Source organism: Paraglaciecola arctica BSs20135 (assembly GCF_000314995.1).
Taxonomy (GTDB): Bacteria; Pseudomonadota; Gammaproteobacteria; order Enterobacterales; family Alteromonadaceae; genus Paraglaciecola; species Paraglaciecola arctica.
On the sequence record NZ_BAEO01000012.1, the window covers coordinates 1 to 115,343 of the forward strand.

General features: G+C 40.9%; 105 protein-coding genes, 3 pseudogenes and 1 riboswitch (1 of these 109 running past the window's edge). Of the genes and pseudogenes, 49 read left to right on the plus strand and 59 right to left on the minus strand.

The window, feature by feature from the left end; all coding sequences use genetic code 11:
• A pseudogene (locus GARC_RS04285) lies at positions 1-429 on the minus strand (PKD domain-containing protein); the annotation flags it as partial.
• A gap of 594 nt (positions 430-1,023) precedes the next feature.
• On the opposite strand from GARC_RS04285, the gene GARC_RS26215 reads away from it, so the two are divergent.
• From GARC_RS26215 to GARC_RS04300, 4 genes are all read left to right on the plus strand, one after another.
• The gene (locus tag GARC_RS26215) at positions 1,024-1,245 is read left to right on the plus strand and encodes a Type I secretion system protein TolC (protein ID WP_081587495.1); all 222 of its coding nucleotides are present in this window, start codon (positions 1,024-1,026) and stop codon (positions 1,243-1,245) included.
• Positions 1,246-1,301: 56 nt separating this feature from the next.
• Entirely contained in the window at positions 1,302-2,282 is a 981-nt protein-coding gene (locus tag GARC_RS04290; protein WP_039988737.1) for a transposase, read from the plus strand.
• A 324-nt stretch (positions 2,283-2,606) separates the two neighbouring features.
• On the plus strand, positions 2,607-2,795 hold the full coding sequence (locus GARC_RS04295; protein WP_153810863.1) for a hypothetical protein: 189 nt from the start codon (positions 2,607-2,609) through the stop codon (positions 2,793-2,795).
• A gap of 285 nt (positions 2,796-3,080) precedes the next feature.
• The gene (locus tag GARC_RS04300; RefSeq protein ID WP_007617154.1) at positions 3,081-3,908 is read left to right on the plus strand and encodes an alpha/beta hydrolase; all 828 of its coding nucleotides are present in this window, start codon (positions 3,081-3,083) and stop codon (positions 3,906-3,908) included.
• A 70-nt stretch (positions 3,909-3,978) separates the two neighbouring features.
• Here GARC_RS04300 and GARC_RS04305 read toward each other — a convergent pair whose 3' ends face one another.
• Positions 3,979-4,671, minus strand: coding sequence for a cupin domain-containing protein (locus tag GARC_RS04305; RefSeq protein ID WP_007617155.1), 693 nt, complete (start codon positions 4,669-4,671; stop codon positions 3,979-3,981).
• A gap of 29 nt (positions 4,672-4,700) precedes the next feature.
• Positions 4,701-5,321 carry a glutathione S-transferase family protein gene (locus GARC_RS04310; RefSeq protein ID WP_007617156.1) on the minus strand — a complete coding sequence of 207 codons (621 nt, stop codon included), beginning with the start codon at positions 5,319-5,321 and terminating at the stop codon, positions 4,701-4,703.
• Between the two features lie 251 nt (positions 5,322-5,572).
• Here GARC_RS04310 and GARC_RS04315 point away from each other — a divergent pair, with 251 nt between their 5' ends.
• Together GARC_RS04315 and GARC_RS04320 are read left to right on the plus strand one after the other, a co-directional pair.
• Positions 5,573-6,091 (plus strand): TetR/AcrR family transcriptional regulator, encoded by a 519-nt coding sequence (locus GARC_RS04315; RefSeq protein ID WP_039988765.1) that lies wholly within the window; start codon positions 5,573-5,575, stop codon positions 6,089-6,091.
• Positions 6,092-6,261: 170 nt separating this feature from the next.
• Positions 6,262-7,323 carry an alpha/beta fold hydrolase gene (locus GARC_RS04320; protein WP_007617158.1) on the plus strand — a complete coding sequence of 354 codons (1,062 nt, stop codon included), beginning with the start codon at positions 6,262-6,264 and terminating at the stop codon, positions 7,321-7,323.
• 416 nt (positions 7,324-7,739) lie between these two features.
• On the opposite strand, the gene GARC_RS04325 is transcribed toward GARC_RS04320, so the two are convergent.
• The 7 genes from GARC_RS04325 to GARC_RS04355 all read right to left on the minus strand — a co-directional run bounded on the left by GARC_RS04325 (position 7,740) and on the right by GARC_RS04355 (position 20,722).
• Complete coding sequence (locus tag GARC_RS04325; RefSeq protein ID WP_007617159.1) at positions 7,740-10,556, minus strand: hypothetical protein; 2,817 nt, start codon at positions 10,554-10,556, stop codon at positions 7,740-7,742.
• Between the two features lie 114 nt (positions 10,557-10,670).
• Entirely contained in the window at positions 10,671-11,219 is a 549-nt protein-coding gene (locus tag GARC_RS04330) for a hypothetical protein (RefSeq protein ID WP_007617161.1), read from the minus strand.
• Between the two features lie 258 nt (positions 11,220-11,477).
• Positions 11,478-11,885 carry a hypothetical protein gene (locus GARC_RS04335; RefSeq protein WP_007617162.1) on the minus strand — a complete coding sequence of 136 codons (408 nt, stop codon included), beginning with the start codon at positions 11,883-11,885 and terminating at the stop codon, positions 11,478-11,480.
• A 59-nt stretch (positions 11,886-11,944) separates the two neighbouring features.
• The gene (locus tag GARC_RS04340) at positions 11,945-17,011 is read right to left on the minus strand and encodes a DNA repair ATPase (RefSeq protein ID WP_007617163.1); all 5,067 of its coding nucleotides are present in this window, start codon (positions 17,009-17,011) and stop codon (positions 11,945-11,947) included.
• 86 nt (positions 17,012-17,097) lie between these two features.
• Positions 17,098-19,119, minus strand: coding sequence for a flotillin family protein (locus GARC_RS04345; protein ID WP_007617164.1), 2,022 nt, complete (start codon positions 19,117-19,119; stop codon positions 17,098-17,100).
• Between the two features lie 58 nt (positions 19,120-19,177).
• Complete coding sequence (locus GARC_RS04350) at positions 19,178-19,810, minus strand: OB-fold-containig protein (protein ID WP_007617165.1); 633 nt, start codon at positions 19,808-19,810, stop codon at positions 19,178-19,180.
• A gap of 201 nt (positions 19,811-20,011) precedes the next feature.
• Positions 20,012-20,722, minus strand: coding sequence for a DUF1499 domain-containing protein (locus GARC_RS04355; protein ID WP_007617166.1), 711 nt, complete (start codon positions 20,720-20,722; stop codon positions 20,012-20,014).
• A 96-nt stretch (positions 20,723-20,818) separates the two neighbouring features.
• On the opposite strand from GARC_RS04355, the gene GARC_RS04360 reads away from it, so the two are divergent.
• Entirely contained in the window at positions 20,819-21,616 is a 798-nt protein-coding gene (locus tag GARC_RS04360) for a sterol desaturase family protein (protein ID WP_039988740.1), read from the plus strand.
• Positions 21,617-21,678: 62 nt separating this feature from the next.
• Here the strand turns inward: GARC_RS04360 and GARC_RS26220 are convergent, their stop codons facing one another.
• The gene (locus tag GARC_RS26220) at positions 21,679-21,825 is read right to left on the minus strand and encodes a chlorhexidine efflux transporter (protein ID WP_226989061.1); all 147 of its coding nucleotides are present in this window, start codon (positions 21,823-21,825) and stop codon (positions 21,679-21,681) included.
• Here GARC_RS26220 and GARC_RS26225 point away from each other — a divergent pair.
• A pseudogene (locus tag GARC_RS26225) lies at positions 21,815-21,991 on the plus strand (helix-turn-helix domain-containing protein); the annotation flags it as partial. The gene GARC_RS26220 and the pseudogene GARC_RS26225 sit on opposite strands and share 11 nt — an antisense overlap.
• A gap of 158 nt (positions 21,992-22,149) precedes the next feature.
• On the opposite strand, the gene GARC_RS04365 reads toward GARC_RS26225, so the two are convergent.
• From GARC_RS04365 to GARC_RS04400, 8 genes are all read right to left on the minus strand, one after another.
• Complete coding sequence (locus tag GARC_RS04365) at positions 22,150-22,335, minus strand: hypothetical protein (protein WP_007617170.1); 186 nt, start codon at positions 22,333-22,335, stop codon at positions 22,150-22,152.
• A gap of 148 nt (positions 22,336-22,483) precedes the next feature.
• On the minus strand, positions 22,484-22,975 hold the full coding sequence (locus GARC_RS04370) for a DUF3617 domain-containing protein (protein WP_007617172.1): 492 nt from the start codon (positions 22,973-22,975) through the stop codon (positions 22,484-22,486).
• Between the two features lie 52 nt (positions 22,976-23,027).
• The gene (locus tag GARC_RS04375) at positions 23,028-23,642 is read right to left on the minus strand and encodes a CDP-alcohol phosphatidyltransferase family protein (RefSeq protein WP_007617174.1); all 615 of its coding nucleotides are present in this window, start codon (positions 23,640-23,642) and stop codon (positions 23,028-23,030) included.
• Entirely contained in the window at positions 23,635-24,312 is a 678-nt protein-coding gene (locus GARC_RS04380) for an ATP-binding cassette domain-containing protein (RefSeq protein WP_007617188.1), read from the minus strand. The genes GARC_RS04375 and GARC_RS04380 overlap by 8 nt, the downstream gene beginning before the upstream one ends.
• Positions 24,296-25,948, minus strand: coding sequence for an ABC transporter permease family protein (locus GARC_RS04385; protein ID WP_226989060.1), 1,653 nt, complete (start codon positions 25,946-25,948; stop codon positions 24,296-24,298). The genes GARC_RS04380 and GARC_RS04385 overlap by 17 nt, the downstream gene beginning before the upstream one ends.
• On the minus strand, positions 25,924-27,027 hold the full coding sequence (locus tag GARC_RS04390; protein WP_007617190.1) for an ABC transporter substrate-binding protein: 1,104 nt from the start codon (positions 27,025-27,027) through the stop codon (positions 25,924-25,926). Before GARC_RS04390 ends, GARC_RS04385 begins: the two co-directional genes overlap by 25 nt.
• Before the next feature lie 55 nt (positions 27,028-27,082).
• Positions 27,083-27,925, minus strand: coding sequence for a DUF547 domain-containing protein (locus GARC_RS04395; protein WP_007617191.1), 843 nt, complete (start codon positions 27,923-27,925; stop codon positions 27,083-27,085).
• Positions 27,926-30,067 (minus strand): FAD-dependent oxidoreductase, encoded by a 2,142-nt coding sequence (locus GARC_RS04400; protein WP_007617192.1) that lies wholly within the window; start codon positions 30,065-30,067, stop codon positions 27,926-27,928. It lies immediately after the preceding gene.
• A gap of 462 nt (positions 30,068-30,529) precedes the next feature.
• On the opposite strand from GARC_RS04400, the gene GARC_RS04405 reads away from it, so the two are divergent.
• The 5 genes from GARC_RS04405 (at position 30,530) to GARC_RS04425 (ending at position 34,982) form a co-directional block, all read left to right on the plus strand.
• On the plus strand, positions 30,530-31,441 hold the full coding sequence (locus GARC_RS04405; RefSeq protein WP_007617193.1) for a phosphoribulokinase: 912 nt from the start codon (positions 30,530-30,532) through the stop codon (positions 31,439-31,441).
• Between the two features lie 5 nt (positions 31,442-31,446).
• Positions 31,447-31,647: a hypothetical protein gene (locus tag GARC_RS04410; RefSeq protein ID WP_007617194.1), complete on the plus strand. Its 201-nt coding sequence runs from the start codon at positions 31,447-31,449 to the stop codon at positions 31,645-31,647.
• 138 nt (positions 31,648-31,785) lie between these two features.
• Positions 31,786-32,511, plus strand: a complete 726-nt coding sequence (gene ompR / locus GARC_RS04415) for an osmolarity response regulator transcription factor OmpR (protein ID WP_007617195.1) — start codon at positions 31,786-31,788, stop codon at positions 32,509-32,511.
• Positions 32,512-32,530: 19 nt separating this feature from the next.
• Positions 32,531-33,832 (plus strand): two-component system sensor histidine kinase EnvZ, encoded by a 1,302-nt coding sequence (gene envZ, locus GARC_RS04420; protein ID WP_007617196.1) that lies wholly within the window; start codon positions 32,531-32,533, stop codon positions 33,830-33,832.
• 28 nt (positions 33,833-33,860) lie between these two features.
• Positions 33,861-34,982 carry a c-type cytochrome gene (locus GARC_RS04425; RefSeq protein WP_007617197.1) on the plus strand — a complete coding sequence of 374 codons (1,122 nt, stop codon included), beginning with the start codon at positions 33,861-33,863 and terminating at the stop codon, positions 34,980-34,982.
• A gap of 45 nt (positions 34,983-35,027) precedes the next feature.
• On the opposite strand, the gene GARC_RS04430 is transcribed toward GARC_RS04425, so the two are convergent.
• Positions 35,028-35,663, minus strand: coding sequence for a chloramphenicol acetyltransferase (locus GARC_RS04430; RefSeq protein ID WP_007617198.1), 636 nt, complete (start codon positions 35,661-35,663; stop codon positions 35,028-35,030).
• Between the two features lie 250 nt (positions 35,664-35,913).
• Between GARC_RS04430 and GARC_RS04435 the strand changes: the two genes are divergently transcribed.
• A complete protein-coding gene (locus GARC_RS04435; RefSeq protein ID WP_007617199.1) occupies positions 35,914-37,929 on the plus strand; it encodes a methyl-accepting chemotaxis protein in 2,016 nt (671 codons plus the stop codon).
• 276 nt (positions 37,930-38,205) lie between these two features.
• On the opposite strand, the gene GARC_RS04440 is transcribed toward GARC_RS04435, so the two are convergent.
• From GARC_RS04440 to hslR, 3 genes are all read right to left on the minus strand, one after another.
• Positions 38,206-39,252, minus strand: a complete 1,047-nt coding sequence (locus GARC_RS04440) for a GGDEF domain-containing protein (protein ID WP_007617200.1) — start codon at positions 39,250-39,252, stop codon at positions 38,206-38,208.
• Positions 39,253-39,319: 67 nt separating this feature from the next.
• Positions 39,320-40,210, minus strand: a complete 891-nt coding sequence (gene hslO / locus GARC_RS04445) for an Hsp33 family molecular chaperone HslO (RefSeq protein ID WP_007617211.1) — start codon at positions 40,208-40,210, stop codon at positions 39,320-39,322.
• 17 nt (positions 40,211-40,227) lie between these two features.
• Positions 40,228-40,626, minus strand: a complete 399-nt coding sequence (gene hslR, locus GARC_RS04450) for a ribosome-associated heat shock protein Hsp15 (protein ID WP_007617212.1) — start codon at positions 40,624-40,626, stop codon at positions 40,228-40,230.
• Positions 40,627-40,747: 121 nt separating this feature from the next.
• Between hslR and gspC the strand changes: the two genes are divergently transcribed.
• From gspC to GARC_RS04510, 12 genes are all read left to right on the plus strand, one after another.
• Positions 40,748-41,677 carry a type II secretion system protein GspC gene (gene gspC / locus GARC_RS04455; RefSeq protein ID WP_039988744.1) on the plus strand — a complete coding sequence of 310 codons (930 nt, stop codon included), beginning with the start codon at positions 40,748-40,750 and terminating at the stop codon, positions 41,675-41,677.
• Positions 41,674-43,749: a type II secretion system secretin GspD gene (gspD, locus tag GARC_RS04460; RefSeq protein ID WP_007617217.1), complete on the plus strand. Its 2,076-nt coding sequence runs from the start codon at positions 41,674-41,676 to the stop codon at positions 43,747-43,749. Before gspC ends, gspD begins: the two co-directional genes overlap by 4 nt.
• Before the next feature lie 2 nt (positions 43,750-43,751).
• The gene (gene gspE / locus GARC_RS04465; protein ID WP_007617218.1) at positions 43,752-45,314 is read left to right on the plus strand and encodes a type II secretion system ATPase GspE; all 1,563 of its coding nucleotides are present in this window, start codon (positions 43,752-43,754) and stop codon (positions 45,312-45,314) included.
• Positions 45,315-46,535, plus strand: coding sequence for a type II secretion system inner membrane protein GspF (gspF, locus tag GARC_RS04470; RefSeq protein ID WP_007617219.1), 1,221 nt, complete (start codon positions 45,315-45,317; stop codon positions 46,533-46,535).
• Complete coding sequence (gene gspG, locus GARC_RS04475) at positions 46,535-46,993, plus strand: type II secretion system major pseudopilin GspG (RefSeq protein WP_007617220.1); 459 nt, start codon at positions 46,535-46,537, stop codon at positions 46,991-46,993. The genes gspF and gspG overlap by 1 nt, the downstream gene beginning before the upstream one ends.
• A gap of 21 nt (positions 46,994-47,014) precedes the next feature.
• The gene (gene gspH, locus GARC_RS04480; RefSeq protein ID WP_007617221.1) at positions 47,015-47,641 is read left to right on the plus strand and encodes a type II secretion system minor pseudopilin GspH; all 627 of its coding nucleotides are present in this window, start codon (positions 47,015-47,017) and stop codon (positions 47,639-47,641) included.
• Positions 47,631-48,029 (plus strand): type II secretion system minor pseudopilin GspI, encoded by a 399-nt coding sequence (gspI, locus tag GARC_RS04485; RefSeq protein ID WP_007617222.1) that lies wholly within the window; start codon positions 47,631-47,633, stop codon positions 48,027-48,029. Before gspH ends, gspI begins: the two co-directional genes overlap by 11 nt.
• Positions 48,030-48,031: 2 nt before the next feature.
• Entirely contained in the window at positions 48,032-48,664 is a 633-nt protein-coding gene (gspJ, locus tag GARC_RS04490) for a type II secretion system minor pseudopilin GspJ (protein ID WP_007617223.1), read from the plus strand.
• Positions 48,661-49,659, plus strand: a complete 999-nt coding sequence (gene gspK, locus GARC_RS04495) for a type II secretion system minor pseudopilin GspK (protein WP_007617224.1) — start codon at positions 48,661-48,663, stop codon at positions 49,657-49,659. The genes gspJ and gspK overlap by 4 nt, the downstream gene beginning before the upstream one ends.
• Before the next feature lie 63 nt (positions 49,660-49,722).
• Positions 49,723-50,931 (plus strand): type II secretion system protein GspL, encoded by a 1,209-nt coding sequence (gene gspL / locus GARC_RS04500; RefSeq protein ID WP_007617225.1) that lies wholly within the window; start codon positions 49,723-49,725, stop codon positions 50,929-50,931.
• Position 50,932: 1 nt separating this feature from the next.
• Positions 50,933-51,412: a type II secretion system protein GspM gene (gspM, locus tag GARC_RS04505; RefSeq protein ID WP_007617226.1), complete on the plus strand. Its 480-nt coding sequence runs from the start codon at positions 50,933-50,935 to the stop codon at positions 51,410-51,412.
• A complete protein-coding gene (locus GARC_RS04510) occupies positions 51,409-52,152 on the plus strand; it encodes a type II secretion system protein N (protein ID WP_007617228.1) in 744 nt (247 codons plus the stop codon). Before gspM ends, GARC_RS04510 begins: the two co-directional genes overlap by 4 nt.
• A gap of 44 nt (positions 52,153-52,196) precedes the next feature.
• On the opposite strand, the gene yrfG is transcribed toward GARC_RS04510, so the two are convergent.
• Entirely contained in the window at positions 52,197-52,880 is a 684-nt protein-coding gene (yrfG, locus tag GARC_RS04515) for a GMP/IMP nucleotidase (RefSeq protein ID WP_007617230.1), read from the minus strand.
• A 165-nt stretch (positions 52,881-53,045) separates the two neighbouring features.
• Between yrfG and nudE the strand changes: the two genes are divergently transcribed.
• From nudE to GARC_RS04530, 3 genes are read left to right on the plus strand one after another with little or no spacing between them, the layout of a single operon-like run.
• Entirely contained in the window at positions 53,046-53,609 is a 564-nt protein-coding gene (gene nudE / locus GARC_RS04520) for an ADP compounds hydrolase NudE (protein WP_039988747.1), read from the plus strand.
• A complete protein-coding gene (gene cysQ, locus GARC_RS04525; RefSeq protein WP_007617233.1) occupies positions 53,609-54,454 on the plus strand; it encodes a 3'(2'),5'-bisphosphate nucleotidase CysQ in 846 nt (281 codons plus the stop codon). Before nudE ends, cysQ begins: the two co-directional genes overlap by 1 nt.
• Before the next feature lie 30 nt (positions 54,455-54,484).
• On the plus strand, positions 54,485-55,066 hold the full coding sequence (locus GARC_RS04530; protein WP_039988749.1) for a YceI family protein: 582 nt from the start codon (positions 54,485-54,487) through the stop codon (positions 55,064-55,066).
• A 20-nt stretch (positions 55,067-55,086) separates the two neighbouring features.
• Here the strand turns inward: GARC_RS04530 and GARC_RS04535 are convergent, their stop codons facing one another.
• The 9 genes from GARC_RS04535 to GARC_RS04575 form a co-directional block, all read right to left on the minus strand.
• On the minus strand, positions 55,087-55,332 hold the full coding sequence (locus GARC_RS04535; RefSeq protein ID WP_007617236.1) for a YheU family protein: 246 nt from the start codon (positions 55,330-55,332) through the stop codon (positions 55,087-55,089).
• Positions 55,329-56,384 (minus strand): hydrolase, encoded by a 1,056-nt coding sequence (locus tag GARC_RS04540; RefSeq protein WP_007617237.1) that lies wholly within the window; start codon positions 56,382-56,384, stop codon positions 55,329-55,331. Before GARC_RS04540 ends, GARC_RS04535 begins: the two co-directional genes overlap by 4 nt.
• Positions 56,385-56,656: 272 nt before the next feature.
• Positions 56,657-57,727, minus strand: coding sequence for a helix-turn-helix transcriptional regulator (locus tag GARC_RS04545; RefSeq protein WP_007617238.1), 1,071 nt, complete (start codon positions 57,725-57,727; stop codon positions 56,657-56,659).
• A gap of 81 nt (positions 57,728-57,808) precedes the next feature.
• Entirely contained in the window at positions 57,809-59,065 is a 1,257-nt protein-coding gene (locus GARC_RS04550) for an esterase/lipase family protein (RefSeq protein WP_007617240.1), read from the minus strand.
• A gap of 29 nt (positions 59,066-59,094) precedes the next feature.
• Entirely contained in the window at positions 59,095-60,054 is a 960-nt protein-coding gene (locus GARC_RS04555; RefSeq protein ID WP_007617241.1) for an alpha/beta hydrolase, read from the minus strand.
• A gap of 1 nt (position 60,055) precedes the next feature.
• Positions 60,056-62,320 carry a TonB-dependent receptor gene (locus GARC_RS04560; protein ID WP_007617242.1) on the minus strand — a complete coding sequence of 755 codons (2,265 nt, stop codon included), beginning with the start codon at positions 62,318-62,320 and terminating at the stop codon, positions 60,056-60,058.
• A gap of 392 nt (positions 62,321-62,712) precedes the next feature.
• The gene (locus GARC_RS04565) at positions 62,713-62,919 is read right to left on the minus strand and encodes a DUF3565 domain-containing protein (protein ID WP_007617243.1); all 207 of its coding nucleotides are present in this window, start codon (positions 62,917-62,919) and stop codon (positions 62,713-62,715) included.
• Positions 62,920-62,934: 15 nt separating this feature from the next.
• On the minus strand, positions 62,935-63,444 hold the full coding sequence (locus GARC_RS04570; RefSeq protein ID WP_007617244.1) for a ClbS/DfsB family four-helix bundle protein: 510 nt from the start codon (positions 63,442-63,444) through the stop codon (positions 62,935-62,937).
• Between the two features lie 21 nt (positions 63,445-63,465).
• A complete protein-coding gene (locus GARC_RS04575) occupies positions 63,466-65,388 on the minus strand; it encodes an ATP-binding cassette domain-containing protein (RefSeq protein ID WP_007617245.1) in 1,923 nt (640 codons plus the stop codon).
• A gap of 135 nt (positions 65,389-65,523) precedes the next feature.
• Here GARC_RS04575 and GARC_RS04580 point away from each other — a divergent pair, with 135 nt between their 5' ends.
• The gene (locus tag GARC_RS04580) at positions 65,524-65,730 is read left to right on the plus strand and encodes a YheV family putative zinc ribbon protein (RefSeq protein WP_039988752.1); all 207 of its coding nucleotides are present in this window, start codon (positions 65,524-65,526) and stop codon (positions 65,728-65,730) included.
• A gap of 42 nt (positions 65,731-65,772) precedes the next feature.
• Here GARC_RS04580 and GARC_RS04585 read toward each other — a convergent pair whose 3' ends face one another.
• Positions 65,773-65,985, minus strand: a complete 213-nt coding sequence (locus tag GARC_RS04585) for a SlyX family protein (RefSeq protein WP_007617247.1) — start codon at positions 65,983-65,985, stop codon at positions 65,773-65,775.
• A complete protein-coding gene (locus GARC_RS04590; RefSeq protein WP_007617248.1) occupies positions 65,985-66,917 on the minus strand; it encodes a WD40 repeat domain-containing protein in 933 nt (310 codons plus the stop codon). Before GARC_RS04590 ends, GARC_RS04585 begins: the two co-directional genes overlap by 1 nt.
• A gap of 134 nt (positions 66,918-67,051) precedes the next feature.
• Between GARC_RS04590 and GARC_RS04595 the strand changes: the two genes are divergently transcribed.
• The 3 genes from GARC_RS04595 to GARC_RS04605 all read left to right on the plus strand — a co-directional run bounded on the left by GARC_RS04595 (position 67,052) and on the right by GARC_RS04605 (position 71,484).
• Positions 67,052-67,804 (plus strand): FKBP-type peptidyl-prolyl cis-trans isomerase, encoded by a 753-nt coding sequence (locus GARC_RS04595; RefSeq protein ID WP_007617249.1) that lies wholly within the window; start codon positions 67,052-67,054, stop codon positions 67,802-67,804.
• A gap of 763 nt (positions 67,805-68,567) precedes the next feature.
• Positions 68,568-69,059 carry a transcription elongation factor GreB gene (gene greB, locus GARC_RS04600; protein ID WP_007617250.1) on the plus strand — a complete coding sequence of 164 codons (492 nt, stop codon included), beginning with the start codon at positions 68,568-68,570 and terminating at the stop codon, positions 69,057-69,059.
• Positions 69,060-69,159: 100 nt separating this feature from the next.
• Positions 69,160-71,484, plus strand: a complete 2,325-nt coding sequence (locus GARC_RS04605) for a Tex family protein (protein WP_007617251.1) — start codon at positions 69,160-69,162, stop codon at positions 71,482-71,484.
• 81 nt (positions 71,485-71,565) lie between these two features.
• Here the strand turns inward: GARC_RS04605 and GARC_RS04610 are convergent, their stop codons facing one another.
• The 3 genes from GARC_RS04610 to bioH all read right to left on the minus strand — a co-directional run bounded on the left by GARC_RS04610 (position 71,566) and on the right by bioH (position 73,764).
• Positions 71,566-72,558 carry a putative metalloprotease CJM1_0395 family protein gene (locus GARC_RS04610; protein WP_007617252.1) on the minus strand — a complete coding sequence of 331 codons (993 nt, stop codon included), beginning with the start codon at positions 72,556-72,558 and terminating at the stop codon, positions 71,566-71,568.
• A 17-nt stretch (positions 72,559-72,575) separates the two neighbouring features.
• Positions 72,576-72,899, minus strand: coding sequence for a hypothetical protein (locus tag GARC_RS04615; RefSeq protein ID WP_007617253.1), 324 nt, complete (start codon positions 72,897-72,899; stop codon positions 72,576-72,578).
• Positions 72,900-72,993: 94 nt separating this feature from the next.
• Positions 72,994-73,764, minus strand: a complete 771-nt coding sequence (bioH, locus tag GARC_RS04620) for a pimeloyl-ACP methyl ester esterase BioH (protein WP_007617254.1) — start codon at positions 73,762-73,764, stop codon at positions 72,994-72,996.
• 59 nt (positions 73,765-73,823) lie between these two features.
• On the opposite strand from bioH, the gene GARC_RS04625 reads away from it, so the two are divergent.
• Positions 73,824-74,501 (plus strand): ComF family protein, encoded by a 678-nt coding sequence (locus GARC_RS04625; protein WP_007617255.1) that lies wholly within the window; start codon positions 73,824-73,826, stop codon positions 74,499-74,501.
• Here GARC_RS04625 and GARC_RS04630 read toward each other — a convergent pair.
• Positions 74,498-77,044 carry a M14 metallopeptidase family protein gene (locus tag GARC_RS04630; RefSeq protein ID WP_007617256.1) on the minus strand — a complete coding sequence of 849 codons (2,547 nt, stop codon included), beginning with the start codon at positions 77,042-77,044 and terminating at the stop codon, positions 74,498-74,500. The two genes, GARC_RS04625 and GARC_RS04630, sit on opposite strands and share 4 nt — an antisense overlap.
• A 144-nt stretch (positions 77,045-77,188) precedes the next feature.
• Between GARC_RS04630 and nfuA the strand changes: the two genes are divergently transcribed.
• Positions 77,189-77,767, plus strand: a complete 579-nt coding sequence (gene nfuA, locus GARC_RS04635) for a Fe-S biogenesis protein NfuA (RefSeq protein ID WP_007617258.1) — start codon at positions 77,189-77,191, stop codon at positions 77,765-77,767.
• A 268-nt stretch (positions 77,768-78,035) separates the two neighbouring features.
• On the opposite strand, the gene GARC_RS04640 is transcribed toward nfuA, so the two are convergent.
• Positions 78,036-79,370 carry an MATE family efflux transporter gene (locus GARC_RS04640; RefSeq protein ID WP_007617283.1) on the minus strand — a complete coding sequence of 445 codons (1,335 nt, stop codon included), beginning with the start codon at positions 79,368-79,370 and terminating at the stop codon, positions 78,036-78,038.
• A 36-nt stretch (positions 79,371-79,406) separates the two neighbouring features.
• Between GARC_RS04640 and GARC_RS04645 the strand changes: the two genes are divergently transcribed.
• Positions 79,407-80,462, plus strand: coding sequence for a polysaccharide deacetylase family protein (locus GARC_RS04645; protein WP_007617285.1), 1,056 nt, complete (start codon positions 79,407-79,409; stop codon positions 80,460-80,462).
• Here GARC_RS04645 and GARC_RS04650 read toward each other — a convergent pair.
• The 6 genes from GARC_RS04650 to GARC_RS04675 are packed head-to-tail and all read right to left on the minus strand — an operon-like array spanning position 80,454 to position 84,919.
• Positions 80,454-81,071 (minus strand): GNAT family N-acetyltransferase, encoded by a 618-nt coding sequence (locus GARC_RS04650; RefSeq protein ID WP_007617287.1) that lies wholly within the window; start codon positions 81,069-81,071, stop codon positions 80,454-80,456. The genes GARC_RS04645 and GARC_RS04650 overlap by 9 nt on opposite strands.
• A gap of 11 nt (positions 81,072-81,082) precedes the next feature.
• On the minus strand, positions 81,083-81,721 hold the full coding sequence (locus tag GARC_RS04655; protein ID WP_007617288.1) for an SCO family protein: 639 nt from the start codon (positions 81,719-81,721) through the stop codon (positions 81,083-81,085).
• 2 nt (positions 81,722-81,723) lie between these two features.
• A complete protein-coding gene (gene cyoE, locus GARC_RS04660) occupies positions 81,724-82,635 on the minus strand; it encodes a heme o synthase (protein ID WP_039988756.1) in 912 nt (303 codons plus the stop codon).
• A 9-nt stretch (positions 82,636-82,644) separates the two neighbouring features.
• Positions 82,645-83,622 (minus strand): COX15/CtaA family protein, encoded by a 978-nt coding sequence (locus GARC_RS04665; RefSeq protein WP_007617292.1) that lies wholly within the window; start codon positions 83,620-83,622, stop codon positions 82,645-82,647.
• Between the two features lie 11 nt (positions 83,623-83,633).
• Positions 83,634-84,200 (minus strand): hypothetical protein, encoded by a 567-nt coding sequence (locus tag GARC_RS04670; RefSeq protein WP_007617294.1) that lies wholly within the window; start codon positions 84,198-84,200, stop codon positions 83,634-83,636.
• On the minus strand, positions 84,197-84,919 hold the full coding sequence (locus GARC_RS04675) for an SURF1 family protein (RefSeq protein ID WP_007617296.1): 723 nt from the start codon (positions 84,917-84,919) through the stop codon (positions 84,197-84,199). The genes GARC_RS04670 and GARC_RS04675 overlap by 4 nt, the downstream gene beginning before the upstream one ends.
• A gap of 31 nt (positions 84,920-84,950) precedes the next feature.
• Between GARC_RS04675 and GARC_RS04680 the strand changes: the two genes are divergently transcribed.
• The gene (locus GARC_RS04680; RefSeq protein WP_007617298.1) at positions 84,951-85,160 is read left to right on the plus strand and encodes a DUF2909 domain-containing protein; all 210 of its coding nucleotides are present in this window, start codon (positions 84,951-84,953) and stop codon (positions 85,158-85,160) included.
• A gap of 55 nt (positions 85,161-85,215) precedes the next feature.
• Here the strand turns inward: GARC_RS04680 and GARC_RS04685 are convergent, their stop codons facing one another.
• The 6 genes from GARC_RS04685 to GARC_RS04710 all read right to left on the minus strand — a co-directional run bounded on the left by GARC_RS04685 (position 85,216) and on the right by GARC_RS04710 (position 91,209).
• Positions 85,216-86,097 carry a cytochrome c oxidase subunit 3 gene (locus tag GARC_RS04685; RefSeq protein WP_007617300.1) on the minus strand — a complete coding sequence of 294 codons (882 nt, stop codon included), beginning with the start codon at positions 86,095-86,097 and terminating at the stop codon, positions 85,216-85,218.
• Positions 86,098-86,114: 17 nt separating this feature from the next.
• Positions 86,115-86,675, minus strand: coding sequence for a cytochrome c oxidase assembly protein (locus GARC_RS04690; RefSeq protein WP_007617302.1), 561 nt, complete (start codon positions 86,673-86,675; stop codon positions 86,115-86,117).
• Between the two features lie 12 nt (positions 86,676-86,687).
• Positions 86,688-88,295, minus strand: coding sequence for a cytochrome c oxidase subunit I (gene ctaD / locus GARC_RS04695; RefSeq protein WP_007617304.1), 1,608 nt, complete (start codon positions 88,293-88,295; stop codon positions 86,688-86,690).
• 12 nt (positions 88,296-88,307) lie between these two features.
• Positions 88,308-89,417 carry a cytochrome c oxidase subunit II gene (gene coxB / locus GARC_RS04700; protein ID WP_226989062.1) on the minus strand — a complete coding sequence of 370 codons (1,110 nt, stop codon included), beginning with the start codon at positions 89,415-89,417 and terminating at the stop codon, positions 88,308-88,310.
• Positions 89,418-89,799: 382 nt separating this feature from the next.
• Positions 89,800-90,423 carry a transcriptional repressor LexA gene (gene lexA, locus GARC_RS04705; protein WP_007617308.1) on the minus strand — a complete coding sequence of 208 codons (624 nt, stop codon included), beginning with the start codon at positions 90,421-90,423 and terminating at the stop codon, positions 89,800-89,802.
• A gap of 258 nt (positions 90,424-90,681) precedes the next feature.
• Positions 90,682-91,209 carry a TetR/AcrR family transcriptional regulator gene (locus GARC_RS04710; RefSeq protein WP_007617310.1) on the minus strand — a complete coding sequence of 176 codons (528 nt, stop codon included), beginning with the start codon at positions 91,207-91,209 and terminating at the stop codon, positions 90,682-90,684.
• A gap of 99 nt (positions 91,210-91,308) precedes the next feature.
• On the opposite strand from GARC_RS04710, the gene GARC_RS04715 reads away from it, so the two are divergent.
• Complete coding sequence (locus GARC_RS04715) at positions 91,309-91,779, plus strand: hypothetical protein (protein WP_007617312.1); 471 nt, start codon at positions 91,309-91,311, stop codon at positions 91,777-91,779.
• Between the two features lie 146 nt (positions 91,780-91,925).
• Positions 91,926-94,361: a glycerol-3-phosphate 1-O-acyltransferase PlsB gene (plsB, locus tag GARC_RS04720; RefSeq protein ID WP_007617314.1), complete on the plus strand. Its 2,436-nt coding sequence runs from the start codon at positions 91,926-91,928 to the stop codon at positions 94,359-94,361.
• A 133-nt stretch (positions 94,362-94,494) separates the two neighbouring features.
• Here plsB and GARC_RS04725 read toward each other — a convergent pair whose 3' ends face one another.
• The 3 genes from GARC_RS04725 to ilvD are packed head-to-tail and all read right to left on the minus strand — an operon-like array spanning position 94,495 to position 98,830.
• Positions 94,495-95,415 carry a glutaminase gene (locus tag GARC_RS04725; RefSeq protein ID WP_007617315.1) on the minus strand — a complete coding sequence of 307 codons (921 nt, stop codon included), beginning with the start codon at positions 95,413-95,415 and terminating at the stop codon, positions 94,495-94,497.
• A 16-nt stretch (positions 95,416-95,431) separates the two neighbouring features.
• The gene (gene ilvA / locus GARC_RS04730) at positions 95,432-96,982 is read right to left on the minus strand and encodes a threonine ammonia-lyase, biosynthetic (RefSeq protein ID WP_007617317.1); all 1,551 of its coding nucleotides are present in this window, start codon (positions 96,980-96,982) and stop codon (positions 95,432-95,434) included.
• Positions 96,983-98,830, minus strand: a complete 1,848-nt coding sequence (gene ilvD, locus GARC_RS04735; protein ID WP_007617319.1) for a dihydroxy-acid dehydratase — start codon at positions 98,828-98,830, stop codon at positions 96,983-96,985.
• 369 nt (positions 98,831-99,199) lie between these two features.
• Between ilvD and GARC_RS04740 the strand changes: the two genes are divergently transcribed.
• Positions 99,200-99,829 (plus strand): trimeric intracellular cation channel family protein, encoded by a 630-nt coding sequence (locus GARC_RS04740; protein WP_007617322.1) that lies wholly within the window; start codon positions 99,200-99,202, stop codon positions 99,827-99,829.
• 63 nt (positions 99,830-99,892) lie between these two features.
• Complete coding sequence (locus GARC_RS04745; protein WP_007617324.1) at positions 99,893-101,407, plus strand: YifB family Mg chelatase-like AAA ATPase; 1,515 nt, start codon at positions 99,893-99,895, stop codon at positions 101,405-101,407.
• 1 nt (position 101,408) lies between these two features.
• Here GARC_RS04745 and GARC_RS04750 read toward each other — a convergent pair whose 3' ends face one another.
• On the minus strand, positions 101,409-102,557 hold the full coding sequence (locus GARC_RS04750; RefSeq protein ID WP_007617326.1) for an acyl-CoA dehydrogenase family protein: 1,149 nt from the start codon (positions 102,555-102,557) through the stop codon (positions 101,409-101,411).
• A 225-nt stretch (positions 102,558-102,782) separates the two neighbouring features.
• Positions 102,783-103,385 (minus strand): TetR/AcrR family transcriptional regulator, encoded by a 603-nt coding sequence (locus GARC_RS04755; RefSeq protein ID WP_007617329.1) that lies wholly within the window; start codon positions 103,383-103,385, stop codon positions 102,783-102,785.
• A gap of 515 nt (positions 103,386-103,900) precedes the next feature.
• On the opposite strand from GARC_RS04755, the gene GARC_RS04760 reads away from it, so the two are divergent.
• Both GARC_RS04760 and GARC_RS27165 read left to right on the plus strand, forming a co-directional pair.
• Positions 103,901-105,496: a class I adenylate-forming enzyme family protein gene (locus GARC_RS04760; protein ID WP_007617331.1), complete on the plus strand. Its 1,596-nt coding sequence runs from the start codon at positions 103,901-103,903 to the stop codon at positions 105,494-105,496.
• Between the two features lie 456 nt (positions 105,497-105,952).
• Positions 105,953-106,117, plus strand: a pseudogene (locus tag GARC_RS27165) (pyrophosphohydrolase domain-containing protein); the annotation flags it as partial.
• A 139-nt stretch (positions 106,118-106,256) separates the two neighbouring features.
• Here GARC_RS27165 and GARC_RS04765 read toward each other — a convergent pair.
• Positions 106,257-106,850, minus strand: a complete 594-nt coding sequence (locus tag GARC_RS04765) for a PEP-CTERM sorting domain-containing protein (protein ID WP_007617333.1) — start codon at positions 106,848-106,850, stop codon at positions 106,257-106,259.
• Positions 106,851-107,252: 402 nt separating this feature from the next.
• A riboswitch (TPP riboswitch) is annotated at positions 107,253-107,354 on the plus strand.
• 133 nt (positions 107,355-107,487) lie between these two features.
• Between GARC_RS04765 and thiC the strand changes: the two genes are divergently transcribed.
• The 6 genes from thiC to thiH are packed head-to-tail and all read left to right on the plus strand — an operon-like array spanning position 107,488 to position 113,960.
• Positions 107,488-109,473: a phosphomethylpyrimidine synthase ThiC gene (gene thiC, locus GARC_RS04770; protein WP_007617334.1), complete on the plus strand. Its 1,986-nt coding sequence runs from the start codon at positions 107,488-107,490 to the stop codon at positions 109,471-109,473.
• Positions 109,473-111,080 (plus strand): thiamine phosphate synthase, encoded by a 1,608-nt coding sequence (thiE, locus tag GARC_RS04775; protein WP_007617335.1) that lies wholly within the window; start codon positions 109,473-109,475, stop codon positions 111,078-111,080. Before thiC ends, thiE begins: the two co-directional genes overlap by 1 nt.
• Entirely contained in the window at positions 111,077-111,859 is a 783-nt protein-coding gene (locus tag GARC_RS04780) for a HesA/MoeB/ThiF family protein (RefSeq protein WP_007617336.1), read from the plus strand. The genes thiE and GARC_RS04780 overlap by 4 nt, the downstream gene beginning before the upstream one ends.
• Positions 111,849-112,049: a sulfur carrier protein ThiS gene (gene thiS / locus GARC_RS04785; RefSeq protein WP_007617337.1), complete on the plus strand. Its 201-nt coding sequence runs from the start codon at positions 111,849-111,851 to the stop codon at positions 112,047-112,049. Before GARC_RS04780 ends, thiS begins: the two co-directional genes overlap by 11 nt.
• 4 nt (positions 112,050-112,053) lie before the next feature.
• Positions 112,054-112,830 (plus strand): thiazole synthase, encoded by a 777-nt coding sequence (locus tag GARC_RS04790; RefSeq protein WP_007617338.1) that lies wholly within the window; start codon positions 112,054-112,056, stop codon positions 112,828-112,830.
• Positions 112,827-113,960, plus strand: a complete 1,134-nt coding sequence (gene thiH / locus GARC_RS04795; protein ID WP_007617339.1) for a 2-iminoacetate synthase ThiH — start codon at positions 112,827-112,829, stop codon at positions 113,958-113,960. Before GARC_RS04790 ends, thiH begins: the two co-directional genes overlap by 4 nt.
• 131 nt (positions 113,961-114,091) lie before the next feature.
• Here the strand turns inward: thiH and GARC_RS04800 are convergent, their stop codons facing one another.
• A protein-coding gene (locus GARC_RS04800) for an RNA polymerase sigma factor (protein ID WP_007617340.1) crosses the window boundary here: on the minus strand, positions 114,092-115,343 show its 3' portion. The gene runs 23 nt beyond the window's last position; the window shows 1,252 of its 1,275 coding nt (coding positions 24-1,275); its start codon lies beyond the right edge, outside the window — the gene reads right to left on this strand; it ends in the stop codon at positions 114,092-114,094.

The window sequence follows — 115,343 nt, forward strand, 5'->3', positions numbered from 1 at the left end:
GACTTGATCTTGTCCACTAGTACCGTCTTGCACTACTAGGGTGTATGTACCTGTCTGTGTTGTAGCTAAGTTGTGGATATTGGCAACCGTATTATTGTTTGCGTAAGTTACATAAGAACCATCCGGTGCATATAAAGTCATTTTGGGATAGAAATCTGATTGTTGTAAATCAACCAGTTGAATATTGAGTCTTTCACCAGTAGTCGAATTAAAAGTCCAACTGTCTTCCTCACCTGCAATAGAAATTGAACCAGTCACGGACCCACCATTATTTAAACTTGCTGCTTGGGCATAACTTGTACTTATAAAAAGCAACATCAAACTGCAAAGTAGCAACCAATAACTCTTTAAGGACCACTTTTGATACGCTGAGGGCGTGGCTTGTTGCTGCTGCAATCGTCGATTAAAACTAACGTTTCTAGTTCCCATGATATTTCCTTTACATGTTTAGTTAGTGAAGTTCCGCAATAAAGCGAATACGCTGACCACCGAAGGCTCCTCGGGTTTACCTAGTCATGCATCATTAGAATGGCACAATAAAAAAAGTTAAATAAACTCACCAGAAACTTAAATGGAGCAAACTGAACCAAACGAATACTTAAGTGAACTGAAATGAATATAACGAAGATAAGCTAGCCACTTATCCATTGTGATGATGGGTAATAAAAGTGTTTTGCCTTTTGCCACCAGTCAGGATCACAATAGCGTTAGCTAAGGCAATTCAGATCCTAATACAGGTTAAATGTGGCGTATTCACCATCTTCTGTTACGACACCCAATATCCACCAGCGGATAATGGAAAAGTAATTTACCAGCAATGGACGGCCAAATAACCGATGAGAAGACTTACCTAGGTTTTGTATGCGGGTTTAATGAACATGGCCGACGGCACATTTAAAGTATTTAAATAGGGATTTATCAAGCCACCCATAACAAAGGATTTATCAAGCCACCCATAACAATGTGACTAAATAAAAAGACAAACTAGGCTTTAGTTAAGAAATAAATCAAAGGATTGATGTCATGCCCCAGCCACGTAGTAGTCAAATTTGTTTATCGGATACCCCATTTTATCATTGTGTTTCCCGTTGTGTGCGGCGTTCTTTTTTGTGCGGTGTGGATAGTTATTCAGGCCAAAGTTATGAACATCGCCGGGGGTGGGTTGAACAACGACTGTTGTTTTTATCATCTGTGTTTTCAATGGATTTATCAAGCGGATTTATCAAGCCACCCATAACAATTTGACTAAATATAAAGACGAGCTAGGCTTTGATTAGGAAATAAATCAAAGGATTGATGTCATGCCCCAGCCACGTAGTAGTCAAATTTGTTTATCGGATACCCCCTATTACCATTGTGTTTCCCGCTGTGTACGGCGTTCTTTTTTGTGCGGTGTGGATAGTTATTCAGGTCAAAGTTATGAACATCGCCGTGAGTGGGTTGAACAACGACTGTTGTTTTTATCATCTGTGTTTTCAATTGATATATGTGCTTATGCTGTGATGAGTAATCATGTGCATGTGGTGTTACACGTAGATGTGCAACAAGTTCAGGCTTGGACAGATAGTGAAGTGGTTGAGCGCTGGCACCGTCTACATAAAGGCACATTGCTCACGCAAATGTTTGTAAGAGGTGACACGTTAAGCCAAAGTCAACAACTCACCTTAGATGACACCATAATCGAGTATCGCAAGCGCTTACATGATATTAGCTGGCTGATGCGTAATTTGAATGAATACATTGCCCGCGAAGCTAACAAAGAAGATGACTGTACAGGTCGATTCTGGGAAGGACGGTTTAAATCACAGGCTTTATTAGATGAAGCGGCCTTACTGGCCTGTATGGCCTATGTTGACTTAAACCCTATTCGAACCAAGATAGCGGATACCCCAGAAACCTCAAAGCATACCAGTATTAAAAAACGTTTAGAATCGATAAAAGACCCCATCACAACACCTTCACTGATGTCTTTTATCGGCAATCCTAGACAAGATATGCCAAAAGGCATCGCTTTCTCACTCAAAGACTATTGTGAGTTAGTGGATATAACAGGCAGAATAATCAGAAATGACAAAGCAGGCCATATTGACCATCAACAACAACCCATCTTACAAAGGTTAGGCCTATCAGACGAACAATGGCTCACCCTCACCACTGAGTTTGAAAAGCATTTTTGTTATGCTGCAGGAGCAGAAATGATGATGAACCAGTTCAAAGCGCACACAGGCCATCAACGTATTCGAGGTATGGGTAAAGCAAAAACTCTGCTACGCTGCGCATAACCTACCTTAATAAAGCGGTTAACTTATCAACGATAAGGCACAGTTGTGCTCACAACCCCGATAAATACCTATTATTCCCACCAAATAGGCTGAAACTAACTCTCAGCCTCCATACCTCAATCAATCCAAGTCATTTTCACGCTTAAAATCGATATTGAATATTTTGGTTAGTCTCAAAATCTAATTATGGGTGGCTTGGTAAAATGCTCAGCCTCCATACCTCAATCAATCCAAGTCATTTTCACGCTTAAAATCGATATTGAATATTTTGGTTAGTCTCAAAATCTAATTATGGGTGGCTTGGTAAAATGGCTGCTTGGTAAAATGGCTCAGCATAAACAAGCTGTTATCAATCTGATTGAGACTCAATTATCTGCAGAAGATAAGACTAAAGCCGAACAAATCGGCTTGTTAGTTGAAGGGGCCATTGTGATGGCACACACAAGGGGGGCAAAACACTCAGCGCTTATAGCAAAAGAAATGGCTCAGAATTTGATTTCGGTAGTCTTTTAAACCAGCATCACTCAGAAGTTAGAAGCAAAAGAATTTGAACCACAGAGACACAGAGAGCACAGAGGAAAAGCTGGTGAAAAAGAGGGTTGTTATTGAATTGAGGGGCTAGAGCTAACAAATAATCTAAACAAAATCCGTCATAGCAGAAATGAACATCCAGAAATTCAATATGACTAACAATTAAGCCAATAAACTAGGTCTTTTTAATATGCTGTGCGATCTGGTGTGGTAGTGTTTAAAATATCAAACTCATATTTTAAACACTACCACCTATAGGATATTTTCATGGTGAAAATCGTACTAATCGTCGGCACACTGCTTGTTACAGGCTGTAGCTCTGTCGTTAAAACAAATGATTTATTAATGATAAATACTAAGAAAACACCAATCAATATCACCGCTATTTCAAACGGAGATTGGTTCGAACCGGCAATCCATAAAGTAGAAGATATTGCTATTACACATGATGACGGAATTACGACCAGAGGCTTACACCTGTCAGTCAAAGACTCTAAATATGTAGTGATTTACTTTGGCGGAAACTCTTTTCGTATTCAGGATGCAGGCATTGGCCTAACAAGACGATTTGCACAGCTAGGTGTGGATTTTGTTTGGATGGACTATCGAGGCTTAGGTGCAAGTGATGGCATTCCATCTATCGATACATTGAAAAAAGATGCGATTAGCACTCATAATTTTGTTCAACAGTACGATAAAAAAATTATTTTGCACGGTGTTTCAATGGGCAGTTTACTTGCTGCAAATATAGCTGCGAGTGACAACGATATCCACGCATTGGTATTAGAGGCGGCTATTTCTGACGTTGAGTCGTTAGTAAAAGGGATGGCTCCCTCTTGGAAAACGGTAGAGGTCGATCCCGAGTTAAAGGGTATCAGCAATGAAGAGTTTATTGCTAAATATGAAGGACCTCTGCTCTTCATCGTTGGCGAGGACGACTCAGTTACACCTAGTGATAACACACGAAAGTTATTTAACACCTCACCGTCAAATCAGAAAAGTTTTATAGTAGTGTTAAACGCCTCTCATGTTAATTCGATGACGTTCGATCAAGCATTCAACGAATATGCTTCGTTTCTTAAGAGCTTAAATTAGCTCTTTTTGCGAAAAACTCAGTCTGATATCTGTTAAAATTCCTATCAGGTTGAGTACCAATTAATATAATTTAAGCATTTTGTACCCGTGAAATTTGTTTATCTACATCCACTAAATGCCCAGTTTTGAGCCAGACTTTTGCTCCTTTGTTACCTGCTTTTGCCTTGATTTCACTATTTATTGGAACTCGTAACCAGCTGTGTTTCACTAACGTATCGGATTGCTCATCTAAGGTGCCTTCCAATACAAGCAGCTCTGCGCCACCTTTCACATTTAGTGATATTTCTGCTTCAGGCTCAAAATACAGCAAACTCACCTCTTCGAACGCATCTTTATATAAAGGTGTCACAGCAACTTTGCTAAAATCTGGATGTGCAATGTTTGCCATAAAATCAGTTTGTAAGCGTATTTGAGTTCTGTCTTCCATTTGAAACTGCCATAGTTTTACAAAAATAACACAACCATTTCTAGAGCTTGGTTGATGCCTAGATTGTGGTGGGTTTCTTATATAGGAGCCAGTAGGAAAATCGCCATGTTCATCTTGAAATACACCATCAAGTACAATAAATTCTTCACCACCTGTATGCACATGGGGTGAAAATTCACTGCCAGGGGCGTAGCGCACTATGCTAGTTGCACGTGCCACTTCACCTCCTACTCTATCAAGTGGTTTTCTATCTACACCTGGCATAGGTGATGGGATCCACTCAAGTGACTCACTATGTACTACAACACGTTGACTAAAATCGGCTGCAATTTTCATTTCTGACTCCTAAATATTAGTATTTTTACTTAACCAGCAACACTTGGTCGTTTAGCTACATTTTCTTGCCATGCAACTAAATGTGTTAGCTCACTAGGTATGGCGATTTGGGCAAACCCAGCAAAAACTAGCCCAGCAAATAACGTTATATCTGCAACACTAAATACGTCACCAGCAACAAATTGTGAGTTACCTAATACATCATTAAAATACACTAAACCTTGGCGTGCTTTTTCTCCTTGTATATTACCCCATTCTTTATTTTGATAGGTTTCAAGCACTGGGCCTAAACCATCAGTTGCATGGTGAAAATATGTAGCTACCGCATCGAGTACCGTGGACTCAGCTCGTTTTTGCATCATGCTGATGATTGCACGTTCTTTGGCAGTTGTGCCTGTTAAAGAATCGCCTGCAAATTCAGTATCGATATACTCAATAATTGCCGAACATTCAGATATAAAGGTGCCGTCATCTAATTCAAGCACAGGCACAGCCCCTAATGGGTTTTTAGCCAAAAAGGCATCAGTACGGTGCTCACCATTCATTAAATCTACAGCAATGAACTCAACATTCGAAGTAGCATTTTTTTCTGCTAATGCAATACGTACTCTAAGTGGATTTGGAAAGTTTTCTACGTCATATATTTTCATAGGTTTACCTCTATTGAATAAGTTTTAAATGAATTACCAGCTAGCCACACTTTACTTAACCACAATCTACCTACTGATAGGTAGGTTATATTATTTAATTTATACTAAGTCAATGTTTAAAATAAAGAGTGGTGATCAAACATGACGAAAGTAACGTGGAAAAAGAACCTGAAAATAATGAAAATATGCTCTTGCTTGTAAATAACAATCTGCCAGTTGATAATGCCGTCACACTGTTCGGAAATATGAAAATGACCAAAAAAGAAGCTCTATTAAAAGCGGCAGAAGATAAGGTACGCCAAGGTGGCTATAGTAATTTTAGCTTTAGGGAGCTTGCTAACGAAGTAGGTATTAAAAGTGCGAGTGTGCACTATCATTTTCCGACAAAAGCCGATTTAGGTGCCGAGCTTGCACATCAATATACGAATTCATTTTTAGCCGCATTAGGCGATCCAGCCAATATTAAGGCCAGCGGCATAAACCCTATCGATGTATACACTCAACTTTTTAGAAGTGCATTAATCACCGATGACAAAATGTGTTTATGTGGATTATTAGGCGCACAAAGTGAAAGCCTACCAGACAAAGTACGCCTCGAAGTAAAACGTTTTTTTAATGAAAATTTGGCTTGGTTAACGGCTGCACATACTGCCAACGGCGAACATGATCCGGCACGCGCAGCTATTGTTACTATCAGTTTGCTTGAAGGCGCCATGATGATAAGCAAAGCCCTTAACGATCACAGTTACTTTGAAAGTGTGACTCAGTAATTTTAATATACATTTAGGTGATATTGGCTATCTACTTAATACACTTGAGATGTCGAAAGTCTTGTTTTTACCATTCATTTTTAGCTTGTTCGATTTTAAAATAAATATTTATTTGAACAAAAATAGACAAGTCATAGGTCTTCTCTGAGCTAATCTATATCGAGATACTCATGAAATTACCAATACTGCTATTTAAAGCTAAGCCAATAGAATCAATACTCCCTTTAATTTCTAATCAAGTACTGCGTTCTTTATCCTTACTCACAACTTTAGTGATGTTTATCAGCATAATATTTGTTTTCTTAGTAACACTCACATCTAAGGTTAATGCTGCTGACGCTGCTTGGCCTTCAAAAACCTCTTACCGTTATGCGGCCATACAAGGAAAACAAATTTTTTACCGAGAAGCCGGTGAACAACATAAACAAACAATAGTGTTGTTACATGGTTACCCGTCGTCTTCACATACCTATCGCGAACTGATACCGCTGTTGTCTGGGCGTTATCATGTTATTGCACCTGATTATTTAGGCTCAGGTTATAGTGAACGCCCTGACCCAGCAGAGCAAAAATATACCTTTGATTTATTAGCAAAATACGTAAATGGGTTACTTGAGAATCTTAAAGTAGAGCGATATAGCTTATATATTCAAGACTTTGGCGCGCCTGTTGGTTTTAGAATGTTATTAAACAATCCAGATAAACTAGATAGGCTTATTGTACAAAATGGTAATGCATATTTGGCGGGTTTAACGCCATCTAGACAGGCGTTCTTTAAACAAGCTAATCAGGATAGATCACAAGCTCAGCTAGATAAGCTTTATTCGTTTACCGGTGAGCAAGCTATTATCAACAAGCAGTATTTACGTGACGTGCCTAACAATACAGCCATTATGAACCCAGATAGTTGGACTCACGATTTACATTTTTTACAAACTAAAAAAGACCGTCTAATTCAAGTTCAATTAGTACAAGATTATTACAATAACCTACTGGATTATCCAAAGTGGCAAGCCTACTTACGAAAATATCAACCACCCACACTAATTGTATGGGGTAACAAAGATCCAGCTTTTATCGCCGCAGGAGCACAAGCCTACTTAAAAGATGTGCCAAAGGCAGAGTTACACTTGTTAGATTCAGGACATTTTACAGTGGAAGAAAAGCCTGTAAAAGTCGCAAAATATATAGTTAATTTTATGGAGGGCAGCAGCTCCAAGATAGATAAGTAATGCATTATGACGAATCTTGGGGTTATAACGAGGAGCTTGTGGGGCTGAAATCGAGTTAATACCTATAAACCTTTTAAACTTTTTTGTTTGGGGTTTACTTAAAATATCATGGCTGTCTTCGTAATCTTTAGCTGGCAAAATAAAACTACCAGAATCATTAACCCCTTTGATTTTAAAAGCCGTGGGCTAATTTTCTTTCGTAAAACAACTAGATTGAGTAACAGAATATTAACCATGACTGTCTTTATAATTGCCGATTTTCTCAGTGGTAAGAAGCTTTAGTCTTTTGCTTTTATCTACTGCTTTTTCGTCAAAGGCTGAATTTCCCTTATGTGCCATAGCGGTCGTTGGTTTAGTGATAAATCAGCGGCTCTAACCCCACCGATTTCTACACGTTATGCAAAGCCGCAACGACTTTACCTTAACATTTTCATTTCTGGTTTTAATCTAAATATTAAACCTAATAGCAGCAATATTATGAAGAATAATTCTGATGACCCTCCTCCTGAACTCGAATCCGATGGAAGTTTTATTAGGGGCGCAGTCCCCGATTCGTTAATCGTGACAGGTATACTAAAAACGAGTTCTCCACCATTATTATCGGTGACTATAACGACAATTTCATAATCGCCAGTTTTCGACGAGGCGCCGTTAATATAATTTCCGATTTGACTATATCCATCAGGTAAGTCGCTAGTTTTAAAAGTCAAATAATCGTTGTCTTGGTCTAAAACGTAGTCATTTAGATCGACTTCATACATATCGTTTACTTTTAGATATTCACGATTAACCGGGGCTATTAATTCTGGAATATCATTCACATTTACTGGGACAATATAAAAATAACCGATACGGACATCATCTATGTAAAAACTCGCTTCAATTTCTAAGCCCGGACGGTAATTTAATTTCAAAATATCTTCATTGGTTAAAATACCGCTGAGTTTGCCTTGATCAAGGGTAAATTTTTCGTGGGTCTCAACTCGTATTGTCGATTCTGGATTGAGAACATATTCTGAAAAATCTATTTCGAATAACTCATCTTCTGTGGCGTAATATGTCGTGCCGTTATTAAAGTTTCTCTTATTTACATAGGGCTTTGTATCAACAAGTTCAAATGTTGAAATGTGACGATCTGTTTCGGTTACATTTATTACAAAACCTTTATTGCCATCCACTACTTGAAACCATCCAGATAGATTGATCCTTTGTTCGGTCCGCCAAAATTTAAGCGCAGAGGGCTCAAAAACTAACGGCTGACCAATTGGAGTTATATAATAATCGTTAGATCCAGTTACGTTTATGAAAAATGTGTCCGCTTCTTTCTCTGACAATACCCACTCGTTATCAATTAATTTTAGATGTTTATTTTTACTTCCAATTTCCAAAAATATTTCTGTTCCATTATTTATCGACAAAAACGCACTGATTGACTCATAACCTCGCTCTTTTTCATTAAGCGGAAAAGATTGCTTAACGACAAACTCTTCACCATTAAATTCGAGTATATAAAAGTCTTTCAGGGTTTCTTCAGAATATGAATCTGAAGCAAAAAGAAATTGCCCTTCGTCGTTTATTTTGTGGAAAGTATACCCAGAAAAATCACGCGAAAACTCCAATTCACTGAACAATGTAGCGAAAGAACAATCAATAATATCCCCTTGTTGGTCATCCAATTTACAAATCTTGTATGTCAAATTTGAACTACGCATAGTTGCAATGAGCGTATTATCGGTTGCCAAAAAAACATCTTCCACAACCTGGCGATTTTCGGCATCAGAAATATCGTATTCTTGGATAATTTCTATACCCGAATCTGTCTTGGATAGAACAGTGATCGTGGAAAATAAATGGCTTGAGTCAAACACATAATAATGGTTTCCTACACTTCCTATTGGTCTGTCAAAGCGTATTGGGCTTGCGGTTAAAGATGCACCAACAAAACTCATATCATTTAACGTAGCATCATATTGCCAAACGTATAATTTATCCTCAGTAACACCCGGAACGGGGTTGGAATCACCGGTAATAAGCAATTGTTGGGTTTTCTCGTTGAAGTAATAATCAGAATGTGAATCTGAAGGTAAGTCGCCAGTATTTTGAATATTTATCGCAACTTTGCTAATGATTCCATTTTGATTGAATTTCCACAGCTCTCCTTCTTTGCCATCTAGAGCCAATCGCATTAACATATTAGAGGTTAAAATTTTAACTTCGCCTCGTAGAGTTTGGCTTTCTAAATTCTCTCGCAACACATCGTTGTTTTTCCAATCAATCTCTACCTGGCGGATAGTTTCGGTCACTTCAAAAGCTAATTGATGGGTTTGGTCTAAACCTAAGGAGCCTAAATTAATGTTGTTGGAGAATTCAAGCTCAACAGAATCGGTGTTAATTCCATTGAAAATGTATTCTCGGTTAGTGGTTCGCAGATAAATTGCAGAGGCATCCGGTTTCACTAACAGGTTAACCAATCTGTTGTCTGACGAATCGTTTACGAACCGGTCAAAATTGATGCTTGTTGTATGTATGGGCCTGAGAAGATTATTGCTCCAATTAATTTCAAATGTATCAAATTCAATTTCTACTATACCACCAAAATAATCATCATTCAGTATGACAAAAATTAGCGTATTTGGATTTAAGACCGAAATAAAATAATCGTCCGCCCCAGAGATGCTTTGAATAGGTAATCTTTCTTCCATTAAAAAACTAAGCATTCCATCGTCGCTTATTTGCCAGAAAGCTATTCTAGAGTCTAACGTTTGAAAAAATTTATTTTCTGTCACATTAGTCATTTTTGACCAACTGTAAAAGACGTTGCGGTTGATTGTTTGCTTATCTAAGTAGTTCAGATGGCCATGCTCATCAAATTCAAAACGATAATAAACAAGTTTAGGCTCTGCACTCAACGCTAATAGATAATTTTTGTAATATACCAATTCGCTAATTACACCGACTTGTTCTGTCTCACTTGCAGGTATTTCGAGAATTTGAGACTGCTGAAAACTTCCATCGTTTTCACGCTTAAAAACGGTAAAGTTGCTGGTATAACCTGATCCTGTTCTGACTTGTTTTACATCATATAAAAAACTACCGTCATCATTAGCAACAGTAAGTTCAGACAGGTAATTGTTTGCTATCGTATGGGTGTTTATTGTCCGATAGGCATCTGCAGAATGAACCTGCGAAGAAAAAAGTAACACACTTATTATGAAACACACATGTCTAAACATTGTTTCTCCATAAACTTAATAAAAGCACCAAAGTATTGCTACATCGGTTCAAATTTGGCTTATTTAAGTAGCTGAAAAGAGGGTGAGATACTTAGGTCTCACCTTACTCGAAGTTTAAAATAAATAGGAAATAGTTAAATTGCCAGACACCGCAACATAGGTACCAGATACAACTACGAAGTCCTCATATTCATCTGATTGACGTAACGTTAAAACAAAATCTAACGCTGCTGGCCCCCAATTGTATCCAAGGCCTCCTCCAAACTGAAAACCGAACACAGAATCACCTTGATTACCCCACTCTTCAGAAAAGAAACCAGCCCCTCCATAGCCTCTAAATCCTCTCTTTAACAAGCCAACTCCACCGTATGCCATAAGGTCGAATCCTTTATTTTCTAACCCAGAATAACCATTATCATTTTCAAGTGAAAAATAAGTTGCTCTGATTTGAAATTTATTACTAAAGGCATAACCCGCAGCGACATTAATGCCACTAAAATCTATAGTGCCTGAGTCGTTGTCATCATTGGCTAAAGAGAAAGCATAAGATCCTACACCAATGCTAAAATGTTTTTCAGAATTCGAGTTAGATGCATTGGCAGTGACAGAATAACCAAATAATAAAGTGGATAAAAACAAAGTGTTACGGATGTTTTTTTTCATGATATTTCCCTATTTTATGTATTTAAACTAACTTCGTTAAATACGTCCCATGTTGATATGATTTTTGCAAAAATTCGGCAGGATATTAACGTAACAGGTCGAAAGTGTCTATTGTAGAAACGGAGTATTTTATTTTACCATCTCGACGGTGAAATAAATTGTATATTGTTGATCTATCAAGTCTGACCAATTTTGGTAGCGCCCCCAAGAACGTGTCGAAGCGTTCACCTTGTGCACAATAAAGTACTGCCTACATCCTCAACTATACTTCGCATCAATCTTCTTCAACGACCGCAAAAACAACCCCAATCCGCCCACAGCTAATACCAAAATAACTATCAGCTCAAAAGTTGTCATAGTGCGCAGGTTAAATCTTACCGATGAAATGACACCAAAGATTAGGGCGGTGATTGAACCTAGGGTTAACAGCCAACCTAAAATGTTTTTAGCGTTAAAAAAGACTAACCCTATTCCAAAAATAAAAGGGATCATGATCATGCCACCAGTGACACCAAAATTATTACCAAAACCAAATAGCCTTGAACCAAGGCCGAAGTTGGACGAGACAGTGATGGAATTAAGTAGCAGATAAAAACCGCCACACATCATAATCACACCAATAAAAAACTGACCAATACCACCTGAACTTCCGCCTGCACCATTCATATCTATTACCTTTCTAAGCTGTTTTCGCTACTGTGGCTAATTAAACGATGATTTTCAAATTACTTTTTCTTCTTAAAATCGTCTTCTGTCGCACCTGACCATACTTTACTCAATAGATGCATAGCGGTGGCCACTCGGTTGATGGGTTTAATTAAGTCTGTGGTATCCGACTGCTGCATATCGAGTTTTATCGCTTCGAGTGAATTGGATATTTGACCCAATTGTTGCACCGCTTGGGTGGTGGGGTCGCCTTCAATGTCTAGGCTTTTTTTACTGCTAAAGGCACTACAAATATGATGCCAACGGGCGGTTTTTTCATCATCCATTACACCCCGTAATATGGCTAGTTTAAGTAAATTTTCTTCGGCACCTGAGGTGAGGGTTTGCGCTTCACCTGTGTAGTGGTCGCTGATTAATTGCATGAGTTCGTCATGATTCATTACAGCTGAGATTTTCTCTGCCATTTTGTTCATATTGCGGTAACTACCTTGCAATTTGAAGGGAGGCTCTTCGCGGTAATCTTCTGCGGTGGCGGCTGATCTTATATATTCGAGGTTAACTTTGAGGATCACATCTTGAATGGCGGTTAAGTGTTTCAATACACTAGTGATCTCATTGACTTCAGCGCCGCTGTATTGATGACTCAAGTCGCTACTACTGTTATCGCCGCTTTGTGCCATGGCCACTAATTTATAGACATCTTGCATGTCACGCAGAGCCAATGGCGCTAACACTGGATTAGAGGTGAGGGCATTTTCAATATAACTCAGCGCGAACTGCTCTTCTTTACCGCCTAACACGTCACCTAAGTTATAAATATCGGCACGGTTGGCTAACATGTCGGGCACTTTAAACACATCACCAGATTCGGTGTACGGGTTACCCGCCATCACCACGCAGAATTTTTTGCCACGCATATCATAGGTTTTGGCTTGGCCTTTCCAGACACCTTCAATACGTCTGGTGCCATCACACAATGAGATAAACTTTTGCAAAAACTCTGGGTGGGTATGTTGAATATCATCTAAATACAACATCACGTTACTGCCCATTTCTAGGCCAAGATTGAGTTTTTCGAGCTCCTGGCGAGCGGTAGCATTTGGCGCGTTTTCAGGATCGATAGACGTCACATCGTGTCCGAGCGACGGGCAGTTTATTTTCATAAACACTAAACCTAAACGGTCGGCCACGTATTCCATCAAGGTGGTTTTTCCGTAACCCGGTGGCGAAATTAGTAATAACAGCCCCATTAAATCGGTACGTTTATTTTCACCTATGGTGCCCATTTGTTTGGCGAGGTTGTCACCAATAATAGGCAAATAAACTTCGTTGATTAAACGGTTTCGGACAAAAGAACTAAGGGGCTTGGCTTTGTAAGAGTCTAGTTGTAATTCCTTTTTGCTGGCTTGCATTTCATGCTGGCGTAACTGGTGATAACGATGAAAGTTCGCCACATGTTGATTATGATATTGGTTAAGTCGTTCACTGTATTCATCCAGCGCAATATTTAGCTGACTGTCCACAATGTTTTTATGATCACTAAGCAAACCTTCCACCGTAATATTAAGATCGACTTTACTGGGTCTAACACTTAGTTTGCCTTGGCATATAAGTAAAGCCGCAGTCTCTGGTAAATAGTGACTTAATTGTGCTTTATCGCTATCGCCTAAAGTGGCCGCTAGCCAAGCGTTAGTTAAACTCCATTGTTCTTCTAAGCCTGCAATATTGGCTTGTTTAGGTTCGGCTTGTTCAAGCAATTGATTAAACTGCGCCATAGCGCCTTGGAATTCATGTAAATGCCCCAGCGTGTCTAGCTGTTTAGTAAAGCCTTCAGACAAACTTTTAGCCGATTGGCTACTGATAAATGCCAATTTGGGCTGGGCCAATTCTGCACTTAAATAATCAGTACTTTGGACTATTTCATGCTCTTCAAACCTTAGTGAAAATTGCTGACAAAAAGCCTGAATTTTTAGTTTTAATGTATGCTGTAATTGTTCAAATCCACTGCGGCTATTAAATGATGTTGCCAATAGTTGTGCACTAAAGGCATGGCTTTGCCAAATTTTTTGTTGAGTTTTTTCTCGGCTCGCGAAGGTCCAAAATAACATCGCCAAAGCCCTAGACTTAGGAGAGTAACGCAACAAATCCGCTTTTTGATGCACAGGTAATATAGCCTGCAATAGTTTGACTGTGTCTGCGTCATGTACGCCTTTTTCGTAACCTTCTTGATAACGTTCGGCCATATAATGACGCACTAACTGCTGCAGGGCTTTGGGGTCATCAACCAATTCATACAAAGCGTGAATTGATTGACCATTTTGCTGTAACTCACCATCACGAATAATCAAAGATGCTAAATATTCGACTCGGCTCACATCACTATTTTCAGATACTAAGGCTTGTTGCCAATAGGGTTTAAGGTCATTTAGTTCCTGATTATCTAGCTGTTCAAAATAGTCAGTACCCACTAAGTGGCGATATAGGCCATCGTCACGGGGCAGTAAAGTTAAATCTAGGTTTTGAGAATTGACGCTAAATTTATGCCTGCCCAACTTAATAACCGCGCCGCCATCTTCAAAAATATCCTGCTTATCTCGAAGGCTACGAATACCTTGTTCTTTGGCCGCTTTTAATTGCGCTTCTAAATCATCCGCTTTAACCGGGTCGTTCAGTTCGCGCAACTGCGCCACTAAATCAGCAATTTTCTTCACCATAGGATCGGAAGCAAAGTAGGTATTTAGCTGGTCTGCATCTTTAAAAGAATTGGCACGCCTACCCACACCTTTTAAAATTCTCTGTGCTGCAGAAAACAAGTTTTGCGAACGACGTTGTTGGTCTTCAAGCAGGCTTTGTTTGCGGCTTTCAAATACGCTGTGTAATTCTTCCCGCTTATCCATAATATCGCTGAGGAACTGGTCGTACTCACTGAATTTAGACTCTAATTCTTCTAACTGGATCATCAATCTGGATAACTGCTCATCGGCTTTTTCTGGCGTATCTACCATAGCAATCGCACTATTAATGCTTTGGGAAAACAACCTAAACTGTGCTGCAAATTCAGCGGTGGATTCGCCTGAACCTAACTCTTTACGGCGTTTTTTACCCTTAGCTTTAACTTGATTGAGTTTGGCATAGATCTCTGAGATATCATCGAGGATTTTGGTTCTGATGGTGGCATCATCCACTTTTAATCCATTGAGGATCTCGGTCAATAAATCTAAGCCAATAGATAGGTTATCCAGCTCTTCGATAAGGGGCTTGATTGCCACGACTAAATCTACTTGAGACAAACTATTTTCTAAGGTGATAATTTTGTCATGGTAAGGCTGCAGTGCTTTGTCAGCGGATAAAAAGTCTACTGTGGCACTGCTGACTATTTCAAACTGTTCAGTTACTTGAGTATCTAATTCAGCAATACGTTCTCTGTTGATATAACGCTGCTCTTTGAGCGTGATCAAATGCCCACGTTGTTGTCGTAGCGCTGTTAAACATTCAACAAATTGCTCAGGTGATTGCCAGTCGCTTATTTTAATTGTGGCTAAAACATCCGTTTGTTTTTGTTCGGCTTGGGCTAACGCTTTGTCTGCCTGTAAACGGATTTGTTCGACTTTAACAAACTCGTCTATCACCAATTCCGCAGTAGCGGTTATCTGTTTGACTACTTCTCCTAAACCGTCCACTTCTGGCTCAGCTAGCCAGTAATAACTGTCGAACATAGTGCGGCAGGTCTTAATCAGGTCTTCATATAAATTACGGCTGGGATTAGGGTTTGCCACACTGCGGTTAATCGCAATTAAGTCTGAAATCCCGCGCACTAACTCTTTATTGCCAATACGACTAAAAAAGCTATCAGTGGTGGGTTGTTTTGCGGCATGTTCTTGACTGAAATAGGGGGTTTCCCAGACTTGCATGGGGTGTACACGGGTTGCTTCATCTTCGGCGACAAACACCACCATAGTGCCGTTTTCAAACACACTATAACCGTGGGCATAAATGGGATTTTGTAATTCTTTACGGATAAGATTGTAAGAATACAACCCAATCAATCCCGACTCTGGCTCATAAAATACATAGAGTACATCTTCACCATTAGGCGAACTGACTGTACGCTTAAATTGCAAACCTTGTATTTCATCTGGGAAGGATTTGCTTTCACCATTTTGTAGGTAATAACCACCTGGGAAAATGATGCCGTGATCTTCAGGTAAAGATACACAAGCCAAACCAATAGCATCGATACGATTAACTTGATTGGTGCGGGTATTAAATACCAAAAAGCGATACTGCTTTTCTCGATACGGCTGAATTTTTAATAATATCAAGCTGCCTATTTGCGCATATTGCACGTCCGCATCGGCTAGACTTTGAGTTTGATCTTCTACCGATTCATTGTAGATACCCAAACCATCTTCGGTATTGTTTTCAACCTTAATAGTCAGCTGGCCACTTATGGTTTCAACAAACACCTGATCGAGAATGTTAATGTGTGGATGTTGACCCGTCTCGTGGGTTTCACGCCCAGCTTTTTGCCATTCAAAATCGTGTGAAGCGGCAACTTTGATCGTTCTTTCGCCACGATTGTCGATGTAACTAGCCGACCCATCTTTATTGACTCGCCATTGAAATACCCGAGTGTCTTCGATTTTTCGGCCAATCTGAAAAACCGCAAACAGGGTTTGGTTTTGTACTTTTAGCTGAATTAAACGGGCTTCTTTGTAATAGACATACAACTCATTAAATTCTTTAACAAAGGTACTATCAGCTAAAAAACTACCGGCTAAATCTTGTGCTTCTAATTCAAAACCAGAATCGTGCTGTTTGAGCTTATATAAGGCAAACACATCTTGGACTTTGGTTTCTTTTTTCAGCCCAATAAAAACGTTGTAACCAAATAAAATATTATCGCCCACAGGCACAATATCTCTGGCCACGCAGTTATTTTCAGTGCGCACTCGCACGCGGCTAAGCACATCAAGTTTGGCTTGACCGAACTCTTCTATACGCGCCTGATTAAGGCTTTCGACTTTTTGTTTAAGCTTAGACGCTTGCTCGGTTAAACGGGCGCGAATGACTTCATAGGCGCCGCCTTCGGCTACTGCTTGATCAACTTGGCTTTGATCAGTCATCGTTTGGCCTGCATAGCTTGTTCTTTCATAGAAAATACTCCCAGCTAATTAAAAGGGGCAGTTCATCACTGCCCATGTATTCTTTATTAGCTTGAGGATTTGTCTGTCTTAGTTCCCTGACTAGTTAAAGCTTTAGTCACTAAATCCATAATTTGTGGGTTATCACCTCCTTCTTTGAGGAATTTTGCCACTAACGCCGTGATAGCAGTGTCTTTAGCGTTGCCACTGGCACCACCAAATCCGGCGATAAGTTCTTTAGCATCTTCTACAAAGCTGGCATCACCATTAAAGTGATCAGCGAAGGCCGTTTGTAATGTTTGACTCTTGCCAATGGTGCCATCAATAGCTTTACCCACAGACAGAGATTTAACAAAACTGTCTAGGTAGCTGGTGTCCCCACCTACAATATCAATGTTGGCTTCTTTAAGGGCTTCAGAAAGCACTAAGGCTTGCTGTTTAGCAATTTCAACATTAGTGGTAATTGATTCCATGTTTTGCTCATGATGTTTGTCTAAGCGCATTCTAAATTCTTCGTGAGCGCGTTGTTGTTCAGACATAGTTGCCATGGCTTCGAATTTTTTGGTCATGCCTTCTGCTTCGGCCGCGGCTTTCTTGGCCATCACTTCAGCTTCCGCTACACCGGTTTTCTCAACTGCATCAGCCATCGCTTCTTGTACCCGCACATCCGCCATGCCTTCTTGTTCTTTAGCAATGGCTTTTGCTTCCATCACCTTAGCTTCTGCAAGGCCTGAAGCCGCAGCAAGTGCTTCATTACCTTCTGCTTCTTTACGTTGTGATAAGGCTAGTTTTTCCGCTACTTCTAAGTCTGCAGCAGCAATAGTGACTTTTTCTTTAGCCAAATATTCACTAGATTTTTCAGCAGCTTCTGCCGCTTTAATATCTTTAACCAAGGCTTCTTCAGCGTCTGCTTCTGCAGCTATCACTTTTGATTTTCTTAAACGTTCAGCTTCTGAAATCACCCTTACGTCGTTGATTTCTTCTTCTTTCTCAGCCACGGTTTTATCAACTTCAACACGGCTACGAATGACATCTGCAATTTCGCGTTTTTCGTGTTCGAGTAATTTTTCGTTAGCAATACGTTGTAAAGATGCTTCTTTTTCACGCTCGATTTGTTCTAACTCTCGCGCCTTAATCACACGTTCTTCTTCAATGGCAACCGCACGCAAACGGTTGTTTTGAGCCACTTCCACTTCGCGCTGTTTGTTTTGTTCTTGTACTTCAATTTCTTGCTCGGCTTGCACTCTTGCTTGCTCGGCCTTGAGTTTTTCTTCGTGTTGTACCCTTTCTGTTTCGGCTGTTTCTCTGGCGATAACGGTTTGTACTTCACGCTGTTGTTTGGCTTCCGCGTCGGCTTGCTGACGCTCAAGTTCTAAAATGGCTTCTCGTGTTTCAACGTCTTTACGTTTAATTTTCATCTCTTCGTCACGCTGGAACACATTGGTTTGAATATGTTGCTCGGCGGTCAGTTGAGTGATTTTACGAATACCTTGGGAGTCCAAAATGTTATTGGGATCTAGCTTTTCAAGGGGAGTTTGTTCAAGGTAATCAATAGCCACATCTTCGAGCACATAACCGTTAAGGTCGGTACCTATGTTGTCGATAATCATATCTCGGAATTTGTCACGCTTAGCGTATAACTCTTCAAACTCAAGAGATTTACCGACGGTTTTTAATGCTTCTGAGAATTTTGCACTGAACAAATCTTCTAGTGTTTTAATATTTGATGCACGTTCGCAACCAATAGCTTGGGCCACTTTCATTACGTCATCACGGTTTTTATTCACCTTAACAAAAAAACCAACTTTGATATCCGCACGAATATTATCGTTGCAGATTAATCCATCAGAACCACTTCTATCTACTTCAATGGTTTTTAGGGAAATATCCATAAGTTCCATTTTATGGAATACGGGGATCACCACACCACCGGTAAAAGTAACTACAGGTTCGTTACCCATTTTATTGATGATCATGGCGTGGCCTTGCTCAACCTTTTTGTATAGGCGAGCCAGCATTAAGATAACCCCCATCACTAGGACAAAAATACCTACTGCAAGAGAAATCCAAAAAATTACAACTTCATTCATATGTTTACTCCACTAACTACTAAATTTGGAAAAAAGGGGTAATACAGACCAATAGCCCCTAAAGATGGCTTGATGACATAGCCATCACTTCGGCTTCAGAGGCAACGATATAACTATCATGCTCTGTAGAATATTCTAATAAAACAATACGACTGCCTTTACATAAATCGTTGGGGGTATTAGCTCTGACGCTATACACCATGCCATCATCGGCAGCGGCTTGCCCGAATGACTCTGTCACTGTTTGGGTGGTAACTGTGCAAATCACACCGTCTAAATCTTTCTTAGACACAGCTTCGTGGGTGTAAAATACTTTGCGTAAAGGTTTGCAGCACATAGCGGCCACTGGAATGGCAATTAAAACTGCAAAAATGGCAACGATAAAACCAATCGCCGTTGCCGAAAGTATTCCATCGAAAAGCGGAGTCAGGTATTTGCGAGCTAAATAAGTAAACGCAAAAGCGTAAATATCAACTAAGGTCAGTGCCACTGTAAGCGGCACACCATCAAGTCCAAAGGTTTCTAACCATCCGCCGACAGTAGCATCGGTGTCATTGTCTGCATCAATATCAAATATTTCGATATCCACTAAACCTGCAAAAGCCATTAGCCAAAACAGCATTAAAACAATCAGTGGTATGGTGAATATTAGAGTGGGAAAGCTAAATACTTCGTTTAGAAAAAGTTCCATTTTGACCTACTCCAAAACTACGTGTTGAGAATCAAATTAACCTCTAGGGTTAATCGCCAAATTACTTTGAGAACCTAGTATTGTCAAATGAATGTGTCTTAAATGGAGTACTAAGATATGTAACAACATGCAAATAAATTGTCTCGGATAGACAGGATCACCTACCTTTTTGTTAAAGGTAGGTATGTTGCACAAGTTTGTTTAGTTTAGGTTGGATTTAATGCTCGCTATTAAGGCATTAAGACGTTCAGCATTTTTCCCTATATCACTTTTACCAACACGAGATTTGCTGCGAGCATCAAGCATAGTCATCTGGCCGTCACTTTGAATGCGGATAACCACATCATCAACAAAACCGAAAAAAGTAGTAGTGTCATAAGCTTCAATCAAACCAAGGGTTTTATCAGAATTAACTACTTCTAATCCCATATCCTGAACTGACACTAAAGCTGCATCGAATACTTGTGCTGCTGTTTTCTGATATTTTTGGGTTGTAACTTCTGGGTATGCTTTACGCTGTTGGCTAGCTATTTCTTCGCCTTGATATTCAGCAGGGTTAGGTGCATCTGCACGTAACGCTAAAATGGCAACAAATTTTGGCGGGTTAACTAAATCTGTTGATATGTCGTGGATAGGAGGCACAGATTTAGCTTTATTCATCATGCTAAGAGGCATAATAATCGCTACAGCTGCACATAAAACAGCAATCCCCGTGGCAGGCCAAGAGATAGTTTTACGCATAAAGATCACTTGAATTAACGCCAAAACGATCGCAACCGCACCAAGAATTAAAGCAATACGCATAGCAAAAAATGCGTTCATCAAGCCCAATATCTCTGCCTGATATAGAGGGCCAGCAAGAAGCAGCAATAAAAGAGCTAAAACACCCGCAATTAACGTAAGAATTTTCATTAAAACAATGTCCTTTAATTTATTAATGAAATGATAATATACAAACTATAGGTATATATCTAATTGATTCACTATAAAGGGTAACCATCATTCACTATGATTAATGATACATGGATTAGGCTTGGAAGTTTTCTTGGCGTACTCGCAATAATGATGCTCTGGGAAAGTTTTAAACCTAATCGTCTTTCACCTGTCAGCACAGGGAAACGTTGGTTAAGTAATTTCTCTTTAGTTTTACTGGGAGCGGTAGTAGCTAGATTAATGGTACCAACGGGTTTGGCGGCTGTTGCAATCTATGCACAAAACAATCAGATTGGATTGTGGAGTCATTTGTCAGTTAGCCTCTGGTTAAGTGTGCCTATTTCAGTATTGTTATTTGACTGTTTAATTTACTGGCAACATCGACTTTTTCACCGCGTCCCAATGTTCTGGCGTATCCATAGAGTCCATCATGCTGACCCGCACCTTGACGCCTCAACAGGTTTGCGTTTTCATCCTATCGAAATTGCTCTGAGTTTAGCTGTAAAAATGGCTGCGGTACTACTATTGGGAGTGCCTGTATTAGCCATTTTAATTTTTGAAGTGTTGCTTAATGCCAGTTCTATTTTCAACCATAGTAATATCAAACTTCCGATTAAACTCGACAAGTTATTGAGAATGTTTATCGTAACCCAAGCCATGCACCGTATTCATCACAGCCAAGTGGTTAGGGAAACAGACAGCAATTTTGGTTTTAACCTATCTATTTGGGACAAGTTGTTTGGTAGTTACATAGACGAGGCGAAAGATAGCGACGCTGGCATTAAATTGGGTTTAAAAGAATATTCAAGCCCTCAAACCAACACCAGCTTAATGGCTTTGTTGTTGATGCCTTTTCGCAAAAAGCCAAACTAAGTAACAAAACAATCTTTAGGGTTGCTTTAAAGAAAACGCAATTATGGACGAATTGACAAAGTTTAGGTGTATTGCACCTCTGTTTTAAACCATTTTTTGTAAGGTTGATATCTGTCGTACAACCAATTAAAAACAAGGGTATAAATTAAGATAAATACTAAAAACCCGGCTTCTAGAGTGACTGCGGCTAACCAGGATATGTTTAGTATTGAACAACTTCAAGCCTTTGTAGCAACAGTAGAAACTGGTTCGTTCTCTGCAGCGGCAAGACGTTTAGGCAGGGTTTAGTCGGTAACAAGCCAGCATATTATTAATTTGGAAATAGATTGTAATGCTACTTTATTTACTCGCACTGGGCGTTACCCAAAACTAACTGATACAGCAATGGATAAAATAAACTTCATAACACTTCTCTGAAAAATGGAGGCTGATTATATTCACCCATCAATATTTAATACAATTCCATTAAAGAAGTGTTCATTTATGCATCGAATAAAAGAGATAAGCCCAAATCCTATGGGCTTATCAAGCATTTAGTCATCTTTTTCAAATGAGGGATCGGGTTGATGCCGATTTTTTGATTCACTGTTTTTAAGTCTTTTTTCACGTTGCTTTTTTTCAAGCTCTGCTCGAATGTTGGCGGCGCTTTTATTTTTTGATGAACCTACTATTTCTTCTTCATCAAACTCGTCCAACTTAACTCTATTGTCTTTGCCCATGATAATTAGCTACTTTAATAAACACCCAATGTGTGGTGTCAGATTGTAATGATAAAATTTAAATAAATCATCTGTTCAAATAATGTTGCACTAAATTTATGGCAAATAAAATCCGACTTTATATATTAACTATTACATTTAACGTCGATTAAATACCATCAGGGCAAGTTGCAGATTTCCATTCACCTATGGTCTCAATGTTGTTTTTCCCCATTCCATCCATATCAGAATTTATTTGGCTTTCAACTCGCTTAGAGTTAATTGATTTTGCAATAATAGTCATTTTTGTTGTGCCATCTGCACAAATCAATACCCCATTAAACTCTTGGGAAGTGCTTTTTGTCACTTGTAAATCACAGTCATTACCAGCAGATTTAAATGACTTCTTCATTTGAGCTTCCATATCATTGAGTGTGTCTTGGGTAATACATTGCTTAATAACAGGTACTTTCATTTTACTGCTCATCATTCCACGAACCATAGCTCTTTGTTCTTCTGGAATATTGGCCAACATGCCTTCAATATCAACTTTAGTTGTCGTTTCCCAATAGCCTAATTCCATATTCAAAGGCACAAGATCAACATCCGCTTTAACTTGATTAGTAATAATAATTAGCAACAAAACATATATTTTTTTCATGACAATCCCGTTTAGATAAGTTCATTTCGTAAGAATAATATTGTTTATATTTTCAGCTTAGTCTTTTTAGTGTTTTGTAGCCAGTGACAATTCTCACTCCAGCTGTGATGCAACACGCTGTAGCGTAGACCAATGCGATAGCTACAAAGTTCTGTGGAAATAAACAAAACAAACATAATACAACTATGGTTTCGAAACCTTCAGCTAAGCCTCCCATATAATGCAAACTTTTATTGGGGTATTGCGGGTTGTCGATATTGTGCTTGCTGGCCATGATGGCGAAGGCTAAGAAGCAACTGCCTGTGGCGGTGAACGACAACATTAATAAACTACCTGCTAGTGCATTTTGTTCTGGATGGCTGACAATAAACGCAAAAGGGATGGCAGAATAAAAAATAAAGTCCAAGCTAATATCTAAATACCCACCAGCATCTGTAGTGTGAGTTTGCCGCGCTACGGCCCCATCTAAACCGTCGCTCAAGCGGTTAAGCAGTATGAGTATTAAAGCAATGTCAAAATGCTCAGAAATAATAGCAGGCACCGCCAATATTCCCAAAACAAAACCAAAAACAGTCACTTGATTTGCACTAATACCCAAACCCACTAGAGGTTTAGCCGCTAGGGCTAAAGGAGGCCTAAATATTTTATTCAGTAAAGGGTCAATCATCGCTCATTTCTGCTTTAATTTGCTCTAAGGTTTGATAATAATCGGCCAAACATAACTGCTTAGCCGATGAAGGAATGTCTTCTACATCATGTGACACCATCACACTGGGAATATTTTGTTCGGTCAGTTGTTGGAATGCCCAAGTTCCCATTTGTTCTCGGGTGCTAGGATCGAGTGCAGCAAAGGGTTCGTCAAGCAACATCACTTGAGGCTGATTAGCTAAGGCTCTGATCAACCCCACTCTTGAACGTTCACCGCCACTAAGATTTTGCGGATAACGTCTAGCTAGGTGAGCTAGTTTGATTTGTTCAAGCATCTTCATGGCCGCGAAGCGACGTTGCTTTTTTGAAGATAGCTGTGGGGTTTTAGGCAAGGCAAAACAAATATTATCTTGTACATTCAAGTGAGGGAACAGATACACGTCTTGCATCAATAACCCTACCCGTCTTTGTTCAATAGCTAAATCAGTAACATTAATGCCCGACAATAAAATTTGACCAGTTATAGCCACATGCTGAGGATTATTCCCTAATAGCCAATGTAACAAGGTCGATTTTCCGATACCGCTGGGGCCAGTGATCACCAGCAATTCACCTTTATTCAGATGAATGTCTGGCAAAGTGATACGCCATGTTTTGGCTTGAATTTGGCAATCAATAATCTCTAACACTGTTCCCTCCCATACTGCCTCGAAATCTGCGGGCTAATAACGCCGCAACAAAAAATGCCATAAAAGGTAAAATGGATTGTAATAACACATATAGCGCAATCAGGTCTTGCTGAGTGCCGGTGCCAATAGCGACGGCTTCAGTGGTAATAGTTGTCACTCGTCCTGCTCCCATCATTAAGGTAGGTATGTATTGAGAGATACTCACCGAAAATGCTATCGCAAAAGCCGTAAAAACAGCCGGTAGTAATAGCCTAAATCGAACCTGCCACCAGCTTTGCCAAGAAGAATAACCAAAACTTGCAGCTAATAATTCATAACGTGGTTCTACATTCAAAAATGGACCTTTTAGTACCAAATAAGCATAGGCAAAAGTAAAAGGTAAGTGAGATAAAACAATCCAACCACTATGGTAGCCGCCTTGTGACCAGATATGCATAATTTGCCACCCTAACACCATACTAAGCTGAGGTAAGATAATGGCTAACAACCAATAATAATCGGGCCAGTACTTGCCTTTTTGCCGTTGTAATTCCAAAGCTAATAAAGCCAATGCTACCCCCAGCAAACCTGCGAAGAAGCCAATTAACAATGAATTTTGTAGTGGCAAAGAAAAAAACAACCATTCGTCTTGCCATAACTTAGTAGTTAACTGTGTTAATACTAAGCTATCACTATGCCAGTTAAAGCCAAATGACCACAAAGCGAATACCACCACCATCATGGCGGTCAAGAGCCCTAACATAGGTAACCAGGCTGTAAATATAGGATTGATTTTACCCAAATAAAAGCGACTGCCTTGTGTTGCCAGCGATTTACATGCGCCATGGGCAAGCTTTTCATGGGCATATAAAATGAACACCGTCACCGCCAGCAGTATCACCAACATAACATTAGCCCAAAAGGCTAGCGCTTGATCTCCTGCAGCAAAACTGGTTTGCCAACGATAAACTGATACCGCAAATAACTCAGGTATATTGGGACCAACCAACAAACTCACATCTACCACAGACAGGGTATAAGCCGCAGCGGCGAGCAGTGCTAAACGAGATTGTTTGAGTAGAGGCGGAAACACTAAAAACCACCAGCAGCGATAATCTTGGTAACCCAAGGCTTTTCCCTGCAACAGCCAATACTTAATGGGTAACTGGCGACCTATAGCACTAAAAATCAATAGGAAAAATGGCACTTCTTTAATCACTATGGCAAGGATAAGGGTGGATAATCCTTTACGAGGTAATCCTGGATCAACAAAAAATAGACTGCCATCGCTGAACAAAAACACTAGCCCTAAAGCGATAGCAAGATGAGGTAAGGATAATAACGGAGCGAGGTATTTTTCAAAGGACTGTAAGCGTTGACTGAGGTGATACTGGCTATACACCATAAAGGCAATATACAAAGATACTAAGGTGCTAAATATCGCACTGAAAAGGGTCATGAAAATCGAAACCGATAAACCTTGGTAGGCTAAAAAAGGCTTAAGATCGGCAAATGTAACCTGCTCTGGCGGCCACAACCCAACTACTATGCCTAAAATTGGCAACAATGAAATTAAAAACACCAGCAACCATCCGCTGGTGAGTGCTATTTGCCTTATTCGCGCTGACGACCTTACCCGCCGTATCGTTGCTGCCATACTTCCTCAATCAGTACATGCCATGAACTGTGAAGTTCAGGGTGGGCAGGCATAGTAGCTTTTTCATCAAACAAAGAGCTAACCACAGCAGGGTCACCCCATGATCCAGTGAATTTTTTCTGCTGTGCCATTTCACTCAACATAAAGTTTATCACTACTTTCGCAGCATCTGGGCTAGGTGCAGATTTTGGGATCGCAAGATTATGACTATTAGTAATGGCACCATCAGTAAAATAGCGCCTAACACTGGTCTCAGAAATTTGTTGAGTACTTTTTTCTTTGAGCCATTGATTAGGGTTAAAACTCACGGCCATAGAGAGCGTTTTTTGTTGATACAACAATAGTTGCTCAGCTGCTGAACTAGGAAAAGCTTGCCCTTGTTGCCATAAATAGGGATGCAGCAAATCTAAGTATTGCCATAAGGCAGGTAATAATTCTTGTTGGGCTTGGGTCGTAGCTAACTGATACAAGCGCGGGTCGGCATCAGTTAAATCGATTAACAGTTGTTTTAAAAAAGTGGTGCCATGGAATTCTGGCGGCCGTGGATAAGTGACCGTTTTAGGATTCGCTTTCGCTATATTCAATAGCGACTTGGCACTAATTTGCGTTGTAGGATAAAGCGCTTTCTCAGCAATAAAATTAAATTGGCCAATGCCCCATGGCACTTCAAGGCCATCCATAGGCTCCCCAAAATCGACTCTGATGGGCAGCTTGTCGACGGCTAAAAAAGCAGAGTTAGGAATAGTTGACCATAAATTGCCAAGCAAAAGGTTTTGCTGCTTGAGGTAGGCGAAATTTTCGCCGTTGACCCACATTAAATCAATGGCACTAGTACGGCCATTTTCAGCTTTGAGTCTAGATACAGGTTCAGATGGATCAGTGACTTTAACGTGAATTAGGCGGATTCGATATTGCTGAGCAATTTCTCGTGTTGCCCAACGCAAATAATCGTTCACCGCCTTTGAGCCACCCCAAGCGTAGAAATATACCGACTGCCCCTGAGCGGCCTTTAGTGTTTGTTGCCACTGAACACTATTTTCTGCAACAGTGTTAAGGGGTTGTGACTCTTGGTTAGCCATGACCCTAGTCACAAAAAAAAGTATACAACATACAGCAAAAGTTTTGCCTAAGGGACTAAAAAGTCGAGATATCATTCAACCGCCAATCGTAGTCTAGGTAACGAATTTCATAATTCTGTTTCTGCAACCAAGTGAGTTGCTGAGGATCATTGGCCATATCGGTTTGATAAACCTTAATCAGGTCTTTAATAGTGTTAAAGCCCTGTTGACCTTTCTCAAAATCTTCACCGTACCATTTAAAAATAGATGAGAGATATACACGGTTCTCGCTTATCTTAATAGTGTTACGTTTATCATCTGATAAAAACTGAGACATTTGATCATCTAACTGCTGATCCAATTTATCAGCAATAAAAGCTTGGTTTCTCAGCGGTGGGCAACTCACGGCTGCACATACTAAGGCTGCATGTATACGTGGGCGCTCAAACCACACACGTACCATATCGTGTTCTATATTATCTAAATTGCGCTTTTCACCAAGCAGAGCAAAAAACGATTGTTTCCATGGACTAGAAAAAAAACTCCCCAAGTCTTTAATCGACTCAACTTTTCCTGATTGAAACTTAGCGTAGTTTTGAATAATCAGCTGTAAGGTAAAACCGTTATAAGCGTTGATCAAAAAACTCAGTTGTTCATCCCCTGTCCATAACTGGTATTCACTTTGTTTAACTGAGGATAGTTGCACCAAATATTGGTTTAGTTGTTCAGACTGCTTAAAAAGCTGCCCATAATCTACCCGGCTTTGCTTTTTATTAGGTGACAACTTCACCACATCACTCAATACCTGAGTAAACAGTGGATGTTGGTGGTCAAAAGCCAGCACGGCCGTTGAGCTCATCATCAAAACGGCTGCCAATAAGTAAGATAGAGTTTTTGCATAAGTCAGTTTGTTAACCATTTATGAACGACGCCAAGTATGAAAACGCTCAACAAATGCCAGTAGTTTTTCAGGTGTATGGGCTTTTTTCCAGTTACCTGCGGCGTTTTTGCTTGCTTCAGCCATAGTGGGATAGATATGAATAGTACCAAGAATTTTATTCATGCCTAGGTTGTATTTCATCGCTAGCACAAACTCAGCAATGAGCTCTCCCGCATGGGCCCCGACAATAGTTGCACCAAGTATTTTATCTTTACCAGGAGGCGTCAGCACTTTTACAAATCCTTTCGCATGATCGTCAGCTAATGCTCGGTCTAAACCACCAATATCATAACGGGTCACTTCGTATTCTACATTTTGCTCTTTAGCAGCTTGTTCATTTAAACCCACAGTGGCAATTTCAGGATCGGTAAAGGTTGCCCATGGAATGACCCGGTAATCTACTTTGAAGGTTTTAAAAGGTCTAAATAAAGCATTTACCGCAGCATACCAAGCCTGATGAGAAGCGGTATGGGTAAATTGGTATGGACCGGCAACATCACCAGCAGCCAAAATGTTGGGGTACTTAGTTTGTAACATCTCATTGGTCACAACAACTCGGTTGGTTTCAATACCCAGTTTTTCTAAACCAAAACCTTTTAGGTTGGCCATACGTCCTACTGCAATCAATATCTCATCGAACTGCAATTTCTCTTGTTTACCGTCTTTCTCTAAAACAATAAACTTACCTTCATCAGTTTTTTCAATGGCTGTCGCTTTGGTATTCAAACGCACATCTACACCGTCTTTTATCAATTGATCATACAAATACTGCGCTGCATCTGGGTCTTCTTTAGCGAGTAATTGTGGCAACATTTCTACTTGGGTGACTTGTGTACCTAAACGGCCAAATGCTTGAGATAACTCACTACCAATGGGTCCGCCGCCTAAGACTACTAAGCGTTTAGGTTGTTCGGTTAAATCCCATAAGTTATCAGCTGTTAGGTAATCTATATCCTGCAAACCCGGAATAGGCGGTACAAACGCACTGGCACCTGTGGCAATAACAATATTTTTAGTGGTAAGCGATTGCACCCCATCAGCAGTTTGAATATCCACTTGCCAAGGCGAGACTATTGTTGCGCTACCAGTCACTACTTTTACTCCAAGGGACTCATAACGTTCGATAGAATCGTGGGGCTCTATGGTTTTGATTACGCTATGTACTTGATTCATCACAGCTTTAAAATCGACTTCTGGAGCTTGGTAATTCACACCTGCATTGGCAGACACTTTATGTGTATGAGCCAACTTGCTGGCATGTAATAAACTTTTCGAAGGCACACAACCGGTATTTAAGCAGTCGCCACCCATTTTGTGTTTTTCTACTAAGGTAACGGACGCTTTTACAGCAGCTGCGATATAAGCAGTCACTAATCCAGCAGAGCCAGCGCCTATAACCACCATATTGCGGTCAAATGTCTTAGGTTTTTTCCAGCCTTTATAAACTCGCTTTTGTTTGATGAAATTTAAGATCAGCTTGGCAATAATGGGGAAAATACCCAGTAAAACAAAAGATAAAATTAATTCTTTGGAAGCGATATCAGACACAGCTTCTATTTCAGCTAGTTGGGTACCTGCATTAACATAAACTGCAGTACCTATAAGCATACCCACTTGACTAACAAGATAATAAGTGACCGTTTTGATACTGGTTACACCCATCACTAAATTGATAACAAAAAATGGAAAAATAGGCACTAAACGTAAGCTCAATAGATAAAAAGGGCCGTCTTTTTCAACACCTTTGTCGATGGCTTTAATACGCTCAGAAAAAGTCGATTTGACCCAATCTCTAAGCAAAAATCGTGACACCAAAAATGCCAAAGTGGCACCAATAGTTGAAGCAAAGGAAGCCAAAAGCAATCCAAAACCTAAACCAAATAATGCACCTGCACCTAAAGTTAAAATAATCGCGCCGGGCAAACTAAGGGCAGTCGCTGTAACATAAATCAAAAAATAAACGATGAATGCCTGTAACCAATTTGACGCAATGTATTCAGCCAAATCTTGTTGGTTAGCTTTTAAACTTTCCAGAGTCAGATACTGCCCTATATCAAAGATAAAAAAAGCGGCAATCAGCAGTATTATACTGACGAGTAGTATCCCTCGTTTAAAATTCATTTAGTTTTTTCCTTTAGTTTGTAGCGCTTGATGCACTTTTTGACAGGTCAATTTAGTTGATTCTATGACTTATTAGTTAATTGAACCGGATATGACCCAAGCTTAGCTGGTTTTCTTTCGTAATAGTGGCAGTAATGATTAATGTATACTGTTTTTTGGGGTAAAACAGCAACGGATTTAACAGCTCCCAGCTCAATTCACTGGTCAATACAAGGTAATACCAATCCCATTAAAGCTCGATACTAGTTGTGCGCCAGTTTGTTTTGACTCTACTTTTACTGCAAGAACCGGATCAGACTAATGACTCAATAATGCTAATTGCAGCAGCAAAGTCAAACGAGCAAAAATAAGCAATTGTGGCTCAAAAAAGAAGGTGAATAGTTGCGATCAAATGAACTAGAGCTTGACCCGAGTAGCAAGCTTGCTTATAAATGACATCCATTAAGCAGCAAAGTGTGTTGAATGTCAGTAAAACATCCCATAATAGCTATCACTGGTTCGTCTGGTGCAGGCACAACTATGACCACCAATGCCATACGACATATTTTTCGTAACTTGTCGGTCAATGCGGCAGTAGTGGCAGGGGATAGCTTCCATAGATTCACTCGTCCAGAAATGGAAGTGGAGATCCGTAAAGCTCAAGAACAAGGCCGGCACATCAGTTATTTTGGTCCCAAAGCCAATGACTTCGAAATGCTCGAATCTTTGTTCACCGAATATGCACAAACCGGCATGGGCAAACATCGTCAATACCTGCACACCTTTGACGAGGCCGTACCCTTTAACCAAATGCCCGGTACGTTCACTCCTTGGCAAGATTTACCCGAAAGTACAGACGTTCTGTTTTATGAGGGATTGCACGGTGGCGTAGCCAACGACGAAGTAGACGTAGCCAAACACGTTGACTTGTTAGTTGGCATGGTGCCTATAGTCAACTTAGAATGGATCCAAAAAATTGTCCGTGACACCACAGACAGAGGCCATTCTCGTGAAGCAGTCATGAGCAGTATAGTGCGTAGCCTCGACGATTATTTTAAATACATCACTCCACAGTTCTCACGTACCCATGTTAACTTTCAGCGAGTCCCCACAGTTGATACCTCTAACCCTTTCAGTGCTCGTGAAATACCCAGCCAAGACGAAAGTTTTGTAGTGGTGCGTTTTCGCCGCGAAATGAAAAGTGTGGATTATCCCTATTTACTTAAAATGATTGATGGCTCGTTTATGTCCCGCATCAATACCATAGTAGTACCCGGAGGTAAGATGGGGCTGGCCATGGAGCTGATTTTAATGCCACTTTTAGAAGAATTGCTGGATAAAAAACGCCGCGCTGGTTTTCAAATGGATTGGGTTAGTGAGGAGCCAGAGGATTAAAGCCGATGAATACTGAACCAAAGCTTTCTCTTAAAATTCGTATTGTGATTGGAATTGTTGCTATTCCCTCATTAATTTTGGCTGCTATGATTATGTCGATGTTGATTAAACAAACAGAAGGGGAAATCAGTTTTTTTGAAGTAGTGTATTCATTGGTAGGAGTCTTCGCCATGTATATTGCTTTAACAGGTAAAAAGTTCTTTTAGTTCCTGTAATACGCATAACTGACCGCCCATGACAAACTTTGTAACAATCCAAATGCTTTGCTAATCAAGGCAACCTTTTGAATCAACAATCTTTCACATATAGTGTATTAAACCACTTAACACATTTTGGATTAGCTCATGGGACAGGAAACAACAAAAATTTTAGTAGTAGATGACGATATGCGCCTGCGCAGTCTGTTGGAACGCTACTTGGTTGAACAAGGTTTTCAGGTCAGAGCTGCCGCCAACTCTGAACAAATGGATAGATTGTTAGAGCGAGAAAACTTCCACCTTATGGTACTCGATTTGATGTTACCTGGTGAAGATGGCTTATCGATTTGTCGTCGTTTACGCCAAAAAGAAAACCAAATCCCTATAATAATGCTGACTGCTAAAGGTGATGAAGTTGACCGTATTATTGGACTAGAAATGGGTGCTGACGACTATCTTCCCAAACCGTTTAATCCCAGAGAGTTACTCGCCAGAATCAAAGCGGTACTGCGTCGCAAAACCACAGAAGCGCCGGGTGCACCTTCTCTTGAAGAACAAATTATTGAATTTGGTAAGTACTCACTTAACCTTGGCACTAGAGAAATGAGTGCTGATGGTCAGGCAATGACCCTCACCAGTGGTGAATTTGCAGTGCTTAAATCTTTAGTGACTCATCCCAGAGAGCCTCTGTCTCGTGACAAACTGATGAACCTAGCCCGAGGGCGTGATTATAGTGCCTTGGAACGCAGTATTGATGTACAAGTATCCCGCTTACGCCGCATGCTGGAGGAAGATCCTGCCAATCCCCGTTACATACAAACCGTCTGGGGTCTAGGTTATGTGTTTGTGCCAGATGGTGAAAGTACGGCCTAGTAGCGCTGTCAAAATCAACATGAAATTTCTCCCTAAAAGTGCCTTTGGCCAAACCGTGTTGTTGATTGGTATCTTGTTATTTATCAACCAAGTTGTGTCATTGGTCTCAGTCACTTTTTATTTTGTTAGCCCAAATGTACAACAAATCAATAATTTGCTCGCCACACAAATCAAACTCGCTTTTGTTGAAGACATTGACAGCCAAACCCCACAACTGGATCCGCGTTTTTATCAAACGGCAGGCATGCAGGTATACAACTATTCAGATGCCGTTAAAAATGGTTTAGAACAAGCCACCCCCTACCAATATTGGTCCAGACAAATGTCTGATAGTTTAGGTGGTGAAGCACAAGTCAGAATCACTCATGGTGAACCTTATTTGTACTGGATCAACCCGCCGCAAAACCCCGACATTTGGATCACTATTCCCATGGTGGGATTAGGAGAAGGCGACGGTTCCCCGCACCTCGTTTACTTATTAATGATTGGGATCCTAAGTGTGGGTGGCAGTTTAATTTTTGTGCGGCGCTTAAACCGTCCTTTAAAAGCACTGCAAGAAGCAGCCTTATTGGTAGGACGAGGCCAAGTACCAAAACCTTTAAAAGAAGAAGGCTCTACTGAATTAATAGCGGTAACTCATGCTTTTAATCAAATGTCTAAAGGCATCAAACAGCTCGAAGATGATAGGGCACTGTTGACCGCTGGCATATCTCATGATCTACGTACACCTTTGACTCGCATCAGACTTGCGTCGGAAATGTTACCTGAATCACAAGACTGGGTGAAAGAAGGTATAGTCCACGATATTGAGGATATGAACGAGATCATTGACCAATTTATCGATTACGTGCGCCAAGACCAACAAGAATGTATGCAAGAAAGTAATATAAATGATCTGATTAGAGATGCCACACAAGTCAGAAATATTGAAGAAGATCATATAATCACCTTGGATTTAGAGCCGCTACCCAAAACACTCATTAGACGCGTTGCTTTAAAAAGAGTGATAGACAATTTAATCGAAAACGCCTTTCGTTATGGCAGCGACAATATCGAAATCACCTCCCGGCATAATAAAAAAGAAAAGCAGTTATGTTTTGCGATACGCGACTTTGGACCTGGTATTCCAGAAGAGCAAATACAAAGCCTTTTTGAACCTTTCACTCAAGGAGACAAAGCTAGGGGAAGTTTGGGCTCAGGGCTAGGCTTAGCTATAATCAAACGCATAGTTGAAATGCACTCTGGAAAAGTTACGTTGCAAAATCATGCTCAAGGGGGCTTAATTGCAACAGTGTCTATTGGTTATCAAGTAATGAGTTAACTAACTCATTCGTTAAAGGACTTTTACGATGAGCAAACTACTTAAATTATTTGCTATAACATTAACCTACTTAATGTTAACTAATATGGCTTTTGCAAAAAAAGTCTATGAAAAACAAGACCCTCCTAGAGAACTCACCTTAGAACAAGCCTCAACTGCAGCGTCTAATTATCAAAAATATTGTGTTTTATGTCACGGAGAAAACCGCGAAGGACACAAAAATGACCACGCGCCATCACTGCGTGCTAAAAGTTTATTTGAATCCGGCGTACCCCATTCAATATTACGTCCTATTTCCTATGGCCGAGAAGGCACAGCCATGGGCGGTTACCTTGATGAAATGGGCGGACCAATGACACTCGATGAAGTCTGGGATTTGACCTATTGGCTATTCTGGCAATCTGGCGCCCAGCGCGTAAAGTTATCCGAAAATCCCGTAGATGGGGATAAAGTAAGAGGTGCAGAGGTATATCAAGAAAATTGCGCAACTTGCCACGGTGTTAACGGTGAAGGTGTCAATGCACCGGCTTTAGGCAATCAATCGGCGTTAGCCCACAACAAAGATGAGTTTATTCGCTATGCCATTGAACACGGCCGACAAGATACACCTATGCCTGCTTTTGAAGAGCAACTGTCCTCGGCCGATATCGATAACGTTACCGCTTTTATCCGCAGCAGAGCAAGTGGATGGAAAGCCGAAAAAGTCGTGCTAAGTGCATTACCCACTCCTGACCAATACGTACTCAACCCTGAAAATGACAATCCTAATTTTACGTTAGACCAAGGTATCTATGTTTCTTCTAAAGATTTATATCAAGCCATTCAAGATAAAAAGAAAATGGTATTGCTAGATACTAGAGTAGCCTCAGTGTGGCAAAGAGCTCATATTAAAGGCGCGATACCCTTTCCTTATTACACCGAACTAGAAGGGCACTTAGTAGACTTACCTAAAGATGTACAAATTGTCGGTTATTGCTCTTGCCCAAGAGCGGCGACAGAATACGTCATTAAGCAGCTCAGAGAGCTTGGCTACAACAAAACCGCTGTATTATATGAAGGGATTTTTGGTTGGATGAACTTTGGTTACCCAGTGATGCGTGCAGAAAGTATAGTTGATGAGGATGAGGAAAAAGAAGAGCCACAGCACTAAAAACAAGTTAATCGATTTTTTAAACTCTTGGATTCAAATAATAATTTACTGATCAAAAAAATCATCAAAGTTCTGTTGTAATTTTTCGAAGTATTGTCCTACATGTAAACCGTCAACTAATGCATGGTGGACCTCTACAGATACAGGCATGGCTATTTCGTTGTGGTTCTTTTTGTATTTTCCCATCACTATTCTTGGTACTGAGTCATGTTCATCTTGCTTTTGAGCATGAGAAAAGCTGGTAAAATGTAACCAAGGTAACACCGAACAGAAAATTTTATTGTCTATGTTATTTGACGACGTTAAAGACTTATAACCGTTTTTTACTTGGGCTAATTGTTGGGTAGCTCGCTGATAAAATATATCAAAGTTTTTACACCCACCAAATTCACAAAAACTAAAACTTTCGTCATTGTTTAACACAGTACAACTTATTTCCAATTCATCATGAATATCGACTTCATTGTTGTTAATGCGCAACCTAAATGGTTCTATTTGATTTGCTGTGTATCCGAGCAGAAACAAAGAACAGATAAAGAAAGATAGCTGATTTTCTTTACAATAATTAAGGGGTTTAGTGACATCAACTGTCCCACACACATTGAAGAATGGTTGTTTAAAGCTAGTATAAAATTCAAAATGTTCTTTTCTATGCCAGCTACTGAGTTCAATTTTCTTCATATGATTCAATAGTGTAATGGGATTACAAATATATTAACCTGTTTTTAATCGTTGTTCACATTAGTCTAAAAATAAATCTCCCTAAGGTTTGTACTAAGACTAAAGTTTCATTGTTTGCTCTCGATTTTTATATATAGTACTGAAGTTACGACTATATTTAATACAAAACATTACCAAAAATTAAGATGAATATTGAAGACTCATTATCTTTTTTATCAAACGTTTTAATTAAAGTGAAACGAGGCCAGTTATGATTCATTTTAAAAAAATAAACCAAAAACTTACCGTAGCATTTTTATCAATGGCTTTAATTCCGCTATTCATTTTTGCTTTTTTAAGTATTAATACCGCAAGCAACTCAATTAAATCAATGGCCTTTAATCAGTTAGAGTCTATGCGTTCAGTAAAAAAAGCGCAGCTGAATAATTATCTTGACGCCCTAAAAGCGAGCTTATTGGTTATTAAAAATGATCCGTATTTAATAGAAGGATTTACTAAGTTTGATGCGGCATTCAGCGGCGCCAAAATTCAAGATGATGGATGGAAATCTGCAGAGACAAAATATGACAGCCGGTTAAAACAAATTAACCAAATAAACGGTTGGTACGACTTGTTTTTAATTAATAATAATGGAGACATTATTTACACCGCAGCAAAAGAATCTGATTTAGGGATGAATATCCCAAATTCTAACTTAGCAAACACAAGTATTGGTGTAGGCTTTCAATTAGCAAAAACCAGCAACTCCGATACAACCGTTATCAGCGACTTTAAACCCTATCCACCGTCAAATAATGAACCCGCTGCTTTTATAATGTTAAAGCTAGACTCTCAAATGGGTTATATCGCATTACAATTTCCTTTAGACAAGGTCAATAAAATTATGCAGCAACGAGATGGAATGGGAGAAACGGGTGAAACCTATTTAGTTGGCCATGATAAATTAATGCGTTCAGATTCGTATTTAGATCCCAAAGGACATTCGGTCATCGCCTCTTTTGCTGGTAATGTGAAAGAAAATGGGGTTGATACAAAAGCAGTTAGTGAAGCATTTATGGGGAAAACAAACAGTGAAATCATCATTGATTACAATGGAAATCCTGTGCTGTCAGCTTATACCACAATAGACGTGGGAGATTTTAAGTGGGCCATGATTGCAGAAATAGATGAAGCCGAAGCATTTGAAACAAGTGGCACTTTAATCCAACTTTCAATTATTACTATGCTAATAGTGACTGGGCTTGTTTATGTTATTTCTCTATTAATTTCTAAAAATATTAGTGCACCTATAGTACAAGTTGCGCAAGACGTACACCGTATTGCAGCCGGTGATTTAACGGTACAAGTTAAAATTGACCAACATAATGAGTTAGGTATGTTGCAACGTTCGATGTCAGAGATGATTATAAAATTACGCGATATGATCGAACACATTGGTAAGTCATCCGAACAACAAGCGACAGCCTCCGAAGAGCTTTCAGCTATTACCGAAGTAACCAATAAAAATGTTATTCGGCAACATAAAGCAACGGATCAAGTGGCCGCGGCTATTGCTGAAATGAGTGCTTCTGTTGATGAAGTAACAAACAATACAAATGAAGCTTCTGGTGCGGCAAATGAATCTAAAACGTTAGTCGATAAGGGTAGTCTTGCCGTTCAACGCACTATTGACGGAATTATTGATTTATCATCTGTGATGAAATTATCACAAGCACTTATTACCGATGTACAAGACGGCACTACAAATATTGCTAATATTTTAGTGGTTATCAAAGGCATTGCTGACCAAACAAATTTATTGGCACTAAATGCGGCAATTGAAGCAGCAAGAGCTGGGGAACAAGGCCGTGGATTTGCCGTTGTGGCTGATGAAGTTAGAACATTGTCACAAAATACACAAAAATCAACAATCGAAATTGAGAATATGATCCAAGCTCTGGAATCCAAAGTGTCAGCGGCGACGGAGTCTATGAACAAAGGGGCGGATCAAGCGGAAAGTATTGTAGAAAAAACCCACGAAGTAACTGAAGTGTTGGCTAAAATACAGGAAACAGTATCGATGATTTCAGATATGAATATTCAGATTTCAACTGCAACACAACAGCAAAGCACGGTAGCAAGAGAGATTAGCCAACAGGCGTCAAATATTAGCTTAATTTCTATGGAAACAGGTGAAAGTGCCAAAGAAATAAACACCGCGAGTAACGAACTAGCTAACTTGGCTGTAGATCTTTCTGAACAAGTAAAAGCCTTTAAACTAAACTAAACAGCGAAGCAGTTATTATTGATGAAAAAAAATTGAAGGAGCCAAATAACCTGAATTCTGGTTAAGGCGTGCCGCTTCCTTTTAAGTAATTTCAATAAAAACAGTATGTTAGAAAATTGTAATTACATTGCCAAGACATGGAGCACATCCAGTGCTGCTATTATTACGTTTATCAAGGCGAGCTTGTGAAGGAATAGCCCGCTATTGTGAGCAAGTTCAACGAAGATAGGCATGATAATAGCGGTTCTGGACGGTATGGCTTATCCAGAGCTCAGGTTAAATAGCAGCAACCACAACACGGTTTCTACCCTCATTTTTGCCTGCATACAAAGCTTTGTCAGCTAAATCCACCAAATGTTCAATAGAAGTGAGTTGCTCATTACTAATTGTACATATTCCTATAGTGGCGGTTAATGTTAATTGTATTTCATCATTAATAAAGACTGAGGTTTGTTCAATACTAGTACGAATATTATTGGCAATATCCAGTGCTTTTTGTGCATCGATATTTTTGATGACTACAATAAACTCCTCGCCACCAAACCGTCCGGCGATGTCACTACTATCACGCACGTTTTGTTGTATCAATTTTGCAACCTGTTTTAAGCAAACATCCCCTGCTAGGTGACCATAGCTATCATTTATTGATTTAAAGTGGTCTAAGTCAATCATCATCAAAGACAATTGGCCTTTTTGATTTCTTGATTGGTCAATAACTGTTTGTAAAAAGGTCATTATAGAGCGGCGATTTTTAAGCCCAGTTAAAAGGTCAGTCTCGGCTTGTTCACTTATCTTGTTACCAAACGCACCATAAATTCGATTAAATTGTACGCCTAATGCTGTACTTAACAATACAGACAAGCATAGCCATATAGCTCTTGATGCAGTTTTATTCTGGGGAACATTTTCATAGGTAAAGTCAGGAAAGAAACCCACGCCTATAAAAAGGCAAAACACCAAGATGACAACAATAAGTCCAGTCATCCAAGTATATTTAGCGTTACTAACTAAAGCGATAAACATTGGGGTAATAGGAAATAAATAAGCAAATTGACTGTTTACACCACCAGATACAAAGGTAATTGGCGACAGTACTAACAAACCAATACACGTAAACAACATGGGATACCAAGATTTGGGCTGGGTGTATTTTAAATAGACAAACACGCAACCCATTGCAAGTGAATTGAATATTCCTATATAGGTAAACAAAATATCTTGCTCTATCATCATCGGCCTGATGATAGTGGCTAATGATGTTACGAAAAAAGCTAAAAACGCGGCCTTTAACGTTACCGCATACCTGATTTTTTCAATAAACACTTAACTTTCCTTAACCGTTTTATCGCTACATATAAAAGATTCGCTACCACTACATATTAATATGCCACTACCCCTGCCCAACAGGGATATTAAAGGTGCCAGCATGAATACTCTCAATATCAATGGCATCAAAGCTATATTCTGTGTGGCAATATTGGCAATTCATTTTAATATCACCATCTTTAGCAACAATGTCTAACAACTCCTCTTTGCTTAATCCAGAAAGCGCTACGGCGCTACGTTCCTTGCTGCAATTACATTTAAAGACCACTTTAGTCGCTGGGTATATCTCAATGTCTTCTTGATGGTATAAACGATGCAAAATATCTTCAGCGGATAACCCGAATAACTCTTCGTTTTTGATGGTATCTGTTAAAGCACTGAGATGTTCAAAGGCCGTGTCGGCTTTATCTGTTGTTTGACTGCTAGTAGGCATTATTTGTAAAAACATGCCACAGGCTTTAGATTGTTTGTCTATTAGCTGCGTTCGCAATATTACTTTAGTGGCTAGCTGTTCAGATTGTTCAAAGTAACCTTCAATACATTGAGCCAAAGTAGGTTTATCTAAAGCAACCATGCCTTGATAACGTTCGCCGTCTTCTGGCGTAATAGTGATCACCAGCACCCCTTTTTTCACCAATTCATTGAAGTCTGTAGGCAATACAGTTAACGCTTCATCCCAGCGAGCGACACCTCGCAATTGCTGATTGTGGGTGCCGTTGATAACAGCATAGCTAAGAGGGCCTTCTCCTTGAATTTGGATGGCAATATCACCTTTAAACTTTAATGTGGCGGTCAACAAACTAGCTGCGGCCATCAATTCACCTAAAAGTTGTTGGATAACAGGCGGATATGGATAAGAATCCAAAATAGCCTGAAAACTTTTTTCTAAACGCACCATCTCGCCTCTGACGTTGCCTTGGTTGAATAAATATCGATGAAGTTGGTCAAATGCCATGTTGTTTACCTTACTAATTATTGTTGTTTAAATTGAATAATTTGGCGACGCTGCTTTTTGTCTGGTCGGTGATCAGGTCTGGGGCTATGAAAAATACTTAGTTTACGTGCTTCTGCGTTGCTTGCACGTAACCTTTCACTAGCTGCCGTTTCTTCATACATAAGTTGCGCAAGTGGTGCCCCTAGTCGCTGTTCTTTTACCTGCACTACAAGCACCTCTTTTAAATCGTAACCTTGGGGAACTTTTATAGTTGCTCCCAACTCTACTATTTTGCCGGGTTTACTGCGTTGCCCGTTGTATTGCACCTTGCCAGATTGCACAGCATCTCTGGCCATGGATCGAGTTTTATAAAAACGGGCAGCCCAAAGCCATTTGTCTAAGCGTATACTTTTGCTTTTATCAGGATTTTTTTGCATAGGGTAGACTCTTTAAATTTGTATTTATTTGTAACGAAAGAAGAATTAAGGTTGTCGCCCTTGTCCCTACTCGTTATCATTGCCAAGTTAAGCTTTAATTTAAACATCCCACCGAGAGACAATGACAGTCGTTAATCATACCGCTAATCAATTATGGCTCCAACTAGTCAAAAACCAACAAAAATTAAATTTGTTGGTGGTAATGCTATTGGCGATTTTTCTGCTTGCTTACGCAGCAGAATTGACGTGGCGTTTATGGCCACAACCAGCTAGCAATAGCAGAATAACCAATATGTCTAGTGGCCAACCTGTTATACAAAAAAACGCTAATAACAGGTTAAACTTGGCTGACATCAAACGACTAAATTTATTTGGTAATTATGATGCAGCCCCCGTTGTAGAAACAGAAGAAATAACAGATGCGCCAGTTACACGACTTAGCTTGACCTTAACGGGCGTAGTTGCCAGCTCTGCAAAAGATCAGGGTGCAGCAATAATCGAAAATAATAAGCAACAACAAACTTATGGTATTGGTGAAAAAATTGAAGGTACTAATGCTTCTTTGAAAGAAGTCTATGCTGACAGAGTTATTATCAAAAATGGCGCCTCCCATGAAACCTTAATGTTAGATGGTGTGGATTATAAGAAAAATGTTGTACAAGTGCCTGTTAAAAGTGCGCAACAGAACAACCCGAGCTCAAATCGCCGAACATTGTCTGATGACGCAATTCAAGCCAGTAGGGATTTACAACAGCAACCGGCCAGCTTTGTTGATTACATTTCCGTATCACCACACCGTCCTAATGGCGAATTGTCAGGTTATCAGGTGAGCCCCGGTAAAAAGCCTGCTTTGTTTGCAGCCGTAGGACTAAAACCAGGTGATGTGATCACCGATATAAACGGTTTAGATTTAACCGATATGCAACAAGCATTAGAAGCAATGAATATGCTCAAAGAACTGCAATCTTTGCAAATGACAGTACAACGCGAAGATGAACTTATTACTATTTACCTTGATCTACCCCAAGGGGAAGAGGAACCAGAAACATGATCTGTATGTCACGCAATCGCTTGCCTGTTCGCAAACGCTCCAATGTATTAAAAGGATTACTCCTAGTTATTGGCAGTGCGTTTTTTGCTGTTTCTAGCCTAGTGGCTGCAGCGGACTATTCTCCGAATTTTAAAGACACTGAAATCGATGAATTTATTAATATAGTGGGTAAAAACTTAAAAAAGACCATCATTGTTGATCCTAATGTACGAGGAAAAATTACCGTACGTAGTTATGACTTATTAAACGAAGAGCAGTATTACCAGTTTTTCTTAAACGTACTGCAAGTTTATGGTTATTCAGCAATAGAAATGTCCACTGGTGTGATAAAAGTGATACGTTCAAAGGATGCAAAATCCTCGAATATTCCAGTGGTTGGAGAGAATTTACTTGATGGTGATGAGATGATCACCCGCGTTGTGCCTGTGTATAACGTGCCAGTAAGAGAACTTGCCCCTTTGCTTCGTCAGCTTAATGATACTGCAGGCGGTGGTAATGTAGTAAGTCACGACCCGTCAAACGTAATGATGCTTACTGGTCGCGCCGCTGTGGTTAATCGTTTAGTTGAAATTATCGAACGTGTGGACCAAGCAGGCGATGAAGAAGTCGAAATTGTAGAACTAAAATATGCTTCTTCAACCGAACTAGTGCGTATTATCGAAAGTATTAATAAATCTCAAGGCAAAACCAACGCCGGAGATAAATCAGCTCCAAGAGTGGTGGCCGATGACAGAACCAACAGCATCATTGTTAGTGGTGATATAAAAGCCCGTAAACGTCTAATTAATTTAATTGAGCGAATGGATTCTGAACTGGAAACCAGTGGTAATACTCGCGTAATTTTTCTAAATTACGCAAAATCAGAAGATTTAGTGAAAGTATTGCAAGGCGTCAGCGCCAGCATTCAAGCTGATGGACAAGGCGCAGCTAAAAGTCGTCAATCCACATCCCGTGAAGTCAGTATTGACTCCCACCAAGATTCAAACGCACTAGTGATAACCGCTGAACCCGATATGATGCGCTCACTGGAAGACGTGATACGTAAATTGGATGTGCGCCGCGCTCAAGTGCAAGTGGAAGCCATTATTGTTGAAGTATTTGAAGGTGACGGTACCACTTTAGGTGTGCAGTGGGCCAATGAAAAAGGTGGCGGCACCCAGTTTACTAATGGTGTGGTAGGCATCGGCTCCCTCGCTGTCGGCGTCGATCAAGCCCAAGACAAAACTATTGTAGATACCATTACCACAACCAATGATGGTGACGTAGTAGTGGTACCCACTGAAAAAACTCAACTCGGGGATTTAACCACACTGGCATCATTGCTTGGCGGGGTAAATGGATTCTTGTTAGGCGGAGTGACTGACGGTTGGGGAGCAGTTTTACAAGCAGTTAGTACCGATACCAATTCTAATATATTGGCTACACCACATCTGACAACTATGGACAACGAAGAAGCCTTTTTTATAGTGGGCCAAGAAGTACCAATTATTACTGGTTCAACAACAAGTTCAAGTAATTCGAATCCTTTCCAGTCTGTAGAGCGTCAAGAAGTGGGAATCAAGTTAAAAGTAACCCCACAAATTAACGAGGGTACTGCGGTTCAATTACTGATTGAACAAGAAGTCTCTAGCGTCAGCGGGGCTACGTCAGTTGACGTTATTATCAATAAGCGCGAAATTAAAACCTCTGTCATAGTAGAAGACGGCGGCACAATTGTACTAGGCGGATTAATCGATGATGCAGTACAAGAAAGTGTATCTAAAGTACCATTATTAGGAGATATTCCGATCCTTGGTCACTTGTTTAAGTCGACATCCACTAGTGTAAGCAAACGTAACTTGATGGTATTTATTCGTCCTACCATAATACGTGATGGTGTGACTATGAATAAAATTAGTCAGAAAAAATACCAATATATACGTGCTCAGCAACTAAAACGTCAGTCACAAGGTATTCCATTAATGCCCTTTACCGAAGGCCCATCTTTGCCTGATTGGGATAACTCTTTAAGTCTGCCACCATCTTATGAAGAATATCTTCTTAACAAAGACAAAGCAGAGGATAAGGACTAGTCATGTCATCCGCCAACCTACGCGCTGCGGATGCCGAAGAGCAGGCATTATTAGAGTCAGGTACAGATCTTGATATGCCTATCGACGAGCCCGAGCACAAACAACTGGCTTTTAGTTTTGCTAAGCGTCATCAGGTATTACTTGATACGGGCGAAGAGCCAGCCATTTTGTATCATACCCAAAATACTAAGTTTCAAGTGTTTGCGGAAGTCAGACGCTTTTTAGGCGCAGAATTTCGTCTCAAGGAAATCGAACTAGAAAAATTCGAATCCATATTAACTAATGCCTTCCAACGAGATTCATCGGCAGCCAAGCAGTTAATGGAAGACATAGGCAACGAAAGTGATTTGTTTAGCCTTGCCGAAGACTTGCCCGACACCGAAGATCTGTTAGAAAGCGAAGATGATGCGCCCATTATCAAACTTATTAACGCCATGCTGGGTGAAGCCATCAAGGAAGGTGCGTCAGATATTCATATCGAAACCTTCGAAACTCAGCTTTTAGTGCGTTTTAGAGTAGACGGTGTATTACGAGAAATTTTACGTCCCAATCGTAAAATGGCTTCGATGTTAGTGTCCCGTATCAAAGTTATGTCGAAAATGGACATAGCAGAAAAACGTGTTCCACAGGATGGTCGTATTACCTTGCGTATAGCTGGTCGTGCGGTTGACGTGCGAGTCTCCACTATGCCTTCTAGTCACGGCGAACGCGTGGTATTACGTTTACTCGATAAAAACAACGTACGCCTAAACTTGCAAGACTTAGGCATGACTAAAGCTAATCGCGATTTCTTTTCTGTTTTAGTGCGTAAACCTCATGGCATTATCTTAGTTACAGGTCCTACAGGTTCAGGTAAATCGACTACTTTGTATGCGGGCTTAAGTGAAATTAATTCCAAAGACCGTAATATTTTAACAGTAGAAGACCCCATAGAATTTGACTTGCAAGGCATAGGTCAAACTCAGGTTAACGCCAAAGTCGATATGACCTTTGCTCGGGGCCTAAGAGCAATATTGCGTCAAGATCCTGATGTTGTCATGGTGGGTGAAATTCGAGATTTAGAGACAGCTCAAATTAGTGTACAAGCCAGTTTAACCGGTCACTTAGTGATGTCGACTTTACACACTAACACCGCTGCCGGCGCCATCACCCGTTTGGAAGATATGGGTATCGAACCCTTCTTATTATCCTCTAGTTTATTAGCAGTATTGTCGCAACGTTTGGTACGTACTTTATGCCCAGATTGTAAAACGCCACATTTACCCAGTGAGCAAGAATGCGAAATCTTAGGCATAAAACCAGCAGATGCTTCTGACCACGCGGTTCATTCGCCTAAAGGATGCGCCGCTTGTAACCAAACTGGCTACCGTGGCAGAACAGGTATTCACGAATTATTAGTGGTAGACGAAGGGATACGAGAACTGGTACATACTGGTCACGGTGAACAAGCCATTGAAAAATATATTCGCCAAAATACACCGAGTATTCGTGATGATGGTTGTGCCAAAGTATTGTTAGGCATTACCTCACTTGAAGAAGTGTTGCGTGTCACAAGGGAAGATTAAATGGCGGCTTATGCATATCAAGCCATGGATAAAAGTGGCAAAAACAAAAGTGGTGTTTTAGAGGGCGATAACCCTAGGCAAATACGTCAACAATTGCGTGAAAAAGGGTTAATACCCATGCAAGTTGAACAAGTGGCTGAGAAAGAACGCAAGTCACAAGCAGGCTTTACCTTATTTAAAAACAGCATATCGGCAGCCGATTTATCACTACTTACACGGCAATTATCTACCTTAGTTGAAGCTTCCTTACCTATTGAAGAGGCTTTGCTGGCTGTTGCTGAGCAATGTGAAAAACCACGTCAAAAAAATATGATGAGGGCAGTGCGCAGTAAGGTGGTTGAAGGTCACACCTTAGCCGACGCTATGGCGGAATTCCCCCACGTATTTGATGATTTGTTTCGCGCTATGGTAGCTGCGGGTGAAAAATCGGGGCATCTTGATACTGTGCTTAACCGTTTGGCTGATTACACTGAAAAGCGTCAGCAAACTAAAAGCCAAATTACTCAAGCGATGGTTTATCCCAGCATTATGATGTTTTTTGCCTTTGCCATAGTGATATTACTATTAACTGTTGTGGTTCCAAAAATTGTTGGGCAGTTTCAAAATATGGGACAAGCCTTACCTACCATTACTCAAATATTAATTGATGTCAGTGAATTTTTGCGAACTTATGGGTTGGCGCTGGGCGTAGTGATAATGACAATCGCTGTGATCGTCAATAGCATGCTACAAAAGCCAGCAATGAAAAAACGCTATCATAAGTTTATTCTTGACTTACCCATTCTTGGAAAATTATCTAAAGGCATAAATACCGCTAGATTTGCTCGTACTTTAAGCATATTGACTTCTAGCGCAGTGCCCCTGTTAGAAAGTATGCGTATTGCCAGTGAAGTACTTGAGAACTTACATATAAGGGCTGCGGTCAACACAGCTGCAGGTTTTGTAAAAGAAGGCTCAAGTTTGCGAGCATCACTGGATCAAACTAAAATGTTTCCACCTATGATGATGCATATGATTGCATCAGGTGAACGTAGTGGTGAATTACAACAAATGCTAGCACGAGCGGCAGATAATCAAGACAGACAATTTGAATCTTTGGTGGGTGTGTCACTCAAAATATTCGAACCTATACTCATTGTGACTATGGCAAGCGTTGTGCTATTTATTGTAATGGCGATCCTGCAACCTATTTTAGCTTTAAACTCTATGGTGAACATCTAATGAAACAACTTAACTCTTTAAACAAAAACAAACGCAGTAACGCAGGCTTTACTCTCATTGAAGTTATGGTGGTATTACTGATTATTGGTATCATGGCAGGCATGATTGCACCGCAAATATTGGGCAACCAAGAAGAAGCGCAAATTAAATCAGCTGCTATTGATATCCAAAGTTTAGAAAATGCATTAACCCAGTATAAATTAAGCAACAATGTATTCCCAACGACTGAACAAGGTTTAGAAGCCTTAGTCAAAGAACCTACAGTTGACCCTATTCCACGCAACTACAGAACAAACGGTTATATCACCCGCCTACCCAATGATCCTTGGAACAATCCTTACCAATTAATAAGCCCAGGAGAACTAGGACGGATTGACATTTTTTCTAATGGCCCAGATGGCGAACCAGGCACCGAGGACGATATTGGTAACTGGAATATAAACGATTACTTAAACTAGTTAAATTGATCGCTAACTAAGATGTCTATTCGTCGCACACCTTTCGCCAAACATGCTGGCTTTACCCTGATTGAAGTCATGGTGGTGTTGTTAATCATGGGATTGGCAACAGGTACAGTCATGCTCAGTTACTCGGGCGAAAGTGGTCAGGATTTACTCAAAAAACAAACCCAACGTTTGCAAGTGGTATTTAATATGGCGTCGGATTACGCGGTGCTAAACCAAAAACAATTGGGTTTAAGAGTCGAAGATAAAAATCGCAGCTATTATTTTATGTACCTTGATGAAGAGCAAGAATGGCAAAAACTTGAGCTTGATAAAACCTTTGCTGAACATCAATTACCAAAATCATTTAACTTGGAACTGTCTTTAACCGACTTACCCTGGGAAACTGAAGATAGCCTTTTCAGTAGCGAAGTGTTTGATGAAGGGCTATCAGTATCTGATGATGGGGTAGAAATAGGTAAAGAAGAAGATAAGAAACTCGACCCTCCGCAAATTTTTATTTTTTCTAGTGGTGAAATCACTCCATTTTCTATCACTTTAGCTTACGAACCAGAGTTTAGTAATGAGCAACCAAGTTACTTTCGGGTTAATGGTCAAGATAGCACTCCTTTAACAACCGAAGGGCCCTTAGATGCGCCCTAACTCACTGCATTCAAAAAGTCGCAAATATCAGTCTGGGATGACGTTACTTGAAGTCATGGTAGCGCTGTTCATTTTTGCTATAACAGGCACCGCTATTATGAAGGCTGCTAGCGATCATCTAACTGGTGTTGGCCAAATTGAAGATATTACTTTTGCGACTTGGGTTGCCAATAATCGCCTCACTCAATTACACATAGATACCACTTGGCCTATCAAAAACAATAAAAAAGGTGAGCAAGAAATGGCTGGTCGAAAGTGGTACTGGCAACAGCGAGTAAATAAAACCAACGACGATGACATGGTACAAGTAGAAGTGTCTGTTGGATTGGACGAGCAATATCAAGGTACAGTAACCTCAGTCAGCACCTTTATTGCTAAGCAAACTTAAACATGACCCGCTCACCAAATCATCACACCCGCGGTTTTACCCTAATAGAAATCCTGGTCGCCATGGCAATATTTACCCTCATTGGCTTGGCTAGTACAGGTGTGCTCACATCAGTCATTAATAGTGACCAATTGTCTTCTGAACGTTTTGCTAAATTGGAAGAATTACAAAGGGCGATGCTGACCATGGAACGGGATATCTTACAGATTGTGCCTCGCGCAGTACGTGTTAATGGCGAATTTGTTAGTGCTGTTACGACCGGTGGTGAAGACGTATTTGATAGCGAAGCCGATGGCCTAGGTTTTGTACGCGTCGGCCGGTATAACCCGCAAATGTTGTTACCTCGAAGTACGCTGCAAGCAGTTGGTTATCGTTTACAGGAAAATCAACTGCAGCGTTTGTACGGTAATTATGTAGATAATGTAATTGGTTACGAGCCTAAAATAAAAATTATATTGTCGGACATAGAGGATTTTAGAGTCACCTTTTTGACCGATGTAACACAGCTAGAGGATCCTGAAAAATGGCAAGAAACCTATTCTAGCGCAGATTTACCAATAGCGATTTCCATCACTTTTGTAAGTAAAACCTTTGGTGAAATTCGCCGCGAATTTATGTTGGCAAACGGCGTATGAATCCCCAAAAGAGCAAACAACAAGGCGTAGCCCTAATAGTAGTGTTATTAATTGTGGCTATCGTTAGCGTGCTCGCCACAGAAATGGGTAGTCGTTTGCAGTTACAAGTTAAACGCGCATCCAATATAAAGGAAAACAATCAAGCGTATTGGTATGCCATGGGGGCTGAGCAATATGCGCGAAAGTCCATTAAACAACTAATGGTTAATGATGGCAAAGTCATTCATCTCGAACAGCCGTGGAATCAAGAGTTTGTCTATCCAATAGAAGGGGGGGGCATTCAAGCACAACTAATAGATATGCAAAGCTGCTTTAACCTTAATGCGTTAAGAGTGCCCGCAGATAATCCATCAGGCGGAGGAGAGCCGCTGTTGCCGGACCGCATGTTAGCTTTCGAACGTTTGTTACAGAATGTAGATCCCGCAATTCCAAGTTATAATATTGATATACTCCGTGACTCATTAGTCGATTGGTTAGACCAAGATGACAGACAAACGGGCTATGGAGCAGAAGACAGTGAATACGAAAGTCTACAATTTCCTTATGTTGCAGCTAATAACTTTATGGTACACAAATCGGAATTACGCTTAATTCATGGGGTTGAAGTCTCTTGGCTAAGAGAATTACTTAAACTAGTGTGTGTATTACCCAATGACAGTTTATTTTTAATCAATATCAATACTGTGAGTGAAGAAAATGCGGCTGTTATTGCCGCCGCGACTGGGCTTCCCTTATCTGACGCTCAATCTTTACTTGCCAATCGGGGTTCAGAAGGTTATCAAACCACTGAAGCGTTTTTTAACGACCCAAGCATCCAAGCCTTAGAGCCTAGACTTAGTGAGGAACAGAAAAAATGGTTTGATGTAAAAACATCACATTTTATTTTGCACACTAAAACAAAGTACAATGAAGCAACTTTTTCAATGAAAACCTTATTTAAGGTAGACTCGAGTAACAATGTGAATATCATCAGGCGTGATTTTGGCGGTTTTTGATAAGCAGGTTTTCAACGAAAATGAATTTTTAATCCATAACAATTAACAAGGTATATAAACCTTATGGAACAGTTAGTAGTGCGTCTAGGCGCCAACCCAGATGAATCTATTCATTGGATTGTGTGGTCTAGCCAACAAAACGAAATTATTGCCTCTGGTGAGTTACCAGATGCGACACAATTAGCTACTTTAGCAGACAGAGCCGGTAGAAGACCGATATGTGCTTTAGTGCCCACCAGCGACATTTTACTCAAGTGGGTTGAGTTACCTGCTAAAGCTGGGCGCAAAGCATTAGCCGCGATCCCGTTTATGCTAGAAGAAGAAATAAGTGGTGATATTTCGCAACAATTTTTTGCCCTTGGTCCTAAAGATGGCAATAAACAAGCTGTCGCTGTTGTTAACAAAGAAAAGTTACAAAGTTGGCTAGACACAATCGCAGCAGCGGGTTTAGCCTGTGACCAACTCATACCTGACGTTTTGGCATTGCCATTAGCAGATAAAGACGCATGGTCTATCTTAGAGCTAGGTCAACAACTGCTGGTTCGTAAGGATGATTGGGCGGGTTTACAAGGAGAGAGAGACTGGTTAATTCAAGCCATTAATCATCTTGCGCGACAATATGCTAAAGAGCACGAACAAGCACTTTTGGTTAATGATTATTCTGGCGCTGATTTGGCGAATGTAGAGAACCTAGATGTAACTGTTATGCCGCTAGAATTGCCAATGAAAGTTTTAGCTCAAGGAGCTGAATCAACAAAATTCAACTTGTTGCAGGGCGAGTACAAAGTTAACAAAAAAGCAGGCGGTGAATGGAAAAAATGGCGTTTAGCTGCGGTGTTGGCAGTAATTGCACTATTCATCAGTTTAATTGATAAAAGCCTAGAGCAGAGCCAACTCAATGAGCAACTATCAAGTTTAAAGGCGCAAGTTAGCAGTGAGTATAAACGTGCATTTCCAAATGCAGGTACTTATCGAGATCTTAGAAGTACCATGGAACGCCAAATGAAAGCCTTAGAACAAGGTGGTACAGGGGCATCAATATTAGTTATGTTGAGTCAACTAAGACCGGCATTTGAAGAGTCCAAGGTTAAACCACAAACTATGCGTTTTGACAGTAATCGCGGTGAATTGCGTATTCAAGCCGTAGCCAGTAATTTTGGAGCTTTAGACAAGTTTAAACGCCAAGCAGAAGCTCAAGGGTTTACTGTTGAGCAAGGCTCTATTAATCAAAAAGACAATCAGGTAGTCGGCACATTGACGATTAGGAGTTAATTTGGACAAGCTCAAAAGTATGTACTTACAACTAAGTGGACGTGAACAACGCTTAGTGATTATTTCAGCGATATTAGTATTAATAGCCATATTTTATTGGGGTATTTGGTCGCCACTCAATACGTCACTAGAGCGCGGACAAGTCGCAGTCAAGAACCAAACAGAATTACTTGATTGGGTACAAAAAAACGCCAACAAAGCGATTCAACTACGTAGTAGTGGCGGTAAAAATGCCTCTTTTTCAGGATCATTACTTCAAGCGGTGAACCAATCCGCTACTCGAATGAAAATTGCCATTTCTCGGGTGCAACCTCAAGGTGACGAAATACAAGTATGGATAGACCAAGCCCCCTTTAACGACTTACTAAGTTGGTTACAGTCACTTGAAAAAACCGGTGTGAGTATATTAGACATTGATATCGCAGAGTCTGATTTGCCTGGGCAAGTTAAAATTCGTCGTTTAAAATTAGGGAAATCATGAAGTCAGTTTTGAAATGGGGCAGCTTATGCCTTGTGGTTTATTTGGTATTTTTAATTGTTAAATTACCTGCAGTTCATGTTTTAACAAAAATTCCGCTGCCCAAAGAGGTTAGTGTGAGTGGCATATCAGGTACCATTTGGCACGGGCATTTACAACGAGCTCAAATAAACGGATTGCCTGTCTCTAATGTCGACTGGACTCTGTCCTTTTTACCTTTAATACTTGGCGAAATAAGTGCAGAGATAAAAGCAGGTGATATACGCGATGTCGACCAAATATCAGCAAATGGACATGTTAACGTCGCAGGACAGCACCTCAAAGTAGAGAATTTATTGGCTTACATGCCGACTGGGCTGGTGATCAGTTTGTTACCTTTACCTATTCCAGTTCAAGCTGACGGGCGTTTTAAAGTACAACTCGATGAAGTTGATTATAAAAACGGCTGTCAAAAATTCACAGGAAAAGGCCAATGGCTTAATGCTAACTTTACTGGCACAACAGGAGTGATAGACCTAGGCAACTTTAATGCCGACTTAAGCTGCGAAAATGGCAGTGTTGTGTTGGATGTCAAACAACCTAACCGTTTTGGCTTAACGGCAAAAGCCACAATTCCAGCAGATATGAAATTCAAAATTTTAGGACGCTTCAAACCAGATGCCAACTTACCTAAAGAAGTGCACCAAGCAGCGCAATTTTTTGGTAAAGCCGATGCTGATGGATATTATCCAATTAAGTTTTAATAAGCACTGTTTACAGTGTTTGACGGGCTGGTCTTAATAACAACTCAGCCAATAAACGGATTAGCCTCAATATCATCTAATAGATAACGATAATCCTGTATTGAAGGAAATTCAGAGATGTCTCTTGAGGGTTGCTGACTATCTGGATTGCTCACTGCTAACAAATGTTTAATGCCAAAGTCTTGGGCAGCCTTTAAAATTCCTAGACTGTCGTCTACAAATAAGGTGTGCTGCGGATTAAAACTAAGTTTTTCTTGAAGTTTTTGCCATAAGACCTGCGACTCTTTGGTCACAGCAAATTCGTGAGTAGATATCAATTGATCTATATGTTGATCTAACTGGGTATGCTCAACTTTTAACGATAAGCTATCAGGATGAGCGTTGGTAACTAAGATCACCTCACGCCCAGAGGCTTTTAAGGCATCAATAAAAGGCAAACTATCATCTCGCATACTGATCAGGTGCTCTATTTCACGTTTAGCCTCAACAATATCTATATCCAGCTTATCAGTCCAAAAATCCAAACAATACCAGCTCAGCGTGCCCATCACTTGCTCATACTCAAGCGCCATCATATCTTTGGCAGCTTGCAGTGCAATAGCATTTTTTTCAGCTAACTTTTTAGGTAAGTGTTCTAACCAAAAGTGATTATCGAAGTGAAGATCGAGTAAGGTGCCGTCCATATCTAACAACACGGTATGAATATCTTTCCAAGCAAGCTTTGACAAGTAGCATGTCCTCTATTTAACAGGTATATTTAAAACACTCGGGGCTGTTGACCTTTCATATATCGATGACATATGAAAGGTCAACAGCCCCTTTAATTCATCTATTTAAAGTTCAATTGACCTTTGAACAGACGAGATCGGCGACTATATTAACGTGAAAAATTCATGAGCAACACAAACAATAAAAAATCACTCCCACAAATTCACGGACGCAAGGTGGTTGCCAAAAGCGGCTTGTTCAAAATCGAACAAGTCGATTTAGAATTTTCCAACGGCGAAACTCGCGTTTTTGAGCGTATGGCTGGCAGTGGCAGGGGCGCCGTTATGGTGGTTCCTTTTATTAATGATGATGAGTTTTTGTTGGTTAGGGAATATGCCGCAGGCACTCATAGCTACGAATTAGGCTTTCCAAAAGGTTTAATTGACCCTGGTGAATCGCCAGAAGTCGCCGCCAATAGAGAGTTAAAAGAAGAAATAGGTTTTGGTACTGAAGTGTTACACCCACTGCATATCGTAAGTATGGCTCCTGCTTTTTTTGATGCTAAGATGACCATTTTTATCGCTGAAAATTTATATCCTAAAGTACTACCCGGTGATGAGCCTGAACCCTTAGAAGTGGTTAAATGGTCTATTCATGATATTGATACCTTATTAGCCAGAGATGATTTTGTAGAAGCAAGATGCATTGTTGCTTTGTTACTTGCGGAAAAATGGTGGAGGAAACGCTAATGCCAACAGAAAACGCACAACAGCTTTTAGATATAGCTAAAAAAACCGCGATAAAGGCAGGCAAGGTAGTATTAGAAATATACGATAGTGGTGATTTTACCAGTTTTCAAAAAGAGGACGACTCCCCGGTCACCACTGCTGACTACAAAGCCAACGAAATCATTATGCAAATGTTGCAAAAGGCAACACCAGACATTCCCATTATGTCTGAAGAAACCGAACTTGGCGCATTAGCAGTACGTAAAACTTGGACACGATATTGGCTTATCGACCCAATAGATGGCACTCAAGAATTTATAGCCCGCAGTGGTGATTTTGCAATAAACATTGCCTTGATAGAAAATAATGTACCTATTATGGGCGTAATTTACTGGCCCACAGGAGGAACGTTGTATTCGGCGTTGAAAGGTCACGGCGCATTTAAAGAATGCCCAATAGAGAGTAAACAAATTTATGTACGTAGTTTAAAAGCCCCTAACGAAGATCCACTAATTATAGCCATTAGCCGCAGACAAGCTCGCGAAAAAGTCATTTCTAGCTTAACTAAAGACCGTGTTTATCAGACCTTACCCACGGGCAGTTGCTCACTCAAAGCCTGCTTAATTGCTGAAGGCAAAGCTGATGTATTTTTACGTTTTGGTGTAACTGGAGAGTGGGATACAGGTGCATCTCAATGTATAGTAGTCGAAGCTGGAGGGAAAATATTGGCACACAATTTTGCCCCGTTAAGTTACAATCTACGTACCAGTGTTATTAACCCTGATTTTTTTATTACAGGCGACCAAAACGTTGACTGGCAAAATATAGTCAAATGCGAATTTGGCAACAACAATCAATCCGCCTAACACCAATACATTTACCTAATTGAGTTAACTATGAGATCTTTTTTACTAAGCACTATTTTAATCAGTTTTTCTTTATGCTGTTTTTCTGCTAACGCCCACTGGATGTTAGTTGAGGGAAAATCCAGCCTGAGTTTTGTATCAACTAAAAATCAAAATATCAGTGAGATCCAACAGTTTAAAAAATTAACAGCTGAATTTAGTCCTGAAGGCAAATTGCAGGTTGAAATTGACTTAGCTAGTATCGACTCCGGTATCGAAATCCGCGACTCCCGTATGCGCGAAAAATTGTTTTTGGTGGATAAGTTACCTTCTGCCAAGCTAACAGCTCAATTGCCTGACAGCGTATTATCTCTTGCAAAAGGCAGCTCAATATTTGTGACAATTCCTGCAGAACTGAGCCTTATGGGGATCGCTAAAACGATTCAGGTAACTGTACAGGTCACGCGAAAAGCTGATAACGGTATAGTGGCTACCAGCACTCGACCAATCTTAATATCAGCTGATGATTTTGGTTTAACCTCGGGGATTGAAATATTGCAAAAACTGGCGGGACTAGATGGCATTGGCCTAACAGTGCCAGTCAACTTTAACTTAGTATTTGTAGCCCACTAAATCCAACGCACTAAGCAATTCTATTGCTGCTCAGTCTCTGACAATTCAAATTCCCCTAGCTGCTGCTTGGGGATGATGTTTACTGTTTCATGTAATTCAGAATAGACTAAAAGTACATCACCTAACTTCAACTGTGCCAGCACTTGCTGTACTTTGTCTTGCAGTGACACATCAGCTTCACCATATTCGGTGCCCTCACGTAATACAAAGCCTTCAATAATATTTAGTAAAGTTTCTTCGCTTAAGTCAGCGATAGGTATGATCATAACGCGTTACCGCTAGATAAATATGTGGCCTGGTTTGTAATAAAAGGCTTAAAGAAAGTATTTGCTCTTTGCTGCATCCAAATTTCAGGTCGCCATGGTGTACCTTGCATAAAGCCCACGTGCCCTCCGTTTTGACTCACTTCCAGGCACACATTTGGCGATAAAGCATTAACATCAGGCACTATACTCTCATGCATAAAAGGATCATCTTTGGCATGCACCACTAAGGTAGGTGTAGCGATAGTTTTAAGAAAACTTCCTGAACTACATTTTTGATAATAATCGTCAGCATTCAAAAAACCGTGTAAAGGGGCAGTAATATGCTCATCAAAATCACGAAAATTTTTAAATTGCTTAATCTGTAATTCTGTCACTTTAAGTAACTTCCCATAATCTATTTTACGCATTTTAATCAACAGGTTGTTAACCATGCTTTTCAGTAAATAGGCTTGGTAAACCCTCGAAAACCCTAGGTTAATACTATTCGCACAGATCTCTAAATTGAACGGTGTAGAAACTGCCATCGCCGCTTTTATGATCCGTTGCTTGGGCTGTTCACTCAAAAGTTTGAGCAACATGTTAGCCCCAAGAGAAAATCCCATAGCCGCTTTGCGTGTTTCAGGAAATTTCTGTTCAAGCCAGTTCAAAAAATACCACGCATCCTCGGTTTCACCTGAGTGATAAGCTCTAGGTGTAGCATTATGTTCACCACCACAACCACGAAAATGCATCAACACCACTGCATAACCTTGCTTTACAAAGTTCGCCGCCATGTCATTGGTATAATGGGAACGAATTGAGCCCTCTAATCCATGGAACATAGCAATTAAGCCCGATGATTTTTGTACATCACCAGCCCAAACTAAATTAACGAAGTCGCCATCTGGCAAAGCTAACTTTTCTTTGCGGTAATCAAGCTTGGCGCGTTTTTGAATAAAACGTGGGAAGATAGTTTGTACATGTCTATTTTTAGCCCACCAGGGTGGCACAAAGTCACTTGTGATTACTTCACCATAACGGACATTTTGATTGGATTGGGGCTTGGAATACATCTACAACTAAAACGTGAATTATTATTAGGATAGGGTACATCAATTACTGGAAAACATAAAAATCTCTTTTGATTCAATCATCAATAAAAATCAGAAGTGTCAATAGCAGACACTCTGGCTGCGCAAGCTTGAATTAAATGATAGCTTCACTGTGTATTCTAGGCTGGCCTAACTTTTCCCCTTAATGGCGGTTAACTGCACGCGCTTCTAAAATCTTATTAGTTGTTAAGGTTAATAACTTGAGGGGTATAATCTCAGTCACTTTAACTGGGTTAATGGTTGTCGACGAAATCTCTGGGCGTCATGCCATTCCAAGCCTTAAAAGCGCGATTGAAACTTCTAGCATCGGAAAAACCCAGTTTATGGGCAATATCATCCAGATTCATATGTTGCGACAGCAACATTTTCGCTTCTTGATTCAAGACTCTCTCTCGAGCTTTTCTAAAACTGCTGTTGCAGTCAGCCAACTTGCGGCGCAATGTCGCAACACTGCACCCTAGACGATCCGCAACCGCCTCTTGGCTGTACAAGCCAGCTTTTAATGCCGTTCTCACTTTGTTCAAAAAATTTTCATGGCTGTCAGGCTCAACTAGCAAATATTGTTTTAATTCGCTGTAAACTCGGGCTGACGTAAGGTGAATATGTTGCTCTCTGCGTAGTTTTACTTTGGCCAGTTCGACTGGATAATGCAGAGCGTAGCAAGAGGCGTTGTAACGGATGGGCAGGTTGGGAAATGCAGCCAAAAACAAAGAGTATTTCTGGCTCGAAGCTCGGCTTTGCAGCTTTTTCAAATCCACTTGCCTCGGATGAGAAAGGCTACAGATCACACCATGCACATATAATAATACGCATTCTAGATTGAATCGAATATGTTCACTGCTGCTGTCATCTAGGTAGGGGAAGTCACGGTCATCGATGACGTATATCACTTCACGGTCTTTCACTTCCACCCTGTTGTAGGCGCCGCCATGAATAAAGTTATAAGAACTCGCCAGTTGTTGCAGGGCGTCTAACAAAGTATCACTACGACTCAAATTAGCCAATACATGATCGTTAGTCCCCGGCAGCAGAGGCCGCTTGGACATATGCAGAGACTCGTCACGCAGTTCGACGGAGAAAGACTCTAGTATTCTTAAAAAGTCCACTATGCTGAGCCGGCCGTTATCTTTCAGGCCTAAATCAGCCAGCACAACTGGCAATGACAACCCAGCAGCGGCCAGAATGGAAGTCAACATCGCCAGACCATGATCATGGATTGCCTGAGGAGGCTGGTGTGACAAAAAGAATGAATCAGGCACCAGTTTACTTTGTCCGATAGAAAAGGAGTCAAGGCAATAAAGCATAAAGCGTCCCGCAAATCAATCTAACTAAAGTACTAAGAGACGTTTCCTACTCTCGCCTCTTGGATTTATCCTCGCTAATAATCAGTTGGCATTAAGCCAGTTTTTAATCTGATTAACGCCGTTTTGCTGCCAACCTAGCTCCAAATGGTTAGTGGCAAGCACGGCAGTACCACCGTTGTTATTGATGCCTGTGGTATCACTACAACTCGCTATAAATACAACACCATCTGAAGGGCCGGTATGTTCATTATGGATCAGCGCGATATCAGATTGATTACCACAAAGATTGTGAACTCGAACAGTAGGATCAGTACCAGCAGCCCTAACCGCATCCACTATTGATTCAGGCATAAACGCATCGATACCCTGAGCGTGGGTATAATAGCCCCAGCCGCCATAATAAGTCGTATGCCAATCCTGTTCACCTACCGATAGTGAATAGGTACTATCCCATTTTTTCAGCATTTGTGCGGCACCAGTAAAATGGCTTGAGGCATAACTCCATTCAGAACCATATTGCCAAACGCCGAAGCAGAGAATGGCGTCATGGGCAGTTGGTCCGTTGATTACACCGCCGCAACCAGGATATACACCAAAAGTTTGGGTCCAACCGTGTCGAAAGGACCAGTCGATACCATTATTCGGACCTCCCAGCATTATCATTCTTCTCACATCATCCTGATAGACAGTTCCCCATGATTGAGTCACGGATGAAATATACATTCGGGCATTAAAGGCACTTTTGGACCAAGTGACCAAATCCACACTCTGTGCGCCGGTTCGAGTTTTGATCACGCTGATAGCATTGGCAATCTGTTCTGACCAGAAATACCCGTCGCCGTTTTTATGGGCCAAGGACAGGGCAAACACCTTAAAGTTATCTGTTGCTAGAGCCTGCATCAAGCCTGTGTTCGGACAAGTCTGCCTCCCACATCCGTAGTCACCAGCCTCATTGGGATTTGCCCATGCTTGATCGGCGTCCTGATTGGCACCGTGGATCAATAACACAGGCGTCGTTTTATTGTTGCTATTCCAATTCGGCCCGTAGTAAAGCAGAAACTTGGCCGAAGAGGGTGTTGGATCGGCAAAAAAAGTGGCTCGTTGACCAGTTTGATTACCGCGACCATCTGAGGGGAAGCTCTCCTGCACCAAATTACCACTGGTATCACGCCACCGTTCAACTTTGGCCCAGCCATTGTTGATGCCACTGCTAAAACTGGCTTCCAGAACAGGACTGGCTGCGTTAACTAAGCTAGCAATAACCGTCAACAGAGCCGCCAGACCGAATTGTTGAAGCCTGCGAGTACCTTTGTACTGAATATTTTTCATCTTTATCATAACAATGCTCTCCTCTGAGTCTGATTATTTTATTTGTTAGGTAACAAATCTGCTTTGAGCTGTTCAGCTAGACTTTGTCTAGCTTGCTGAGCCACAGGTAAGTCGCCAAAGGACAAAAACGCATGGATGGTGCTGTCAAAGTTATCAAAGTGTTTCAATTTTCCGTATTTTTGTAGTTTATCTGCAAATTGTCGACCTTCATCGTTCAACGGATCAAAACCCGCGACTAGGATGGAAGTCGCTGGTAAACGCTGTAAATCAGGCAGAAACATAGGAGAGACCAAAGGATCATCAGCTCGACCGTTTTCATCAAGATAAAAGGCACGAGTGTCATCGATTGCGTCTCTGCTGAGTAAATAATCCCCATTCCCATACTGCTCCCTCGAGGGGTAAGTCCGATGGGGGCTATACACGTCCAGCACAGGATAAATTAAATACAGCCCTTTTAGCTGTATGCCGTTTATGCCATTCATCTGATAACTGGTAGATAAGGCAAGATTAGCGCCAGCGCTATCCCCCATTAGTACTATGTGGTTTGAGTCTAAATTCAGCGACTGAGCATGTTGAAAAAGCCAACTTAATCCTGAGCAGGCATCGTTTAGCCCAGCGGGATATTTGTGTTCCGGAGCCAGTCGGTACTCTAGACTTATAAATGCCATACCACTCAATTCACAAAGACTGGCGACCAAGGCCTGATAACAGTCCAAATTACCCAAAGACCAGCCGCCGCCGTGCAGGAACATAACGACAGGTAATGGGGTGTCTGTCTCAACAGCAGGTAGGTAAAGGCGAGCGGGGATATCACCTGCATCACTAGGTATGTTTAGCTCACTGATCCGGCACTCTGTTGGCAAGGGACCTTGCAAGCCGATAAACATAGCTTGGGCCCCCTCCCGAGAGGTTTCTATCGAAACTTGTTGGTTATGGAGATCCGGCACCTGCTGATTAAATTGTTCCAGAAGGGCTGCGGTTTCATTATCAAGTCTCATACTAAAATCCATATTTTATATCGATACCAAAAGTGCGTGGTGCGCCGTAATAACCCAGCTGTACTCCGGGTGAGGCACTGAGATCGAAACCATGCTGCCGATAGTGCTTGTCGGTCAAGTTTTTGGCATACAGCATGACTTGCCAGCGTTCATCGGTAGAGCGGTATCGAATCGATAAATCCAAAAGTGAATAGGCATCTTGAGCCAACACTTCACTGCTGCTAACTGTCAGATAAGTTTTACTACGATAACTGGATGACAGACTGCCCCATAAGGAACCTTTAGCGCCTATGTCAAACCAGTATTCTAAAGCGAGTCGACCATTCCATTTCGGAGCATTGACCAGCTCTCGTTTGTCACTGACTTCTTCACCGAAGTCACCCATCAAGTTGTCATAGCCCCCCCCCAGATAACCGGCATTAATATTGAGGGTAAGATCGTCGGTCAGCATGCTGCTGAATTCCATCTCAATGCCGTAGATACTTGCTTTCCCAGCATTATCAAACAGGGACAAGAAAGCGCCGGAGTCCGGATCAATAGAAAAACGACTAAGCTGGAAGTTTTTATAATCGTTGTAAAATGCCGCCATGTTCAGACGAATGTTATCGTCGTTCAACAATGACTTAGATCCCAGTTCATAACTCCACATGGTTTCAGGATCGAATGGCTGGACCTGGGATGTGAGTCGGCCGTTAAAACCGCCACTTTTGAAACCCCGACTGGCGCTGCCATACACTAGCGTTTTCTTAGAGGCCTTAAAATCCAAAACGACTTTGGGTGAGAAGGAGTTCCAATCTTGCTCTGCCTCATAACCGGTTTGCCCGTATCCCACACCTGTACCAAACGCTTTCTCCATCTGCTCTGCGGTTGTGATACCTGTTCCAAAAAACTCTTCCCCCTCGTTACTAACTGATTTTTTTTCCGTAGTGTAGCGAGCCCCAAGAGTGAGACTTAAACGCTCGGTTATATCAACATTGATATTGCTGTATATAGCGCTGCTAGTATTGGTTTGGTTCCGCTTTCCGGCATTGATTATCGGAAACGGAAGGTAAACCCCATCGCCAAGAGGGACAAAGAAATCCGTTGCTATTGCGCCGCCTAGAGTCAAATCGTTTTCCTTAAAATAATAGAGACCGGAAACCAGTGAAAGCGAGTCTGTACGGTAAAGCCATTGTAATTCCTGGCTAAACTGATCCTGATCTTCGAAATTATAAATACCAAAGGTCTCATCTGTAGTGCCATCAAGATCCAAGTGGGTTCGGTAATCCATTTCACGATAGGCACTGATAGACTTAAAAGTAGTGTTATCCAAACTGTACTCTAGAGTCAGTGCCGCTCCTTTAGTTTTCAACTTTTCCAAATCGTTATAGGTAACATCAACTTCAAAAGGGTCATCCCCAGCAGGTAGGAAACCACCAGCTGCCAGCGAATAGATAGGGGTTTCCCTATGAGGCGTGCGTGAATGATTGGGGCTGCTGTCAGAGCCATCTACTACTAAATAAGCTGAAATAGCATCAGTGGGTTGGTACATCAGGCTTCCACGCCAGGCTAGGGTATCCTTATCATTGTCATCGCTGCCATCAGCGAGGTTATTACTATAACCATGCCGTTTTTTACTAGCCATCGAAAATCGCCCCATCAGCCTATCACCTATCAAGCTACCGCTTATGCTGCCTTTAAGGCCCAATTGTTTATAATTGCCAAGATTAAGACCCAGATAAGCCTCCGTATCCTCTGTAGGTTTAGCACTGGTAAATTTAATCGCACCTCCGATAGTGTTGCGGCCATAGAGGGTGCCTTGGGGGCCACGCAATACTTCAATTTGCTGGGGATCCACCACATCGAGGAAGGCGCCTTGAACCCGCCCCATATAGATATCATCCAGATAAACGCCAACTCCAGGATCATTGAAAGAAATGGAATCTATCTGACCCACTCCGCGAATATAGACTACCGCGTTGGAGGCATCTCCTACATGAAGGTTAAGATTAGGCACCTTAGACTCCAGATCGCCCAAATCCTGAATTTGCATCTTTTCTAACTCATTTGCGGAAAGAGCCGTGATGGCAATAGGAACGTCTTGCAGATTTTCGACCTGTCGGGTGGCAGTCACTGTGATCAATTCAATGCCACGCTCTGGCTCTACCTTTGTGTTGTCGCTGTCTTGTGCATAAACAGGCAAAGCAAGAGCTACTAACAAAGCACTGCATAGTGGATGGAGTCTAAACTTGTGTCTTGGACTGGTCGAGATCATAAATTCGAGCATATTTCACCTTATTGTAAACAAACTGTTAATTTTATGATGCAGATGATACGTGGGATACTTTGACCAGCAAGGACAAAAACCTTCAAGTTAACCGGACAATTGCGCTCAACATTTAGCTATTTCACAATAAGGGGCATCTTGATTGGTTTGGAACTCGGAGGTATAGATTCCCTTTAGCGACGCGACACAACTCAAAAAAGACAACAACCTGCTACTACAGAAGGCAATAAGAAAGGAGAGAAAAGATTATAAAAGAACAAAAAGCGTTAGACTAAAGCAGAAATATTTCACATGGGCTTATCCAATAACAGTATTACATAGCGGAGAAACATGCGACTTAACCTTGTTTACTCACTTATCTTTACACTGGGCACAAAGCCGCTATTGTGAAACTAAATGATGTCCGCAGGCGCTCCTAAATTACACTTTTTGCATGATAGTTTATGACCGAGCATAGATTTTCGGCCATCAGCAGTGATAACCCAAGGGCGGCTCACCCAAGGTGGATTATGCCTGACGTGCTGAAAATGACCGCACGCTAGTTCAGCTACCCAGTCATTTTCTTCATCTTTGTGGTAACCAGCAATGGGGCTATACATTTCTTTAAAAATAACTCATTTTAAGTTGTGTGAGCGTTTAAAACGTCTGACTTTGGCTCTAACATTTTTCATGGGGGAAGAGGTATTAAACTGGATCATACGACCTAACGTCCACTTGTCATACCAAGGTTTTCCATACAACTCTTGATCATCAAGCTTGCCAATTAAGGTCAAAATATTTGAGGTGACTTTTATCCACATCGACAGTAAGTCAGTAAAGTTAATTTCGCGATGCTGGTATTGAAAATGTTGTGCTAATTGCCCTAACTGATTCCACTTAAAACCTGTTTCGGGAAAGTCTACATATCTATTTTTTGACTTTTCCTCATACCATTTAAGCACCAACTCTCCCCAACCAATAAGATATGCCAAGGTGTCACATATGCTGGTGTTTTTTACATTGCCCTCTATTTCACAGATTCGGGAATACTCTGCTGGAATACTCAGGTAATCCTCCTCAAGTTTAGAGAAGGACCTCTGTATTGCTGTTATTAACTGCAATTTATTCAGGGCAATAGAAGTCATTTTTAGTCCTGCGAATTAATCTTACTCGGCTAACATATTATCAAATTCTTGCTGCTTAATTTCTAACTCTTCCTGCGCTTCTAACCAATACATTTCTGCCTCTTCAAGGCTAGATTTATTACTGGCTTGCTCTGCCAACACTTGTTTAAGTTGAGCCTTGTTTTCGGCATTGTATAACTCAGTATCGCCAAGTTGCTGCTCAAGGGCTTCGAGTTTTGATTGAGCTTCCGCCATGGTTTTTTCGTATTTCTCAATGGACTTTCTGAGAGATTTAGTGGCTTGTCTAAATTCTGCTTCTAAACGTTTGGTATTTTTACGATCAGGTTTAACAGTAGTTTTATCGCTATCTACGCCAATCCCTTTATCGCCGCTTTTATCGCCTTTAAGGATCCAATCTTTGTAGTCGTCTAAATCGCCATCAAAGGGTTGCACCTGCTTGGCGTCCACTAAATAAAAATCATCACAAACCGATGTCAGCAAAAACCTGTCATGGGAAACCAAAACCATGGCTCCTTCAAAGCCTTGCAGTGCAATATTAAGTGCATGGCGCATATCTAAATCTAAGTGGTTGGTGGGTTCATCTAATAACAGTAAGTTTGGCTTTTGATAAACGGTTAAAGCTAAAACCAAACGGGCTTTTTCCCCACCTGACATGGGGGCTACCTTACTTAAAGCATTATCACCACGAAAGCCAAAACCACCTAAATAATCTCTCAAACTTTGCTCTGTAGCTTTTTTATCTAACCTTTGCATATGAGCTATGGCAGAATCATCGCCACGTAAAAATTCTAATTGGTGTTGTGCAAAATAACCTATTCGCAATCCAGCTGAGGTTTCGTATAAACCTTCCATGGGTGACTTTTCACCCGCTAACAACTTGATTAAGGTAGATTTACCGGCACCGTTTTTACCCAATAAACCAATACGACTCCCCGGCACTAGGTTCAAATGGAGTTTTTCTAAAATAATAGTGTCGTCATAGCCTACTTTTACCTGCTCCATTTTTATCAAAGGATTAGGCAATTTAGGCGGGGTAAAAAACTCGAAGCTAAACTCAGAGGCGGCCATCACTGGCAGTAAGGTTTCCATTTTCGCCAATTGTTTAACGCGGCTTTGTGCCTGTTTAGCTTTACTGGCTTTGGCACCAAATCGATTGATAAACGACTCTAAGTGAGCAATTTGATCTTGCTGCTTTGAATATTGCAAACTTTGTAAACGTAAACGTTCGGCACGTTGTTTTTCGTAGGCATCGTAGTTACCTGTGTAACTGACCAGTTGCTGCTGCTCAACACTGATAATTTCATTTACTGTGCTGTCTAGGAATGACTTATCGTGAGAAATCAGCATCAAGGTGCCGGTGTATCTCTGTAACCATTTTTCTAACCAAATCACCGCATCTAAGTCGAGATGGTTAGTGGGTTCATCTAACAATAATAAATCAGAATGACAAAGTAATGCCTGTGCTAAATTCAAACGCATTCGCCAACCACCCGAAAAAGCAGAAACAGGATTTTTCATTACGGCGTTAGCAAAACCTAACCCAGCTAAAATAGTTGCAGCACGGGAATCTATATCATATGCACCTACATGTTCTAACAAGCCATGCACATGGGCGATTTGTTCACCGTTGTGGGCTTGTTCCGCTGAAATCAGTTGAGCTTGTAGTTTTCTGTATTCTTTATCACCGTCAATTACATAATCTAAGGCTGAACGTTCAACGGCAGGTGTTTCTTGGGCAACTGAAACAATTTGCCAATTTTTAGGAATGTTAAAATCCCCTTGTTCGGTATGCAATTCCCCTTTTATCAAAGCAAACAAGGTCGACTTACCACAACCGTTGGCACCAATCAGGCCAGCTTTATGGCCTGGATAAACTGTGGCATTAGCATCTCGCAACAATACTTTACTGCCACGCATTAAGGAAACATCTGAAAATTGGATCATGAAAGCCTGTTATGAACTTTAGCTATATCAAGCGTTTAGTTTATTATTAATGGTACTTAAACTAATACGAGATAACACTCAAATTTGAAAGGGGGTATCATACCAAGATGATCAACCGAAAAAATCCCTAAAACCATGGTTAACAAAATAAAAAAACGATTCGTCGCAGGAGCAACCTGCCCAAAATGCCGCGCAATAGACACCATAATGCTATATTTTGAAAATAATGTTGAAAAGCTACAGTGTGTAAAGTGTCATTATTCAGAATCTCAAGCAGATAAAAAAGTAGCTAAAGCTACTCGCGCTAGTGAAAGTGTAATTGGGGTGTTTAAACCTGAGTAGTTTTTTGATGTCACAAACATCCCAACTAATCATTTAAGACTGTTAATAATGCGGAGGTGGCATCTCCTCTTTTTCGGATGCCATATTACTAGGTTCGATAGCACTAATTTTAGAGACCAGTTGTTTAAGTTGAAACTGTAAATCGTCCATTTGTTTTTGCTGTTGGATTAGTGCCTGGTTGAGGCTATCGATTGTGTCCTCTTGAAAGGCTACCTTCATTTGTAATTCTTCAATATCTGTTTGTACTGTGTTCATTAATTTTCAATCTTCCACTTTTCTAGTAAACCATTGGTACTTTCTGAAATAATTTCGTTATCACTCAAAAAACCTACATCATGCACAACGGCAGATGCCGGTTTGCTGCCTTCACGGGCGGATACTCGCCATTCGTTTAACTCTTCGCCCGTTTTCACATCCCAGCGATTAATCCTTCTTGCTGGCGACCCTGTTAGTAGGTACTTACCATCATCAGAAAATACAGCTGTAGTAAATATTCGTTGTCTTGCCATATATTGTAAATTACTAACTTCCTTTCCTGTAACCAAGTCCCAGATCCTTGCATCACGCTTACTGTCAGCAGTAAATGCGTAACGTCCTTTATCATCTAACGACACTTTAGTAACTCGACTAGTGTGCTCAAATTTGTGAATGACCTGGCCAGTACGGGTATCCCATAAATAGGCTAAATAATCGTTTCCGCCTGTTAATGCATAAAAACCATTAGGTGAAATATCTACGCTATTCACTTTTTCTAGGTGACCTAAAAACTCTAATCGCCTACCTGTCTTAGGCTCAAAAAACATCACTTTACCACTGCTACGCCCAACCAATATACCTCGACCTTGGTTTGAAACAGCAATATCTCGAATACTGGTTTCATCTATTCGCCAAAACCCCTCTGGCTCTCCAATATCTAGATCCCATAACGCAAATGCTTCTCTATCAGATGTCACAACATATGAATTATCAAAGGCAATATGAATATTTGTCACTGAGTTATTGCCATCATCTTGATGTCGCCACACAAATCGCTGTTCGTTAGTAGTCAAATCCCAAACGGTAATGCCATTGTTAATAGTAGAAACAACTGCAATCGTATTGTCCGCTGATATGTGTCCTGCATGAGATCCCCCGTCAGCAAGACGAAATGAACTAATAGGTACATTACTTGAACCGCCGCAGGACATAAGTATTGCGGCACTTAGCGATATTACAAAATAGACGACTTTAATAGGTGTGTTCAATGGGTTTCTCTTTTGGCATATGCCGTTTAGTATATGCGCTTGCCCACCAATCATATACTGCTAGTTGGAGAATTATAATGAAAAAGGCCGCAATCGCTATTTTGATTGTTTCTGTTTTAAGCCTAAATGCTTGTCAGCCTCCGCCAGTAGATCCTATGAAAGTTGAGATATTGGTCCTTGATACAGAACAACAAAAACAATCATATGCTTTGGGCGCTAGCATCGGCCAAATTATAGAAAACAAAATGGCGAGTCAAAAAGTAGCGGGCATAGAATACGACCAAAACATCTTAGTAAAAGGTTTTATTGCAGCATTACAGGGGCAATCACAACTAGAAAATAAGGAAATTCAAGCGATTACTCGCACAGTTGAATCCCTTGTACGCGACAAAAAAATCGGATTAAAAACTCAGGTAGGTGATGCAAATAAAACTAAGGGTATAGAATTTTTAACAAATAATGCTAAGCGTGCTGGCATTGTAGTCACCGATACTGGTTTACAGTACGAGATACTTAAAAATGGTGAAGGCGGCAAACCGAAAGTTTCCGATACTGTAACAGTAAACTACCTTGGCACCCTGTTAGACGGAACAGAGTTTGATTCTTCCTACTCACGTAATAAACCAGCTACTTTTCCATTAAACCGAGTAATTAAAGGTTGGACTGAGGGAGTTCAATTAATGAATGTGGGAGCAAAATACAAGTTTTATGTACCTTCAGACTTAGCATATGGTTCCCGCTCGACTGGAAAAATCAGTAGCAACTCAACCTTAATATTTGAAGTAGAATTACTTGAAATTGTTGAAACAGGTAATCCTGCAACTAGATAATTTGAGTTCACTTAAAATAAATAAAACCTTATTTACTAACACCCAATAAAAAGCCGAACACGTTACCGTGGTCGGCTTAGCTTTATCATTTTGATAATCAGCTATTCTCCGTGCTGAACCTTATTCCCTTACTTTGTTGCCCTTCAAAAGGGCTATTTATCCCGAATTAACCGGGTAATTTAAACTGTAACTTATTGTCTTTTCGACTAAATATTATTTCAACTTTATATGTTTGGATGTCGTTATTTACCTCAAATCAAGTGTTGCCATGTTTAAAGGTAGTATGACTTGCTCTCTCAATTTCAGTTGACTTTTTAATAGCGGAAAAAAGGGCAACTCTCTTCAACGCTAGGTTCCTCAAAGTGATTCTCGTAAGAGGCTTCGTAGTGTTTTCTGATTAAAAACCTACTTCACTTTGATTAATATTAAGCATAGTCGATAACGGTGCTTTTACTCGACTAACTTCAACTTTTTCTTGTAATAAATTACGCTAACAAAATCGTTTTTATGACAACTTGATGTTGCAACTTTTACGTCATCGTCTACTGCGTTTCCAATTGCTGCTAGCGAGCGGTGGATCAATACTTATCATGTTTTTAGGTTAATATGTCTGAGATAGCAGCAGAGATAAGATAGAGTCTATAACTGACTAATGAAATGGTACCGATACGCTAGGTTATTGAAGAGGTTAATTCTGTTGATTTAGCTTTCTTAGTAAACGGTTAAATCACCAAGCGCACAACACACTGAGTTAGATTCAAGATTGAAAACAAAGTTAATAACACCTGAAGGCTACAAAAAGCTCTACGATGAGCATGAGCATTTGTGGATGAAAAAACGTCCAGAGATCACCAAGATTGTTAGCTGGGCTGCGAGTCTCGGAGATCGATCTGAGAACGCAGATTACCAGTACAATAAACGATTATTACGAGAAATAGATAGACGCGTTCGATTTCTAAGGAAACTGCTCCCAGAGTTGCAGGTTGTTCACCATTCGCCAGCGCAAGACGGCAAAGTATTTTTTGGTGCTTGGGTTGAGATTGAAAATGACGATGGCGAAGTTAAGTGTTTTCGCATCGTCGGTCCAGAAGAAATTTACGGTGAAGATAGAAACTTCATATCTATTGATTCCCCTATGGCAAGGGCACTAATCAAAAAGAGCGTTGATGACGTATGTAAGGTTAAAACACCAAGTGGCACTAAAGAATGGTTTATAAATTCAATTGAGTACAAAGATGCCTTTGGGAAAGAATGAAGATTATTGCCACTTTTATTCATATGGCGCTGGTAATTTCTCTCTTGCACCCTTATATAATGGCTTAAATGAAAATGAATGACATACAGGGTCTTCGATGATGATAGTGGAAAAAATTGCGCAAGAATTACAAGTACAGGCGCAACAGGTACAAGCTGCGGTAAAATTGTTGGATGAAGGGTCAACCGTTCCATTTATTGCACGTTATAGAAAAGAAGCCACTAATGGTCTAGATGACATACAGTTAAGAAAATTAGAGCAACGCTTAACCTATTTGCGGGATTTTGAAGACAGGCGAAAAGTCATCATTAAGTCAATTGAAGAGCAAGAAAAAATGACGCCTCAATTGAAGACCAGTTTGCTCAAAGCTGAAAATAAAACTGAGTTGGAAGATATATATCTGCCATTTAAACCTAAACGCCGTACTAAGGGTCAAATTGCCATTGAGTTAGGGCTTGAACCTTTAGCCAACGCTTTATTTAACAATCCGCAGCTCGACCCTGAGTCTGAAGCACAAGCTTTTATAAAAGAAAGCGGTGATGTACCAGACACTAAATCAGCCTTAGACGGAGCAAAGTACATTTTGATGGAGCGCTTTGCTGAAGACGCTCAATTACTGCAAAAAGTTCGTCAGCATTTAAACAAACATGCCCACATAAAAAGCCAAGTTATAGCTGGCAAAGAAACAGAAGGAAGTAAGTACAAAGATTACTTTTCACATACCGAGCTATTGAAAAAAGTCCCTTCACATAGGTCGTTGGCAATGTTTAGAGGCAGAAACGAAAAATTTCTGCAAGTCAGTCTAGATGCCGATCCTGAAAAGGATGAAGGAGATAAAAGCTCATATTGTGAACAAATTATCGCCGAACACTTCAATATTAAATTTGCCAACAGACCTGCAGACGCTTGGTTGTCATCAGTGGTGCAATGGACTTGGCGAGTCAAAACACTCTTACATATGGAAAACGAATTATTTGGGGCGGTGCGTGAACAAGCTGAACAAGACGCGATTAACGTATTTGCCAAAAATCTAAATGATTTGTTAATGGCAGCACCCGCTGGCCCTAAAGTTACAATGGGATTAGATCCAGGTCTACGAACCGGTGTGAAACTAGCTATTGTAGACCCAACTGGAAAGGTATTAGCTACTTCTACTATTTTTCCTCATGTGCCTCAAAATTTGTGGGATAAGTCGCTACGCACCCTCGCAACTTTATGTAAGCAACACAAAGTACAACTTATCAGTATTGGTAATGGTACGGGCTCAAGAGAAACCGATAAACTAGCGGCAGAAATGATCAAAGCAAACCCAGACTTGGCAGTGAGCAAGATTATTGTCAGTGAAGCAGGGGCTTCAGTTTATTCAGCGTCAGAACTTGCTTCAAACGAACTACCTGATATGGATGTTTCGTTACGTGGCGCGGTGTCCATCGCAAGACGATTACAAGATCCACTGGCGGAGTTAGTTAAAATTGAACCCAAAGCCATAGGTGTTGGCCAATATCAGCACGATGTTAGCCAGAGCAACTTAGGTAAGTCACTCGGAACAGTTATTGAAGACTGCGTAAATGCCGTAGGTGTTGATATCAACACGGCATCGGGAGCGTTACTTAGTCATGTTTCAGGTCTGAATCGCACCTTAGCCAATAATATTGTTAGCTACCGTGATCAACATGGGGCGTTTAAGCGCCGTAAAACCCTGCTTGATGTTGAACGTCTAGGACCAAAAGCCTATGAGCAAGCAGCGGGATTTTTGCGAATTATGGGCGGAGACGATCCCCTTGATGCCTCAGCTGTGCATCCAGAAGCCTACCCAGTGGTAAATTCGATTGTAGAACATGCCTCTGTTGCAATGAACGACATAGTTGGTAATACCGAAGTACTAAAAAAACTCAAACCAGAAGACTTTGTTACAGATTTATTCGGCTTACCCACAGTAACAGACATTATTAGCGAGCTTGATAAACCCGGTCGAGATCCTCGTCCAGAATTTAAAACGGCTAATTTTAAAGATGATGTGCAATCATTAAAAGATCTAAAAGTGGGTATGATTTTAGAAGGTGTTGTAAGCAACGTTGCTAACTTTGGCGCTTTTGTCGATGTAGGTGTACATCAAGATGGACTTGTACATATCAGCGCCATGACCGACAAATTTATCTCTGACCCTAGAGATATTGTGAAAACTGGCGATATTGTGAAAGTGAAAGTAATGGAAGTCGATGCTGCAAGAAAACGCGTGTCTTTCACAATGCGAATGGGTGATACGCCTAATCAAACGGCAAAACCATCAGCACAAAAACATAACTCAGATAAAAAACCTCAGAACAGACCAGCTAAAACCAATCAGCAACAGGCTCAACCTAAACAGTCGAATCAAATGATGGGTAATGCCTTTGCAGACGCTTTTGCCAAAGCAAAAAAATAACAACCTTTAGCAATCCCTAAAAACCAACAAGCTCTCTTTTGAGGGCTTGTTTCATTCTGGAATAACACATAACTTGCGGACTTAGGCTGATTGCTGCAATCCTTCAGAACGAGGATTAGTCACTTGTTGATAAAAGTTTTCAATCACCGACACTCTGCGAGTAATCTCTAAATCTCTGTTCTCGAGAAATTGACTTGCAGCCTGTAAATCCAGCTCAGCATCAATATTGCTTTGCTCATTGTTCTCTATCTGACTGATATCCAGTGAACGAGTTGGTATGCTCACATCTAAAGCGTCAATAATTTCATCTAAGGAAGGAGTTTCGCCAAAAAGCTTTGAATCAACAATTGGGCTTTGTTCAAAACCATCATCATCTTGCTGTATCTTTGGAACAGCTTGATTATATGCTACTAATGCTTCTTGGGCGTTTTCACTAGCTATTTCTTTTTGCGCTTCAATGGTTAGTTGAGTGGCTTCGATTGCCACTCGTAAATCTTGTGCGCTAGGTTCTGCGGGAGCCAAAGCGGCAGCTTTAACTTGTTGTGCCTTACGAATAGTTTCTTCTGGAGTGGAGGCTTCAGATATATCTATTGAAACTTCACCACCTACAGCATATCGCTTGCCATCAGGGCCTCTTTCATACTCATATTGAGGGGAACTTGCATATTGTCCACCTAATGAAGCGTGAGCTTGTTCGTGTGCCCTTATTTCTAAATCTCGTTGTTTAAGCTCGGCAAGTTGTTGTTGTTCAGCATGTTGCTGCTGTTGTTGATCTTCAGCATTTTCTTTACCAGCACTGGCATCTTGTCCATTGTCTTGAGCGGAATCATTTTGTGTATTGAGTTGTTGAGGCGTTTGAGAAACCGGTTTTTCATAGGTTAAGGGAAGGGGAGCTTGTCCGGGAGTTTTAACCTTATCAGCTTCAGAGCCCACACTTGATTCAGCTGATGACTTTTCATTAGCGGCTAACTGCGGCACGGCCTCACGTTGAGTATTGTCTTTGCGCACCGATTCAGTATTAACGGTGCCAACGTTAAATACTGTAGGAGTGGGAACGGGCGGGAGAATGTTCATAATATCTATGCCTAAAGCTAGGCCAGAAGATCCAATATAGTACCAACAGTGCCGCTTGCTGTTTCCACGACTTTTGTAGAAGCTTGCGCATTTGTCAGATTAATAGACAGACCAACTAAATTCGAGGTGATACCTTCGCTACCCTGCGGGAGAACTTGTTTGATTGCACTAAGTTGGTTTAGCGTGGCGTTTGCTAAAAACTCTTGAGGGTCGCTAGTTGGCGCTGAAAAAGATGACAAGCTGGCCAAATTCGAGGTATTTTGCGCAATCCCTTCAGATGCTCTTTTAATACCTATAGTGCCACTGACAATGGCAGAATTTACGTTGTTACTAATATTCACTTACCTTACCTCTACAACTCTCTCATGTTCAATTATTAACCACTTTTAGTTTTTTTTAAAGCTTTACCTTGGTTTAGACAAGAATATAAATGAATTAGACTAGTGCTTTCACCAATCGTTTAGCAAAAGACTCAGTGTTTGAAATAAAAGGAGCATGGGACGCATGGCTGATAATTTCTATTATTACCTTAGAATTAAGTTGCTGTGCAGCTAAGGCTACTTTGTCCGGTACTAAGGTATCTAAACTACCTAAAAACATCTGACAGGGTATCGACAAGGTTTTAAATTGTTCACGTAAGTCAATGCTTTGTAACATATGTAAACCTGCTTCTAAGGCAATCGGTGATGGCAATGGGAATTGCTGAACAGCCTGTTTGATTATTTTAGCATCTTGCCTAGCATTCACACTACCCATAGCTTGTATGGCCAAAAAACGTTGCAATGTTTTCGAAAAATCTAATTCTAATTGTTGTGTAAAAAAATCCAGTATTTTGGGTTCAATTCCAGGCCAATCGGCATGTTTAGAAAAATTTGGACTAGAACAAATCAACACAAGTTGCTTAAGTTTTTCGGGATAGGTATGGGCAATCATCTGAGCCACTAAACCACCTAAAGACCAACCAATTAAGATGCAGTTTGTAGGAAGTTTTTTTGCCACCATATTGGTAATATTCTGCAAGTTATAGGGGAGGGGTAACCTTTGGTGATTTAGGCCGTACCCCGGTAAATCAATAGTTGTGATACAAAACTCATCTTTAAGAATGTCTATCAATGGCTGCCAAACGCCACTATTCACACCCCAGCCATGCAAAAACACAAGGTTTTTCCCACTGCCTACAGTTGATACTTTTAAACTCTCTGACATTTCTTCTACACTAAACCTCGGGAATATTGATTTATATATTGATTTCAGGGATGGTAAATATGCATTTAGGGCTAAGTCAAAATTGTTTAGTGTGTAAACAATCCAGCAACACTTCAATATGCCAATACTGCTTTGATGATCTTACACTATTTGATGTTGACCGATACCAACACAATTTGATGTTAGCGCCAAAAGTAAACTTGGGTTTAGCGAAAGTTGATTTCCCTCAAGTATTAGCTGTTGCAGATTATCAGTGGCCATTGGCGAAATTATTAACAGGGTTAAAGTTCTCTAAACACATTCCGAATGCATATGCCCTAGCGGATCTTTTTGTCAGACACTGCTTAAGCTCTATCCCAGTTTTACCGCAACTAATTATTCCCATGCCGCTACACAAAAATCGCTATTTATTCAGGAAATTTAATCAAAGCATAGAGTTAGCCAAACAAATTTGTAAGTTGAGTCAAATGGACATGGACACCTCTATCATTAGCAGATGTAAATCCACCCCAGCTCAAACCGATTTGTCGGCAGCTCAAAGACGCAAAAACTTGCAAAATGCTTTTGCAGTAGATAAGGCGTCACAGTTGCGATTACAACAATATCAGCATGTGGCCTTATTCGACGATGTTATCACCACAGGCACCACTATGAACTGTGCTTACCTCACTTTACGTAAGCACAACCCTAATTTAAAAATTGATATATGGAGTATTTGCCTCACACTTACCCGTTAACCTGGTGCGTTAATAAAACCAGCCATAAAAATAGCGTTGCTCATTAAACGGCTGGTTCCATACCAAACGCCCCTGAAATTAACGTTGCTAGCAAAACCAATCACCTTACCTTTACCAACATTGTGAGACACAATCGCCGCACTTCCACTAATAAGCTGCTGAAACTCATCAGCAGTATAGCCTCCCATAAGTGGCGATTTCACATAGCTTGCTGCGGTAATGAAGGGTTTATCTGGTTGGCGCATTACCAATGCACTGTTACGGAACATAGGCAATGTAGTAGATGTATAACCAAAGGCGAGTGGATGACTTAAATCCAGCTGAGTTTCGAATACAGCTCCGGCTATTCTTTGTTTGGCTCTAAGGGCTTCTTGGTCTTTATAAGTCATACCTGTTGTTTCAAAGGCTAATTTAACTTCACTGTCACTTTTGAAACTAGCCTTAAGCCAATTTTTATTAGAAAACCAATTTGCTGCAGTTTTTTGACCAATGAGTATGCCACCGTTATTCAGCCAATCCCCAATTTTTTTAACGGTTTTATCGGACACTTCTTTATACCTACCTTCGACCCAGATCATATGGGTATAATTGTCCAAAGACAATTTACTCAGTAGCTCTAAATCGGTGATTGAAACAGGCATATCAACATGCTGATCTAGGTAATGCCATACTTCCCCCACTTCATATTGGGAAGTGCCGCGCCCTCCCACCAACAATACTTTGGGTTGAGTAATATTGAGCATTTTACGGCTACCTAAATCTATACCTTGACGGGTTAACCCCGATGTAACTGAATGAATCGCAATATCCAACCCCATATTCTGCGCGTCAATGATATCCAACAAGTTGTCAGGTTGCTCTAATGCAATAGGCACAATCACCGAACCGGCCGAAAAACTCGTACCACCTTGAGAGGTTTGAGCAAAAAAAGCATCACCTGCAAGTTTCACCTTTACTTTGTTGGCCAATAAACGCAGCAAAAGTTTAGGCGCTTGATAGTTTTCCCAAGAAAATGCATAAGCGTAAGCACCAGGCAACAATTTAGGGTTAACACTAGTGGACTTTTTAGTTGGCTGTTTATCTATCTTGGGATGCCTCTCAACGGCTTGATACTGGATATTAAACGCTAGAGGTAGATTCCAGTTAGACACATCATAAAAAGTGTTGTCATCAAATGATTTACGGGTAGAGAAAAGAGATTTTATTAATCGATATTGAGGCTGATCCAAAGGCACAAACATACTATTTGTTGTATCAAATGTTTGCCCCTCTACTTTTACGTCCTTACTTAATGGAAAATATTGAATCTGATGTGCTGACAATATCTCTAACATTTTTGAAAAACGGTATTGGTCAAATTTCTCATTCAAAATATAACCGGCTAAATCATCTTTTTTTACTAAACTTTTGGTTTGTTCAGCAAATTCTAACTGGTAATCAAGAATGGCTTGTTTATTAGCTAATGCACCAGCAAAAGTCGAAAGAGAGGTCGTTATTTGATTTTGAATGGTGTCGGAAAACTTCAGAGTGCCATGATCAGAGTCTTGTAAATGTCCTCTACTACTGGCTTGTTCAAACAAAATACCGATACTGCCATGAGCATCAGGATAGGTTGAGCCTTTACCATAATAAAAATCGTCAAAACTCTCTTGAGTAAAATATAACTGTTTAGTTTTATCTAAGGCAGCGGCATGAAAATCTCCTAGTGCGGTAGTCAACTCTACATTTTTTAACGGTGTCCACGGGTTTTTTCTAGAAGAAATTCCTGGCTGGAAAAAATAAGTGCTGTTAGTACCCATTTCGTGAAAGTCAGTTAATACATGGGGGCGCCACTGATGGAATTGATTTATTCGTGCCCGTGACTCAGGATGGGTCAACAACAACCAATCTCGATTTAGGTCAAACCAATAATGGTTAGTGCGCCCTGAAGGCCAAGCTTCTTGGTGCTCACGGTTATTAGGATCGGATACAAGATTCTTACTTTTATGCATATTGGCCCACTGCGCAAATCGTGATAGACCATCAGGGTTTACACTTGGATCGAGTAATACAATATTATCTTTAAGTAACTCATCGATTACTTCACTCTCACCAGCAGCAAGATAGTAAGCAATCAAAAGTGCCGCATTGGCACCTGAGGGTTCATTGCCATGCACGCTGTAACCCATCCAGATGATTAGCGGATCATTTTTATCAATGGATTGACCTAAGTTTTTAATATGTCTAGCTTGAATTGCAGCTAGATTTCGCTGATTTTCAGCAGAGCTAAATGCTAATAGGTAAAGTGGACGGTTTTCATGAGTGCGACCTGTTTCCACTAAGCTGACTCGGTCTGACTGTGAAGCCAACACTTGCATATAGTTAGCTATTTGATCGTGACGCACATGCCATTCACCTACCGGCGCCCCTAATGCTTGAGTGGGCGTAGTAATCTCGGCTTTATATTGAGTGTCTGCTGGTAAATAGGCGGTATCAATAACAGCTGCAACTTGAGCACTGCTGAACAATAAACAAAAAACAAAAATTCGAAACATCAAATCCATAAAAATCGGTCCAATCAGTCCACATTTGTGAAAATGGTCGCACGTTTTAGTCAAAATATAAATAAGGAAGAACGATTACTTGAGTGTTTTAGTCAAGTAATTTTGTTATTATCTAAGTAGACACATTTTAGAGGTAGATAGACCATGATTAACATTTCAGAAACAGCGCAAGCACATTTCTGTAAGCTGCTTGCAAACCAAGAGCCAGACACCAATATCAGAGTGTTTGTGGTTAGCCCAGGTACGCCTAGCGCAGAATGTGGTGTCTCTTATTGTCCACCTGATGCGGTAGAAGAATCAGATACAGTGTTAGAGTTTAATGGTTTTGATGCGGTAGTGGATTTAGAAAGCGCACCTTTTCTTGAAGAAGCAGAAATTGATTTTGTCACTGACCAAATGGGCTCACAGCTGACCCTTAAAGCACCCAATGCAAAAGCACGAAAAGTCGATAGCGACGCACCTTTAGCAGAACGTGTAAGTTATATGATTGAGGCAGAGATCAACCCTCAACTTGCTAGTCATGGCGGTAAGGTGACCTTAGTTGAAATCACCGAAGACAAAGAAGCCGTTTTACAATTTGGCGGCGGCTGCAATGGCTGTGCACAAGTAGATGTCACCTTAAAAGACGGTATCGAAAAACAAATGCTTGAAGCCTTTTCAGGTGAATTAATAGCGGTTAAAGATGCTACTGAGCATCAAGCCGGTGAACACTCTTACTACTAGAATCAGCCTAGGAAGGATACAAACATTAACTGGTTACAACGTTTAGCCAACGACCTAAGTAAAAGTTGGGCTTACTTCAAACGTGGTCTAGGCATATTTTGCTTAGGAGTAGTTGCCATTTTAATAGGCGCTAAATTTGCGCCTATTATTCAAATTCCGGGTTTAATTTTATTGGCTGTGGGTAGCTTATATGCCATTAGAGGCTACCTAGGCATTCTGGCCCACCGCATGACTGCAAGTTTTAAACCGCCACCTTCGAGTTTTAAGCTTAACTCGTTAAACGATGATAGCGACAAAGATAAATAAAGTAGCCCCCTAAGCTTATTCCTCTGAAAAATAAGAACAGTAACATCGCCATCCATAAACCTTGGTTTGCATAAGATAAAAATATCCAGAAAGCGGGAAAGTAAACTGCCAATGCACACAACAACATGCTATTGCGCATAGCTTTTGCACGGGTTAAACCCACAAATACACCATCAAAAAAGAAACACCAATGGGCAATTAAGGGTAAACAATACACAAATATTAAGTAGTCTTGCATTTCTAATTGCAGAGTTTTTTGGTCCGTTATTATAGAAATAATATCGGTCCCCCATATAACAAAAACCAACGAATAAAACACAGCAACAACCGACGACCACAGCAACCCATGCAAGGTCACTTGGATGATACCTTTAGCATTTTTGTCGCCTTTTTGCTCTCCAACTAATGCTTCTGCAGCATAAGCAACACCATCTAAGCCAAGGGCAATTAAGGTGAAAAATTGCATTAAAATGGCGTTGATTGCCGCTGACGTAGAGCCAAAACCTACGCCTTTAAAAATGAGAAAAGCGATACAAGCTTGTAAAATAAGGTTTCGAAAAAACGTATTGCCGTTAAGAGATAACAGGGGTTGTAGATAGGCAATTGAGAACCATTTTTTTTGTATTATGGGCTTACCTATGATGTTTAGCGCAACAAACAAACTCACGACTGCAATAAAATATTCAGCTATGACACTGGCCAGCGCCACCCCAAAGACTTCAAGCCCTAAACCAAAAACAAACCATAGGTTGAGCGCTAGGTTTAATAGGTTTGCAAAAACCTGGATCAGCAACACTTGTTTGGCTTGTTGCTGGCCAATTAGCCAACCAATTAACGCTAGATTAACTATCGCCGCAGGTGCGCCCCAAATACGCGTGGAGAAATATTCAGATATAACCTCTTCAATAACAGGCGTGGCATTTGCAAAATATAGGCCCAAGGCCAAAATGCCATCTTTAAATAACAACAAAATGCAGCCCAGCATAAAACCAATGACGATTCCTTGAAACAAACTTTGACTAAGCTGATCTTTATCTTTACTACCTTTTGCTTGTGCACTGAGACCCGTACTGGTCATTCTTAAAAAGCCGCATAACCAATATAACTGAGTAATGATCAATGCGGCTACCGACGCACCTGCAAGAAAATAGGTGCCTTGCATATGCCCCAAAACAGCAGTATCAACCATGCCCATCAAAGGAGTTGTGACATTGCTCAGGATCATAGGTATCGCAATAACAATTATTTTTTGATGCAAACTGATTTGAAAGAAGTTTGATAGAATAGTAGGAGTCATTTAAATATAGTTACAGAAAGGGAGTCTATTTAATTAATGAGAAAGACATGTTTTATTATTGCACTGACCATATCATGTTCGCTATTAGGCATAAACACTTGGGCAAAAGACAATGCGGTCATTCTGTTATATCACCACGTTAGTATAACTACTCCTGAGGTAACCTCAGTATCGCCTGATACTTTTCGTCAACATATGCAGTATTTGGCAGATAATCATAAAGTATTACCCCTGAAGCAAGTTATTAATGCCTTACAAAATAGGCAGCCTTTGCCAGACAAAACAGTCGTCATCACTTTTGATGACGGTTATGACAACATCTATGATAATGCACACCCAATTCTTAAAATATTTGGATTCCCCTATACCATTTTTATAAACCCTCCACTTATTGGTGAAGTCAACTACCAACTTGACTGGCAACAAGTGAAACTAATGTCGAACGAAGGCGCGACTTTCGCCAACCATGGTAGTAATCACGGCCATCTGCTGATGAAAAATACCGATGAAACTGAAGAAAATTGGTTAAACCGTACTCTGCAACAAATTGAGAGTGCAGAAAAAACCCTAAAAGAAAATCTCGGTTATAGCCTAAAATATTTTGCTTACCCTTATGGTGAATTTGATCCACAATTAAAGAATCGCCTTAACTCTCAAGGATACGTTGGATTTGCCCAACATAGCGGTGCCATAGCGTCATACAGCGACTTTTCCGCCTTACCACGTTATCCAGCGGCAGGGATGTACAGTAATATTGAAACATTAAAGGTCAAATTAAATAGTTTGGCCATGCCTGTAACAGACATTTCCCCGAGCGATCCAAAACTTGAGTTACCTTATAAAAATCAAAAGCTTAGGTTTACAATAAAAACTAAAGACTTAACTCCGCAACAAATTAGCTGCTTTCAAAATGGTCAGTTACTGAATAAGGTAATTGCAGGGAATACTCTTGCAGTGGAGATAAATCCAATCACACAACCCGGTAGGCACAGAATAAATTGTACTGCACCTAGCGTCAGTGAAAAAGATAGATACTACTGGTTCTCACACCCCTTCTTTGCGCCAACCGCTGAGGGGAAATGGTTAGACTAACGCCTTACTTAGATGAAAGTGTCTGCATATGCCTAAGGCCTTCATTCTTAAGCTAAGTTCTGAAGTACTTTGCTGAACAAAGCCTTGGCCTAGATAAAAATCTATTGCTTGTGAATTGGTGCTTTCAACATCGAGGCATAGAGTAGAATTACCAGAGGCTAACGCTTGTTTATGGGCAAATTTTAGCAAAGCAGTTGCCACACCTTGCCTTCGATACTGTGCAAGCACAGCAAAGTGTCCAATACACCACTCATGCTTTGTAAGTTTAGGAATACAATCTTGCAAAGCCTGGCTAGCCTTCACTACTGATATCGCATAAGCAACACCATAAAAACTAGCTAGATTGGTCAAAGTCGCTTGGTGGAATGTGTCAGGTAAGTCACTATGCCAAACGCTTAAACAACCCACTGTCAGCTCGTCGATTTCGGCGACCCAGTGATTGTCATAGCCATATTGGCCATCGGCACTTAAAAGGCTGGTTTGCAGAAAGTTTAGCGCTGACAACTCATCGTTAATATCAAAGGTCGCTGCTAATGCAACAGGTGCAGAACAAAATATCAGCTCCCCTAAGGTTGTTGCATCTCCCTGATTAGCTCGCCTGATTTTCATGTAGTCACATTTTATCGGGAAATTATAGCCGGCATATCTGCCAGTATTTTTTGTCCTTCGCTAATAGGCAATTGACCAACAACAAAATCAGGCTTAAAACGTCCTATAACTTGGGCCTTTGGATTAACCACCACAATAGATGAGCTGTGATCGACCAAATAATTAGGATTATCTGTGCTCTCAGACATGGAATACATCATACCCATGGCTCGAACCAACGGGAATAACTGTGCGTGTTCTCCACTTACCGCAATAAAGTCGGGGTGAAAAAAATTAATATATTCGTTTAAGCGTTCAGGCGTGTCGCGCTTAGGATCAACAGACAGCAGCACTACTTGAATTGGGGAGTCTGTGGGTATTTTTTGCAGTTCTGGATAAATATCTTTTAGCTCCGCCAAGGTAGTCGGACAAATATCGGGGCAATATGTATAACCCACAAAAACCAGACTCCAATGGCCTATTAAATTAGCGGGCGTGAAGCTTTGATTATTATGATCGACTAACAAAAAATCTGGCAACGCTCTGGCTTGTGGGTACATACTCAGGTGTTGGATTTTACTGGCTCCACCGGGCGGAGCGATATTTACAGCCACTACCACCCCAATAACCAAGGCAATTAACGCAATCAAGCCTGCTTTAAATTTACTCATAATTAAAACCGCACATAATGATCAACCAAGAGCACTACAAACAGTACCATCAGATGGATAATTGAAAACTTAAAGGTTTGCATAGCCGTTTGTTCGGTTGCAGTAAATTTTAACTTCCAGGCGTAATATAAAAAACCGGCATTTAGCAAGGTTGATCCAATGAGATATATCAGCCCAGTCATACCAATTAGATATGGCAGTAAACACACCACACAAAGTAAAACTGTATATAACAGAATGGATGTTTTAGTGAATTCGATACCGTGAGTTACCGGCAACATAGGTACTTGTGCCTTAGCATAATCTTTTTCACGATGAATGGCTAACGCCCAAAAATGTGGCGGAGTCCAAGTAAAAACAATCAAAACTAATAACAATGCATGAGCATGAATTTCACCGGTAACTGCCGTCCATCCAAGTAGTGGAGGAATGGCACCAGCTAAACCACCAATAACAATATTCTGCGGCGTCGCGCGTTTTAAATACATGGTGTATACCACCGCATATCCCAACAACCCGGCTAAAGTTAATACTGCCGTTAAACGATTGACCCAAAGTTCAAGTATGACATAACCCACAACAGTTAATACTGCGGCAAAAATTAATGCTTTTTGCGGGGTCACTTTGCCTTTTGCAACAGGACGATTAAATGTGCGCGCCATTTTGCTGTCTATTTTGCGATCAACAACATGATTCACAACTGCAGCGGCAGAGGACAAAAAGCCAATACCTGTTAATCCAGCAATTAAAATCTGCCAACTAATCCAAGTGTCACTAGCCAAACACATACCCACTAATGCGGTTAACAATAGTAATAACACTACTTTGGGTTTAGTTAATTCATAATAATCTTGGCAAGTAGACCATAAATTAAATTGTTTGTTTTGTTGCCCTGCGGCCACGACCTTACTCACCTTGCTCTCCTAAGTTTTACGATACAGCGTGTAACTAATGGTGATTAATATCAGCATTAAACACGCGGCTGTAGCGTTATGCATCACTGCAATAACAACAGGTAAACTGAATACTACATTGCTTACACCTAAAATAACCTGCACGCCTAAGATCAACACCATTAATGCGGATAATTTTTTAATTAAGTTCGAGCTGGCCGCAGCATACAGCCTGATCCCTAACCAACATAAATACAAAAAGGTTACTAAGGCGCCTATTCTGTGGACAATATGCATAGTCATACGCTCATTATAATCATGAGCACCAAACTCATAATTTTCTGCTACCGGAATACTAAAAGCACCGCCAAAGTCTAAACGTTCGTACCAAACACCTTCACAAATGGGCAATTCGGTGCAGGCTAACGCCGCGTAGTTTGCAGATGTCCAGCCACCTAATGCAATTTGCCCAGTCAAAATAATCATACCCAAAATTGAATATATTCCAAAACGACGCATTCCAGCATCACCGCCAGGAATACGGTATGGGGTCAACCTTAAATACAATAAAAACAAACAAGATAGGACAGTAAAACCGCCTAATAAATGCCCCATAACCACAACAGGTAATAAATTAAGGGTCACAGTCCACATGCCTAATGCACCTTGAAAACAAACTAAAAACACCAGAAAAAGTGGCAGTTTTACTGGCTTGTTATATGCTTTTCGGAAAAGGCTATTAATAAAAATCACTAGAATCAAAAAACCTAAGCCACTAGCGAAATAGCGGTGGATCATCTCGTTCCATGCTTTGTGTTCTTCAAATGGACGATCGGGAAAAGCCTGTTGGGCGATTTCAATATTTTCAGTGGTTTTAGAAAAACTGAGATGACCATAGCAACCCGGCCAATCAGGACAGCCCAAGCCAGCGTCAGTCAGACGAGTGTATGCACCCAGTACTATTACCACCATAGCCACAAAAATGCTTAACAACACCAGCTTCTTCATTTAAATATCCTCTAGCCGATGTGCGATAGTTTTAGCACTTTGCGCATATCCGACAAAATATCACGGCTATGCAGAATGGCCTGCTCTTGATCGATTTGTAATGGGTAGCGCAGAATCACGTTATCCAGCGTATCAGCAATGAAAATACCATCTGTGGTGTTTTCTTTAAATACTTGTTGCAGACTTTTTAAGTTGGTATTTAGCAAACGAATGTTTTGTTTATCTTTGAGTAACGCTAGTTGCACGAGATTACTTTTTTCATGAGTGATAACCACAACCTCGGCACGATCGCTTTCTTTGCCTAACGCACTATGTACTTGAGCAATGCTGTATAGGGCATTTTCACACTCGAGGGCACATATTTCTGGCAAAACATAAAGTAACTTCCACTTAGGTTGTTGCGTTGAGATTTGTAAAACACGCATATCAACCGGAGGCGTAAGCAGCTCTCCTTTATTCGTAACTGCCTGATTAAACCAGCCATTATCTAAAGCAAACTTAGCCAGTATTACAGGTAGTATAAAAACCGCAGCTAGTAGCAACATCATAGTTCTATTATTTTTTTTAGGGGTACTCACTTTTTGTTCCTTTTTAACTTATTTCTTTGAGCGATAACAAATACTACTAATGCAGCAAATCCCAGCAAAAACCATTGTACGGCATAAGCCAAGTGTTTTTCAGGAGCCATTACTACTGGTTGCCAGTTTCTTACATAAGATGAAGTTTCTTGCGGGTTTAATAACACCACAAAAGGCAAGACATCTTGGTTATAGTGTTGCTGAATAACCTTGAGGTCCGTTTGTTGCAAAACCTTTGGCCACTGGCCATCAATCAGAGCGGTTTCCTTCACCATGGCATTATTCAGCGGTAGGGATACCACTCCTGCATAAGGTGCGTTTTCGCCATTAATCTGGATATTCGGCAAAATACTTCTGCTATTGGTAGCTGCTACCCAACCAAAATTAGCAATCACTATGCCTGATTTTGTTTGCATAGGCACCAAAACTTGATATCCCACCCGACCTTTATGGATCTTATTATCTAAGAGAAAATAACGAGATGCATCTGCAGCACCTTCAAAATTAATGGGCATATCCAACATTTCATTTAAATTACTGCGCAACACTTGTTGTAAATTGATTTGAGCGGTTTTGGCTGCAATATCTAAAGTTAATAAACGTTGGGTTTTTTCTTCAGCTCGTTGCAATTGCCAATTACCTAAAGCAAACATAATGACAACACACACAAAAGTTACTAAGGTAGCAGCAATGGGTAAACGCGATAGAAAAGTCCACATAACAGTTCAGGATATCTTTAGGAGTAAATAGATGTTAATCAAAATACTTGTTGGCGGGTTACTATTATTTATGGTGTTCAATTTATTTAAAGCCATGATGATAATGCTCAAAGACGATCCAAACGGTCCCTCAATGAGTAAATTTATTGGTCGGAGGGTACTCACTTCAGCCATTATTGTTGGCCTTATACTTCTCGCTGTAGCTACTGGACTCATCACACCAAATCCAACACCACACTAACCAAATTAAAGAGCCACTGCAATTCAGTGGCTCTTTACACTAATAAACACCTTCGCTAAAAGATATAAACAACAGCAAAGAGTATTACCCAAACTACATCAACAAAATGCCAATACCAACTAGCGGCCATAAAGGCAAAGTGGTTATCTGGGGTAAAATGTCCTTTGAAAATTCTAAGTAGCATAATAAATAGAATTATCGCTCCCAAAGTAACGTGGAAACCATGAAATCCAGTCAATAGAAAAAAGGTATTACCATAAACGCCAGATTGCAGGGTCAAATTCATTTCTGTGTAAGCATGAATATATTCTTCAACCTGCATCACCATAAAGATGGCACCAAGCAACACAGTTAAACCAAGCATCAGCTTAAGTTTGCCACGGTTGTTTTGTTCGAGTGCTACATGTGCATAGTGACAAGTTACAGACGAAGTAAGTAAAAGTACTGTGTTAATCAGAGGCAGACCAGTCCAAGGCATAGCTTCTGTTGTTGTGCCTCCTGGAGTCACAACCAATGGCCAGATGGCTTCGAACGCAGGCCATAGTACTTCGCCTGTCATATCATTATTTGATGCACCACCTAACCATGGTACTGAAATGAACCTGGCATAGAACAAAGCTCCAAAAAACGCTCCAAAGAACATCACCTCAGAAAATATGAACCATGACATACCTTGACGATACGAACGGCCCAACTGAGCACTATACATTCCGCTCATAGACTCATGTATTTGATTTCTAAACCAACCAACCAACATCACTATCAAAACTAAAAAGCCTGCACCTAAAATGTAAGCGCCGTAGCCCTCTTTGTCTCGAGTGCTTTCAATCACAAAATTGCCAGCCCCTACAGCCATTAAAAATAGTGCAACTGCACCCATAAAGGGCCAAGGGCTTTCCGCGGGAACATAGTATTTTTCGTATTCTTTTTCTGACATTGTGTTCTCCTTCATCCTCAATTCATTGCCACAACATCTGCAGAGGCAGTGACGTTGTAAAGAGTATATTGCAAAGTAAAATAAGTAATATCTTCAGGGATTTGTGGGTCGACATAAAATTGCATAGGCATCATCAGTTCCTCCCCAGCTTTTAATGTTTGTTGTTCGAAACAAAAACATTCAGTTTTATTCATATATAAAGCTGCTGTGCCGGGAGATATGGATGGCACAGCTTGACCGACAATATCGGTGTTGGCAGAGTTTTTTACATAAAAACTCACTTTATTGAGTTGCCCAGGGTGCACTTTAACTTGTCTTGTCTCCGACCTAAATTCCCATGGCATACCGGTGTTAGTACGGGTAATAAAATCCACTGTGATCAACCTGCTCTCATCAATTTCAACCGCCTCATAAACGGCGGCTGTGTCTGATGGTTTGCCATTAATGCCCAAAGCATCACAAAGCACATCATATAAAGGCACAAGGGCAAAACCAAAACCAAACATGCCTACAACGATGGCTAATAACTTAACCACCATTCTGTTGTTTTTGTTTTGTGTGTTTGCTTGGTTCATCATGTATATCTTTAGCTATTTTATTACAGGTGGTGTTTCAAAGCTGTGATAAGGCGCAGGAGACGGGATTTCCCATTCTAAACCTTCAGCTCCTTCCCACACTTGGCTCGATACTGGTTCACCTTGTTTTTTACAGGCCTTGATTAAAAGCGCTAAGAAAATAAACTGAGATAAACCAAAGGCAAAGCCACCAATACTGATCCACTTGTTAAAATCAGCAAACTGCAACGCATAATCTGGAATACGACGCGGCATACCAGCTAAGCCAACAAAATGCATAGGGAAGAACAACACATTAACCGACACCAATGAACACCAGAAATGCCACTTAGCCAAGCCAATATGAAACATTTTTCCAGTCCACTTAGGTAACCAGTAATAAACAGCCGCCATGATTGAGAATATGGCACCTGTAACTAACACGTAATGGAAATGCGCAACCACAAAATAAGTATCATGATATTGAAAGTCCACTGGCACTATAGCCAACATTAACCCTGACAATCCACCAATGGTAAACAACACAATAAAGGCAATGGCAAACAACATAGGGACTTCAAAAGTCATAGAGCCGCGCCACATAGTCGCCACCCAGTTAAATATCTTCACACCTGTAGGTACGGAGATCAGCATAGTAGCAAACATGAAGAACAGCTCGGCCGCCACTGGCATGCCTGTGGTAAACATGTGATGCGCCCAAACTATAAATGACAACAAGGCAATAGATGCTGTGGCGTACACCATAGAGGCATAACCAAATAATCGTTTACGGGCAAAGGTAGGGACAATCGCCGAGATAATACCAAAAGCGGGCAAAATCATTATGTACACCTCGGGATGACCGAAGAACCAAAAGATATGCTGGAACATCACCGGATCACCACCACCAGCGGCGTCAAAGAAACTAGTACCAAAGAATTTATCGGTTAGCACCATAGTTACCGCACCAGCTAGCACAGGCATAACTGCAATCAACAAAAACGCTGTGATTAACCATGTCCATACGAACAAGGGCATTTTCATCCAAGTCATACCTGGTGCACGCATATTGAAAATAGTCACAATAACGTTTATTGCACCCATAATGGATGAGGCACCCATTATGTGTACCGCAAACACAAATAGTGCTGTACCGTCGCTACTGTAGGTCGTAGAAAGAGGCGCGTAGAAGGTCCAGCCAAATGCAGGGCCACCGCCTTCCATAAACAAAGAAGATAAAAGAATTAAGAAAGCAAAAGGTAATATCCAAAAACTCCAGTTGTTCATTCTAGGTAATGCCATATCTGGCGCACCTATCATCATAGGTATTAACCAGTTTGCCAATCCAGTAAAGGCAGGCATAACCGCACCAAATACCATAATCAGACCATGTACTGTGGTCATTTGATTAAAGAAGTTGGGTTCAATTATTTGTAATCCGGGTTGAAATAACTCAGCGCGGATCACCATAGCCATGGCGCCACCAGTCAAAAACATGATGAACGCAAACCACAAATATAGGGTACCGATATCTTTATGATTAGTGGTGTATAACCAACGTTTTATTCCAGGGGGGATATGATGCTCATGGTGCTCATCATCGTGGTGATCATTTGTGTGAGTAGTATCAGTTGCTGCTGTCATGGTCACCTTCTCCTATTGTCCGTTCATGGCTGAATTAATGTCTTTGGCTTGTACTAAGTCACCAGTATCGTTACCCCAAGCATTACGCTCGTAAGTCACTACTGCGGCAATTTCAGACATTGTTAATTGTTTTGCATAGGCTTGCATAGCCGTACCTGTAACACCGTTGACCAATATATCGATGTGTTTAGGTTGGTCAGTTGTAGCTATTTGGCTGCCTTTTAAGGATGGGAAGACGCCTGGTAGACCTTCACCATTTGGCATATGGCAAGCTGCACAGTTAGCGTTGTAAACTTTTCCACCTAAATCCATAGCTTCGTCCATAGTCATATTCATGGCTAACAGACGTTGTTCTTCCGCTTTGGCTTTTTGCTGGATAGCTTGCTGCTCTGCAATCCACTTATCATACTCAGCAGGCTCTTTGGCAATAACCACAATGGGCATAAAGCCATGATCTTTACCACAAAGCTCGGCACATTGACCACGATATATACCGGGTTCATTCACCTTAGTCCAAGCGTCATTGATAAAGCCGGGATTAGCATCTTGTTTGAACCCAAAATCTGGCACCCACCAAGAATGGATAACATCATCTGACGTGATTAAAAAGCGAACTTTCTGACCGGTTGGAATAATAAGAGGGCGATCAACTTCAAGTAAATAATTTTCACCTTTAGGAAGCTTGCCAGAAATTTGCTCAGCTTGAGTAGCCATTTTTGAATAATATTCAACGTCATTATCCATATATTTATAGTGCCACTTCCATTGTGAACCAGTCACCAAAATGGACACATCAGGCTCACTGGCATCTTCCATATCAATTAGGAGGTTCATAGCAGGGACAGCCATAAAGACCAAAATAACAAAAGGAATAACTGTCCAAGCTATTTCTACTTTTACACTTTCATGAAAATTAGCAGGCTTCGCACCCCTTGATTTTCTATGAAAATACATAGAAATAAACATTGCGATAAACACACCAGCACCAATCACAACACAGATTATAAACATCAACATATGCATGTCATAAACACCAGCACTGATGTCTGTCACACCTTTAGTCATGTTTAGCTGGTATTGCTCAATATGATCACTCGTTTCTGCAAACACCGGCGCTGTCATCAATGCAGTTAGCATAGTTCCAGCCTTGAACAAAATTCTTTTCACATGGCACCTCATATACGTTTAACGCACTTCTTTATTTTTCACTGAAACACAAATCTCAAAATAGTAAAAACTGCAAATTGAGTTAACGTCTAGTTAATTTATTGTTATTTTTTCTACTGGAATATTAATGGTCGCTTATTTAATAGCAACTAGTCTAGCTTTTATGTTCAACTTACAACCAACTGATTATTTTTTAAACACAAAGTTGTTAATAAATGAAAAATAAAGAAAAAAATGGGGGAGGAAAGATAATCTAGGAAGACAAAAGTATAAAATGTGATAAAAAATGATAAAAATTTAAAGACGCATTATTCAATAATAATACGTCGCATCGAAATTACATCCAATCGGCGTTACGAATAACTCCCACTGCTATGCCTTCAATATTAAACGGTTGGGTCGCCAAATCGACTATAATCGGAGAAAACGCTTCGTTTTCAGCATGTAGCAAAACCTGCCTGCCTTTTTTCTCGAGTCGCTTCACTGTAACGTCGTCTTCGACTCTAGCTACTACCACCTGACCATTGTGGACGTCAGTAGTGCGATGCACGGCTAACAAGTCGCCATCCAAAATACCAATATCTTTCATGCTCATACCGTTCACTCGAAGCAAAAAATCAGCACTGGGTTTAAACAAACTTGGATCCACTCGATAATGACCCTCAATATGCTCTTCAGCCAAAATAGGTTCACCTGCTGCTACCCGGCCAATTAGTGGCAAGCCTAACTCTTCAAGTTGATCCTCAAGAGGGATATTCAATTTAATTCCGCGAGACGTACCGGGCAATATTTCTATTACTCCTTTACGCGCTAGCGCTTTTAAATGTTCTTCCGCAGCATTAGCAGATTTAAAACCTAATTCCCGAGCAATTTCTGCCCGAGTAGGCGGCATACCTGTATTCAACATTGTATTTTTAATTAGTTGAAGTACTTCTTCTTGTCGTGCAGTTAGTGGACGCATAAACAGCCTGTTTATATATACAGTTCAGTAGCCAGTATATCCAGTTAATAGTTAATCGCAAACTTTTTCTAAAACAAATCGAAGTCTGTTTAAATTGTGAATATCCTCTTATTCCAATTCCATTAAAGAAGCACCTCTCAGTATCGTGGCTTAAAGAAGCTCAATCAAGACGCGTGAATGCAGTAATATCCTCTTTCAAATTTGTGTAACGAGAAGTAAGTTTCTTTATTGAGATTGAGATTAAAAACACAAAATAAGTTAAATGTAATCACGAAACATCAATTCGGCTTCTTCTGGCTTTATTTTTCTGAAAAACAAATCGCAGCCGATTAGTAAGCAATATAAAAGTAGTGAGTGCCGCTTTGCTTCTATTGCACAAGGGTAGATATCACTCAGTAGTTTCATCACATAGTCAAAACGTTGTTGGTACACCCGTAAAACAAACTCTTCAACTTCAACATTTTGTTTGGACCACATATTAATTTCTATTTCTAGTCGACTTTCTTTATTTAGTCCTTCAATACATCGCTGTACCAATAAGGCTAACTTTTCTTTGGAGCTAGAACCAGACTCTGACAATAGGATAAATTGTTCAGTAAAGGCATTTTCCCAATATTCCAATAATGCAAAATCAAAATCCTTTTTAGAACGAAACCAATGATAAAACGCCCCTTTAGTGACGCCTAACTGCTGACATAAATCGACAATTTTCAGATGATCTGCTCCCTTTCTATCTAAGGTCATCAATCCCGTTTTGAGCCATCTTTGTTTTTGTATCTGAATCATTCAACTTTCCATTTACTTGGCACATACCCATTGGTATGTTAATTTACGCCCAAGCATACCTCAAGGTATGCTTGGGCGTATTTATTAGGAAACCATACAATGATCGCTTTTAAACATATTAAGAACTTAGTCAAAAATAGTTTGTATTGTTCCATATCGACTATTCAAGATAATCTTCCTCATTGCTCCCCAATCGGCAGTGTGTATCTTGAATCCACCCAGCAAGGTTACTATCTAGAAATGTTCAGCACTGCAGTTAAGAAAGCTCAGTCGGCAAACCCTAATGGTTGTATTCTGGTCGTAAACACTTCTATTATTTTTTGGTTGAAATCATTAATCAGAGGTAAATTTGCCACTCCACCAGCGGTTAGGCTTTTAGTGGAGTTTGGCGACAGAAGAGCAGCAAATGACCTAGAACAGTCAAGATTCCGGAAAAAAGTAAACATCTTTAAGAGGTTTAAAGGGCATAAGGTTTTGTGGTCCAATCCTTCCCATGTAAGAGAATTTTATGTGCTTAAGATAATTCCCGTGTCACTTGGAAAAATGACCCAGGTGGATTACAACCAATAAAGCAGCACTGATTTCAATTAACCTAAGCTTTGTATAGGCCAAGGATCAGTTAGGATCTTTGCCACGCAAATTTAACCGTTTAGCAAAAGCAAAATACAGTTCATAATGTTATCCTTGCGGCGTCTTGGTATTTGAAGGTTTAAAGTATGTTGTGGCTGCATAAATTGCTGTTAGCAATGGTGACAGTGCCGGTAAAATGGCTGGTAAAAGTAAACAGCATCCCAAGTGATCTTGAGTCAGAGCTGGGCATAGATAAAACTCGTCCCATTGTTTATTTATTGCGCACCCGTTCAATCACAGATCAATTGGCGCTAAAAATGTCTGCGGTGGCCTTAGGATTACCTAAACCCACATTAAATATAACTATTGGCGATCAACGTCATTCTTCGTGCTTATTTTTGCAGAAACCTCGCTCAGTATTAAACCGTAAAACCAAAGGAACTTCGATTCAGGAAGATGCCGCCAAATTATTTAGTCTACACAGAGAAAACCCAGAACTTGATATTCAAATAGTACCAGTTTCAATTCTCTGGGGTAGAGCACCAGGTAAGAACACCTCAGGTTGGACAGACGTAATCGCTAACCAAGTCTCTCCTAGTTGGTTACGTAAATTTTTTATCGTGTTGTTTTTAGGCAGAGACAATTTTGTCTGTTACAGCAAAGCCGTATCTTCAAGGAAAATGATCCAGTTAAAAGGCAGTGATGAAGAAATTGCCCATAAACTGATCCGCGTAGCAGGCACACACTTTTATCGCCGACATCAAACCTTAACCGGCCCAAATATCCTTGAACGTCATCAATTATATAATACTGTTCTAGGGGCAAAATCAGTACGCAAAGCTATAGTTGAGGAAGCCCGCAGCAAAAAATTAAATCACCAACAAGCTAAACAACAAGCAAAAAAATACGTCAATGAAATTGCCGCCGATTATCGACCCGGCATGATTAGGTTAGCCGAGAAAATTTTAACCAAAATTTGGAATAAAATTTACAACGGTATCGAAGTTAGGCATGCAGATAAGGTCAGAGCTTTGGCACAAAATGGCCATGAGATTATCTATGTACCTTGTCATCGCAGCCATATGGATTATTTATTACTTACCTATGTGATTTATCACCAAGGTTTAGTTACACCGCATATCGCAGCCGGTATTAACCTTAATTTTCGTCCTGTCGGCGGACTATTACGTAAAGCTGGCGCATTTTATCTACGCCGCAGCTTTGCAGGCAACAAACTCTACTCAGCGGTGTTTCGTGAATATTTGGAGTTACTTTTCAATAAGGGTTACTCGGTTAAATATTTCCCTGAAGGTGGACGCAGTAGAACAGGGCGTTTATTACCACCTAAAACTGGCATGTTAGCGATGACCTTGCAGGCATTAGTTAAAGGCATTAATCGTCCTGTTAGCATTGTGCCGGTTTATATTGGTTACGAACATGTGATGGAAGTGTCCAGTTACCTAAAAGAACTCAACGGTACTGGTAAGAAAAAAGAGTCTTTCTTCCAAATATTCTCGGCAATTAAAAAGCTTAAAAATTACGGTTATGGCTTTTTGAATTTTGGCGAGCCCATCAATTTAACTAATTACCTAGACCAACAAGTACCTAATTGGCGAGATGAGCAAAAAAATAGTGGTGACAAAAAACCCAAATGGCTGACGCCGGTTGTGAACAACCTTGCTACAGATGTTATGGGTAGAATAAATCAAACCGCAGCCGTTAGTGGCATGGCAATATGCGCCATATGTTTATTATCAGCCAAAAAACATGCTATGGCTGAATCAGAATTGGAACAGGCCATTGAGCACTTTTTAGAACTGTTAAGTGAGGCACCCTACAGTGAACTTGCTACCTTACCGAAAATATCCGGTAAAAAGTTATTGGAAAACACCCTCAAACTGAATAAATTCAATGTGTCTGAGGACAGTTTCGGTAAAATAATTTCACTAAAAAACCAAAATGCTGTAACCCTCACCTATTACCGCAATAATATTCTGCATTTGTTCGCCCTTCCAGGTCTAATCGCAGCAATAGTTTTTGCTCACAATGGTTTGCCAAAGAGTAAAATTTTGCATTTAGTTGCCGAGCTATACCCTTTGCTAAAGCGTGAATTATTTATTTACATGAGCGTTGAGCAAGCGGCTGAATATACCGAATCTTTAATTAGTAAAATGTTAGAAATGGGCCTATTAGAAACGAACAAAACCAAAATTCAACCACCTTCAGCAACTAGTAAGACGTTTTATTCTGCTTGGTTACTAAACCGCAGTATTCAAGAAACCCTGCATCGTTATGCTGTGGTACTCACCTTATTATCCAGACAAGAACAAGTCAGCCGCTCAGTATTGGAAAAGAAAAGTGCTCAATTTGCCGAAAGATTAGCAGCGCTACATGGCATCAACTCACCAGAGTTTTTCGATAAAAATGTGCTAGCTACTTTTATTAACGCGTTAAAGGAAAACGCCTTGATTGAAGCAGATGACAATGGGCAACTGCACCACACAGAACAGAGTGTATTATTAAAAGCCGACGTCATTAACTTGATTGAACCTGAGATAGCACAGCGCTTGCAACAGATTTAAAATCAGCCATCGAGCAGCTTTTTATATTAGTGAAAAGTTGCTCTCATTAACGCTCTAGATTTCATAAATTGGCCATTAAAGTGCCTTTTCATAAAGGCGTTTGACGCAGCTTGTTTCATTGATTTGAGCTACTTTATTGCCCAAATACCGACCAACCGGTTTTTTGGGTAAGCAATTCCAAGGCTTGTGTGCCAAGTTTACTGTTGCCAATAGTATCTAAACCTGGGGACCATACCGCAATAGAAGCTTTACCAGGCGCAATCGCGAGTATGCCTCCACCTACGCCACTTTTACCCGGTAACCCAACACGAAAAGCAAATTCCCCAGAGCCATCATAGTGACCACACATTAACATCAGAGAATTAATACGTTTTGCTCTATCGGACGACACAACCCGATAACCTGTGATGGGGTTGTGGCCATTGTTTGCTAAAAATAACCCAGCGGTTGCAAGCTGAATAGTATTCATTGCAATAGAGCAATGATGAAAATAGGTGCCCAACACTGCATCCACCGGATTTTGAAAGAGGCCAAAGGATGCCATAAAGTGGGCCAAAGACGCATTTCTATCGCCAGTTAGCTCCTCTGAACGCGCCACTTTTTCGTCTATGGCGATACTTTCGTCATCCGCTAAATATCGCACGAACTGCAGTATTTCAGCCAAAATTTCTTTGGGCTGATGCCCTTGTATAATGGCATCAGCTATAGCGATAGCCCCTGCATTAACAAAAGGATTACGTGGTTTTCCGTGTTCATGTTCAAGCTGAACAATGGAATTAAAGGGGTCGCCAGAGGGTTCGCGGCCCACTCTATTCCAAACTCGTTCACCTAGTTTTCCTAGAGCTAGTGTTAAGGTGAAAACTTTTGAAATGCTTTGAATTGAGAATAAGGTTGATGCACAACCCGCGCTATAGACCGAGCCATCAGGTAAAGCAACACTGATGGCAAACTGCTTAGGATCAACACATGCCAATTGAGGAATATAACTTGCGACTATGCCTTTATCAGTTTTTGATGCCATCTGAGAAGCAATTTCATCGACTATTTTTTGCATCTTTGGCAAGCGCCTATTACTTAAATACACCATTCAAATCCGACAAGAAAAACTTGTAGGCTGGATTATCAGTTTGTTCTTGGTAGAGATAACCTAACTTAGCTAGGTGTTTATCAAATTCGCCACGATCAGCATCTGCGATATCAAACCCAGCAAGTACCAAACCTTCAGCAGCACCATGGTTACGATAATGGAATAGAGTGATATTCCATCTTTCACCCAAGGTATCCAAAAATTTCATTAAGGCACCGGGATGCTCTGGAAACTCAAAGGAAAATAACTTTTCATTAAGTAAGCTAGGAGGTCTGCCACCCACCATATAGCGCACATGCAATTTAGCCATTTCATTTTCGGATAAATCAAAACTTTTGTAGCCTTTACTACTGAGGGAGTCAGTCAGTTGCAGCAATTCTGCACGACCTTGTTTTAATTTAATTCCCACAAAAATATGCGCCTCGCGATCTGTGGAATAACGATAATTAAATTCGGTGATAGCTCGCCCACCTAACATTGCACAAAAATCTCTAAATGCACCGGTACGCTCAGGTATTTTAACGGCAATTACCGCTTCTTTTTGTTCGCCTAACTCACAGCGCTCAGAGACATAACGCAAAGTATGAAAATTAATATTAGCGCCACATAAAATACCGCCAATCTTTTTGCCTTGCATTGGATTGCTTTTAAGATATTTACGAATTCCTGCAACCGACAAAGCGCCAGCGGGCTCAGCAATCACACGAGTATCGTCGAATATATCTTTAATCGCGGCACAAATTTCGTCTGTGTTGACTGTGATCACTTCATCTACATATTGTTGGCATAAACGAAAAGGTTCTTCACCAATAATTTTAACCGCTACACCATCTGCGAAAATCCCCACATGATCAAGAGGTACAGGTTTACCAGCTGCCATTGCCGCCTGTAAACAAGCGGATTCATCAGACTCTACAGCGATGATTTTTAGCTCAGGTTTGAGCTGTTTGAGAAATACCGATATGCCGGAAATTAAACCACCACCACCAACTGCAATAAACAAGGTATCCAAATCAGGATTTTGTTCCAGCAACTCTCGGCCGATTGTGCCTTGCCCAGCAATGACGTCCTCGTCATCAAAAGGCGAAACCATAGTATAGCCCTGCTCTTTAGACAGGCGTAACGCTTCATCTTTTGCTTGGTCAAAGTTGGAGCCATGCAACACTACAGTAACAAACTCGCCACCAAATTCACGAACCGCTTCAACTTTAATGTCAGGTGCAGTGTCAGGCATCACTATTGTTGCATGTATGCCTTTTTTTCTGGCCGAATAGGCAACACCTTGGGCATGATTACCTGCCGAAGATGCCACCACGCCTTTGGCGAGTTGTTCGTCAGACAATTGGCTAAGCTTGTTATAAGCGCCGCGCAACTTAAAAGACTTAACAGGTTGTTGGTCTTCTCGTTTCAACCAAATTTCGTTACCTAAAGAAGCAGACAGCTTGTCTAACTTTTGAAGATCAGAATTCACCGCCACGTCATAAACGGGCGATAACAATATACTCTTTAGATAATCATTGGCTGAACGGGTCATTTAATCTTCCAATTTCGATGCATCTCGCACCGCACCTTTATCAGCACTAGTGGCTAACAAGGCATAAGCTTTAAGGGCAAGTGAAACTTTACGCACACGAGATACTGGTTTCCAAGGTCTAGCACTATTATCCATGTTCTCACGTCTGACTAATAAGTCAGCGTCACTAATATCAATACCAATCTTACGATTTGGGATATCTATTAGGATAGTGTCGCCTTCTTCAACTAAACCAATACCGCCACCACTAGCTGCTTCAGGTGCACAATGACCAATAGACAGACCAGAGGTACCACCGGAAAAACGACCATCAGTAATTAACGCACACTGCTTGCCTAATCCTTTGGCTTTAAGGTAGGTGGTAGGGTAAAGCATTTCTTGCATACCTGGGCCACCTTTAGGGCCTTCGTAACGAATAACAACTACGTCGCCTGCAATCACTTGATCGTCCAAGATAGCTTTAACGGCTTCATCTTGACTTTCATAAATACGTGCACGGCCAGTGAACTTATGAATAGACTCGTCAACGCCTGCAGTTTTAACAATACAACCATTTTCGGCAATATTACCAAATAACACCGCTAAGCCGCCTTCCTCACTAAAAGCATTGGCTCGGTTACGAATACAACCATTTACACGATCTGTATCGGCAGTTGGATAACGGCAATTTTGGCTAAAGGCTTTGGTAGTACGAATACCAGCAGGGCCAGCCTTATAAAATTCTAGGGCGTGCTCATTGGCGGGGTTAGTAATATCCCACTCGGCTATCACTTCACCTAGGCTTTTACCTAATACGTGGGGAGAATCAGCGTGTAATAGCCCAGCACGGTTTATCTCGGCTAAAATACCTAAAACACCGCCCGCTCTATGCACATCTTCCATATGATATTCAGGGGTCGAAGGCGCTACTTTACATAAATGCGGCACCTTACGAGATAACCTATCAATATCGTCCAAAGTAAAAGGTATTTCACCTTCAACAGCGGCTGCTATTAAATGCAATATCGTATTAGTAGAACCACCCATAGCAATGTCTAAGGTCATAGCGTTTTCAAAGGCTTTAAAGTTAGCGATATTACGAGGCAATACCGACTCGTCATTTTCTTGGTAATAACGACGACATAACTCTACGATTTGAGAGCCAGCTTGTTTGAATAACCCTTCACGGTCTGCATGGGTCGCTAACATTGAACCATTACCTGGTAAAGACAAGCCTAAGGCTTCAGTCAAACAGTTCATTGAATTAGCGGTAAACATGCCTGAACATGAACCACAAGTTGGGCAGGCAGAACGTTCGACTTGCTCACTATCTTTGTCGCTGACATTGTCATCAACTCCGGCGACCATAGCATCAACTAAATCCAGTTTGATAATCTGATCAGACAGCTTGGTTTTGCCGGCTTCCATTGGTCCACCAGAGACAAAAATGACAGGTACGTTCAAGCGCATAGAAGCCATCAACATGCCAGGAGTGATTTTGTCACAGTTGGAAATACATACTATGGCGTCGGCGCAATGAGCATTAACCATGTATTCAACAGAATCCGCAATAATTTCCCGAGATGGCAAGCTATACAACATGCCACTGTGGCCCATAGCAATACCATCATCCACTGCTATAGTATTAAATTCTTTCGCTACGCCACCGGCCGCTTCAATGCTACGGGCAACTAGCTGGCCCATATCTTTTAGATGCACATGCCCTGGCACAAATTGAGTAAAGGAATTGGATACAGCAATAATTGGCTTACCAAAATCCCCGTCTTTCATGCCTGTGGCACGCCATAGGGCTCTGGCACCCGCCATATTGCGTCCTTGGGTGCTGGTGGCTGATCGTAACTTTGGCATGGTATGTACTCTTTATTAATTATCTAAATTGATTAATTTAACTGTTAAGGCAAAAGTGCTCTTAACAAAAAACCCCTCGAACTTTCGTGCGAGGGGTTTAGTATTCTAACTCGACGTTAGCACTATCCCCGCAATAAAATAATCACTGGCCCTTGGGCTAGATGTGTAGTTACCGCTTTGAGCAAAAAAGTGTGCAAAAAAGAATAGGGCATCACATTACAAGTTTATGTATATCATCACTGACTATAGAAATAGCATGAAGGAGATATTTTGATCAAGCATTGCTATATGCCTTTTTAGAGGGTTATATACTCAACATAGATCATTATTATCATTCTCGGATCAACAAACAAACACTTTAGGGGGCATATGGAAACTTGGTTACATTGGGTAGATTTAGCAGGGGTAGGAGTATTTGCCATAGCAGGCACATTGATGGCTTACAAAAAACACATGGATGGTTTTGGGGTGGTAGTGCTCGCATCGGTTACTGCTGTTGGTGGCGGAACACTGCGCGACATGATTTTGGATTTACCAGTTTTTTGGGTACAAGACCCAAGTTTTTTCTATGTGATTATTGTCGCGGCTTTTTCCACTATCATTTGGCTACGAAGCAAAGACACCTTCCCATTACGTTATCTGTTTTTTGCCGATGCTATTGGTTTGGCGTTTTTTAATGTAATGGGATTGCAGAAAGCCCTAACTTACGGCGCAAATCCTCTTATCGCCGTTGCATTAGGCACTATGACGGGTGTATTTGGAGGATTAATCAGAGACGTGATTTGTAGAGAAATCCCAATGGTTTTAAAAGGTGAACTATATGCCACCGCCTGTGTTTTAGGCGGAGCAAGTTACATATTAGGCTTACAACTAGGTTTGAGCACTGTGAGTTGCATGGCTATAGGCTTCTGCATCACCTTATTCTGTCGTTTAGGCGCGATGAAATGGAATTGGCATCTCCCTGTATTTAATCCCCATGATTCAGTTAAGGATGAATAACTCGCAATTTTCAGATGATTAGCTAGCCTTAAAACTCACCTTGTTCGCAAATGGAGTTGCTTGATGTCTTTAGCAGTCGTTTATTCAAGAGCTAGCGTAGGTATTGATGCACCGCTCATTACTGTTGAAGTGCACTTATCTAACGGCCTTCCCTGCTTTAACCTAGTTGGCTTACCAGAAGCTTCTGTTCGCGAAGCCAAAGACAGGGTACGCAGTGCTTTAATCAACTCTGGTTTTGAGTTTCCCGCTAAACGTATCACAGTCAATTTAGCGCCTGCAGACTTGCCCAAAGAGGGCGGACGTTTCGATTTAGCCATTGCCATAGGTATTATCGCAGCAAGTAACCAACTCACCAGTAATCAGCTAGAAAATATTGAACTAGTGGGGGAGCTTGCTTTATCTGGAGAGATACGCTCAATAACAGGTGCCTTACCCTTTACTTACGCCTGCTCGCAAGCCAACCGAATAGCAATATTACCCGTCGACAACGCAGCTGAGGCGTCGTTAATTAAACACGCCAAAATTGTACCGGCCAATCAATTATTAGATGTATTCCATCATATTGCTGGACAACAAACACTTGCTCTATACCAAGCACTGTCTATAGAAAAACATGCTTCCTATGAAAATGATCTACAGGATGTTGTGGGTCAGGCCGCTGGTAAACGTGCATTGGAGATTGCCGCTGCTGGTGGCCATAATTTGTTGTTTACCGGGCCACCCGGCACAGGTAAAACTATGTTGGCCAGCAGGCTTATTACTATTCTTCCCCCCATGACAGATGAAGAAGCTTTAGCATCAGCGGCTATTCATTCGATTGTGGGCAAACCCGTAGATCCTGCGACTTGGAAACAACGAGCTTTTCGACATCCTCATCACACCAGCTCAGCAGTTGCTTTGGTGGGAGGGGGCAGTATACCAAGACCAGGTGAAATTTCTTTGGCTCACAATGGGGTATTATTTTTGGATGAACTCCCGGAATTTGACCGTAAAGTTTTAGATGTTTTACGTGAACCATTAGAGTCCGGCTCAGTCAGTATTTCCAGAGCCGCTAGACAAGCCCAATTTCCTGCAAGATTCCAATTAGTCGCGGCAATGAATCCTAGTCCAACCGGTAGTTTGAATGATGGGCGCAGCAGTTGTGAACAAATTTTACGTTACCTCAACCGTATCTCAGGTCCATTTTTAGACCGTATAGATTTACAAGTAGATGTGCCTAAACTACCCAGTAATGACTTTTCAGAACAGGTGAAAAGTCGTGGTGAAAGTAGTAAAATCGTGCGAGAAAGAGTTATTCAAGCCCACCTTTTACAACTAAAACGCTGCGGAAAAACCAATGCGCAGCTGGGTAGTAAAGAGGTTGAGAAATATTGCAAATTAGAAAAAGCAGAACAGCTATTTCTACAACAAGCAGTAGAAAAATTGGGATTGTCTTTACGCACCTACCACAGGGTACTCAAAGTGGCGCGCACCATAGCTGACTTGGCACATAGTTTAGACATTAACCGACAACATTTAGCCGAGGCCCTTAATTACAGGGCATTCGACCGGATGTTGGCACAACTAACTAATAATTAGTTTAAAGCTGCATTTGTTTGGCAATCATTTCTTTCATGATTTCGGTGGTACCACCGCCAATTGAAAGGATTTTTGCATCACGATATAGTCGCTCGACAATAGTTCCCTGCATGTATCCCATGCCTCCAAATATCTGCACCGCTTCTCGTGTTGTTTTTTCAGCCACGTCAGTAGCAAAGTTCTTAGCCATTGCAATTTCTTTGATTGGGGTTTGTTTAGCCTGAATTTTAGCGGCAACACTGTAGGTAAACTCTCTGGCGATTTCTACCTCAGTCGCCATATCGACCAACTTGTGGCGAATGACTTGATATTTACCGATAGGGCGGCCGAATGCTTCCCGTTGTTTAACATAGTTTAAGGCTTCGTCTAGGGCGAGCTGCGCTGTCATGTAAGCCATCACACATAAAGATAATCGTTCCCTCATAAAATTGGTGGCAATACATCGAAAACCATCATTTTCAGAACCAATTAAGTTGCTGACAGGAACAAGGCAATCTTCAAAAAACAGCTCGGCCGTATCACTAGCATGCCAGCCCATTTTTTTAAGCTTTTTGCCTACAGTAAATCCAGGCGTACCTTTTTCAATTAGCAGAAGGCTTATTCCACTATATCCATCGCCACCTGTTCGAACCGCAACAGTGTAATAGTCTGCGCGCACACCACTGGTAATAAACATTTTACTACCATTGACCCGATAATTATCACCTTCTTTAACCGCGCGAGTACGAATATTAGCCACATCGGAGCCAGCGTTGGGTTCGGTGATCGCCAGCGCACATATTTTTTCCCCGCGAATAACTTCAGGGATCACTTTTTCTTTAAGTTCATCGGAGCCCCAAATCACAATAGGCGGTAATCCAATATCAATAGAGCCTAAACTCGCCACTAATCCACCAGAAGTGCTTTTCATCATCGCTTCATTGGAGGCTATTTTCATAAAAATATCGCCTTCACCCGAGCCGCCAAATTCTTCAGGGTAACCTATACCTAAAAAACCTAACTCACCCGCTTTAGTATAAATTTCTCTAGGAAACTCACACGCCTCCTCCCATTCATCGATAAAAGGGGTGATTTCTTTAGCAAAGAATTTTTCGATGCTATTTCTAACTTGTTCATGTGTATCGTTAAAGTAGCTAATATTATTCGTCATTATGTTATGCCCTGTTTTTATTTTTACATGCTTGAATGATAAGTGATGAATTGGGTGAGTTTTTAAAGGTGTGTACAATTATGAAGCAACTTACCATACCAAGCAAGCGCTTGGTATTTTGATGTATTCGGTCAAAAAGTAATAGAAGGGGTAATTTAAATAGATTTAGCGATGACTGATTTAAAACAAACAAAGTATTTTAAGTCGGTTACACAAACAGCGAATTCACCACTTCACCGCAGTTGTTAGATAGATTTGCTCTACCAGCCCTTCGAGGGGTAAGTCACCATGTAAGTGATACCAATTAGCAGTTTCAATTAAGGCACCCCGTACAAAATGCCGTATAAAAAACGGTTCAACGTTAATATGACCAAGGGACTTGGCTTCGGTATAGATATTTCGATGAAATGCCTCATATTCGCCACGCAGCTTGAGGATTTCGGATTGACTCTCGTCGCTCAAAAATCGCCATTCAGCCGATAACAAGGTAAAACCAATGCCATTTAAGCCATGGATAGCTTCCAATTCACATCGCAGCAAAGCACGCATCTTATCTTCGCAACTATCTAGATCAGCAATCGTCAATTTCATACGAGCTAAAACAAGGTAAATCGCCTCAAGCATAATAGTGCGTAGGATACTTTCCTTATTCGCGAAATGATGAAATATACTACCCGATAGTATCCCTACCTCAGCGGCAATATCTCTTACAGTTGTTCGCGAAAAGCCTTTTTGCTTAAACAATGCGGCAGAGGCAGCCAATAGTCGCCCCTTTGCGGAGTTGGGCTCTGTGAGTAAACCTTCGCTTACTAGCTGAGGTATAAGCATTGTTTATTCCTAATGTTAGTCCGTACCAATCGACCACCCCAGCAACGAGGAATATCAACTTAAAATCCAGCGCATTATAACTAACCTCAACAACAAGCGCCAGCCACGCCCAAAGCGCTAGAGCGGCGAAGTAGGGGCCATAAATGATGTGGGCAAGCTCAATATCCACAATAATTTTAAACGAGTGCATTGACAACCAATCACTCGCTTGTTTATTGTAGAAACCAAAAACCAAGCGCTTGCTTTGGTGGAGTGTGTTATTTATTTTTAGAGATTATCAATATTCAAGGGAAGGAATGACAGCAGAATTATCATTGAAGTTATGATGCTGGAACATGTAATTGAAGCGAATACCAAAGGCTCCTTGAATCAATCAATGTCGATACTAGTGCCCAAGTGAAATCAAAATAACGGTTAGCTTTGGTTGCCCCAACAAGTGTTGATGAACAGGAATAAACAATAATTATCTCAAGCAAGTTGTTGATAACTGTGTATCAACCTTTAAGGAGGCAATAATGAAAAGCTCAGTACTAGAACAAAATCTAATTGAACGTGTGGCAATGGGTGATCTATTGCGACGTCGTAGTCGAGACAGTGCGCATCTGCCCGCCCTAATAGATTTTCATAAAGGCCAGCGCCGAGAAATAAGCTACGGTGAACTAAACAGTCGGGTCAACCAACTGGCCCATGGTTTTATTTCAAAGGGCCTTAAACAAGGTGACAAGCTTGCTTTAATTTCGAGTAATCGAAGCGATATGGTTATTGTATATTTTGCTTGTTATAAACTTGGTGTAGTTGTTGTTCCCATAAACTTTATGCAAAGTGCCGATGACATCCGTTACAATTTTGAACATAGTGAGAGCGTCGCGATAGTCTACGAAAATACTTTTGCTGAGCTGGTTTTACCCTGTATCAAAGGCAACGCCAACATTAGGTTTACCACTCAAATCGGGGCAGATAACGGCGACGCAGATTATTCCTTAGACGAATTAATTACCGGCCAAAGCGAGAGTGAAATTGAAGACCGTATCATTAAAGATCGTGATACCGCACACTTGATTTACACTTCGGGCACAACCTCGAGACCTAAGGCGGTAGAATCCTCCCACCTTGCCCTAATGTTAGCAGCACTGACCTTCAGCATTGAGTTGGAAGTCGCCAAACAAAATAGATTATTGGTAGTTTTGCCATTGTTTCATTGCGCCGCACTGTCTGTCATGTTCCCAACCTTATTGCGAAGTGGTTGCGTTGTGATCCACGGGGCTTTCGACCCAATGTCGATTCTTGACAGCATTGAACAGGAAAAAGTAGACACTGCTGGGTTTCTTCCGATGATGTGGAATGCCTTACTGGCCACACCTGATATCGAAAGACGTGACTTTCGTCACTTTAAAACGGGTATCTACGCTATGGCATCAATGGATGTTCAAATTTTAAATCGAGTCAGAGAAGTCTTTGGATGCCTTATGCATTTAGGTAGCGGACAAACTGAATTTGCCCCTTCAGCTTGTTTATATCGCGATAAAAGTTCGACTGAATTCGACGAAGGTAATTATTGGGGAGTGCCTGTTTGCACTGTAGATCAAGCCATTATCGACGAACACGGCAATGAACTTCCACAAGGAGAGGTTGGTGAGATTGTATGGCGTGGCGCTCAAGCGATGAGTGGCTATTTCAAGAACCCAGAAGCTTCGGCACAAGCCAGTCAGTTTGGCTGGCACCACAGTGGTGACCTAGGTTTAATCGATAATGAAGGTCAATTGTTATTTATAGACCGTAAAAAAGACACCATTAAATCCGGTGGTGAAAATGTATCATCTCAGAAGGTTGAACAAATTTTGGAATCCTTTGAAGGTGTCATGCAAGCCGCCGCTTTTGGTGTAAGCCATCCCCATTGGAGCGAAGCAGTTTGTGCCTGTATCATTGCAACTCCTGATGTTGAACTGAATGTGTCCGAAATAGAGCAACACTGCAAGGATCATCTAGGTAAATTCGAAATACCTAAGGCCATTTTTATATGCCAAACGTTACCAATGACAAGTACGGGAAAAATTCGTAAAGTAGAATTGCGTCATCAATATAGCGATATATTCAAAGACGCTAAAAGTTAAGTCTATGCTAGGGGCTTACAGCCCCTTTCATTTTTTGAATAGCTCACGAAACAAAACTTGTATAGCCGGCTCATTGGCTCTTTTTTGTAAACAACACCAGCTCCCGAAGGAACTAAAAAACGCATTTGGACTCAGGGAGCAGTTGAAAATTAACTTGTCTATTTTATAAAACCTCTTTGTTATTCGTTGTGAGGTTCGATATTTTTATATTTAGCGATAGAGACAGTGGACTAACTCCACATTTTTTCCCTTGTCGCTTATCCAATGCCAATAGAAAACCAGACCTGTAATAGTCAATCTCAATGATAGGCCAAGAAAGAAACTAGATTCAGCCAAATTAATGGCTGAACACATGGTGGCTATAGCTGCTTAGGGGTTATGCACTTAAACCTTGAAGCTAGGCGTAACAGCTTAATTTTATTATGATGACTGTCTCACTAATTTGCTAATTGCTCTGGTGCAGAAAACTTTGAAACTGCGCTGGCCGCCACGGTAAAAGGTTTAGAATAACTTAAAAACGAATCAGCCAATTTGTTGTATCACTTGATTGGTTTACTGCAAGCCAGTGACTTGAGTTTAAGTGATGTGGTTGGGGTATTACGCCGGCATCATAAAAAATAGCGATAGCGGTGATCCCAATTAGGAAGGAAACAATAGGCTTTTTAAACCAATATCAAGTTATGCGAGATATTCTTACCTATATACAAAAAGCCCCTTAACTAAGGGGCTTAAACATACTTTTTCTTTATTTACATGGAGGTTAAACGTTTTTACGACGACGTAGCATGCCAGTTCCAAATAAGGCTAACCCAAAAATTGCGAGGGTGGAGGGTGCTGATACAGCGTTCACATTTGGAATAAATGCGGTTCCTAAGTTGCTTGATATATTGAGTGTAAAATCCCCAGCGTCAGTATTTCCAAACCCAGAAGTAACAACATAATAGTTTACCCCTGCTGACAAAGCCACGCCATTAAATCCAGATAATCCTATAACAGGAAAATCATCGTTGCCAATAATCACGTTAGTTAATTGATTTAAAGAATCGAAAGAATCTTGATAAAGGAAGAGATAATTATCCCAACTAGCTGGATTATTTGCTGTAGATAAAAAATCGTAAGTGGTGCTTACATCGACTTGAAATAAAATAACGTCATAGGCAACTGCAGTTCCAACTCCAGAGACCCCTGTAGGAGGATTGCCAGCAATAAGACGATTCCAAGTGGGATCACCTAAAGTAGAGCCATTGATACTGATAAATCCGGCTGAGGCAGCAAAAGGTAAGGCTATACTACACACCAAAATGGTTGCCTTTAACAGTGAACGAAAAGCATTGCATGAATAGATGTTAAACATTGAGTATTCCTACTTATTGATGATTGAAATCAAATAAAAGCATAAATCACGCCAACCACACAATAACCATCAATATCAATAACTTAACTAGGGAATAGATTTTATAGTTAACGCTAGTGTAAAATTATCTGACATTCAGAGTGACAAAAAGATTACTTAACATCAAAGTGATTACCTCAAAAAGCCTTATTTGCCCATAGCTAGGCATTCTAGTAACTAACTACTTATTTTCTTAGTGCGCGCAGCACATAAATGTAGCGGTTAAGCTATGTCTTATCCCACAGCGAAAAAAACAAAGCCGATGCTTTATAACCCTTGCAAATAACTCATTCTCAACTTGGGTGTTCCCCAAACTTCCTTGTGTTTTGGGCTTGTAGTTTTATCCAGAAAGTTTACACTGCTGGCTACTTGTCGGAGTGCCCTCGAGGCTGAGACCGTTATTATACGGGATCCGTTGAACCTGATCAGGCTAACACCTGCGTAGGAAACAAAAGTAACCCATAGTTTAATAGTTAACTTTATTTGTTATATATTAAACTTAAAGCCCCTAGGTGAATTGGTCATCTAGAGTGCGAATAAATTGGGTTACACAACACTTCTGACAAGCAAATATCCTCTTAACTAACGAGATTTTGCTATGTCTACTCAATTAACTCGCCGTCAACGTCGAGAACAAGCCCAAGCATTTATTGCTAATTTACAACACCAGTCTTACCCCAACTCAACCCGTATTTATCTTTCTAATCCAGAAGGTGATGTACATGTTGGTATGCGAGAAATATCCTTAGGTGACTCCATTATTGGCGGCAGTAAGGACACCCCTGACTTCGCCAAAAATGAACCTATCCCAGTTTATGATACTTCTGGTCCTTATACCGATCCAACCATCAGCATTGATGTGAATAAGGGTTTACCAAAATTACGCAGTGCGTGGATAGATGAACGTCAGGATTGCCAAACTTTAACGAGTTCAAATGCCAATTACACCCAACAACGATTATCTGACGACACCTTAGATGAACTGCGTTTTGAGCACCGACCTTTACCTAAAATATCTAAAGAAGGGCAGTGTGTCAGTCAAATGCATTATGCCCGTCGCGGTATTATCACCAAAGAAATGGAATATATTGCCATTCGCGAAAACATGGGCCGTCAACGCATAACTGACGAGATATTACTGCAACAACACCCCGGAGAATCTTTTGGCGCTAACCTGCCAGAACAAATTACGCCAGAATTTGTGCGTCAAGAAGTGGCCCAAGGTCGAGCAATAATTCCAGCGAATATCAATCACCCCGAAAGCGAACCTATGATCATTGGGCGTAATTTTTTAGTTAAAATTAACGCTAATATTGGTAACTCGGCGGTAACTTCGTCTATCGAGGAAGAAGTAGAGAAACTATTATGGTCTACCCGCTGGGGCGCAGACACCATAATGGATTTATCCACTGGCCGTAACATTCACGAAACCCGTGAGTGGATCATTCGAAATTCTCCGGTGCCTATTGGCACAGTACCTATTTACCAAGCACTGGAAAAAGTCAACGGCATTGCTGAAGATCTCAACTGGCAAGTGTTCTACGACACCTTAGTCGAGCAAGCAGAACAAGGTGTGGATTATTTCACTATTCATGCGGGTGTATTGCTGCGTTATGTACCTATGACAGCAAAACGTGTCACCGGCATTGTGTCTCGTGGCGGCTCTATCATGGCTAAATGGTGTTTATCTCACCATCAAGAAAGTTTTTTATACCTGCGCTTTAGAGAAATCTGCCAACTATGCGCCCGTTACGATATCAGCCTTAGTTTGGGTGACGGCTTACGTCCGGGCTCCATTGCAGATGCCAATGATGAAGCACAATTTGCCGAATTACACACCTTGGGTGAGCTAACCAAAATCGCTTGGGAATACGATGTTCAAGTGATGATAGAAGGTCCAGGACATGTGCCAATGCATATGATCAAAAGGAATATGACCGAAGAATTGGAGCACTGCCACGAAGCGCCATTTTATACTTTAGGCCCACTGACCACTGATATTGCTCCTGGTTATGATCATTTCACCTCTGGTATTGGGGCAGCCATGATTGGTTGGTTTGGTTGTGCCATGTTGTGTTATGTCACTCCCAAAGAACACTTAGGTTTACCAGAAAAAGAAGACGTAAAAGAAGGGCTAATCACTTACAAAATTGCTGCCCATGCTGCCGACTTAGCCAAAGGCCATCCCGGTGCGCAGATCAGGGATAACGCTTTATCAAAAGCCCGCTTTGAATTTCGCTGGGAAGACCAATTTAACTTATCTCTTGATCCTGAAACCGCTCGGGACTATCACGATCAAACCATTCCTCAAGAATCTGGCAAAGTGGCGCATTTTTGCTCTATGTGTGGACCTAAATTCTGCTCTATGAAAATAACGGAAGAAGTCAGAGCTTATGCAGCCAACCTAGAAAACCAAGAAAAAATCGCCATAAAAATGGTGGATATGCAAGGCAATACTCAAGCCGTACACACCAGTCAAAAAGATATAGACCAAGGCATGCAAAACATGTCGCAAGTGTTTAAGGAAAAAGGCAGTGAATTATATCACCGTGCCGACCAAGTGCTTGAAAAGGAAAAGATTTAGTGGGCTCACCCATTAATAAACCTGTATCAATGGACCACTTAAGCGACACTCATACTAAACACAGGCCACCGCCCGTCATTTGGTCGGTGGCGGGCAGTGACAGCAGTGGTGGCGCGGGCATACAGGCAGATATTAAAACAGCCCATGACTTTGGTGTACATGCCGCTACAGTGATCACTGCTGTCACGGCACAAAATAGTCTAAAGGTGAGTCACATTGACGTAGTGTCTGAGCAGAGTTTTACTCAGCAATTTGCCAGCCTGCGAGAAGACATACCACCAGCTGTTATAAAGATCGGTTTGTTAGCATCTGTTGCCCAAGTTAACACTTTAACCACCTTAATATTAAGCTTTACCGCTACCTGTTCTGCTACACAACCCCGTCCCTTTGTTGTTTTAGATCCTGTTCAAGTTGCTTCAACAGGCGACGTAATGGCTGGGGAAGATGTCACTGCTGCAATCAAAAATACACTTTTGCCGTTAGTGGACTTACTGACCCCAAATCTAGTGGAGTTAGCTTGTTTAACTAGCAGTGCCTGTGGCGAGTTAACTAACGGTGGCGATGTAGACGCACAAAAAACAGCGGCAGAATATTTACTCAACCAAGGCTGTAAAGGCATATTAGTCAAAGGCGGCCACGGCAATAGCCAGTATGCTATCGATAGATATTACGGCGCTGGGCACGCATTTAGTATGAGCTCTATGCGTCGAAACACCCCGCATACACATGGCACTGGGTGCACACTATCATCAGCTATCAGTGCAGCAATAGCCAAGGGATATCAATTAGACGATGCTCTTGTTCTAGCCAAGGCCTATGTCAATCAAGGTATTAGATTAGCCTATCCTTTAGGCCAAGGTACTGGACCTGTAGCACATGGTGGATGGCCTGAGCAGGTGGCTGATTTTCCGGATATCAGCACTATCGACAACTCAACGCCTAAACATCAGCAAACAGGATTTTTACCCTGCAACAAGCAGTGGTTGGCTTTATACCCTGTGGTACCAGATGTGAAATGGTTAAGCCGGTTATTACAAGCGGGAGTCAAAACAATACAATTACGTATTAAAAATCCCGCAGCAGCTGACTTAGAAACTCAAGTTAGTGAAGCCGTGATCTTGGGCCGGCGCTATCAGGCACAAGTGTTTATCAATGACTACTGGCACCTGGCAATTAAATACCAAGCCTATGGTGTACATTTAGGGCAAGAAGATCTCGCCCTAGCAGATTTGCAGGCGATAAAAATAGCGGGTTTACGTTTGGGTATTTCCACTCACGGATATCATGAGTTGCTCATAGCCAAACAGCTCAAACCTTCATACATCGCCCTTGGACATATCTTTCCAACCCAAACCAAAGAGATGCCGTCTAACCCACAAGGTCTAGATAACCTAAAGCGCTATGTGGGTTTATGTGAAGGTATGCCGACTGTGGCTATTGGTGGTATTTCAGAACAAAGAGTGGACGCTGTGCAACAAACTTCGGTTGACGGTATCGCCATGGTGTCTGCTATTTTACAAGCACCCAATTGGCAATCGGTAACCCACACACTACTCAAAAAATTACTGCCAACGGCTAATGATTCTGTTGGGGAGGGTCAGCCATGAACGTCGCACTTTCCCAGCCAGAGCAGTTACGTTACGCACGGCAAATGTTACTGCCAGAATTAGGCGAAAATGGTCAGTTACGCCTAAAACAGGCACATGTGTTAATTATTGGAATGGGCGGATTAGGTTGCCCAGCCGCTATGTATCTGGCTGCAGCGGGGGTTGGCAGTTTAGTCATTGTCGATTTTGATACGGTTGAACGCAGTAATCTACATCGTCAAATTTTATATCAAGAACACCAGATTGGCCGCAATAAAGCACAACAGGGCGCAATTAACTTACATGCCATGGCTCCCGATGTGAGTTATCAAGTGGTGAGAGAGAAGGTCACGGCTGATAATGTTTTTAGTCTGGTAAGTAATGTTGATTTAGTACTGGATTGTACTGACAACATCCATACTCGTTTATTGATCAATCAGGCTTGTGTGAACTTACAACGTCCGCTTATCAGTGGCGCAGCTATTGGTTTTAAAGGCCAATTGCTGACTCTCCCCATGACAGTAAATTCACCTTGTTATCAATGCATCTACCATTCTACTCCTGACGATCAGAGTAGTTGTCTACAAGACGGTGTGATGGGCCCATTAGTAGGAGTCATTGGCAGTATGCAGGCTTTACAAGCTATTAAATATCTCAGTCAAATAGGATCGCTACACCAAGAAGCTAAGTTGCATAGATTCAATGCCATAGACATGCAATGGCAAAATTTAGCACTCACAGTAGATCCAAACTGCCCCGTTTGTGCCGGCAAACCTTTAAGGAGCAAAGATGCGTATTAAATTAAATAATGAAATTGTTGAGATCGAGTCAAGCTTCACTTTGCAAATCTTGCTAGATAAATATCAAATATCTGAAACGGGTTTAGCTGCAGCAATTAACGACACTGTCATACCTCACTCAAGTTGGGCATCAACAACATTAAGTGAGCATGATGAAATCACTTTATTTCAAGCTATAGCAGGAGGATAAACTTATGACCTTACAGATTGCTGATAAAGTATTTCATTCACGGTTATTGACCGGTACCGGTAAATTTTCAAGTGCTGAAATCATGGCCAAGACCATCAAAGCAAGCGGCAGTGAATTGGTAACTGTGGCGTTAAAACGCACCGATCTACAACAAAAAAATGACAATATCTTAAGCCATCTAAAACCACTTGGGGTGCAGTTATTACCTAATACCTCTGGAGCACGCACGGCTAAAGAAGCCATATTTGCCGCCCAATTAGGCCGCGAAGCCTTAGGTACCCAATGGGTCAAATTAGAAATTCATCCCGACCCCAAGTACTTAATGCCTGATCCTATTGAAACCCTGCTCGCTGCCGAACAACTCTGCGCTTTAGGTTTTGTGGTATTACCCTACTGCAGCGCCGACCCTGTTTTGTGTAAACGTTTAGAACAAGTAGGCTGTGCTGCGGTCATGCCTTTAGGCGCAGCCATTGGCTCTAACCAAGGCCTTACCACCCGTTCGATGTTAGAGATTATTATTGAACAAGCTATGGTGCCAGTTATCGTTGATGCAGGTATAGGCGCGCCGTCCCACGCCACTTTAGCAATGGAAATGGGCGCTGATGCGGTGTTAGTGAACACAGCTTTGGCCGTGTCACCTAATCCAATCAGTATGGGCAAGGCCTTTAAACAAGCAGTGGAAGCTGGCTTTACAGCTTATCAGGCAGGTCTAGGTGCTAAAAGTATACACAGCCAAGCTAGCAGTCCATTAACTGGTTTTTTATCTGGAGTTTCAACGTGAATTACCTCGACCAGAGCTTTTATCACCAATGGGCAGAAATAAACGATAAGCAACTGCAACAACAATTAGACGAGGTGCAAACAACGGATGTTGAGCGATTATTGGGTCAACCCAAGATAACCTTAAAAGATATGCCAGTGTTGTTGTCTGCTGCCGCAGAAAAATATCTAGAACCTTTAGCGCAGCAGTCACAAGCCGTAACTCGTCAACGTTTTGGGCATACTATGGGATTTTTTGTCCCTTTATATTTATCCAACTTGTGCGCCAACGATTGTAGTTACTGCGGTTTTTCCATGAGCAATAGAATCAAACGCCTGACCCTCACGCCTCAGCAGGTAGAAGCTGAATGCCTTGCAATTAAAGCCTTGGGGTTCGATACAATTTTACTGGTCACAGGTGAACACGAGCAAAAAGTCGGCATGGACTATTTTGCTTCTGTGTTACCTATTATTAAGCAACATTTCAGTTATGTGATGTTAGAAGTACAACCTTTATCCACCCAGCAATATCAAACACTTCGAGCTTTAGGTGTCGACAGCGTGTTGGTCTACCAAGAATGTTATGAGCAAAAAACCTATCAACAACACCATCTTAAAGGCAACAAAACTGACTTTCGCTGGCGCTTAGAAACCCCAGATAGATTAGGCCAAGCCGGCATGGATAAGATTGGTGTGGGTTGTTTGTTGGGATTAAGCAGCTGGCGCTTAGACTGCCTTAAGTTAGCCATGCATGTAGATTATCTGCAGAAGCATTATTGGCAAAGTCGTTTATCGGTGGCATTCCCACGTCTGCGCCCATGTACAGGGGGGATTGTGCCTGAGCATTTACCAACTGACGGCCAGCTATTACAACTCATTGCCGTATTTCGACTATTTAACCCACAAATCGATATTGTATTATCTACCCGCGAACCCGCCACACTAAGAAACAACTTACTGGGTTTAGGCGTCACCCAAATCAGTGCCGGTTCAAAAACCCAACCAGGAGGATATGCCGACCAAACCCTGGCACTAGCGCAATTTGAAATTGACGATGAACGCAGTCCAGCACAAATGGCAGAAGTGGTAAAAGAAGCCGGTTTCGAAGTGGTATGGAAAGATTGGGAGCCTGCTTATTCGGCTAAAAATTAATACCAAACATACTTAATTGAGATGGCTCAGTATCACCTATCGCTACAGGGTTGACTTTTTATTCTATGCGAAGTGGTCCAACACATGCGTAACATTGATTTTATGTCATTTCATTACAATGAGTGTTTTGGTTAGTTTAAGATGATTTTGTTAGTATTATAGTTAGCCATTCGTCTTCTTAGTAAATCTTTAATACCATTTGTAGGTGCTAGGTGGATAGCTTGTTCGGCATTTTGTTTGGCAGATTTATATTGCTTGTCGCGGTATTGTAAATCCGCCAGTACAGCATACCAATGATAAGATCGCGTTAACCATGTAGGAATATCTGCTCGTTGCAAAACTTCCAATCCTTGTTTGGCATTTTTCCATTCAGCCATTGCTAGTGCTCGATTTAAAATATGTAAAGCTGAAGGAGCCACATTTTCTAATAATTCATATGAGCCAACTATTTTGTCCCAACGAGTATCTTGGTAACTTACGGCCATACAATGCTCTGCAGCTATATTGGCTTCAATATGATAACGAGAAATAGTATCTCCTTGGCCAGAATACATCAGGTGTTCCATCGCTTGTGTTATTTTTTGTTGGTCCCACATCGACCTATCTTGTTGTGCTAATAACACCAAACCAGCTTGGTCTTCGCGTGTATCAAGTCGAGCAATATTAAAATACATAAGTGCGAGTAATGCATGACTCTCTGGTACGTTGCATATTGGATTTTGTACTAACAATAAAGTTAACCGCGAGGCCTCTTCACACAGATCGTTGCGGATCAGCACATCCGGATGTGAAGACAAATACCCTTCAGTAAACACTAAGTATAAAACTCGGTGAACTGCTGAAATTCTCTGTGTAATTAGAGATTGATTGATCTCGTCCATATTAAACTTTTGTTTTATCAACACATTTTTGGCTCGAATAAAACGCTTATAAACATTGGCCTCAGATACGAATAACCGTGCGGCAATTTCAGAAACACTAAAACCACAAAGGCTTTTTAAGGTGAATACTAATTGCGACTCAATTGGAATATGATCGTCACAGGCCAAAAAAAGCATACGCAGCAATGCATCTGATAACTCCCTTGATAGGCTTGCTTCTAAATCCCCGCTGAATTCGATATTTTGCTGTTCATATTCATTATTCAATATCACCTGATGTCGCACTGTGTTTCTAAATTCAGACAATAAATGTCTGAGTGCAACTTGATATAACCACGCGGTCTGGTTATCAGGCTTCTTGTCTAAAGCCCAATGTGTAAGGGCCTGTGTCATAGACCATTGCACCGCATCTTCTATCATTTCAATGTGTTGTATGCCTACACGACGAGCTAATGTCGCCACAAGTGAACCGTACTCATGGCGAAAAACATGCTCGATATGA

Coding starts and splice junctions, on each gene's coding strand:
- ctaD (WP_007617304.1), bottom strand. CDS start 88,295: ATGACAGCAGCAACTGATACTACTCACACAAATGATCACCACGATGAT.
- GARC_RS04405 (WP_007617193.1), top strand. CDS start 30,530: ATGTCAGTAAAACATCCCATAATAGCTATCACTGGTTCGTCTGGTGCA.
- GARC_RS04765 (WP_007617333.1), bottom strand. CDS start 106,850: ATGTTTAACATCTATTCATGCAATGCTTTTCGTTCACTGTTAAAGGCA.
- GARC_RS04580 (WP_039988752.1), top strand. CDS start 65,524: ATGGTTAACAAAATAAAAAAACGATTCGTCGCAGGAGCAACCTGCCCA.
- ompR (WP_007617195.1), top strand. CDS start 31,786: ATGGGACAGGAAACAACAAAAATTTTAGTAGTAGATGACGATATGCGC.
- GARC_RS04290 (WP_039988737.1), top strand. CDS start 1,302: ATGCCCCAGCCACGTAGTAGTCAAATTTGTTTATCGGATACCCCCTAT.
- GARC_RS04510 (WP_007617228.1), top strand. CDS start 51,409: ATGAAGTCAGTTTTGAAATGGGGCAGCTTATGCCTTGTGGTTTATTTG.
- GARC_RS04550 (WP_007617240.1), bottom strand. CDS start 59,065: ATGATAAAGATGAAAAATATTCAGTACAAAGGTACTCGCAGGCTTCAA.
- gspI (WP_007617222.1), top strand. CDS start 47,631: ATGCGCCCTAACTCACTGCATTCAAAAAGTCGCAAATATCAGTCTGGG.
- ilvD (WP_007617319.1), bottom strand. CDS start 98,830: ATGCCAAAGTTACGATCAGCCACCAGCACCCAAGGACGCAATATGGCG.
- GARC_RS04365 (WP_007617170.1), bottom strand. CDS start 22,335: ATGGGCAAAGACAATAGAGTTAAGTTGGACGAGTTTGATGAAGAAGAA.
- GARC_RS04395 (WP_007617191.1), bottom strand. CDS start 27,925: ATGGTTAACAAACTGACTTATGCAAAAACTCTATCTTACTTATTGGCA.
- GARC_RS04555 (WP_007617241.1), bottom strand. CDS start 60,054: ATGAGACTTGATAATGAAACCGCAGCCCTTCTGGAACAATTTAATCAG.
- GARC_RS04300 (WP_007617154.1), top strand. CDS start 3,081: ATGGTGAAAATCGTACTAATCGTCGGCACACTGCTTGTTACAGGCTGT.
- GARC_RS04750 (WP_007617326.1), bottom strand. CDS start 102,557: ATGACGAATAATATTAGCTACTTTAACGATACACATGAACAAGTTAGA.
- GARC_RS04625 (WP_007617255.1), top strand. CDS start 73,824: ATGCATTTAGGGCTAAGTCAAAATTGTTTAGTGTGTAAACAATCCAGC.
- gspE (WP_007617218.1), top strand. CDS start 43,752: ATGTCATCCGCCAACCTACGCGCTGCGGATGCCGAAGAGCAGGCATTA.
- GARC_RS04570 (WP_007617244.1), bottom strand. CDS start 63,444: ATGACTTCTATTGCCCTGAATAAATTGCAGTTAATAACAGCAATACAG.
- GARC_RS04690 (WP_007617302.1), bottom strand. CDS start 86,675: ATGATGAACCAAGCAAACACACAAAACAAAAACAACAGAATGGTGGTT.
- GARC_RS04400 (WP_007617192.1), bottom strand. CDS start 30,067: ATGAATTTTAAACGAGGGATACTACTCGTCAGTATAATACTGCTGATT.
- GARC_RS04740 (WP_007617322.1), top strand. CDS start 99,200: ATGGAAACTTGGTTACATTGGGTAGATTTAGCAGGGGTAGGAGTATTT.
- gspH (WP_007617221.1), top strand. CDS start 47,015: ATGTCTATTCGTCGCACACCTTTCGCCAAACATGCTGGCTTTACCCTG.
- GARC_RS04675 (WP_007617296.1), bottom strand. CDS start 84,919: ATGTGGACTTTTCTATCGCGTTTACCCATTGCTGCTACCTTAGTAACT.
- hslO (WP_007617211.1), bottom strand. CDS start 40,210: ATGGCATTTGACCAACTTCATCGATATTTATTCAACCAAGGCAACGTC.
- GARC_RS04335 (WP_007617162.1), bottom strand. CDS start 11,885: ATGAATGGTGCAGGCGGAAGTTCAGGTGGTATTGGTCAGTTTTTTATT.
- GARC_RS04725 (WP_007617315.1), bottom strand. CDS start 95,415: ATGCAAAAAATAGTCGATGAAATTGCTTCTCAGATGGCATCAAAAACT.
- GARC_RS04310 (WP_007617156.1), bottom strand. CDS start 5,321: ATGAAAATATATGACGTAGAAAACTTTCCAAATCCACTTAGAGTACGT.
- GARC_RS04685 (WP_007617300.1), bottom strand. CDS start 86,097: ATGTCAGAAAAAGAATACGAAAAATACTATGTTCCCGCGGAAAGCCCT.
- GARC_RS04585 (WP_007617247.1), bottom strand. CDS start 65,985: ATGAACACAGTACAAACAGATATTGAAGAATTACAAATGAAGGTAGCC.
- GARC_RS04540 (WP_007617237.1), bottom strand. CDS start 56,384: ATGTATTCCAAGCCCCAATCCAATCAAAATGTCCGTTATGGTGAAGTA.
- GARC_RS04295 (WP_153810863.1), top strand. CDS start 2,607: ATGGCTCAGCATAAACAAGCTGTTATCAATCTGATTGAGACTCAATTA.
- GARC_RS04650 (WP_007617287.1), bottom strand. CDS start 81,071: ATGAAAATCAGGCGAGCTAATCAGGGAGATGCAACAACCTTAGGGGAG.
- gspF (WP_007617219.1), top strand. CDS start 45,315: ATGGCGGCTTATGCATATCAAGCCATGGATAAAAGTGGCAAAAACAAA.
- GARC_RS04645 (WP_007617285.1), top strand. CDS start 79,407: ATGAGAAAGACATGTTTTATTATTGCACTGACCATATCATGTTCGCTA.
- GARC_RS04760 (WP_007617331.1), top strand. CDS start 103,901: ATGAAAAGCTCAGTACTAGAACAAAATCTAATTGAACGTGTGGCAATG.
- thiS (WP_007617337.1), top strand. CDS start 111,849: ATGCGTATTAAATTAAATAATGAAATTGTTGAGATCGAGTCAAGCTTC.
- coxB (WP_226989062.1), bottom strand. CDS start 89,417: ATGACAGCGCCGGTGTTTGCAGAAACGAGTGATCATATTGAGCAATAC.
- GARC_RS04755 (WP_007617329.1), bottom strand. CDS start 103,385: ATGCTTATACCTCAGCTAGTAAGCGAAGGTTTACTCACAGAGCCCAAC.
- hslR (WP_007617212.1), bottom strand. CDS start 40,626: ATGCAAAAAAATCCTGATAAAAGCAAAAGTATACGCTTAGACAAATGG.
- GARC_RS04375 (WP_007617174.1), bottom strand. CDS start 23,642: ATGATTGACCCTTTACTGAATAAAATATTTAGGCCTCCTTTAGCCCTA.
- GARC_RS04360 (WP_039988740.1), top strand. CDS start 20,819: ATGATTAATGATACATGGATTAGGCTTGGAAGTTTTCTTGGCGTACTC.
- envZ (WP_007617196.1), top strand. CDS start 32,531: ATGAAATTTCTCCCTAAAAGTGCCTTTGGCCAAACCGTGTTGTTGATT.
- GARC_RS04715 (WP_007617312.1), top strand. CDS start 91,309: ATGATCGCTTTTAAACATATTAAGAACTTAGTCAAAAATAGTTTGTAT.
- GARC_RS04435 (WP_007617199.1), top strand. CDS start 35,914: ATGATTCATTTTAAAAAAATAAACCAAAAACTTACCGTAGCATTTTTA.
- cysQ (WP_007617233.1), top strand. CDS start 53,609: ATGCCAACAGAAAACGCACAACAGCTTTTAGATATAGCTAAAAAAACC.
- gspD (WP_007617217.1), top strand. CDS start 41,674: ATGATCTGTATGTCACGCAATCGCTTGCCTGTTCGCAAACGCTCCAAT.
- GARC_RS04430 (WP_007617198.1), bottom strand. CDS start 35,663: ATGAAGAAAATTGAACTCAGTAGCTGGCATAGAAAAGAACATTTTGAA.
- GARC_RS04665 (WP_007617292.1), bottom strand. CDS start 83,622: ATGAAGAAGCTGGTGTTGTTAAGCATTTTTGTGGCTATGGTGGTAATA.
- GARC_RS04610 (WP_007617252.1), bottom strand. CDS start 72,558: ATGAACATTCTCCCGCCCGTTCCCACTCCTACAGTATTTAACGTTGGC.
- GARC_RS04590 (WP_007617248.1), bottom strand. CDS start 66,917: ATGTCCTGCGGCGGTTCAAGTAATGTACCTATTAGTTCATTTCGTCTT.
- thiC (WP_007617334.1), top strand. CDS start 107,488: ATGTCTACTCAATTAACTCGCCGTCAACGTCGAGAACAAGCCCAAGCA.
- GARC_RS04560 (WP_007617242.1), bottom strand. CDS start 62,320: ATGCTCGAATTTATGATCTCGACCAGTCCAAGACACAAGTTTAGACTC.
- GARC_RS04355 (WP_007617166.1), bottom strand. CDS start 20,722: ATGAAAATTCTTACGTTAATTGCGGGTGTTTTAGCTCTTTTATTGCTG.
- plsB (WP_007617314.1), top strand. CDS start 91,926: ATGTTGTGGCTGCATAAATTGCTGTTAGCAATGGTGACAGTGCCGGTA.
- GARC_RS04345 (WP_007617164.1), bottom strand. CDS start 19,119: ATGAATGAAGTTGTAATTTTTTGGATTTCTCTTGCAGTAGGTATTTTT.
- bioH (WP_007617254.1), bottom strand. CDS start 73,764: ATGTCAGAGAGTTTAAAAGTATCAACTGTAGGCAGTGGGAAAAACCTT.
- GARC_RS04745 (WP_007617324.1), top strand. CDS start 99,893: ATGTCTTTAGCAGTCGTTTATTCAAGAGCTAGCGTAGGTATTGATGCA.
- GARC_RS04780 (WP_007617336.1), top strand. CDS start 111,077: ATGAACGTCGCACTTTCCCAGCCAGAGCAGTTACGTTACGCACGGCAA.
- nudE (WP_039988747.1), top strand. CDS start 53,046: ATGAGCAACACAAACAATAAAAAATCACTCCCACAAATTCACGGACGC.
- GARC_RS04410 (WP_007617194.1), top strand. CDS start 31,447: ATGAATACTGAACCAAAGCTTTCTCTTAAAATTCGTATTGTGATTGGA.
- GARC_RS04680 (WP_007617298.1), top strand. CDS start 84,951: ATGTTAATCAAAATACTTGTTGGCGGGTTACTATTATTTATGGTGTTC.
- GARC_RS04425 (WP_007617197.1), top strand. CDS start 33,861: ATGAGCAAACTACTTAAATTATTTGCTATAACATTAACCTACTTAATG.
- GARC_RS04640 (WP_007617283.1), bottom strand. CDS start 79,370: ATGACTCCTACTATTCTATCAAACTTCTTTCAAATCAGTTTGCATCAA.
- GARC_RS04385 (WP_226989060.1), bottom strand. CDS start 25,948: ATGGCAGCAACGATACGGCGGGTAAGGTCGTCAGCGCGAATAAGGCAA.
- GARC_RS04315 (WP_039988765.1), top strand. CDS start 5,573: ATGACCAAAAAAGAAGCTCTATTAAAAGCGGCAGAAGATAAGGTACGC.
- gspJ (WP_007617223.1), top strand. CDS start 48,032: ATGACCCGCTCACCAAATCATCACACCCGCGGTTTTACCCTAATAGAA.
- GARC_RS04630 (WP_007617256.1), bottom strand. CDS start 77,044: ATGGATTTGATGTTTCGAATTTTTGTTTTTTGTTTATTGTTCAGCAGT.
- GARC_RS04350 (WP_007617165.1), bottom strand. CDS start 19,810: ATGGAACTTTTTCTAAACGAAGTATTTAGCTTTCCCACTCTAATATTC.
- GARC_RS04320 (WP_007617158.1), top strand. CDS start 6,262: ATGAAATTACCAATACTGCTATTTAAAGCTAAGCCAATAGAATCAATA.
- GARC_RS04390 (WP_007617190.1), bottom strand. CDS start 27,027: ATGGCTAACCAAGAGTCACAACCCCTTAACACTGTTGCAGAAAATAGT.
- GARC_RS04305 (WP_007617155.1), bottom strand. CDS start 4,671: ATGAAAATTGCAGCCGATTTTAGTCAACGTGTTGTAGTACATAGTGAG.
- ilvA (WP_007617317.1), bottom strand. CDS start 96,982: ATGACCCGTTCAGCCAATGATTATCTAAAGAGTATATTGTTATCGCCC.
- GARC_RS04535 (WP_007617236.1), bottom strand. CDS start 55,332: ATGATCATACCTATCGCTGACTTAAGCGAAGAAACTTTACTAAATATT.
- GARC_RS04330 (WP_007617161.1), bottom strand. CDS start 11,219: ATGAAAAAAAACATCCGTAACACTTTGTTTTTATCCACTTTATTATTT.
- GARC_RS04545 (WP_007617238.1), bottom strand. CDS start 57,727: ATGCTTTATTGCCTTGACTCCTTTTCTATCGGACAAAGTAAACTGGTG.
- GARC_RS04530 (WP_039988749.1), top strand. CDS start 54,485: ATGAGATCTTTTTTACTAAGCACTATTTTAATCAGTTTTTCTTTATGC.
- GARC_RS04595 (WP_007617249.1), top strand. CDS start 67,052: ATGAAAAAGGCCGCAATCGCTATTTTGATTGTTTCTGTTTTAAGCCTA.
- GARC_RS04340 (WP_007617163.1), bottom strand. CDS start 17,011: ATGACTGATCAAAGCCAAGTTGATCAAGCAGTAGCCGAAGGCGGCGCC.
- nfuA (WP_007617258.1), top strand. CDS start 77,189: ATGATTAACATTTCAGAAACAGCGCAAGCACATTTCTGTAAGCTGCTT.
- GARC_RS26215 (WP_081587495.1), top strand. CDS start 1,024: ATGCCCCAGCCACGTAGTAGTCAAATTTGTTTATCGGATACCCCATTT.
- gspC (WP_039988744.1), top strand. CDS start 40,748: ATGACAGTCGTTAATCATACCGCTAATCAATTATGGCTCCAACTAGTC.
- gspG (WP_007617220.1), top strand. CDS start 46,535: ATGAAACAACTTAACTCTTTAAACAAAAACAAACGCAGTAACGCAGGC.
- lexA (WP_007617308.1), bottom strand. CDS start 90,423: ATGCGTCCACTAACTGCACGACAAGAAGAAGTACTTCAACTAATTAAA.
- GARC_RS04565 (WP_007617243.1), bottom strand. CDS start 62,919: ATGTATAGCCCCATTGCTGGTTACCACAAAGATGAAGAAAATGACTGG.
- gspK (WP_007617224.1), top strand. CDS start 48,661: ATGAATCCCCAAAAGAGCAAACAACAAGGCGTAGCCCTAATAGTAGTG.
- GARC_RS04575 (WP_007617245.1), bottom strand. CDS start 65,388: ATGATCCAATTTTCAGATGTTTCCTTAATGCGTGGCAGTAAAGTATTG.
- GARC_RS04710 (WP_007617310.1), bottom strand. CDS start 91,209: ATGATTCAGATACAAAAACAAAGATGGCTCAAAACGGGATTGATGACC.
- GARC_RS04790 (WP_007617338.1), top strand. CDS start 112,054: ATGACCTTACAGATTGCTGATAAAGTATTTCATTCACGGTTATTGACC.
- gspL (WP_007617225.1), top strand. CDS start 49,723: ATGGAACAGTTAGTAGTGCGTCTAGGCGCCAACCCAGATGAATCTATT.
- GARC_RS04605 (WP_007617251.1), top strand. CDS start 69,160: ATGATAGTGGAAAAAATTGCGCAAGAATTACAAGTACAGGCGCAACAG.
- GARC_RS04655 (WP_007617288.1), bottom strand. CDS start 81,721: ATGAGTAAATTTAAAGCAGGCTTGATTGCGTTAATTGCCTTGGTTATT.
- GARC_RS04325 (WP_007617159.1), bottom strand. CDS start 10,556: ATGTTTAGACATGTGTGTTTCATAATAAGTGTGTTACTTTTTTCTTCG.
- GARC_RS04370 (WP_007617172.1), bottom strand. CDS start 22,975: ATGAAAAAAATATATGTTTTGTTGCTAATTATTATTACTAATCAAGTT.